The organism is Microbacterium zouquanmingi (genome assembly GCF_052266695.1).
Taxonomy (GTDB): domain Bacteria; phylum Actinomycetota; class Actinomycetes; order Actinomycetales; family Microbacteriaceae; genus Microbacterium.
In genome coordinates, this window is sequence record NZ_JBQPQZ010000004.1 from 225921 (window position 1) to 337206 (window position 111286).

The 111286-nt window shown below is 64.2% G+C and carries 113 protein-coding genes and 3 tRNA genes (2 of these 116 only partly in view); 42 read left to right on the forward strand and 74 right to left on the reverse strand.

The features are described 5' to 3' along the window. The 8 genes from ACTU6U_RS10500 to ACTU6U_RS10535 form a co-directional block, all read right to left on the reverse strand. Positions 1-838, reverse strand: partial view of a YhgE/Pip domain-containing protein gene (locus tag ACTU6U_RS10500; protein ID WP_443469063.1) — the beginning only. It extends 1337 nt beyond the left edge of the window; 838 of the gene's 2175 nt are visible here — the first part of the coding sequence; it begins with the start codon at positions 836-838; its stop codon lies off the left edge, out of view. Further along, on the reverse strand, positions 835-3006 hold the full coding sequence (locus ACTU6U_RS10505; protein WP_443469064.1) for a YhgE/Pip domain-containing protein: 2172 nt from the start codon (positions 3004-3006) through the stop codon (positions 835-837). The genes ACTU6U_RS10500 and ACTU6U_RS10505 overlap by 4 nt, the downstream gene beginning before the upstream one ends. 115 nt (positions 3007-3121) lie before the next feature. Next, entirely contained in the window at positions 3122-4471 is a 1350-nt protein-coding gene (locus tag ACTU6U_RS10510) for a Gfo/Idh/MocA family protein (RefSeq protein WP_443469065.1), read from the reverse strand. Between the two features lie 44 nt (positions 4472-4515). Next, positions 4516-5265 carry an SDR family NAD(P)-dependent oxidoreductase gene (locus tag ACTU6U_RS10515; protein WP_443469066.1) on the reverse strand — a complete coding sequence of 250 codons (750 nt, stop codon included), beginning with the start codon at positions 5263-5265 and terminating at the stop codon, positions 4516-4518. A 65-nt stretch (positions 5266-5330) separates the two neighbouring features. Then, positions 5331-6059, reverse strand: coding sequence for a glucose 1-dehydrogenase (locus ACTU6U_RS10520; protein ID WP_443469067.1), 729 nt, complete (start codon positions 6057-6059; stop codon positions 5331-5333). Positions 6060-6109: 50 nt separating this feature from the next. Further along, entirely contained in the window at positions 6110-6856 is a 747-nt protein-coding gene (locus ACTU6U_RS10525; RefSeq protein WP_443469068.1) for a glucose 1-dehydrogenase, read from the reverse strand. Next, on the reverse strand, positions 6853-8508 hold the full coding sequence (locus tag ACTU6U_RS10530; RefSeq protein WP_443469069.1) for a flavin-containing monooxygenase: 1656 nt from the start codon (positions 8506-8508) through the stop codon (positions 6853-6855). Before ACTU6U_RS10530 ends, ACTU6U_RS10525 begins: the two co-directional genes overlap by 4 nt. A gap of 2 nt (positions 8509-8510) precedes the next feature. Beyond that, positions 8511-9398 (reverse strand): alpha/beta hydrolase, encoded by an 888-nt coding sequence (locus ACTU6U_RS10535; RefSeq protein WP_443469070.1) that lies wholly within the window; start codon positions 9396-9398, stop codon positions 8511-8513. 281 nt (positions 9399-9679) lie between these two features. Between ACTU6U_RS10535 and ACTU6U_RS10540 the strand changes: the two genes are divergently transcribed. From ACTU6U_RS10540 to ACTU6U_RS10550, 3 genes are all read left to right on the forward strand, one after another. Next, positions 9680-10306, forward strand: a complete 627-nt coding sequence (locus ACTU6U_RS10540; RefSeq protein WP_443469071.1) for a TetR/AcrR family transcriptional regulator — start codon at positions 9680-9682, stop codon at positions 10304-10306. Between the two features lie 128 nt (positions 10307-10434). Continuing rightward, positions 10435-11250 carry an SDR family oxidoreductase gene (locus tag ACTU6U_RS10545; protein ID WP_443469072.1) on the forward strand — a complete coding sequence of 272 codons (816 nt, stop codon included), beginning with the start codon at positions 10435-10437 and terminating at the stop codon, positions 11248-11250. A 298-nt stretch (positions 11251-11548) separates the two neighbouring features. Further along, entirely contained in the window at positions 11549-13048 is a 1500-nt protein-coding gene (locus tag ACTU6U_RS10550; RefSeq protein WP_443469073.1) for an MFS transporter, read from the forward strand. A 144-nt stretch (positions 13049-13192) separates the two neighbouring features. Here the strand turns inward: ACTU6U_RS10550 and ACTU6U_RS10555 are convergent. From ACTU6U_RS10555 to galU, 4 genes are all read right to left on the reverse strand, one after another. Next, positions 13193-13268: transfer RNA gene (locus ACTU6U_RS10555), tRNA-Ala, on the reverse strand. Between the two features lie 54 nt (positions 13269-13322). Continuing rightward, on the reverse strand, positions 13323-14201 hold the full coding sequence (locus tag ACTU6U_RS10560; RefSeq protein ID WP_443469074.1) for a hypothetical protein: 879 nt from the start codon (positions 14199-14201) through the stop codon (positions 13323-13325). A 75-nt stretch (positions 14202-14276) separates the two neighbouring features. Then, positions 14277-14906: a GNAT family N-acetyltransferase gene (locus ACTU6U_RS10565; protein WP_443469075.1), complete on the reverse strand. Its 630-nt coding sequence runs from the start codon at positions 14904-14906 to the stop codon at positions 14277-14279. 22 nt (positions 14907-14928) lie between these two features. Beyond that, entirely contained in the window at positions 14929-15816 is an 888-nt protein-coding gene (gene galU, locus ACTU6U_RS10570; RefSeq protein WP_443469076.1) for a UTP--glucose-1-phosphate uridylyltransferase GalU, read from the reverse strand. 51 nt (positions 15817-15867) lie between these two features. On the opposite strand from galU, the gene ACTU6U_RS10575 reads away from it, so the two are divergent. The 3 genes from ACTU6U_RS10575 to mscL are packed head-to-tail and all read left to right on the forward strand — an operon-like array spanning position 15868 to position 17192. Beyond that, entirely contained in the window at positions 15868-16464 is a 597-nt protein-coding gene (locus ACTU6U_RS10575; RefSeq protein WP_443469077.1) for a 5-formyltetrahydrofolate cyclo-ligase, read from the forward strand. Between the two features lie 15 nt (positions 16465-16479). After that, positions 16480-16752 (forward strand): FmdB family zinc ribbon protein, encoded by a 273-nt coding sequence (locus tag ACTU6U_RS10580; RefSeq protein WP_443469078.1) that lies wholly within the window; start codon positions 16480-16482, stop codon positions 16750-16752. Between the two features lie 26 nt (positions 16753-16778). Continuing rightward, on the forward strand, positions 16779-17192 hold the full coding sequence (mscL, locus tag ACTU6U_RS10585) for a large conductance mechanosensitive channel protein MscL (protein ID WP_443469079.1): 414 nt from the start codon (positions 16779-16781) through the stop codon (positions 17190-17192). Positions 17193-17266: 74 nt separating this feature from the next. Here the strand turns inward: mscL and ACTU6U_RS10590 are convergent, their stop codons facing one another. Both ACTU6U_RS10590 and ACTU6U_RS10595 read right to left on the reverse strand, forming a co-directional pair. Then, positions 17267-17464: a hypothetical protein gene (locus ACTU6U_RS10590; RefSeq protein ID WP_443469080.1), complete on the reverse strand. Its 198-nt coding sequence runs from the start codon at positions 17462-17464 to the stop codon at positions 17267-17269. After that, positions 17457-21116: an AAA family ATPase gene (locus ACTU6U_RS10595; protein WP_443469235.1), complete on the reverse strand. Its 3660-nt coding sequence runs from the start codon at positions 21114-21116 to the stop codon at positions 17457-17459. Before ACTU6U_RS10595 ends, ACTU6U_RS10590 begins: the two co-directional genes overlap by 8 nt. 212 nt (positions 21117-21328) lie before the next feature. Here ACTU6U_RS10595 and ACTU6U_RS10600 point away from each other — a divergent pair, with 212 nt between their 5' ends. Then, the gene (locus tag ACTU6U_RS10600) at positions 21329-21841 is read left to right on the forward strand and encodes a methylated-DNA--[protein]-cysteine S-methyltransferase (protein ID WP_443469081.1); all 513 of its coding nucleotides are present in this window, start codon (positions 21329-21331) and stop codon (positions 21839-21841) included. Positions 21842-21907: 66 nt separating this feature from the next. On the opposite strand, the gene ACTU6U_RS10605 is transcribed toward ACTU6U_RS10600, so the two are convergent. Then, positions 21908-23743 carry a monocarboxylic acid transporter gene (locus ACTU6U_RS10605; RefSeq protein WP_443469236.1) on the reverse strand — a complete coding sequence of 612 codons (1836 nt, stop codon included), beginning with the start codon at positions 23741-23743 and terminating at the stop codon, positions 21908-21910. A gap of 133 nt (positions 23744-23876) precedes the next feature. Here ACTU6U_RS10605 and ACTU6U_RS10610 point away from each other — a divergent pair, with 133 nt between their 5' ends. Beyond that, positions 23877-24695, forward strand: a complete 819-nt coding sequence (locus ACTU6U_RS10610) for a LuxR C-terminal-related transcriptional regulator (RefSeq protein ID WP_443469082.1) — start codon at positions 23877-23879, stop codon at positions 24693-24695. Between the two features lie 50 nt (positions 24696-24745). Beyond that, complete coding sequence (locus tag ACTU6U_RS10615; RefSeq protein ID WP_443469083.1) at positions 24746-25087, forward strand: histone-like nucleoid-structuring protein Lsr2; 342 nt, start codon at positions 24746-24748, stop codon at positions 25085-25087. A gap of 6 nt (positions 25088-25093) precedes the next feature. Here the strand turns inward: ACTU6U_RS10615 and ACTU6U_RS10620 are convergent, their stop codons facing one another. Then, entirely contained in the window at positions 25094-25687 is a 594-nt protein-coding gene (locus tag ACTU6U_RS10620; protein ID WP_443469084.1) for a MarR family winged helix-turn-helix transcriptional regulator, read from the reverse strand. Positions 25688-25759: 72 nt separating this feature from the next. On the opposite strand from ACTU6U_RS10620, the gene ACTU6U_RS10625 reads away from it, so the two are divergent. Further along, positions 25760-27934, forward strand: a complete 2175-nt coding sequence (locus tag ACTU6U_RS10625; RefSeq protein WP_443469085.1) for an MMPL family transporter — start codon at positions 25760-25762, stop codon at positions 27932-27934. Positions 27935-27953: 19 nt separating this feature from the next. Here ACTU6U_RS10625 and ACTU6U_RS10630 read toward each other — a convergent pair whose 3' ends face one another. Further along, complete coding sequence (locus ACTU6U_RS10630) at positions 27954-28334, reverse strand: hypothetical protein (protein ID WP_443469086.1); 381 nt, start codon at positions 28332-28334, stop codon at positions 27954-27956. A 51-nt stretch (positions 28335-28385) separates the two neighbouring features. On the opposite strand from ACTU6U_RS10630, the gene ACTU6U_RS10635 reads away from it, so the two are divergent. Continuing rightward, positions 28386-28631 carry a hypothetical protein gene (locus tag ACTU6U_RS10635; RefSeq protein ID WP_443469087.1) on the forward strand — a complete coding sequence of 82 codons (246 nt, stop codon included), beginning with the start codon at positions 28386-28388 and terminating at the stop codon, positions 28629-28631. A gap of 809 nt (positions 28632-29440) precedes the next feature. Here the strand turns inward: ACTU6U_RS10635 and ACTU6U_RS10640 are convergent. The 5 genes from ACTU6U_RS10640 to ACTU6U_RS10660 form a co-directional block, all read right to left on the reverse strand. After that, entirely contained in the window at positions 29441-29662 is a 222-nt protein-coding gene (locus ACTU6U_RS10640) for a hypothetical protein (RefSeq protein WP_443469088.1), read from the reverse strand. A 254-nt stretch (positions 29663-29916) separates the two neighbouring features. Next, entirely contained in the window at positions 29917-30873 is a 957-nt protein-coding gene (locus tag ACTU6U_RS10645; protein ID WP_443469089.1) for an NADP-dependent oxidoreductase, read from the reverse strand. Between the two features lie 46 nt (positions 30874-30919). Then, on the reverse strand, positions 30920-32020 hold the full coding sequence (locus tag ACTU6U_RS10650; protein ID WP_443469090.1) for an FAD-dependent oxidoreductase: 1101 nt from the start codon (positions 32018-32020) through the stop codon (positions 30920-30922). Between the two features lie 91 nt (positions 32021-32111). Next, positions 32112-32399 (reverse strand): hypothetical protein, encoded by a 288-nt coding sequence (locus tag ACTU6U_RS10655; RefSeq protein ID WP_443469091.1) that lies wholly within the window; start codon positions 32397-32399, stop codon positions 32112-32114. Next, positions 32396-33271 carry a DODA-type extradiol aromatic ring-opening family dioxygenase gene (locus ACTU6U_RS10660; RefSeq protein WP_443469092.1) on the reverse strand — a complete coding sequence of 292 codons (876 nt, stop codon included), beginning with the start codon at positions 33269-33271 and terminating at the stop codon, positions 32396-32398. Before ACTU6U_RS10660 ends, ACTU6U_RS10655 begins: the two co-directional genes overlap by 4 nt. Before the next feature lie 140 nt (positions 33272-33411). On the opposite strand from ACTU6U_RS10660, the gene ACTU6U_RS10665 reads away from it, so the two are divergent. Further along, a complete protein-coding gene (locus ACTU6U_RS10665) occupies positions 33412-33900 on the forward strand; it encodes a MarR family winged helix-turn-helix transcriptional regulator (protein ID WP_443469093.1) in 489 nt (162 codons plus the stop codon). Between the two features lie 63 nt (positions 33901-33963). On the opposite strand, the gene ACTU6U_RS10670 is transcribed toward ACTU6U_RS10665, so the two are convergent. From ACTU6U_RS10670 to ACTU6U_RS10695, 6 genes are all read right to left on the reverse strand, one after another. Then, on the reverse strand, positions 33964-35001 hold the full coding sequence (locus tag ACTU6U_RS10670; protein ID WP_443469094.1) for a fumarylacetoacetate hydrolase family protein: 1038 nt from the start codon (positions 34999-35001) through the stop codon (positions 33964-33966). A gap of 28 nt (positions 35002-35029) precedes the next feature. Then, entirely contained in the window at positions 35030-36037 is a 1008-nt protein-coding gene (locus ACTU6U_RS10675; RefSeq protein ID WP_443469095.1) for an oligopeptide/dipeptide ABC transporter ATP-binding protein, read from the reverse strand. After that, on the reverse strand, positions 36034-37998 hold the full coding sequence (locus ACTU6U_RS10680; RefSeq protein ID WP_443469096.1) for a dipeptide/oligopeptide/nickel ABC transporter permease/ATP-binding protein: 1965 nt from the start codon (positions 37996-37998) through the stop codon (positions 36034-36036). Before ACTU6U_RS10680 ends, ACTU6U_RS10675 begins: the two co-directional genes overlap by 4 nt. After that, positions 37995-38936: an ABC transporter permease gene (locus tag ACTU6U_RS10685; RefSeq protein ID WP_443469097.1), complete on the reverse strand. Its 942-nt coding sequence runs from the start codon at positions 38934-38936 to the stop codon at positions 37995-37997. The genes ACTU6U_RS10680 and ACTU6U_RS10685 overlap by 4 nt, the downstream gene beginning before the upstream one ends. A gap of 66 nt (positions 38937-39002) precedes the next feature. Further along, a complete protein-coding gene (locus tag ACTU6U_RS10690) occupies positions 39003-40556 on the reverse strand; it encodes an ABC transporter substrate-binding protein (RefSeq protein ID WP_443469098.1) in 1554 nt (517 codons plus the stop codon). 87 nt (positions 40557-40643) lie between these two features. Beyond that, positions 40644-41627 carry a fumarylacetoacetate hydrolase family protein gene (locus ACTU6U_RS10695; protein WP_443469099.1) on the reverse strand — a complete coding sequence of 328 codons (984 nt, stop codon included), beginning with the start codon at positions 41625-41627 and terminating at the stop codon, positions 40644-40646. A gap of 141 nt (positions 41628-41768) precedes the next feature. Between ACTU6U_RS10695 and ACTU6U_RS10700 the strand changes: the two genes are divergently transcribed. Next, positions 41769-42533 carry an SDR family NAD(P)-dependent oxidoreductase gene (locus ACTU6U_RS10700; protein ID WP_443469100.1) on the forward strand — a complete coding sequence of 255 codons (765 nt, stop codon included), beginning with the start codon at positions 41769-41771 and terminating at the stop codon, positions 42531-42533. A 16-nt stretch (positions 42534-42549) separates the two neighbouring features. Here the strand turns inward: ACTU6U_RS10700 and ACTU6U_RS10705 are convergent, their stop codons facing one another. From ACTU6U_RS10705 to ACTU6U_RS10720, 4 genes are read right to left on the reverse strand one after another with little or no spacing between them, the layout of a single operon-like run. Next, positions 42550-43329, reverse strand: coding sequence for an SDR family NAD(P)-dependent oxidoreductase (locus tag ACTU6U_RS10705; protein ID WP_443469101.1), 780 nt, complete (start codon positions 43327-43329; stop codon positions 42550-42552). After that, positions 43326-44318, reverse strand: a complete 993-nt coding sequence (locus ACTU6U_RS10710; protein WP_443469102.1) for a fumarylacetoacetate hydrolase family protein — start codon at positions 44316-44318, stop codon at positions 43326-43328. The genes ACTU6U_RS10705 and ACTU6U_RS10710 overlap by 4 nt, the downstream gene beginning before the upstream one ends. After that, positions 44315-45349, reverse strand: a complete 1035-nt coding sequence (locus ACTU6U_RS10715; protein WP_443469103.1) for an amidohydrolase family protein — start codon at positions 45347-45349, stop codon at positions 44315-44317. Before ACTU6U_RS10715 ends, ACTU6U_RS10710 begins: the two co-directional genes overlap by 4 nt. A 27-nt stretch (positions 45350-45376) precedes the next feature. Next, entirely contained in the window at positions 45377-46399 is a 1023-nt protein-coding gene (locus tag ACTU6U_RS10720) for a cyclase family protein (protein WP_443469104.1), read from the reverse strand. Positions 46400-46546: 147 nt separating this feature from the next. Between ACTU6U_RS10720 and ACTU6U_RS10725 the strand changes: the two genes are divergently transcribed. Next, the gene (locus ACTU6U_RS10725; protein WP_443469105.1) at positions 46547-46684 is read left to right on the forward strand and encodes a hypothetical protein; all 138 of its coding nucleotides are present in this window, start codon (positions 46547-46549) and stop codon (positions 46682-46684) included. Positions 46685-46831: 147 nt separating this feature from the next. On the opposite strand, the gene ACTU6U_RS10730 is transcribed toward ACTU6U_RS10725, so the two are convergent. The 4 genes from ACTU6U_RS10730 to ACTU6U_RS10745 all read right to left on the reverse strand — a co-directional run bounded on the left by ACTU6U_RS10730 (position 46832) and on the right by ACTU6U_RS10745 (position 51791). Beyond that, positions 46832-49807: an AAA family ATPase gene (locus ACTU6U_RS10730; RefSeq protein ID WP_443469106.1), complete on the reverse strand. Its 2976-nt coding sequence runs from the start codon at positions 49805-49807 to the stop codon at positions 46832-46834. A gap of 173 nt (positions 49808-49980) precedes the next feature. Continuing rightward, complete coding sequence (locus ACTU6U_RS10735; protein WP_443469107.1) at positions 49981-50922, reverse strand: nucleotidyl transferase AbiEii/AbiGii toxin family protein; 942 nt, start codon at positions 50920-50922, stop codon at positions 49981-49983. Beyond that, positions 50909-51478, reverse strand: coding sequence for a type IV toxin-antitoxin system AbiEi family antitoxin domain-containing protein (locus tag ACTU6U_RS10740; RefSeq protein ID WP_443469108.1), 570 nt, complete (start codon positions 51476-51478; stop codon positions 50909-50911). Before ACTU6U_RS10740 ends, ACTU6U_RS10735 begins: the two co-directional genes overlap by 14 nt. Before the next feature lie 82 nt (positions 51479-51560). Further along, the gene (locus tag ACTU6U_RS10745; protein ID WP_439280747.1) at positions 51561-51791 is read right to left on the reverse strand and encodes a helix-turn-helix transcriptional regulator; all 231 of its coding nucleotides are present in this window, start codon (positions 51789-51791) and stop codon (positions 51561-51563) included. Between the two features lie 114 nt (positions 51792-51905). Here ACTU6U_RS10745 and ACTU6U_RS10750 point away from each other — a divergent pair, with 114 nt between their 5' ends. Both ACTU6U_RS10750 and ACTU6U_RS10755 read left to right on the forward strand, forming a co-directional pair. Next, positions 51906-52499, forward strand: coding sequence for a hypothetical protein (locus tag ACTU6U_RS10750; RefSeq protein ID WP_443469109.1), 594 nt, complete (start codon positions 51906-51908; stop codon positions 52497-52499). After that, the gene (locus ACTU6U_RS10755; protein ID WP_443469110.1) at positions 52492-53643 is read left to right on the forward strand and encodes a site-specific integrase; all 1152 of its coding nucleotides are present in this window, start codon (positions 52492-52494) and stop codon (positions 53641-53643) included. The genes ACTU6U_RS10750 and ACTU6U_RS10755 overlap by 8 nt, the downstream gene beginning before the upstream one ends. 110 nt (positions 53644-53753) lie before the next feature. On the opposite strand, the gene ACTU6U_RS10760 is transcribed toward ACTU6U_RS10755, so the two are convergent. The 4 genes from ACTU6U_RS10760 to ACTU6U_RS10775 all read right to left on the reverse strand — a co-directional run bounded on the left by ACTU6U_RS10760 (position 53754) and on the right by ACTU6U_RS10775 (position 56500). Next, a tRNA-Arg gene (locus ACTU6U_RS10760) sits at positions 53754-53828 on the reverse strand. 44 nt (positions 53829-53872) lie between these two features. Next, a complete protein-coding gene (locus ACTU6U_RS10765) occupies positions 53873-54370 on the reverse strand; it encodes an HNH endonuclease (RefSeq protein ID WP_443469237.1) in 498 nt (165 codons plus the stop codon). Positions 54371-54695: 325 nt separating this feature from the next. Continuing rightward, positions 54696-55442: a M23 family metallopeptidase gene (locus ACTU6U_RS10770; protein WP_443469111.1), complete on the reverse strand. Its 747-nt coding sequence runs from the start codon at positions 55440-55442 to the stop codon at positions 54696-54698. 353 nt (positions 55443-55795) lie between these two features. Further along, positions 55796-56500, reverse strand: coding sequence for an iron-dependent transcriptional repressor DtxR (locus ACTU6U_RS10775; protein WP_443469112.1), 705 nt, complete (start codon positions 56498-56500; stop codon positions 55796-55798). Positions 56501-56602: 102 nt separating this feature from the next. Here ACTU6U_RS10775 and serC point away from each other — a divergent pair, with 102 nt between their 5' ends. Further along, positions 56603-57715, forward strand: a complete 1113-nt coding sequence (gene serC, locus ACTU6U_RS10780) for a phosphoserine transaminase (protein WP_443469113.1) — start codon at positions 56603-56605, stop codon at positions 57713-57715. A 15-nt stretch (positions 57716-57730) separates the two neighbouring features. Here serC and ACTU6U_RS10785 read toward each other — a convergent pair whose 3' ends face one another. Together ACTU6U_RS10785 and ACTU6U_RS10790 are read right to left on the reverse strand one after the other, a co-directional pair. Then, entirely contained in the window at positions 57731-58285 is a 555-nt protein-coding gene (locus tag ACTU6U_RS10785) for a DUF3027 domain-containing protein (protein WP_443469114.1), read from the reverse strand. Further along, positions 58269-58649, reverse strand: a complete 381-nt coding sequence (locus tag ACTU6U_RS10790) for a cold-shock protein (protein ID WP_443469115.1) — start codon at positions 58647-58649, stop codon at positions 58269-58271. The genes ACTU6U_RS10785 and ACTU6U_RS10790 overlap by 17 nt, the downstream gene beginning before the upstream one ends. Before the next feature lie 95 nt (positions 58650-58744). Between ACTU6U_RS10790 and ACTU6U_RS10795 the strand changes: the two genes are divergently transcribed. From ACTU6U_RS10795 to ACTU6U_RS10805, 3 genes are read left to right on the forward strand one after another with little or no spacing between them, the layout of a single operon-like run. Continuing rightward, a complete protein-coding gene (locus ACTU6U_RS10795) occupies positions 58745-59020 on the forward strand; it encodes a multidrug ABC transporter ATPase (protein WP_443469116.1) in 276 nt (91 codons plus the stop codon). Position 59021: 1 nt separating this feature from the next. After that, the gene (locus ACTU6U_RS10800) at positions 59022-60734 is read left to right on the forward strand and encodes a helicase-associated domain-containing protein (protein ID WP_443469117.1); all 1713 of its coding nucleotides are present in this window, start codon (positions 59022-59024) and stop codon (positions 60732-60734) included. A 20-nt stretch (positions 60735-60754) separates the two neighbouring features. Beyond that, entirely contained in the window at positions 60755-62398 is a 1644-nt protein-coding gene (locus ACTU6U_RS10805; RefSeq protein ID WP_443469118.1) for a DNA repair helicase XPB, read from the forward strand. A gap of 7 nt (positions 62399-62405) precedes the next feature. Here ACTU6U_RS10805 and ACTU6U_RS10810 read toward each other — a convergent pair whose 3' ends face one another. Further along, the gene (locus ACTU6U_RS10810) at positions 62406-62537 is read right to left on the reverse strand and encodes a hypothetical protein (RefSeq protein ID WP_443469119.1); all 132 of its coding nucleotides are present in this window, start codon (positions 62535-62537) and stop codon (positions 62406-62408) included. A 79-nt stretch (positions 62538-62616) separates the two neighbouring features. Here ACTU6U_RS10810 and ACTU6U_RS10815 point away from each other — a divergent pair, with 79 nt between their 5' ends. The 3 genes from ACTU6U_RS10815 (at position 62617) to ACTU6U_RS10825 (ending at position 65429) form a co-directional block, all read left to right on the forward strand. Continuing rightward, positions 62617-63303 (forward strand): response regulator transcription factor, encoded by a 687-nt coding sequence (locus tag ACTU6U_RS10815; RefSeq protein WP_417510939.1) that lies wholly within the window; start codon positions 62617-62619, stop codon positions 63301-63303. A gap of 18 nt (positions 63304-63321) precedes the next feature. After that, on the forward strand, positions 63322-65028 hold the full coding sequence (locus tag ACTU6U_RS10820; protein WP_443469120.1) for a sensor histidine kinase: 1707 nt from the start codon (positions 63322-63324) through the stop codon (positions 65026-65028). A gap of 113 nt (positions 65029-65141) precedes the next feature. Next, the gene (locus ACTU6U_RS10825; RefSeq protein ID WP_417510943.1) at positions 65142-65429 is read left to right on the forward strand and encodes a WXG100 family type VII secretion target; all 288 of its coding nucleotides are present in this window, start codon (positions 65142-65144) and stop codon (positions 65427-65429) included. Between the two features lie 98 nt (positions 65430-65527). Here the strand turns inward: ACTU6U_RS10825 and groL are convergent, their stop codons facing one another. From groL to ACTU6U_RS10845, 4 genes are all read right to left on the reverse strand, one after another. Next, the gene (gene groL, locus ACTU6U_RS10830) at positions 65528-67147 is read right to left on the reverse strand and encodes a chaperonin GroEL (protein ID WP_443469121.1); all 1620 of its coding nucleotides are present in this window, start codon (positions 67145-67147) and stop codon (positions 65528-65530) included. A gap of 112 nt (positions 67148-67259) precedes the next feature. After that, positions 67260-67751, reverse strand: a complete 492-nt coding sequence (locus ACTU6U_RS10835; RefSeq protein WP_443469122.1) for a LytR C-terminal domain-containing protein — start codon at positions 67749-67751, stop codon at positions 67260-67262. Positions 67752-67844: 93 nt separating this feature from the next. Beyond that, complete coding sequence (locus tag ACTU6U_RS10840) at positions 67845-68102, reverse strand: DUF3263 domain-containing protein (protein ID WP_417510949.1); 258 nt, start codon at positions 68100-68102, stop codon at positions 67845-67847. A gap of 9 nt (positions 68103-68111) precedes the next feature. Beyond that, on the reverse strand, positions 68112-69119 hold the full coding sequence (locus tag ACTU6U_RS10845; RefSeq protein ID WP_443469123.1) for a DUF2332 family protein: 1008 nt from the start codon (positions 69117-69119) through the stop codon (positions 68112-68114). A 109-nt stretch (positions 69120-69228) separates the two neighbouring features. On the opposite strand from ACTU6U_RS10845, the gene msrB reads away from it, so the two are divergent. Next, positions 69229-69639 (forward strand): peptide-methionine (R)-S-oxide reductase MsrB, encoded by a 411-nt coding sequence (gene msrB, locus ACTU6U_RS10850; protein ID WP_443469238.1) that lies wholly within the window; start codon positions 69229-69231, stop codon positions 69637-69639. Continuing rightward, a complete protein-coding gene (locus ACTU6U_RS10855) occupies positions 69636-70181 on the forward strand; it encodes a nitroreductase family protein (protein ID WP_443469124.1) in 546 nt (181 codons plus the stop codon). The genes msrB and ACTU6U_RS10855 overlap by 4 nt, the downstream gene beginning before the upstream one ends. Before the next feature lie 4 nt (positions 70182-70185). Here the strand turns inward: ACTU6U_RS10855 and ACTU6U_RS10860 are convergent, their stop codons facing one another. Next, positions 70186-71100, reverse strand: a complete 915-nt coding sequence (locus ACTU6U_RS10860; RefSeq protein WP_443469239.1) for a DMT family transporter — start codon at positions 71098-71100, stop codon at positions 70186-70188. A gap of 81 nt (positions 71101-71181) precedes the next feature. On the opposite strand from ACTU6U_RS10860, the gene ACTU6U_RS10865 reads away from it, so the two are divergent. Further along, complete coding sequence (locus tag ACTU6U_RS10865) at positions 71182-71817, forward strand: SOS response-associated peptidase family protein (RefSeq protein WP_443469125.1); 636 nt, start codon at positions 71182-71184, stop codon at positions 71815-71817. 9 nt (positions 71818-71826) lie between these two features. Next, positions 71827-73098 (forward strand): cation:proton antiporter, encoded by a 1272-nt coding sequence (locus ACTU6U_RS10870; RefSeq protein ID WP_443469126.1) that lies wholly within the window; start codon positions 71827-71829, stop codon positions 73096-73098. Here the strand turns inward: ACTU6U_RS10870 and ACTU6U_RS10875 are convergent, their stop codons facing one another. Then, a complete protein-coding gene (locus ACTU6U_RS10875) occupies positions 73099-73815 on the reverse strand; it encodes a tyrosine-protein phosphatase (RefSeq protein WP_443469127.1) in 717 nt (238 codons plus the stop codon). A gap of 55 nt (positions 73816-73870) precedes the next feature. On the opposite strand from ACTU6U_RS10875, the gene ACTU6U_RS10880 reads away from it, so the two are divergent. Next, complete coding sequence (locus ACTU6U_RS10880) at positions 73871-74176, forward strand: hypothetical protein (RefSeq protein WP_443469128.1); 306 nt, start codon at positions 73871-73873, stop codon at positions 74174-74176. Positions 74177-74296: 120 nt separating this feature from the next. Here the strand turns inward: ACTU6U_RS10880 and ACTU6U_RS10885 are convergent, their stop codons facing one another. From ACTU6U_RS10885 to ACTU6U_RS10920, 8 genes are all read right to left on the reverse strand, one after another. Continuing rightward, complete coding sequence (locus ACTU6U_RS10885; RefSeq protein WP_443469129.1) at positions 74297-74659, reverse strand: tyrosine-type recombinase/integrase; 363 nt, start codon at positions 74657-74659, stop codon at positions 74297-74299. Positions 74660-74695: 36 nt separating this feature from the next. Beyond that, positions 74696-74944 (reverse strand): site-specific integrase, encoded by a 249-nt coding sequence (locus tag ACTU6U_RS10890; protein ID WP_443469130.1) that lies wholly within the window; start codon positions 74942-74944, stop codon positions 74696-74698. A gap of 1132 nt (positions 74945-76076) precedes the next feature. Continuing rightward, complete coding sequence (locus ACTU6U_RS10895) at positions 76077-77867, reverse strand: S1 family peptidase (RefSeq protein ID WP_443469131.1); 1791 nt, start codon at positions 77865-77867, stop codon at positions 76077-76079. Between the two features lie 190 nt (positions 77868-78057). Then, a complete protein-coding gene (locus tag ACTU6U_RS10900; RefSeq protein ID WP_443469132.1) occupies positions 78058-78399 on the reverse strand; it encodes a hypothetical protein in 342 nt (113 codons plus the stop codon). After that, positions 78369-78611, reverse strand: a complete 243-nt coding sequence (locus ACTU6U_RS10905; RefSeq protein WP_443469133.1) for a hypothetical protein — start codon at positions 78609-78611, stop codon at positions 78369-78371. The genes ACTU6U_RS10900 and ACTU6U_RS10905 overlap by 31 nt, the downstream gene beginning before the upstream one ends. 35 nt (positions 78612-78646) lie before the next feature. Next, on the reverse strand, positions 78647-78976 hold the full coding sequence (locus tag ACTU6U_RS10910) for a hypothetical protein (RefSeq protein WP_443469134.1): 330 nt from the start codon (positions 78974-78976) through the stop codon (positions 78647-78649). A 116-nt stretch (positions 78977-79092) separates the two neighbouring features. Next, a tRNA-Thr gene (locus ACTU6U_RS10915) sits at positions 79093-79168 on the reverse strand. Between the two features lie 54 nt (positions 79169-79222). After that, on the reverse strand, positions 79223-80167 hold the full coding sequence (locus ACTU6U_RS10920; RefSeq protein ID WP_443469135.1) for a DsbA family protein: 945 nt from the start codon (positions 80165-80167) through the stop codon (positions 79223-79225). A gap of 231 nt (positions 80168-80398) precedes the next feature. Here ACTU6U_RS10920 and ACTU6U_RS10925 point away from each other — a divergent pair, with 231 nt between their 5' ends. Beyond that, a complete protein-coding gene (locus tag ACTU6U_RS10925; RefSeq protein WP_443469136.1) occupies positions 80399-81502 on the forward strand; it encodes an ABC transporter ATP-binding protein in 1104 nt (367 codons plus the stop codon). Positions 81503-81598: 96 nt separating this feature from the next. After that, entirely contained in the window at positions 81599-82903 is a 1305-nt protein-coding gene (locus tag ACTU6U_RS10930) for a DUF4032 domain-containing protein (protein ID WP_443469137.1), read from the forward strand. Here ACTU6U_RS10930 and ACTU6U_RS10935 read toward each other — a convergent pair whose 3' ends face one another. The 5 genes from ACTU6U_RS10935 to ACTU6U_RS10955 are packed head-to-tail and all read right to left on the reverse strand — an operon-like array spanning position 82904 to position 87651. Continuing rightward, the gene (locus ACTU6U_RS10935; RefSeq protein WP_443469138.1) at positions 82904-83542 is read right to left on the reverse strand and encodes an NAD(P)-dependent oxidoreductase; all 639 of its coding nucleotides are present in this window, start codon (positions 83540-83542) and stop codon (positions 82904-82906) included. It lies immediately after the preceding gene. Further along, the gene (gene rlmB / locus ACTU6U_RS10940) at positions 83539-84546 is read right to left on the reverse strand and encodes a 23S rRNA (guanosine(2251)-2'-O)-methyltransferase RlmB (RefSeq protein ID WP_443469139.1); all 1008 of its coding nucleotides are present in this window, start codon (positions 84544-84546) and stop codon (positions 83539-83541) included. The genes ACTU6U_RS10935 and rlmB overlap by 4 nt, the downstream gene beginning before the upstream one ends. Next, the gene (gene cysS, locus ACTU6U_RS10945; protein WP_443469140.1) at positions 84539-85945 is read right to left on the reverse strand and encodes a cysteine--tRNA ligase; all 1407 of its coding nucleotides are present in this window, start codon (positions 85943-85945) and stop codon (positions 84539-84541) included. Before cysS ends, rlmB begins: the two co-directional genes overlap by 8 nt. After that, complete coding sequence (ispD, locus tag ACTU6U_RS10950; protein WP_443469141.1) at positions 85942-87138, reverse strand: 2-C-methyl-D-erythritol 4-phosphate cytidylyltransferase; 1197 nt, start codon at positions 87136-87138, stop codon at positions 85942-85944. The genes cysS and ispD overlap by 4 nt, the downstream gene beginning before the upstream one ends. A gap of 30 nt (positions 87139-87168) precedes the next feature. Continuing rightward, positions 87169-87651 (reverse strand): CarD family transcriptional regulator, encoded by a 483-nt coding sequence (locus ACTU6U_RS10955; protein ID WP_417510974.1) that lies wholly within the window; start codon positions 87649-87651, stop codon positions 87169-87171. Positions 87652-87782: 131 nt separating this feature from the next. Between ACTU6U_RS10955 and ACTU6U_RS10960 the strand changes: the two genes are divergently transcribed. Continuing rightward, positions 87783-88259, forward strand: coding sequence for a DNA modification methylase (locus ACTU6U_RS10960; protein ID WP_443469142.1), 477 nt, complete (start codon positions 87783-87785; stop codon positions 88257-88259). A 56-nt stretch (positions 88260-88315) separates the two neighbouring features. Here ACTU6U_RS10960 and ACTU6U_RS10965 read toward each other — a convergent pair whose 3' ends face one another. Then, positions 88316-88999 (reverse strand): response regulator, encoded by a 684-nt coding sequence (locus ACTU6U_RS10965; protein ID WP_443469143.1) that lies wholly within the window; start codon positions 88997-88999, stop codon positions 88316-88318. Then, a complete protein-coding gene (locus ACTU6U_RS10970) occupies positions 88996-90219 on the reverse strand; it encodes a sensor histidine kinase (RefSeq protein ID WP_443469144.1) in 1224 nt (407 codons plus the stop codon). Before ACTU6U_RS10970 ends, ACTU6U_RS10965 begins: the two co-directional genes overlap by 4 nt. Positions 90220-90415: 196 nt before the next feature. Between ACTU6U_RS10970 and phoU the strand changes: the two genes are divergently transcribed. Then, positions 90416-91129, forward strand: a complete 714-nt coding sequence (gene phoU / locus ACTU6U_RS10975) for a phosphate signaling complex protein PhoU (protein WP_443469145.1) — start codon at positions 90416-90418, stop codon at positions 91127-91129. A gap of 74 nt (positions 91130-91203) precedes the next feature. On the opposite strand, the gene ACTU6U_RS10980 is transcribed toward phoU, so the two are convergent. Then, the gene (locus ACTU6U_RS10980) at positions 91204-91947 is read right to left on the reverse strand and encodes a phosphoglyceromutase (protein WP_443469146.1); all 744 of its coding nucleotides are present in this window, start codon (positions 91945-91947) and stop codon (positions 91204-91206) included. Between the two features lie 47 nt (positions 91948-91994). Here ACTU6U_RS10980 and ACTU6U_RS10985 point away from each other — a divergent pair, with 47 nt between their 5' ends. Further along, positions 91995-92816, forward strand: coding sequence for a class I SAM-dependent methyltransferase (locus ACTU6U_RS10985; RefSeq protein ID WP_443469147.1), 822 nt, complete (start codon positions 91995-91997; stop codon positions 92814-92816). A gap of 3 nt (positions 92817-92819) precedes the next feature. On the opposite strand, the gene ygfZ is transcribed toward ACTU6U_RS10985, so the two are convergent. The 3 genes from ygfZ to ACTU6U_RS11000 all read right to left on the reverse strand — a co-directional run bounded on the left by ygfZ (position 92820) and on the right by ACTU6U_RS11000 (position 95013). Further along, complete coding sequence (gene ygfZ / locus ACTU6U_RS10990) at positions 92820-93941, reverse strand: CAF17-like 4Fe-4S cluster assembly/insertion protein YgfZ (RefSeq protein WP_443469148.1); 1122 nt, start codon at positions 93939-93941, stop codon at positions 92820-92822. 2 nt (positions 93942-93943) lie between these two features. Continuing rightward, positions 93944-94546, reverse strand: coding sequence for a heme-binding beta-barrel domain-containing protein (locus tag ACTU6U_RS10995; protein ID WP_443469149.1), 603 nt, complete (start codon positions 94544-94546; stop codon positions 93944-93946). Positions 94547-94722: 176 nt separating this feature from the next. Next, entirely contained in the window at positions 94723-95013 is a 291-nt protein-coding gene (locus tag ACTU6U_RS11000; protein ID WP_443469150.1) for a hypothetical protein, read from the reverse strand. A 139-nt stretch (positions 95014-95152) separates the two neighbouring features. On the opposite strand from ACTU6U_RS11000, the gene ACTU6U_RS11005 reads away from it, so the two are divergent. The 7 genes from ACTU6U_RS11005 to pstB all read left to right on the forward strand — a co-directional run bounded on the left by ACTU6U_RS11005 (position 95153) and on the right by pstB (position 103259). Next, complete coding sequence (locus ACTU6U_RS11005) at positions 95153-95836, forward strand: response regulator transcription factor (RefSeq protein ID WP_443469151.1); 684 nt, start codon at positions 95153-95155, stop codon at positions 95834-95836. Positions 95837-95890: 54 nt separating this feature from the next. Beyond that, complete coding sequence (locus tag ACTU6U_RS11010) at positions 95891-98056, forward strand: RNA degradosome polyphosphate kinase (protein WP_443469152.1); 2166 nt, start codon at positions 95891-95893, stop codon at positions 98054-98056. Further along, complete coding sequence (locus tag ACTU6U_RS11015) at positions 98053-99033, forward strand: NUDIX hydrolase (RefSeq protein ID WP_443469153.1); 981 nt, start codon at positions 98053-98055, stop codon at positions 99031-99033. Before ACTU6U_RS11010 ends, ACTU6U_RS11015 begins: the two co-directional genes overlap by 4 nt. A 131-nt stretch (positions 99034-99164) precedes the next feature. Then, positions 99165-100262, forward strand: coding sequence for a phosphate ABC transporter substrate-binding protein PstS (locus tag ACTU6U_RS11020; RefSeq protein ID WP_443469154.1), 1098 nt, complete (start codon positions 99165-99167; stop codon positions 100260-100262). Positions 100263-100390: 128 nt separating this feature from the next. Further along, positions 100391-101356, forward strand: coding sequence for a phosphate ABC transporter permease subunit PstC (pstC, locus tag ACTU6U_RS11025; protein WP_417511001.1), 966 nt, complete (start codon positions 100391-100393; stop codon positions 101354-101356). A gap of 1 nt (position 101357) precedes the next feature. Continuing rightward, positions 101358-102443: a phosphate ABC transporter permease PstA gene (gene pstA / locus ACTU6U_RS11030; protein WP_443469155.1), complete on the forward strand. Its 1086-nt coding sequence runs from the start codon at positions 101358-101360 to the stop codon at positions 102441-102443. Positions 102444-102479: 36 nt separating this feature from the next. Next, complete coding sequence (pstB, locus tag ACTU6U_RS11035) at positions 102480-103259, forward strand: phosphate ABC transporter ATP-binding protein PstB (RefSeq protein WP_443469156.1); 780 nt, start codon at positions 102480-102482, stop codon at positions 103257-103259. Between the two features lie 23 nt (positions 103260-103282). On the opposite strand, the gene ACTU6U_RS11040 is transcribed toward pstB, so the two are convergent. The 6 genes from ACTU6U_RS11040 to ACTU6U_RS11065 all read right to left on the reverse strand — a co-directional run bounded on the left by ACTU6U_RS11040 (position 103283) and on the right by ACTU6U_RS11065 (position 109825). Further along, a complete protein-coding gene (locus ACTU6U_RS11040) occupies positions 103283-104980 on the reverse strand; it encodes a long-chain-fatty-acid--CoA ligase (protein ID WP_443469157.1) in 1698 nt (565 codons plus the stop codon). Positions 104981-105011: 31 nt separating this feature from the next. Continuing rightward, positions 105012-105896, reverse strand: a complete 885-nt coding sequence (locus tag ACTU6U_RS11045) for an aminodeoxychorismate lyase (RefSeq protein ID WP_443469158.1) — start codon at positions 105894-105896, stop codon at positions 105012-105014. 155 nt (positions 105897-106051) lie between these two features. Continuing rightward, positions 106052-106681, reverse strand: coding sequence for a DNA-directed RNA polymerase subunit beta (locus ACTU6U_RS11050; RefSeq protein ID WP_443469159.1), 630 nt, complete (start codon positions 106679-106681; stop codon positions 106052-106054). A 19-nt stretch (positions 106682-106700) separates the two neighbouring features. Next, positions 106701-107468, reverse strand: a complete 768-nt coding sequence (locus tag ACTU6U_RS11055) for an anti-sigma factor (protein WP_443469160.1) — start codon at positions 107466-107468, stop codon at positions 106701-106703. After that, positions 107465-108064 (reverse strand): ECF RNA polymerase sigma factor SigK, encoded by a 600-nt coding sequence (sigK, locus tag ACTU6U_RS11060; protein ID WP_443469161.1) that lies wholly within the window; start codon positions 108062-108064, stop codon positions 107465-107467. Before sigK ends, ACTU6U_RS11055 begins: the two co-directional genes overlap by 4 nt. 45 nt (positions 108065-108109) lie before the next feature. After that, on the reverse strand, positions 108110-109825 hold the full coding sequence (locus tag ACTU6U_RS11065; RefSeq protein ID WP_443469162.1) for a cytochrome c biogenesis protein DipZ: 1716 nt from the start codon (positions 109823-109825) through the stop codon (positions 108110-108112). 154 nt (positions 109826-109979) lie between these two features. On the opposite strand from ACTU6U_RS11065, the gene ACTU6U_RS11070 reads away from it, so the two are divergent. Further along, positions 109980-110639, forward strand: a complete 660-nt coding sequence (locus tag ACTU6U_RS11070; RefSeq protein ID WP_443469163.1) for a fasciclin domain-containing protein — start codon at positions 109980-109982, stop codon at positions 110637-110639. A gap of 91 nt (positions 110640-110730) precedes the next feature. Next, positions 110731-111286 carry the 5' portion of a trimeric intracellular cation channel family protein gene (locus ACTU6U_RS11075; RefSeq protein ID WP_443469240.1) on the forward strand. Its footprint extends 77 nt past the window's final position, so the window shows 556 of its 633 coding nt (coding positions 1-556); the start codon lies at positions 110731-110733; its stop codon lies off the right edge, out of view.

Below are 111286 nucleotides of genomic sequence, written 5' to 3' on the forward strand. Positions count from 1 at the left end.
CTCGGCTGGCTTGGAAGGCTGCGGAGAGCGCTTCAGTGGCCCGCGCGATGGCATCCTTGGCGTCCTGAGCGGCACCCAGGCCTTCGCGGACCTTTCCTTCCGCCGAGGAGAACTCGGACTCGACCGTGCTCAGAAGACCGGATGCGCCGTTCACCAGTGGTCCGCTGGATTCGAGCAGCGCGGTGAACATCGTCGCGGTGCCGGATGCCGCGCGCAGCTGCGTCCCGACCTGTCCCAGGTGCGCCTCGATACGCGCGTACGCAGCCTGTGACTCCGAATCAGTCAGCGACGACACGAGCGACGACACCAGGGTCAGCGCGACGTTGCTCAGCTCCTCGGTGAACTCGGAGTTGATCTTCGCGGACAGATCGTCTGCGCCTTCGCTGGTGATCAGCGGTGCGAGCGGATTGGACTTGTCGTTGGTGTAGTAATCGATCTGCGTGCGCTGCGAACCGGCGGTGTAGAACGTCAGCATGCGCTGGCTGAAGTCCTTGGGCAGGACCATCGCCGCGTAGTACTCGCCGGACTCGGTCCCGGCGATCGCGTCCTTCTTGGTGGTGATGACCCAGTCGAGCTGGTCGTTCGCGCGGAGCGCGGATTCGACCAGGCTGCCGACGTTGACATGGAGCGGGAAGAGCGGGCTCGTGTAGCCCTCATCGACGCTGGCGACAGCGACCTTGAGGTTCTTCGTGTTGTCGAACGGCTCCCAGCTGCCGATGACGTTGAACCAGGTGAATGCCGAGGGGATCACGATCAGCCCGCACAGCACGATGATCGCCATGACGTTGCTCGTGGCCCGCTTGAGATCGCTGCGGAACAGCTGCCAGATGCCGCTCACCGCGCCTCCTCCAGTTCCTTGAGTTCCTGCCGCAACTCCGCTTCAGGCATCTCACTCACTTCTGTCGAAAGACGCAGGCTGTAACGGATGTACTCGAGGGTGACGAGCGCGGCGAAGACGATGATCAGCCACAGTATCCATAGGCCCACGTACTCGGTCTTGTTGTCGGGGAAGATCATGGCGAGCGCTGCCAGCAGCACGATCCCCGCCAGCCCCACCACGATGACCGCGCCACGCATCTTTCGGTACGAGCGCGCGAAAGGCAGCGCACGCTTTGCGAGGTGCTTCTGATAGGTCGCACGGCTCGCGAGGGCACGCAGGACATGGTTGAGACGGTATCCGCGGCCCGAAGGCGCTCCGGTCTCTGAGGTGAACAGCTCTGTCTCGGCGACCTCGCGCGTGAACAGACGCGTGAGGTTGGCGACGTGGGGACGCAGTACGAGTCCGAGGAAGAACGACAGGGCGACGAACACCAGCAGCATCCCGAGATAGCGCCAGTACGCGAACCCGGCAAAGCCGCTGATCACCTCGCGCATGGCATCGATTCCGTACGTGAACGGGAAGAACGGATACAGCGACTGGAAGAACTCCGGCATGAGCTGGATCGGGTAGATGCCCGAAGCGCCCGGAATCTGCATGATCACGAGGATCACGGCCAGTCCCTTACCGATGTAGCCGAAGGTGACCGACAGAGCGTAGATGATGCTCAGATAGCTCAGTCCGATCAGCACGGGCGTGATGAAGAAAACGAAGGCATTGACGTGCTGCACGCCTATGATCATGTTCCCGATGCTGAGTGTGATCGCCTGCAGCACGGCGATGACCGCGAACAGCAGCCACCGGCCGAGGTAGCCCTGACGCTCCGTCAGATTGGGGATCTCTTCACGGTCGACGTTGAGCTTGAGGATCACCACGAGCACGAATGCTCCGATCCACAGGGACAGGTTGATGAACAGCGCCGCCATCTGCGAGCCGTAGGTATTGGTCGGGAAGATGGTGTGCTGATCGACCACGACCGGTGTCGACATGAACTGTGCGATCTGCTCTGGATCGAGCGAGGTCAGATCTTGCAGGTCCTGCCACATGGCCGCGCCGGTGAGAGCGTTCAGATCCGAGATGGCAAGACCCATGTCTGCCTCGACCGCAGCCAGATCGCCGTCAAGGCTGGTGAGGGCTGACGAGGTCTGCGCAAGCTGCTGGTCAAGGCCTGACAACAGCGTTCCCGCCTGGCCCAGAATGGTGCGCTGCGCGTCGACGGCCGCTGACAGCGAGCTGGTTGCGACGCTGACCCGCCCCAGCGCCGCGAGCACTGCGGACGTGCCTTCCGCCACCTCTGCGGATCCGATCACATGTCCCGTGGCCGCTTCACCGGCGAGACGGAGCAGATCCGCCTGTGCCTTGTCCGTCAAGGTGCGCGCATCGGTCAGAGTACGTTGCGCGTCGCCGAGTGCACCGTCGATGTCGGAGAGCACGACGGTGTTGGACTGCAGGCCTTCCCGCGAGGCGCCGATATCGCTCTGCAGTGTCGCCAGATGAGCTCGCGTATCCGAGACGACCTGATTAGCTGCTTCGAGGTCAGTGATGATCTTGGCCTGAGCATCGAGCAGATCCTGCTCAGCGGTGCCTCCGCCGCTCTTGATCGCTGTTGCGACCGCACTGGCCACCTGCTCGGTGAACGCATCGATCATCTGCGTCTGGATCGTTGTGGCACCGGTGTCGGTGATCTCGGGCGCTACACCGTTGAGCTTCTCGTTGACGTAGTACTGCAGCTTCGGCTGGGTGAAGTCCCCCGTGGTGAGGCTGAGCAGATCTTCAGTGAAGGTCTTCGGTACGACGAAGGCGGCGTAGCTCTCGCCGCTCTTGATCGATTCCATCGCCTCGTCTTCCGAGAGGAAATGCCAGCCGAGATCATCGTTGTCCTTCAGCTGTGCGACCAGCTGGTCGCCGACATTGAGGTCGCCAGTGAGCGAGGTCGAACCGCCCGCGTCGAGGTTGACGACGGCGATGCTGAGGTTCTTCGTGTTGTCGAACGGGTCCCAGAACGCAGAGATGTTGAACCAGGCATACAGCGATGGCGTGATGAGAGCGCCGCCGATGATGACGAGCGCGAGAGGCACGCGGACGAGGCGTTTGAGGTCGCGGAGGAACACTCGCCAAATGTTGCCCATACCGTACGCCCCCTGTGTTCATGAACCGACTGGCATGCCGCATTTCACCGGAGCGAGAACGATAGGCACTGTGGCCACACTATCGGGTTACAGAGGCCCCGTCATGCCTGGCCCGTCACCGCATGCTGAGGTCCACCGGGCGCCCGGTGTGCGCGGATTCCTGAGCAGCCCTCACAACATCGCACGCTGCGGCGCGGCGCGTCGTGCGATGTCCGCGATCATCCGCACTGATGGACGCATTGCCCTCGGTGCCGACGAGTTCGAGCATCATCTCCCCCGCCGCGTCCTGCGTGGAGCACGAGAGCGTTGTGATCATCCCGCCCGAATAGTGGATGCTGACGATGGCAGCATCCACGATCTTGCTCTGCGTCGCGAATACGCGCACCGGATACTCCTGCGTTTGCAGCGCGATCTCGTCCACGAACTCTGCGACCGGGTCGAAGACGTTCTGAGAAGGCCCAGGACCGCACACACCGCTGATGGCGATGATTCTCCCGAGGCTTTCGTGCACCGGAACGGATGCTGTGAGCATGGCATCCGGAATTTCCACCCGCTCGGCGGCGATCGTCTCGATCGCGGCCCGTGCAACCCGTACCGCCTCGACGCCGTCTGCCCCGCTGACTCGGGACGTTCCCTCGCCGGTGATCGCGCGAGCGAGCTCACGCAGCTGGGTCGTATACGGGCTCTCCCCCTCTGCGCTGTCGCGGCTGTCGTGACGGAGCACACCGGCATCCCCCGCGATCGAAAACCTGGTCGAGAATTCCAACCCTGGAGCACCCCAGATCCCGGTAACGTAACTGATCGCCCCGCCCTCGTGCTGCAACTGCAGCTGGGCGGAGACAGCGGGAGATCCGGGCACGGGAGCGGACCGCATGCCGCACACGCTGACGACAGGGCCGCAGACCCAGCCCGCGAAGTCGATGTCGTGGATCATCTGGTCGAGCACGATGCCGCCGGATTGCTGCTCGTCGGCGAACCAGCTCCCCCACGTCGGGAACGCGCCGGACCGTCGGAAGCGGGCGATGGATGCTGCGCCGATCTCCCCGTCATCAACAGCGCGCTTCGCCGCGCTGTAGTCGTCCATAAATCGCACGACGTGCGCGGGGTACAGCGGAACGCCGGCGTTCTCTGCCTCGTCGACCAGTGCCTGGGCCTCAGCCGCGGTCAGCGCGAGGGGTTTCTCGCAGATGATCGGCACCCTGGCATCGATCGCGGCGCGGACCAGGTCTGGGTGCGTCGTCGTGGGCGTGCAGATGTCGACGACATCGCTGACTCGCAGCAGCTCGTCGAGCGAATCGACTTCAGCGAGGCCGTAGTCGTGGACGAGAGCTGCCGCGCCGCTGCGGGAATACGCCGTCACCTGTGCGCCGAGCTCCAGCCAGCCCCGGACGTGATCGTGGCTGATCTCTCCGGCCCCGATCACGCCGACGCGAAGATCGGTGAGATCCGCTGCGACGAGGTCCATGCGCCCCATCCTGGCAGGCATGGCGCCTCGTCGCATAGCGTGCCTCACATGCCTGCGCGTCCGGCGGTGGCTCCTCCGTCGATGATGAGGTCGTGGCCGGTGACGTACTCGGCTTCGTCCGAGGCGAGGAATACCGCACCGTGGGCCATCAGCACGGGATCAGCGGCATACCCCACCGGTTGCAGCTTGTGGAGTCGTGCGTGCAGCTCGGGGTCGTCAGGCACCATGCCGCTGAGCATCGTGCCCGGCGAGAGAGTGTTCACCCGAACCCCGGAAGGCGCCAGCTCGATCGCAGCGGCCTTGCTCATCCCGATGACCGCGAACTTCGTCGCGCAGTAGACCGCCTGCCCAGCCGTGGCCGAGGAGCCACCGTTGGATGCGGTACTGATGATGGAGCCGCTCCCCTGCTTGACCATCGCCCGCCCCGCCGCTCTCACTCCGTTGAACACCCCGCGGAAGTTCACGTCCACGAGGCGTTGGAAGTCGGAGTCCTCGGTTTCCAGGATCGGTTTCAGGAGGCTGATACCAGCATTGTTGAACATCACGTCGAGGCGACCGTACTTGTCGAACACTCCCTGCACCAGCGCGTCCATCGCCGCGGCATCGCTGACGTCCACGGGGATGAACTCCGCTCCGATCCCGACCGCCGCGTCCCTGGCTTTCGGTGAGTCGAGGTCCACGATGATCACAGCGCGGGCCCCCTCTGCTACGAAGAGCTTCGCCGAGGCGAGGCCGAGCCCTGATCCTCCTCCGGTAACGATCGCGACCTTGTTCTCCAGCCGATTTCCCGCCATGTCGTACTCCTTCTTCTTAATGATTGAACTCCGGCTGCGGGCCCGCACCGGCTGAGTCTGGCGATCTACTGGCTCGTGAATCCGCCATCGACGACGAGTTCGGTTCCAGTCATGTATTTCGACTCATCAGCGGCCAGGAACGCGACGGCCGCCGCGATGTCACCGGGTTCGCCGGGATGGGCCAGCGGCTGGTGCGCGGTCTGCTCGAATGAGCCCGTACCCACAGTCATCGGCGTCTCGATGATGCCCGGATGCACCGAATTCACCCGGATGTTGTCCTTGCCGAGCTCTTGAGCGGCTGCCTTCGACATCCCTCGGACCGCCCACTTCGACGCCACGTACCCGAGCACGTTCGGGAATGCGATGATGCCCGCGACCGACGAGATATTGATGATCGATCCGTGACCGGCACGGCGCATGCTCGGCGCCACTGCCCGCATCCCCAAGAAGACGCCGACCTGGTTGATGTCGATCACCTTGCGGTAGTCATCCGCACTCAGTTCTTCCAAGGGCTGGTTGTGCACGATGCCGGCGTTGTTTACCAGGACGTTAACCGGCCCCAGGCTCGCTTCGACGTCGGCGACCATATCGCCCCACTGCGCTTCATCGACAACGTCGAGATGGACGTAGCGTCCGTTACCCAGTCGAGCCGCGAGAGCCTCGCCGTCGGCGTCGAGCACATCGGCGATGACGACACGAAAGCCATCGCTCACGAGTCGCTCAGCGCACGCCGCCCCGATTCCTCGTGCTCCGCCAGTGACGATCGCGACGCCGTCGTGATTGCGAGCATCCATGTAGTTCCTCCTAATTTCCGTGCCCGTAGGGCGATCAGTGTCTGCAGATCTCATACCATCGTTCCTGCTGTGACGCCGCCATCGATGACGTGCTCCGCCCCGGTGACGAACGACGACTCATCGCTGGCGAGAAAAACGAGAAGACCTGTGATCTCCTCCGGTCGCGCGAGTCGCTCGAGCGTGCTCCCCTCGAGGTCGGACTCTTCGATGGTTCGGAGGGCTTGGAGGAGAGGCGTCGCGATGCCTCCCGGATGCACGCTGTTCACCCGGATGCTTCGATCCGCGAGTTCCAGTGCGGCTGAGCGAGTGAGTCCGCGCAATCCCCATTTGGAGGCGCTGTAGCCATGGAAGCCCGGATACCCCTCGATTCCCGCAGTCGAGGAGATGTTCACGACGGACGCCGGGGCGGCCTCTGCGAGCGCAGCGACCGCGCTCTTGAGCCCGAGGAAAGCGCCTGTCAGGTTGATCGCGAGAGTCTTGTCCCATGTCTCGAGGGTGTATTCCTCGAGCGATCCGGTTGTGAAGATGCCGGCGTTGTTGATCAGAACGTTGAGTTTTCCGAAGTGCCCGACCGTCTCGGCGACGGCTGACTCCCATTGCGCCGGGTCAGTGACGTTCAGGTGGACGAAGCGGGCTGCGTCACCGAGTTCGTCGGCCAGCGCAGTCCCCGCGTCATCGGCGAGGTCCGCGATGACGACCTGTGCTCCTTCGGCGACGAATGCACGGGCATGGGCTGCCCCCATGCCCATCGCTCCGCCAGTGATCAGTGCGGTCTTTCCCGCAAGGCGTCCCGTCATGCTGAGATCCTGCTCGCTTCGACTGTTTCCCTGGCGAAGCTCTGCGCGCTTTCGAGCTCGAATCCGCGGTAGCCGTCCGCTGCGATCTCGTCGCAGATATTGCGATAGGTGTTGAGGCCGCCGGTATAGACCAGGAACTGGTCGGGCTTGCCGTCGATGTTCGAGCCTCGGTACCAGGATTTGGCATGCAGGTAGAGCGTCTTCTCCACCGCCGCATTGACTTCGTTGTTCCACCACTCCTCGGATTCGGGGAACGGATCGATCGCAACGAGGTCGTTGCGACGCATGTGGTCCATGCATTCCACGGTCCAGTCGACATGCTGCTCGATCGACGCGAACATGTTCGCGGTCACCGACGGGCTCTGCGGCCCCGTGATCGTGAACAGATTCGGGAACCCGGTGGTCGCGATACCGAGGTACGTGTGGACGCCGTCAGCCCACGCCTCCTTCAGCGATTTCCCGCCGCGGCCACAGATGTCGATGCGGGTCAGCGGTCCGGTCATGCTGTCGTAACCGGTGGCGTAGATAATGACGTCGACCGGGTAGTCCCCCGCGCTGGTCCGGATGCCGTCCGCGAGGATCCGCTCAATCGGCTCCTCGAGGAGGCTGACGAGGTGCACATGCGACAGGTTGAACGTGGGGTAGAAATTCGTGTCGGTGATGATCCGCTTCGCGCCGATCGGATAGTCGGTCGGCGTGAGCTTGCGGGCGACCTCAGGGTCGTCGACGAGCCCCCTGATCTTGTCCCGCACGAACTGGGCCATGAGCTCGTTGGCTTCCAGGTTGGTATTGGCGTCCAAGAAGGCGGTGAGGAAGAGGTTTCCTCCGAGTTTCCAGTTCTTCTCCAGCGTGAGTGTGCGCTGCGGCTCCGGGGTCTCCAGGATGGAATCATTGGTGATCAGCGTGTCGACCCCGGAGGCGGAGTCGCGCGCGTTCTCGGCGATCTGCGCGTGGTGACGACGTGCCCAGTGGATCTCATCGTCGTAGAGCGGACGATTCCGAGCCGGGATGGCATATGCGGGCGTGCGCTGGAACACGGTGAGCTCGGCGGCCTGCTTGGCGACCTCCGGGATGAGCTGCACGCCAGAGGAGCCGACGCCGATCACCGCGACCCGCTTGCCGGTGAAGTCGACACCCTCTGCGGGCCAGGCGCCGGGGTGGTAGATCTCCCCGGAGAACTCGCGGATGCCTTCATAGGGAGGGAGCGCGACCGCAGAGAGCGAACCCGTGGCCGAGATGATGTGGCGAGCCGTCCGCTGGGCGCCGTCGCTGGTGTGTACGTCCCAGTAGGCGCCGTCCTCATTGAAAGTTGCTGCTTCCACACGAACGTTGAAGACGATGTCGCGACGCAGGTCGTAGCGGTCTGCGACGAACTCAGCGTAGGCAAGGATCTCGGGCTGCGTGGCGTACCGTTCGCTCCACCGCCACTCGTCCACCAGCTCCTGGCTGAAGGAGTACTGGTAGGCAAGACTCTCGACGTCGCAACGGGCTCCGGGGTAGCGGTTCCAGAACCATGTCCCGCCGACGCTCGAGCCTGCTTCGAACGCGATCGCAGTGAATCCCTTCTCGCGCAGTGAGTGCAGGGCGTAGAGCCCCCCGAAGCCGGCACCGATGACGACAGCGTCAAGATCGGTGTTCATGTTGGTACTCATAGTCAGTTCCTCTCATCGTTGACAGGTACAGAAGTAACGAAAGCGCGGCCGAGCGCCGCAATCAGGTCGGAGTTCTGACGGAGGGACACCGCTGCGGTCAGAGCGATCCCAGAGGAACCGTGAAAGGTGCCGGCATACATGTGCAGCTCGGTCTGCACGTTGGCGTGAGCGAGGCGACGTGCGTATTCAATGCCCTCGTCGCGGAGCGGGTCGAACTGGTTGACCGTGATGAATGCCGGCGGCAGACCCGTGAGGTCTTCTGCACGTGCCGGTGCGGCGTACGGCGAGACTGGCTCGCCCGTCCCCCCGAGGTAGGCTTCCCAGCTCAGCTGTGCATTCCGGGTATTCCACAGGAGGCCGTCAGCGTAGTCGGTGACCGACGGAGTCGCGATGCGGTCGTCGGTGACGGGAATGTCGAGGAGCTGGAACGCGATCTTCGGCCCGCCTTCGTCGCGCGACCGGAGGGCGAGAGCGGCTGCGAAGGCACCGCCGGCGCTCTGCCCGCCCAGCGCGATTCGCTCGGGATCGATGCCCAGTTCGGTGGCGTGGGCGATGATCCAGTTCAGTGCGGCCAGGCCCTCATCGATGGGGGTAGGGAACGTTGCCTCAGGCGCCAAGCTGTACTGCACGGAGATCCCGATCACGCCCGTTTGCCTGACCGCGGCGTCCAGGAACGGCAGAGACTCCCGCGCGTTGCCGAAGACGAACCCGCCCCCGTGGAACCACAGCAGGACAGGGAGCGCGTTCGCTGCTGACTGCTCCGATGGCTTGACGAGGAACAGGTCGACCGGTGGCGCGTCCTGTTCGGAACCGCCGCTGTGGAGCTCGACCAGCGTGACGCCGCTCTCCGGAGCGAACGGAGGCATTCCTGCCGTTGCCTGCGCAAGCATCGCCCTCGCCGCGTGTATGTCTTCTAAGTCGATCTCCGGGGCGTATGGAACAGTCGCCTGGACTTCTGGATCGTAGGGGTATGACATCTTCGTCCTCTCGCTGGTCTACATTGACGAGCTTTTCGTTGCTCCGCTGAGGCGAAGCAACCAACTTATGGGCAATCTAGCCATTTGATAGACACTATGTCAATACTCGTTCGCCGGGCCATGCGGACCAACGGGTTCCTATCGAGAAAAGGGCACTACGTCGGGCCCCACTGACGCGACGGTAGGGTGGAGGCATGGAGGAGACGCCAGCGAGGACCACGCGACGCAGGCGCGTGCAAGCCTCGCACCGCGAGCTGACTCGCGCACTGTTGACAGACGCCGCCGTCCGTGTGTTCGCGGAGCAGGGATACGTTCAGACCACGGTGGATCAGATCACCGAAGAAGCCGGGACCAGCCGGGGGACGTTCTACCTGCACTTCCACACGAAAGCAGACATCCTGAAGGATCTCCTCCAGCGAGTCGAAGGTGAGTTCGGCGACCCGTACCCCGGACTCGCGCAGGCATTCAAGATCCAGGACCGCGACGCAGTCCGACACTGGATCCTCGATGCGATGCAACGATGGACTGACCTCGAAGGCCTCCTCCGGCCGGTCTACGAAGCTGCGGATTCCGACACCGCAATCCAGCACATGCTTTTCCCCGACAACCTCCCGGACGTCACCGCTCTGTCTCGCGCGCTGCTCGACGCCGACGTCATCAGCGATCCCCAGCGGGCCGATATCTACGCGATCATCTTCTTTCCCCCCCTGCTGCACCTGTTCCGCAAGCATCTCAATGCCGAGTCCTTCGATCACGAACTCGCCGCGCAACTCATGGCCGACGCGTGGATGGACATCGTTGACGGCATTGCCGGGGCCTAATCAACTCGAGCTACTGGTGTTATTGACACCCCGTCTATAGTGATGCTCAAATAGCGGCAGTGCGGCGCCGATTGCGATATCGCAATCGCTGTGGATCGCGCGAACACTGACGCACCAGGGAGAACACCATGACCAGCTTCGACCAACTGCACGGACGAGTCGCCTTCATCACGGGCGCCGGATCGGGCATCGGAGAAGGGCTCGCGCGGTACACCGCACTGCAGGTCGGAATGCATGCGGTGGTCGCGGACGTCGACGAACGCCGCGCTGCTGAGATCGCCTCCGATATCACTGCACAAGGAGGCAAAGCGACCGCGCTGCAAGTCGACGTCTCGAACTGGGATTCTGTCGCTGCCGCAGCCGAACGTGCCCTGGAGTCGCTGGGCGTACCCGCGTTCGTGGCATGCAACGCGGGTATCGAACAGACCGGCCTCGCCTGGGAGACCTCCCCTGCCGACTGGGCGCGAGTCGAGGCCGTGAACGTAAACGGCGCCTTCTACACAATGCGGGCATTCACCCCGGCGATGATCGAGAACGGCGCAAGCGGGCACATCCTGTTCACCTCGTCCATCGGCGGGATCTCGATCGGCGCGTCACAGGCCTCGTACACCGTCAGCAAGCACGCGGTACGCGTGCTTGCACAGTCGTTGCAGGCCGACCTCGATTCAATCTCCTCCCCGCTGCAGGTCTCGATCCTGCTGCCGGGCCCGGTGCGCACCCGGATCTTCGTGGATGCTCTCAGCACCGGCGACGTGGCGGCGGAAGCCTTCCGGGAGCGGCTGGCGACGCTGCTCGCTGAGGAAGGGCTCACCGCGGATGAGGTCGCAGAGCTCACCTTGAAGGCGATCGCTCAGGGCCGCAGATGGATATACCCTCACCCGACTCAGGCGCGCGACGTTCTCACCGCACACACCGCAGAGCTCCTGGCAGGCGTGAATTCGTAGCAGCTTCGAGGGGTGCAATCCAGTAGTCGCGCAGCGGCCAACTGGACTGCACCCCTCGGCCGTTCGGCGAGCGCACCCAATTCACTATTGACACTGCGTTCATATGATCACTACGTTGTCAACACCGGGGTGATCCTGCAGTTGCACAGACAGACGGAAGTCTGACCAGACCTCCATATCTGTGGACCGCGGAGGCCGAAGGGAGGCAACGATGCCGCCCCGGCGAACTCACTCCCCCGTTGAGGAACCGTCAACATCCAACCGAGCGGCATCGCCGCACTGTGACAAAGGAGTCACCTTGAACACTTCTCGCGGAATCACCGCAGTGGAGAAACCCGCTGGACGAGGTCGCTGGTACGCCGGGCTCGTCTTTCTGATCGTGCTCACGGAGCAGACAGGACTGGGCTTCCTGCTCGTCTCCCCCGCGCTGCCGCAGTTTGCGGTCAAGTACGAAACGACACAGATCGGCTGGTCCCTCACCATCTTCAGCCTCGTCGGCGCGATCGCTACGCCGATCGTCGGCAAGCTCGGTGATCGCTTCGGCAAGAAACGGGTGCTGCTGATCACGGCCGCGATCGCTCTTGTGGGAGCAGTCGTCTCTGCCATCGCACCCACCTGGACGATCCTGCTCATCGGACGGGCTCTGTCCGCGGTCAGCATCGCTTTCCTCCCCATCTCCATCGCGCTTATCCGTGACGTGTTTCCGAACCACATGCGGAGCATCGGGATTGCCCTCACCAGCAATGGAATCGGCGCCGTCGCGGTCATCGGTCCGTTCATCGCGGGACTGCTCATCGACAACTTCGGCGTCAGCTCGGTCTTCTGGTTCCTGGCTGCCATCGGGGTCGTCGGATCGGTGGGCGTGATCGCTCTCATCCCCGAGACTTCGGTGCGAAACCCCGCCCGGATCGACCTCCTCGGGGCCGTTTGGCTTGCCGCCGGTCTCCTCCTGCTCATGCTGGGCGTCACGGAGGTGCAAGGCTGGGGCTGGACCGACATCCGGAGCATCGGCACGATCGGTGGAGGACTCGCCCTCCTGATCGCCTGGTCGTTCTACGAAGGACGAGTGCGGGAGCCGTTCATCAATACCAAGCTCCTCGCGACTCGCCCACTCCTCACCGTGATCCTCGTCTACTCGTTCTCCCAGGCATCCGGCACGGTCACGGCTTCCTATCTGCCCACTTTCCTCCAGACCTCGCGCGAGCTCACCGGTGGCTCTTACGGTTTTGGCATCGATGTGACCACTCTCGCGTTCTACATGGCCCCGTACGCGATACTCATCGTCGCGGTCGGCTTCGCGGTGGGTTTCGCGATGAAGCGCACCGGCCCATGGATCTTCCTGACCGTAGGACCGTTGTTCAGCTTGGCTGGCGCTCTCGTTCTCGCTTTCGGGCGATCCGAGGCATGGATGTCCATGCTCGGTTACGGACTCTTCGGCATCCAGGCGATGGCCTGGGGCGCCGCTGGATACCAGCTCATGGCGTCGTCCCCGATGAAGGTTCGTGCGGCAACCGCCGGCATGATGGGGGCCATCTCCGGAGTGGTCGTCGCGCTCTCCACGCAGATCGCTGGAGCAGCCATGAATAGCTTCGGCGTCGAGATCATCGAGGGAGTCCCCGTCTACACCACCGCTGGAGTGGTGTCGGTGTTCCTGATCAGCGCAACCCTGAGCCTCGCCGCCTTCGTATGCGCCCTCTTCGCACCGCGACGACTACCGGTCGACGAGGTCGAAGCGGACGAACTCGCACTGGTCGATGCTCCGGTTGACGCCTTGGAGGCAGAGCTGGAACGCAGCTGACCGATCACAGCCTCACGCACCGTGGTGGGTGGCGATTAGATTCGCTGCCCACCACGGTGCGTGAGCGCTACGGTCAGAAGGAGTCCATCTCGCACCACGACTCCCAACGGGAGAACGAACTGTGTCGGTTCGAGGTAAATCTTTTGGTGGACCTAAGGGGATTCGAACCCCTGACCTCCTCGATGCGAACGAGGCGCGCTACCAACTGCGCCATAGGCCCATGAACCTCAGCTAGATTATCACGCTCGAAAGGCGTGCTGCGCCGAGGAACGGGTCATCCGGCAGCACGACGCTCAAGCAGATGCCGAACGTGATCTTCGATCTCCGCGTCATCGACGAAACCCATCCGGGAGTACGGCGAGTTGCTCTCTGCAACAGCCGGCGCGGGAGATGCCACGGGGATTGCCACCGGTTCCGGTGGAGCCATCTGCGCCGCACGGGCACGGAGCTCGGCGACGCGGGCCGCACGGCGCAGCTCCTGCTGCTCCTCGATCTCCGCGCGAGCGTTCTGCGCCAGCGAACCGCTCACCGTCGCCATGGGTGCGGGCAGCGGACGAGGCGTCCACGACGTCGCACGACCCTGATCGTGCAGCGGAGGAGACACTCGCGACGTCTTCTCTTCGACGCTGTGGACAACAGGTCGGCGTGCGGCACGGTTCGCAACAGAGGCCATCTTCTGCAGCGTTGCGGCGGCGATGAGCGCCAGCGCGCCTCCGATCCAGATCATGAGCTGCGCACCGCTGACGACCAGCTGCCATACGCCGAATGCCGCTACCGCGAGCCCTGCTACCAGCATGACTGTCGCCGTGACGCGAACGCGGCGCCTCACCCTGGCCTGACGGACCACAGGGTCAGCGCGAGTCGCTGCCAATTCGGCGCGAAGAGTCTCGAGTTCTGCGGATTCCCTCTCGGCCTGCAAACGCTTGGCGAGCCTCTGCTGGGCGTGTGCGGTGCGGGCGTTGAGTTCGAGTCGGACCTCATCAGGAGTCTCACTCGTCTCGGCGAGAACACGCAGCGCCTGGTTCAAGCGCACGGCGTTTCGCTCCGCGGCGTTGTACTGATAGCGGCCACGCCAAGACGGCAGCAGGTACAGCATCCACAGCAGTACCGCGACGAGGACGATCACGCCCCCACTCAGCACCGGCCCATTCATAGCCTCAACGGTATGCGACAGCACGGCTCGCGCGCCTCAGTCGTGACGCGTGTCGCTCCCTGACTGTGCAGAAATTCAGATCGAAAGGCGGTCGGATGGGGGGATGGCGGCGGCATCCTGCGGTGCACGTCCGCTCACCCAGCGCGCCAGTACGCCCTCGGGCGCGTCCTCACGCGTCAACGCGAACGCGTAGTGATCGCGCCAATCGCCGTCGATGTGAATGAATCGTCGCCGGTACCCCTCGTAACGGAATCCGAGCTTCTGCACCACGCGGAGACTTGCCGCGTTCTCAGGACGGATGCAGATCTCCATCCTGTGCAGCCCATACTCGGTGAAGCAGGCATCTGTGGCCATCGCTACCGCTGCCGGAGTTATCCCCAACCCCGCGAAGCGCTCGCTGACCCAGTATCCGATGGTCGCTGAGTTGAGCGAGCCTCTGGCGACGCCCCACACGTTGAGCTGCCCGGCGATCTGGCCGTCGTGCAGCATCACGAAGGGGTAGCCGCCCCCATCACGGTACTGCTGCAGCAGGCGACGAATACTCAGTCGCATATCGAAAGAAGCGATCCCGCCAGGGATCGTGGCTTCCCAGCGCTGCAACCACGACCGATTGGCGAGCAGCTCCTGCTGCAGCACCCGTGCGTCTCTGGTCCGGATGAGCCTCAGCTCAACCGGTCCATGACGGTGCCCTTGCAGCAGGTCCATCGATTCCTCACAGCCGGGCGGCCTACAGGCTCGCGGCGAAGTCCTTCAGCCACGGACGCAGATCGCTGCCGAGGTCGTCGCGATCGGTGGCGAGCTGAACGATCGCCTTGATGTAGTCGACCCGGTCCCCGGTGTCATAGCGCCGACCGCGGAAGATTACGCCGGTCACGCCCGGGCCATCGGACTCGGCTGCGAGCTCCTGCAGCGCGTCCGTCAGCTGGATCTCGCCGCCCTTGCCGGGCTCGGTGCGCTCGAGGATCGGGAAGACCGAAGCGGGCAGCACATAGCGTCCGATGATCGCGAGATTGGAGGGAGCGTCTTCCTGCGCAGGCTTCTCGACGAGGCCCGTGACTCGCACGATGTCGTCATCATCGGTCGCCTCGATCGCCGCGGCGCCGTAGAGGTGGATCTGCGAGGGGTCGACTTCCATGAGCGCGACCACTGTCGCGCCGGTGCGCTCGTGCTCGGCCATCATCGTCGTGATCAGCGGGTCGCGCTCATCGATCAGGTCATCACCGAGCATGACGACGAAGGGGCTGTCGCCGACGTGTGCCTTTGCACGCAGCACTGCGTGTCCGAGGCCCTTCGGCTCCCCCTGACGGAGGTAGTGGATGTCTGCGAGGTCGCTCGACTTCATCACTCGCTCAAGGCGCTTCATGTCGCCTTTCTCAGTGAGCTTCACTTCGAGCTCTGGCACCGAGTCGAAGTGGTTGGAGATCATGTTCTTGTTGCGGCCGATGATCACGAGAATGTCGTCGATGCCTGCCGCTGCCGCCTCTTCTACGACGTACTGAATCGCCGGCTTGTCGACAACGGGCAGCATCTCCTTGGGCATGGCCTTCGTCGCGGGAAGGAACCTCGTGCCGAGCCCCGCCGCTGGAATGACTGCTTTCATCGAGTGCTTTCCCATGCGGCCAGCATAGTGCGCCGTCTCGACGGTGCTGCCACGTAGAATCGCCGTATGTCGGATGAGGTCATACGGGCCAAGCGCGCATTGCGTAGCGAGCTCCGTGACCGCCGACTCGCACTCTCGGCGCACGAGCGTGGCGCCGCGGCATCCGGTCTTACTGCACAGCTCGATGCGCTCGTTGCCGCCCGCGGCGCGCGGACCATCTCGTGTTTCGTGTCGACGCCCACCGAACCCGGCACGCGCTCCTTCATCGCGGGCGCGGTGCGCCGCGGCATCCGCGTTCTTCTTCCGATCACGCGCACAGACGGGCTTCTCGACTGGGCGGTCGCTGACGAAGCCGGTGACTTCAGAGAAGGCCGGTTCGGACTGTCAGAGCCGAGCGGTGAACCGCTCGACCCGACCGCTCTCGAGAACGTCGACCTCATGATCATCCCGGCGGCTGCAGTGGATACTCGCGGCACCCGCCTCGGTTGGGGCCGCGGCTACTTCGACAAGACCATCGCATCGATGAGTGCCGCTCCGCCCGTCTACGCCGTGACCTTCGATTCCGAAGTCCTCGAGTCCCTTCCCCGCGAGCTGCACGATCAGCCGATAACCGGCATCGTCACTCCTGTTCGCACCATCCACCTGTCGCCCGCGCGACACTGAACCACTGAGATCACGATGCCTACCTATGCCTATGCCTGCACCTCGTGCGACCACGCCTTCGACGCCGTCCAGTCCTTTTCCGATGACGCGCTGACCACCTGCCCCGAGTGCGGCGGCACGCTACGCAAGCAGTACGGATCGATCGGGGTGACCTTCAACGGCTCGGGATTCTATCGGACCGATTCGCGGAGTGGCGCTGGGAATGCGAACAGTTCCTCGGCATCATCGAAGACGGACAAGTCGACGGGCACTAACCCAGCGCCTGCGGCTGCTCCGGCCTCTACCTGAGGCCTGACACGACCTGGGGGTACCCAATGTTCAAGGGTTTCAAAGAATTCATCGCACAGGGCAACGTCATCGATCTGGCTGTCGCCGTGGTCATCGGCGGAGCCTTCACGGCAATCGTCAACGCAGTCGTCTCCAGCGTCATCAACCCGATTGTGGCGCTTTTCTTCGAAGCGGATGCTGCCGGCAATTTCGGTCCGACGCTGACGAACATCTATGGCAACCCGGTGACTTTCCCGCTGGGTGACCTGATCTCGGCGATCATCAGCTTCATCGCTGTCGCACTCGTGGTGTACTTCGTGTTCGTCCTGCCGATGAACAGGTACAAGGAGCGTCTGGCGGCGAAGAACCCAGCCGTCGAAGAGGAGACCCTGCCGAGCGAGCAGGATCTGCTCATCGAGATCCGCGACCTGCTGCGCAAGAACGCAGGCACAGGCGCCTGAGTTCGCCCAGCTGAAACGCCGAGAGGGCGGTTCGCGCGGAATTCCGCGCCGACCGCCCTCTTTCGCTGTGCGCCTCAGTAGTGCGGTGGAACGTCACGGAACAGCTCATCGTCGTTGGGGCCCTTCGCGCCGTGCGGCGTCCGGCGTTCGCTCTTCGGCGGCACCTCCGGCGAGGGATCGGTCCCCGCAACAGGCGTCAGCCGGGCACGGCGGCTTCCCGCAACCCGGACGATCTTCTGCCGTTCGGGTTGCGTGTCGCCTTGCTCAGACATCTGGCAGGTCGATCGGCTGCGTGTCGGTTTCGGCGCGCACCGCATCGGGCGCGATGCCGAGAACGGCCGCAATGCGGGATGCCGCGGTCACCGGATCGCTGTACAGGTCGAAAGCATGCACTCGCACATAGTGCCAGCCCAGGCGGCGCAGCGCGTGCGGACGCAGTCGCAGCGACTCACGCAGCGACTCCCCCAGCGTTTCGGAATCGGATTCGATGACGACGGCCTTGCCGTCGTACTGAGCTACCAGCGGGAGCAGCCCGCGATAATCGACATCGACGGATGCTCCGAGCCGGCGAAGCTCTCTGGCCAGAGCCAGCGTCAGCGGGTCGGCGAGGTCTTCCAGACGGGACTCACGCCCACGGGAGGCGAGGCCGCCGAGAATCGACATGAGAGTGGATGCGCCGTGCGCGAGCCGTCCGTCATCGAAGGACGAAGGGCGGATGGAGGACACGATCACCATCGATCGGCGCGCACGGGTCATGCCGACTGTGAGCAGCCGTTCACCATCAGGCGTGGAGAGGTCTCCGAAATCACTGAGCACCCTGCCGTGCTTGGTCAGGCCGTATCCGAGCGAGAAGATCACCCGATCGCGGCTCTCAGCGGCTGACTCTTCCAGGGTGAGCACGGCGAACGGCTCTGCAGTGTCGCGGCCGACGAAGTCGGCGACATCCGATCGTCCGGCGAAGGCTGTCGTCACCGCGGCGCGCACGCGCTCCGCGTGACGCGCGCTGGCCGTGATCACCATGAGCGACTCGGAGGGGCGGTGCACGGCGTGCTCGACCACGAGCGTCACTACACGGGCGACTTCGGCATCCGGGCTCTCCACCGCTCCCGAGATCGGGTTCGGTGCGCCCACTCCGCCCTCGACATAGTCGACGGTGAGGCTGCCGCGTCCGAGGTAGGAACCAGCCCACGGCAGAGAGACGATCTCGCCGCCATAGAACGCGTCGTTGATGAGCTCGGCGAGATCCTCGCCACCGGCGCGATAGCTGCGCGTGAGCGTCATGACCGGCAGCAGCTCCGCGAGGCGCTCGAAGACCGAGACATCGTCGAAGGGGACTTCGTTCTCCCAGTCCTCTCCGGCGTCGACTGCCAGATCGAACGGCGTTGGGCGCTGCGTGACGGGATCGCCGAAAGCGATGACCTGACGCGCGCGCCGGATGGCCGGGGCCGCTTCGGCGAGGTTGATCGCGGCGGCATCTGCCAGGAGCACGGTGTCGAACTCGACCGAGTCCGGGATCTCGGGGACCAGATACGGCGAGGCGATCCATGCCGGCGCGAGGACATTCATGAGAGTCGGTGCCGCCGACACGATCTCGGCGGTCGTCGGAGTGCCCTGCGTGAGCGCACGGCGGAGGTTCTGCGACTCGGTCGGTTCGTCGACGATCGCGATACGCCACTGGTTGGCGAGCTGCCACGAGAGCAGAGGTCCGGCCATCGACGCGTGCGCCTCATCGACGAGACGAAAATCACGCTCGAGACGATCGACCACTGCGGTGTTGGCACCGAGCAGCGCGCGGTCATCCTGCAGCACCCGCTCGAGCAGCGACTGCCACCAGGCGAACTCCAGCTCATCGGCGACTTCGTCATCTGAGACGTGCCGCACCGACAGTTCTGCCAGCAGCGGCTCAAGGCCGAGGGTGGCCAGCTTGTCGCGGATCGTGGCGCGCTCGACGAGGTTGTCGAAGACGTCGGACTGCGCAGCGAGCCCTGCAAGAGTGCGCACGAGCCGCTCTACCTGCAGAGTCGCCAGCGGCTCCCGACGGCCAAGCGCGGCGTCCAGCTCGGAAAGCTCCGCGGTCACGCGCTCCCACGACGCGTACACGTCACCGAGCCCGAGCGGAATCTCGGGTGCAACGCCGGCGTCGACGAAGCGCTGCCACTGCGTGCGCTGCTGCTGGATGCGCAGCAGCGCCTCGTGCATCTCTGTGATGTGGACGCCTGGACGCACGTACTCCTTGGCGAGCTTGCGCAGCCTGCGGCGGTTCGCGCCCGACATGGTGGGGGCGTCGCGGCGCGATCCGTGCGCCTGGATCAGCTCGCCCAGCGGACGCTCGAAGACGGTCGGGCTGAAGCGGTCCAGCGAGTCGCGAATTCCCTCGAGCAGACGCAGGTACTCGCCGAGCTCGTCGATCGTGGCGAACGGACGCATCCGCGTCTGCGAGATCAGCGCGTAGCCACGTTCGAGAACGTCAGGAACATCCGTGGCGTGCAGCCTGCCGGCGAGTTCGTGGGCCGCACGAGCATCCTGGGTGCTGCGGAAGTTCACGCCGTACCAGGGCGAATCATCCGGGCCGAAGCGGAACTCGCCCAGTCGCGCCGCCTGCACCAGCGCTGCGGCAGCATCTGCGCGGCCACCGGCGAGCCTGCGTAACGTGTCGGCGTTCAGTCGCGCGGTGGTCGACGGCGGGGTGGGAAGAGATGCGAGACGAGTCAGGTGTCGCGTCGCGTCGAGGATCGTGGCATCCAGCCCATCGATCGGAGTCGAGAGCGCCTTGCGGTAGTCGAGCAGCACGTTGCGCAGGCGCACGAGAGCGTCGTCGACGTCGCCAGCCTTCGGGGCGGTGGCCTTCTCGTTGCGGCCGATGGCGCGCACGAGATCACGACGGATGCTGCCTGGTGAGACCGCGAGGCTGTCGAGCCCGATGCCGCTCAGGCGATGGCGGACGCCATCGAGCGTGGAGCGCCTGGCCGAGACGACGAGCACCCGCTTGCCCGCGCGGACCAACTCGCCCAGAGCGTTGATCACGGTCTGGGTGCCACCGGTGCCCGGGAGCGTCGCGACAACCAGCGAGTGCCCGGCAGAGATGCGGCTGAGCACGGACTCCTGCTCAGCATCGGCATCGAGCAGCAGCGTGTCCGATGCGGGAGCACGCTCATCAGGGCTGGTGACATGCGGCTGCGGTCGCGGCGCGGTGACCTGTTCGCGGTCATCGACGTGACCTGCGAGCGCATTGAGCAGCTGATGATCCAGCGTGCGGCTGTCGCGCGACATGTTTGCGCCCACGTCAGCGAACGTCGAAACCACCAGACGCGGCAGCACGGTGAAGGTATCGATCGACTGGGTCGCCGCTCGCAGTCGGTCGATCACGGGCTGAGGCTTGAAGATTCCCCCGTCATAGGCGAGGGATGCCAGTGCTTCTGCGTCGATCGTGATGCCGAAGTGCTCGCGTGCGATTCGGACGAGCGCGGGGTTGACCACGAAGGCGCCCTGCAGCTTCAGCTCGTAGTCGGTGTGGTGCCGACGGATCGCCAGCGGACGGAGGAGAACCGGAGCTGCGAAGTCAGCGCCGCCGATGCGCCATCCGGCGATGCCGACGGAGAGATGCACGGCGTCGATGCCGCGGACGGTGCGAAGCTCGGTGTTCTTCGCGGTGATGCGTTCGGCCGCCAGGCGCGCAGTGCGCAGTCCGACCTCGTCACGGAACAGGTTCGACAGCAGCGTCGACTTTCCGGTGATGAACTGCGGCAGGCTCCCGGGGTGAGCCTTGGAGATGTCGATGCCGCCTTCGACGGTGTCACGGTACGTGGTCAGGGGGGACTGTCCACCCAGGTCAGCTGCCTCTGCCCGCAGACGCGTGCGCTCGGCGTCGGCGATATGCGCGACCGCGACGGCGGTCGCGTCGTCTGATTGATCGCCGATCGTCATCGCGGCATCCGCTGCCGCGGCGCTCGCGGCCTTGTCTTCACGTCGCCACACATACGACAGACTAAGCTCCACACCGCCGCAGACCCTGTATCCTGGGCGGGTTTCACCGGAATGAACCACTTTTCCTCCACCACTGGAGTGGATCGACCGCTTCTCCCCCACTCGCGCGATATCGAGGTTCTCGTGTCTTCCGCAGGGTTCAAGATGGGGTCATGACCTTCCGCTATGACTTCGCCCCCACCCCTTTCGGGGATGCACTGGTGGTCTTCTCCGACGAGGGGATCGTCAACTTCGACCTGTCGGAGTCATCCGACCCATCGGTTCCGTGGCTGCTCGAGAGCATCTCGACGCGGTTGCACGAGCCCCCCGTACCCGACCCGGGTGCCGCAGACGAGCTGGCTCACCTGCTCGACGGCTATTTTGCCGGCAAGCCCGTGCGCTTCGACGAGCACGTGCGGCTCGACTGGCGACTGACCAAGGGGTTCCATCGAGACGCTCTCGAGCAGATCACGAAGATCGGCTGGGGCGAGACCGCCAGCTACGGAGAGATCGCGGTTCTCGCCGGTCGTGCCGGAGCCGCGCGGGCCGTCGGCACCGCATGTCGACTCACTCCGTTCTCGATCATCGTGCCGGTGCACCGCGTGGTCCGGGCAGACGGCACGGTCGGTCAGTACGGCGCACATCCCGAATACAAGCGGTACCTCCTCGACCTCGAGAAGAACTAGACGGCGCGAACCCCCGACCGAGTGCGGCCGAGGATTCGCGCTAGCAGCGAGCTGCGTCGACGGCCGTCAGTGCTCGGTCGCCTTCTCCGCACCGAATCCGGTCAGCGAACGCACCTCCATCTCTGCTGCCAGCTGACGGGACTCTGCCGTGCGACTGGTGATCGTACCGAGCCATCCGAGCAGGAACCCGAGCGGGATCGACACGATTCCAGGGTTGTTCAACGGCCAGATCGCGATGTCGATCGACGGGATCATCGCCGTCTCCGATCCGGAGAACACCGGCGAGAGCACGATGAGGATGATCGCCGAGCCGAGACCGCCGTACATGCTCCACAGCGCGCCCCGGGTGTTGAACCGACGCCAGAACAGCGAGTACAGGATGGTCGGCAGGTTCGCGGATGCGGCGACGGCGAAGGCGAGCGCAACCAGGAATGCGATGTTCTGCCCCTGTGCGCCGATACCACCGACAATCGCCAGGATGCCGATGACGACGACCGTGCGTCTGGCCACCTTCACCTCGGCCTGCGGGTCGGGATCGACTGGTGAACCGTCTGGCTTCTTGCGGCCCTTCTGGATGACATTCGCATAGATGTCATGAGCAAAGGATGCTGCCGCCGTGATGGTGAGACCCGCGACCACCGCGAGGATCGTCGCGAAGGCGACCGCCGAGATGAGCCCGAGCAGCAGCGGCCCGCCGAGGTACTGCGCCAGCAGCGGTGCCGCGGAGTTCACACCGCCGGGCGCCTCCCTGATGACCTCCGGTCCGACCAGCGCGCCCGCGCCGTAACCGAGAACCAGCGTCAGCAGGTAGAAGCCGCCGATCAGCCAGATGGCCCAGACCACCGACCGTCGTGTCTCTTTGGCCGTGGGGACCGTGTAGAACCGCATCAGCACGTGCGGGAGGCCCGCGGTACCGAGGACGAGCGCGAGTCCCAGCGAGACGAAGTCCAACGGGTTGGCGCCGTACTGCAGGCCGGGAGCGAGAACAGCATCGCCCTCGGGAGACGCTGCGACGGCGGCTTCGAGCAGAGTGTTGAGATTGAAGCCGTTGATCGCCAGTACCCAGATCGTCATCACGACGGCACCGGCGATGAGCAGGAACGCCTTCACGATCTGCACCCAGGTGGTGCCCTTCATGCCGCCGACCAGCACGTAGATGATCATCAGGATGCCGACGACGGCGATCACGATCGATTGTCCGATCCGACCATCGATTCCCATGAGCAGTGAGACCAGTCCCCCGGCTCCCGCCATCTGTGCGAGCAGGTAGAAGAAGCACACAGCCAGCGTGGTGATGGCCGCAGCCAATCGCACCGGGCGCTGCTTGAGCCGGAAGGAGAGCACATCGGCCATGGTGAACTTGCCTGTGTTGCGCATGAGTTCGGCGACCAGCAGGAGCGCCACGAGCCACGCGACCAGGAAGCCGATTGAATACAGGAAGCCGTCGTATCCGTTGACGGCGATAGCACCGCAGATACCGAGGAACGACGCCGCAGAGAGGTAATCTCCCGCGATCGCGAATCCGTTCTGCGGACCGGTGAACGAGCGACCAGCCGCGTAATAATCAGCCGCTGTCTTATTGTTGCGGCTTGCGCGAATGACGATGAAGAGCGTGACAGCAACGAAAGCCGCGAATATCGCGATGTTGAGGATCGGGTTGTTCTCGGCTGCAGGCGCCGCAGCCGTCGAGAATGTGGTCACGAATTGAGCGAGACCGAGAAGGAGTCCGACAGTGATGTCACCCCAGACTCGCTGCCCCATGAATTCCGTCGCATAGGCGCCGAGGAGCACATACACGAAGTACCAGATCAGAAATAGCGCGGCCATGGGAAAGATGAACGATCGCTGGGTACGCTTGAGCTTCTGGAATCTCGGGGACTCTTCTACGGCGACGTAGTCGATTCCCCCGTAGCCGCGCGAGTGGTAGGGTCGACGCTACGAAAAGGGGCGACGCCACCGTCACCCCCGAAAGTCAGTACTCGAGGGAGTCCTTACGTTCGCGTTTGATCCGGACGCCGATCTCGTTGCACAAGCCGTGCTCGAGTTGGCTCGGCGCACCCGATTCCCGGTCGCCTTCGGTGGCCTCATCGAAGACGGCGCGGTATCGGTGACGAGCATCACGGGATCCAGAACCCGCAGTCTCGAAGGACTGCAGGTGCGTCCAGAGCGCGGACTCGGCGGGCGAGCCATGACAGAGCTGCGCCCCAGAATGACGACCAACTACGGAGCATCCCGACAGATCACGCACGATTACGACGGCTTCGTCCTCGGCGAAGGACTCCGCACCCTGCTTGCCATCCCGATCGTCGTGGCGGGGCGATCCCGCGGCGTACTGTACGCCGGCGCCTGGCACGAATCCCCTGTCGGCGGCGTGACAACAGCTCCGGCATTGACGGTCGCCGACGCTGTGGCATCCGAATTGCGCATCCACGACGAGGTCGAACGACGGATGCGATCGATGGCCCCTTTTCCGCGTCCGCTCACCCCATCAGCCCGTGAAGAGCTGCGCGAGAGCTTCGCCGAGCTGCGCAGCATCTCGGCTGCGGTTGCCGATGCATCACTGCGAACGCGGCTGGGGCGATTGGAGCAGAAGCTGATTGCAGTAGCTGGTGAGTCGAAGCTCAGCACCACCGGACCGACCACCCACCCTATTCCCGTCGTGCGCCTCTCCCCGCGTGAGATGGATGTTCTCTCTTGCGTGGGGTTGGGTCACACGAATGCCCAAATCGCTGTGCAACTGGGACTGCGAGAGGGAACAGTAAAGGCCTATCTCGGGACAGCAATGTCGAAACTGGATGCATCCACCAGACATGCCGCGGTCGCCCGCGCGCGTCGTGCAGGCATACTTCCCTGAACAACCGGGGTTTCCAGACATATTCAATCGTTAATGCGTATGATTACGGAATGGCCCGACGCATTGTGCACCAGTTGGTTGACGATATCGATGGAACCGTTCTTGGAATCGGCGAGGGAGAGACAGTTTATTTCTCGCTCAACAACACCGCTTACGAAATTGATCTGACGACAGAGAATGCAGACGCATTCCGCGCGGCACTTGAGCCGTACATCGCCGGCGCACGCCGTGCGAGTGCTGCTCCGTCTCGCGGCAGTTCCCCGCGTAAGCGGTCTGCTGGCTCCGCCGAGACAGCTGTGATCCGTGAATGGGCGCAGCATAACGGACATAAAGTCTCGGAGCGTGGCCGCATTCCCGCTGCGATCATCGACGCTTATCGCGCCGCGCACTGAAGTTCGTCACTCTTCTTTCAAGGTCGCCCACGGCTCATCGCCGAGGGCGATCTTGCTTTTCATGTCTGTCAGGAAGCGGATGACGACATCGCGCTCCGCCGTCGACAGGTTCGCCGCCGCGATGAACCGACGCGCGTGCTGTCGCCCGACCGTCTCGACAGCTGACTTCCGAGTCGACGGCGTAATCGCTATTGCGAGCGCTCTGCGGTCAAAAGGATGCGGCGCGCGCGTGATGTGGCCGCCGTGCTCAAGTCGGTCCAGCAGTTTCGTCGTGGAGGCCGTCGAGATCCCGAGATGAGATGCGATCGCTCCTGGGGTGGCGATCGAACCACTGTTCTCGCACGTGATCAGAAAGTGCAGCGCCCGCATATCGGTCTGGTTGAGCTTCATGTAGCGCAGGGAAGCCTCTGAGAGAGCCTGCTCGGCGTCCCGCAGACCGCCGAGCGCACGCATCAGCGAGTTGATCTGCTCCATCTCCGCTGGGGAGAGTGACCCACGATCGACCAGTTCGCCCGTTGGGTCGTTGATGTCCAGCTCATAGATCGCAGATCCGGGAGCGAACGGTTGCGGCTGAAGATCACCGCGGGGGACGTCGGGCATGAAGCTCATGCTAGTCCCATGAATATTTCATGCTAGGTTTTCATCTAGCCAAGCTAGCGAAATGAGGATGACATGCCCGAGAGCACTGAGACCGCCCCGCGCGTGCGGAAGCGCCGTCGGTCCTGGATCCGTGTGCTCATACCCGCACTGCTGGTCCTCGTATGGGTCGCGGGCGCTGGTTTGGGCGGCCCTCTGTTCGGCAAGGTCAGCGAGGTGTCATCGAACGATCAGACCAGCTACCTCCCGTCGTCCGCCGACGCCACCGAGGTTCAGCAGTTACTCGGAGAGTTCAACGACTCGGAGGCGATCCCGGCGATCGTCGTGTTCGTCGGCGACGAGGACCTCACCGAATCCCAGCTCTCGGCCATCGATGACGCGGTCAGTGGCGCAACCGAGGTGGAAGGTGTCGCTGACGAAGTCTCACCGGCGATCCCCTCGGAGGACGGTCTCGCCGTCCAGGCTTTCATCCCGATCTCCAGTGACGCCGAACTCGGCGACGCGGTGTCAGCGCTCGAAGACGAGCTGCGCGCCGCCGCACCAGACGGAGTGACCGTGTACGTCACAGGTCCCGCCGGTTTCTCGGCCGACCTCGTCGCCGGATTCGCGGGCATCGACGGGCTCCTGCTGGGTGTCGCGCTGCTGGCCGTGCTCATCATCCTCATCCTCGTCTACCGCTCGCTGCTCCTGCCGATTGTCGTGCTCTCCACGAGCCTGTTCGCCCTGTGCGTCGCGCTTCTGGTGGTCTGGTGGCTGGCCAAGTGGGAGATTCTGCTGCTGAGCGGTCAGACCCAAGGCATCCTCTTCATCCTCGTCATCGGTGCCGCTACCGACTACTCCCTCCTCTACGTCGCGCGCTTCCGTGAGGAGCTGCGGAGCACGAAGGACAAGGGTGCTGCTGTCCTCGCAGCGTGGAAGGGCTCGGTCGAGCCGATCCTCGCCTCAGGTGGCACGGTCATCGCCGGCCTGATGTGTCTGCTGCTGAGTGACCTGAAGTCCAACAGCACGCTCGGCCCCGTGGCATCAATCGGCATCGTCTTCGCGATGCTCTCGGCGCTCACTCTGCTGCCTGCACTGCTGTTCGCCTTCGGCCGCGCGGCGTTCTGGCCCCGTCGCCCCAAGTTCGAGCCCGAGGTGGTCAGCGCCGAGGACGGCATGGCAACCACCGGCATCTGGGCGAAGGTGGCCCGACTGGTCAAGCGGCGCCCTCGCGTCGTCTGGATCGCCACCACCCTCGTTCTCGTTCTCGGCGCTGCAGGCGTCACCCAGCTCAACGCCAACGGCGTCCCGCAGTCGGACCTCGTGCTCGGCGCGTCGGAGGCCCGTGACGGTCAGGTCGCGCTCGGCGAGCACTTCCCCGGTGGCTCGGGGAGCCCGGTGTACGTCGTCGTGGACGAAGGCTCGTTGCAGGATGCGGCGGACGTGCTGCTCGCCAACGACGGCATCGACTCGGTGGCCGTCACCGCGGCGGACTCGCCCAGTGGCACGGCGGGTGTCACCGAAGACGGGATCAGCGCCTTCGGCCCTCCGGGAACGCCAGCGCCCGACCCGACGGTCGTGGACGGGGAAGTCCTGCTGCAGGGAACGCTCACGGATGCCGCGGACTCCGATGCCGCCGCGTCCACGGTCCGCGACCTACGCGCCGAGCTCACCGACCTCGATGCACGTGTCGGCGGAGTCACCGCCACCGCGGTGGACACGAACGATGCGTCCGTGCACGACCGTAACCTGATCATCCCGATCGTCCTCGTGGTGATCCTGCTGATCCTGATGCTGCTGCTGCGCTCGATCCTCGCGCCCGTGCTGCTGGTTCTCACCACTGTGCTGTCCTTCGGAACGGCAATGGGAGTCTCGGCACTGGTGTTCAACGGGATCTTCGATTTCCCTGGTGCCGACCCTGCCGTGCCGCTGTACGGCTTCGTGTTCCTCGTCGCCCTGGGCATCGACTACAACATCTTCCTGATGACACGAGTCCGCGAGGAATCACTCAAGCACGGTACGCAAGAGGGCGTGCTCCGGGGTCTGTCGGTCACCGGTGGCGTCATCACCTCGGCCGGACTCGTGCTGGCGGCGACGTTCGCCGCGCTCTCGGTGATTCCGATCCTGTTCCTCGCACAATTGGCGTTCATCGTCGCCTTCGGTGTGCTTCTGGACACCTTCGTGGTGCGCTCGCTGCTCGTCCCGGCCCTGTCCTATGACATCGGTCGCACGATCTGGTGGCCATCGAAGCTGGGGCGCGGCAAGCGCTGACGAGCAGCCTTCGCTGGGGTCAGATGAACGCGGGAATCATCGAGACGATGAACCCGACTACGCCGGCCCCAGCGAAGATCGCACCGATGGTCAGGAACAGGCGACGAAGCATCGGCGGGTGAAGGCGCACGTGCTGGGGGTCCCACACGCGCACATATCCCTGGTGCCATTCGTCGCTCGCCCGCTCACGTGAGGTGAGGGCGCGCTCATGGAAGTCTCCGCCAGCGAACCAGCGCACGACGGTTGCGCCATCGTGCTCGATCACCACCATGTCGACACGCTCCCAGCGCCCCTCCACGAGGGCGACCATCCCCGCGATGATCAAGAACGGAATCCCGACCCCGAGCCCTATCCAGGACAGCACCTCGCCGACGATGGCGAAGACGTCGATCGGTGTCACTCGTTCATCGTAGAGGTAGCATGACCGGACAACCGACGAGAGGAACCGATCATGAGCGGATCAGATCAGCCCACGAGTCCAGAATCGAACGAGCCCCCGCCGGCCGATGAGACGCCCGACACTGAAGACATGCAGGAGCCGAGCACCGAGAAAGAGCCGGCCGAAGAGCCCAAGGCCCCGCCGAGGGAAGAACCCGAGCCCAGTCACGAAGCCGTGGGCATCGGCATCATCGGTCGGCCGCAGGTCGAGCCGGAAGTGGTCGAGGATGCCGAGGAAGCTGCCGACGACGCCTCGTAAGCGCTCACGCGCTCAGTGGTGCCCCTGGAGGGACTCGAATTTGAAGATCGGGTCTCGACTGGTCGTGATCAGCCCTTCCAAGCCCGGAATTACGCGGATTCCGCCTGATCAGCACTGATTGGAAATCACGCCTTCCGGACCGATTCCGTGAAGAGTGTGGGCAAAATGTGGGCACGGATCCGCGGATTCGGGTTCGATCCAGACGGGTTCGATCCAGACGGGTTCGATCCAGAAGGGNATCAGCACTGATTGGAAATCACGCCTTCCGGACCGATTCCGTGAAGAGTGTGGGCAAAATGTGGGCACGGATCCGCGGATTCGGGTTCGATCCAGACGGGTTCGATCCAGACGGGTTCGATCCAGACGGGTTCGATCCAGAAGCGCACATCGACAGCGTGTCAGCCTTCAAACAGCGATCTGTCACGGACGACGTCGGCACGGCGCTTCGCGATGTCCGCCGCGGTCCGGCTTCGCGTACACTTCACCGTTGCAGAGCGCGCGCCGCATCGACCTGGAACAGGAGACGTCGCCTCGCTCACCGAGGTTCTAACTTCGAAAGCGCAGATACCCCCACGCGGTCCGAGCAGCGCTACCACTGACACAGGGACGATGTTCACTATCCACCCTCGTTCCGACATCTAGCGGCATTGATGTCCGACGTTGGCGCAGTGCCCGGCGCGAAGCGGTTGCTAAGCGAGCCCGGAGCGAAGCGGAGGGCGAGTCTGCAAATAGCGAGCGCCGAGAATGGAGCCGGCGACGGACAGCTACGATCTCGAAGTCGGAGCGTGGCACCCTGCCGGCGCCATCGTTCACCGCACTCCAACCTGCTGCGACGAAACTGCGCCGGCGAGACTGTCAGTGCCCAACGTCGACTCCTGCTGCGGAATATTCCCGGGCGTAAGGTAACCGGCGAGGTACCGCGCTTCGAGCGCCACGGCTTCGTCTACTCGATCTTCGAGCCGTCGTCGCGTGGCACGGTCGAGCGTGGCGTGATGGCCGCGTTCGGTCGCCGCCGACACATTCCGTCCCACACCGCAACGGGAGATATATGTCTACATACGACTGTCCCGACCCTCAGCGAGAACGTACTCGGCTACTGATGTCGGTTCTCGTTGCGCTAACAGCTTCGCGAGTCGTCAGGGGTGTCGGTGGTTGAACGCGCGCTTCCGCCAGCAAGCGGGGAGCACCTGTAGGGCCAGCACCGACGGCACACACTGGGTGCCGCCAGGATAGTTCGGCATCGTCGTTCTACCTCCAGGCTGCATCAGCATCATCCGTACCGGTGCTACTCGAGTTGTAGACCAACCTTGCCGAGAGGGCCGGTAGCGAGCAACGCGAAGGCATCTTCTATGCGCTCGAACGGGAAGGTGTCAACCAAAGGTACGCGCACACTCCCGTCCACTACTATCTCCGCTATGCGGGTTAGGAGCACGGGATCGCTATCCGAGTGGATATTCTTCGTCACTGGGCCGTCCTCGGGCTGGTCACGAGCAGCACCAAGCGTTGTCACGGCGGTGCCACCGGGCCCCGCAGCTGCAGCGATCCGACGGAACGAATCCGGATCACGCGAGATGAGGTCGATAACCCCGTCCGCACCGCCTGGTCGCAACTGGAGGATGGCTTCCGTCACGTCTTCGGTAGTCCAATCGACCGTGTGTGTGGCACCGAGCTCACGAACGTGCCGTTCTTCCTCGCCGGTTCGCGCAGTTGCGATGACCTCTAGCCCGCCTAACACGGCGATCTGAATCGCGAATGCGCCGACCCCGCCGGTAGCGCCATTGATGAAGACCGTGGCGCCGGGTTGCAGCTCCAGCGCTTCGACGCATTGCAATGCCGTTACACCGGCAAGACCAAGCGCCCCCGCATCCGCAAGACTCAGCGCCTCGGGTCGAACCGTGATGAATCGCTGCGCGTCCACGACAACGTATTCGGCAAAGGTCCCATCACCGACATAGTCACGTTTGACCATGCCAAACACGTCGTCACCTGGCTGAAACCTTGTCACAGCGGCTCCGACTGCATCGATCGTGCCCGCGAAGTCCCGGCCCTGCACCGATGGAAATCGATACTCATACATCGTGCGGAACGCCCCCACCGACGTTGCCGCGTCGACCGGATTTACGGAGGATGCACGCACGCGCACTCGGACTTCATTGGGTCCGGGTTCGGGAATCGGCATGTCCGCGAAGGCGGGAGTCTCCTCGAAGCTGTTCAGTGTGTAGGCACGCATCGTGTGCGTCATGAATTTTTCCTATCCGACGGGTTATGGGGGCGGCGTATCAGATGACTCAATATGGGACCTTCAGCGCAGCGAGCGCGCGGCCACGCAACGCGTTCTGGTCAGCGACTGACTCACCGCGCGTCTGCATCTCGCCGATCTCGACGCTGGTGTTGACCACTAGTTGTGCACGTTCGAAGCGGCGAGTCATGAACCGCTGCAGAATCTCGTCGAGCTCACCGCCCGCGCTGACTTCCTCGCCGAGTACTGCCGCATCCTCGATCGCCATCCCACCGCCGGACGCCAAGTGTGCTGTCGTCGCATGTGCGGCGTCCCCGATCGCCAGCACTCGGCCCCGATGCCAGGGATCGGGCAACATCAGCCAGTTGTAGTCGTTCACGACGATCCGCGCACTGTCATCCAGGCGTTCTAGCAGCGCTGCGGTCAGCGGTGCGTTGAACTCGACAAGGTTCTCGCGCACGACCTGTCGTGCTTCCTCGGGTGTGAATCGACGCGGCTCGTCATAGTTCCGGCCGGTCGCCAGGTAGAGGCTGCCGTCTCGCAAACGGAGCATGACGATGAGGTTACTTGCCTGGTAGAAGCCCGTCGGGCCAACATCAGTGATCCCCGGCACAATCCAACGGAACATGGTTGTGCCGGTGTATTGCGGAGTGGCCACATCACCGAACACCATGCTGCGAACCGAGGAGCGCACACCGTCAGCCGCGACCAGCAGATCAAATTCGCCGCTGCGACCATCGCTGAAGGTGGCCGTCAATGAACTGTCACCGTCGTTCACTCCGGTAACGGTCGTCCCGTAGTGGATAACCGCACCGCTTTCCTCCGCTGCGTTTTGCAGCAGGCGGGCGAGTGCGGCTCTGTGGACAACGACTGCGGAAGGCAGCCCATCCTGAGGCTCCTGGGGCATCGGGGGCGTCGGGATGATTTCGCCCATGACGTCGATGTAGCGGAACACATCTTTCTGCGCTTGCGGTAACCCGACTTCGAGCAGGGTATCGAGCAAGCCCAGATCCTGCAGCGCGTGTATGGCACGATTTTGAATCGTGATCGCGGCTCCAGCCGACTCCTGCTGGAGCTCCACCACTTCACACTGCACTCCCGCGCGTCCGAGCGAAACCGCGGCGGTCAGGCCCGCGATGCCACCACCCACGATGAGCACCTTCTTTACAGACATTTTGTTCCTTTACGACAACGTTATCGACGAGGTTCAGCCGCTCAAGAATGCGGCGTGGATGACGTGCTCAGGTGACGACGTCACGCAGTGGGTGCCCGTGCACCTTTCCGAGGTATCGCTGGACCGCTTCCATCGAGAAGCCACCCGACGTGCGAAGGAACATCTTGTACATCAGGAATGGATGTGCGCCCAGATCTAGCAAGACGCCCCACTCCGAGGATCGGATGGCTTCGCGTTCCGCTGGTTCCAACTCGAATCGACCCAGATAAGTATCTGGGTCAGACAGGAACAGCGCGGTGTTTTCTGCCGAGGTGTAGATATTCCACAGGGCCGAGTTCATACCGAATTGACTCATCGTGCGCCTCCTTGCGCGATCGTGTCTTCGTCCCACTCGACGAAAATATTGACGAAGCTTGCGTGTGATGATGTGAGATCGGACCATGACGGCACCGCGCCACCAGTGACACCCCAGCCGACCAGATGGACGAGGAATCCTGGGGTGCCGTTGCCTTGTTCGTACAACTTGTCCCACGTGCAGTCGGGAAGCAGTTCGTCCACCCGGCCGTTCGTGAACAGCTCCCATGTGCGCAGATCCCACGCAGTGACGGGCTCCGTGACGAATTGGGCCATCGCTGGACCACCCACAGAGTTGGTCATGTGTCCCGTAGCGAGCACGGCGACTCGGAGGTCACTCGGATGTGCCGCAATCGCCTCACGCAGCGCGCCGCCAAGCTCGAAGTATCGCTCTCCAGGCGGGACAGGAGGTACGAGAACATTCGTCCAGAGCGGGATGACCGGAATGTCCTGTTCCGGACGCAGCGCGTTGAGTGGAATCGTGAAGCCGTGGTCGATCCCGTACTCATCCGAAGCGGCTAGATCGAACTTGCGTTCAAGCAGACTCTCCAGAAGGTAGCGACCGAAGTCATGCTGGCCAGGAGCGTCGTAGTCCTGCGCCCCGTAGACTTCGCGTTCCCACTGGAACGGCCCCTTCGTCCGGTCGGCTTTGCCGATCGCGAACGCAGGCACGTTGTTATAGAACCATTGATTGAAGTGGTCACCAGACGCCATCACGATGATGTCTGGCCGCGCCTGAGCTAGCGCCGCGCGCGTGCGCTCATATCCGTCACGAATGCGACGGAAGACGGAATGACCGTTCTCGGCATCGGCGACTGCTCTGGGGAGCGTGGGATCATGTGGCACAATCCCCACGTAGACGACTTTGGCCATTTGCTACTCCTTATACCCGGGTGCTCCAGCGCACCCTGCGAAAAGTATGACACCTATTTGTCATATAGGCAACTGGATGCCGTATTGGAGGTGGGTTGTCAATGTTCTAGTAAGGTTGTGAATCTGAGGGCGGGAGAAAAATGTCCACTACATCATCGGCTGCACCCGATCACACTGATCTGGTGCGGCTCATGCTGCGCGATCTGACCGTCACGACATCGATTCTTCATGCGCGTGCGGATGCGAAGCTCAGTCCGATAGGGCAGAACCTATCGCGCTGGCAGGCAATGAGTTGGTACGGGTCTGTCCCGTCGACCGTCCCGACTGTCGCACGTTCGATGGATCAGTCCCGGCAGTACATCCAGCGGATCACTGACGAACTCGCCAACGACGGGTACGTTGTCGCGAACCCGAATCCTGCGCACCGACGGTCTCCGCTCTTCTCGGCGACGCCGGAGGGGTTGGTCCTGATTGACGAGATGGAGGCTGCGGTCGGAAATTGGACGAAGCACCTCAGCGATGCACTGTCTGAGCATGAACTTCACTCCTTCCGCGCGACCCTCGCGCACCTGCGCGACCTTGCAGCCGCATTCGATATGCACGAGTTTCAGTCCAGCGTCGCGCGCTGAGCACTGCGCACGCGGCGGATCAAGAATGGGCCATCCCAAAAGATTCGGGGTGGCCCATTCTGGTCATGCGTCGACGTTCTCCCAATTGCCGAACACGGGTGTCTTCGCACCGATATCTTCCTGCACGCACAGGTTGCGCTGACGGCCCAGGTACGTGATCTCGCTCTCGACCACATCGCCGTCGGTGAGGAACTGGCCGTGATGCATGCCGTTCCCTGGAGGGGATCCCATCAGCAGCATGTCGCCGGGTGTGAGGTGTACGCGCTCTGAGGCATAGGTGAGCACCTGAGCTGGGTTGAAGATCATGTCGTTCGCAGGCCAGTCCTGCATGACTTCACCGTTCACGCGCAGTGTGATCGTCAGCTCGTCCGGGTTGATGAACTGTGCGGGCACGATGAATGGCCCGGCCGGCTTGAACGTCGGTTGGTGCTTGCCCACCCAGTCATACCCCCAGGGGATGTCGGTTCGGCGAAAGAGGTCTACCGTCCCGAGGTCATTGACCATGACGTATCCAGCGATCAGCTGCTCGGCCTCTTCCACCGAGACGAATCGACCAGACTTCCCGACCACGACACCGAGTTCAAGCTCCCAGTCGGGCTGCTCCCCCAACACCGGAAGCACGATGTCATCGTGCGCGCCGACGAGCGAAGAATGCAGACCAGTCCAGAAGAAGGGCGTACCTTCGCGGGATCGGACCTCCATCATCGCGTAGTTGCGCGCGAAGAAGTCCTCGTTGCTTTCGCCGTCGTGACGGTTGTGCTGGTTGAATTTATTCTTTGTCAGCATCTCCGCGACGTGCTGCTTATAGTTCGCACCCGAACAGAGGAGATTCGGATGCGAAAGCGGCTGCGCTGGACGATAATCCTGAAACAGTCCAGTCGTTGCGTCGTTGGCGGCAGCGTCTGCGAGCACATCGAAGCCGCGCTCCCAGTCGTCGAAGATCGCATGCGTATCCCGGTAGCGATCCGAGACGTCGACGACGCTCCCGTCCGGACGCACGATGGCAGGGAAGGAACGGTCACGTTCGGCCAGCGTGCTGATGCCGAAGGTCCCCTCGCGCAGGCCTGTCGCCGGATCCGCTTCTTTCACTGTTTCTTGCATGATTTCTGTCCTCTCGGTTGGCTGATACTCATGCGTGGTGGCACGCGACTTGAGCGCCGTCGATCACGCGAAGAACAGGTCGTTCGTCACGGCAGATCTGCGTCGCCAGTGGGCAGCGCTGGCTGAACGGGCATCCATGCCCTGTCGCGTCGGCCGATCCAGCAGAGCGCACACCCAACGATTCCCGTGCGGCTCTTCGCCGCGCTTGTTCACTCGGGCTGGGCACGGGAGATGCTGCAAGCAGTGTCTTGGTGAACGGATGCTGCGGCGACTTCGTCACCGAATCGGTCGGGCCGGACTCCATCACCTGCCCGCGGTAGAGCACGACGATCGACTGGGCGATGAACTGTACGACCGAAATGTCGTGGGCGATGAAGAGGTAGCTCAGCCCGCGTTCCTCGCGGAGATCGGCCAAGAGGTTGAGTACCTGCGCCTGCGTAGAAAGATCCAGCGCGCTGACGGCTTCATCACACACAACGACGGATGGATCGCAGATGAGTGCCCTGGCAATGGCGATGCGCTGGCGCTGGCCCCCTGAGAATTGCGCCGGAAAGCGATCGACCGCACTGCGCGGCAGTCCCACTCTCTCCAGCATGTCTTGCGCTCGCACCCGCGCTTCCGTGCGATCGACACCCCGCAGCCGCAGTGGTTCGATGAGCGTCGAGCCAATGTCCCGCCGAGGGTTCAACGAAGAGGTTGGATCCTGAAACACGGCCCGGAGTTCTGATCCGAGGGCCCGCCGTTCGGCTGCTGACGCGTTCGTGATCTCGCGACCTTGATACTTCACCGACCCTTGGCTTGCTGGCTGGAGGCCGAGAATCACCTTCCCGATCGTTGACTTCCCCGATCCGGACTCGCCGACCAGTCCCACCGTCTCGCCCGGAGCAACCGTGAATGAGACGCGGTCGACCGCGGGCGGTTTCTTCGTCGCGCGCCGACCACCCGGGCCGTATCGCACAACGAGATCGGTCACTTCAAGCGCCGGCGCCATCGCCTGCGTCGTTCCCGCATCCGTGGATCGCAGTTGCATACTCATGCTCTCGTCCTGTCTGCGCTCGGCGCGTCCCCGGGGGACGCTACTTCCCATTCCAGTCCCGTCGCCGCGATTTCCTCAGCACGGATGCACCGCACGGAAGCGCTTCCATCAAACGGCACGGTTAAAGTCACCGGTTCCCCGCACGCGTCGACAGCAAACTGGCACCGTGACGCAAAGCGGCATCCGGTCGGCCAATCTCGAGGCTGTGGTACCTGGCCAGGTATCGTCGCCAAACGCGTCCGCGACGCGACATCCGTGTCTGCATGTGGATCCGCCGCAAGCAACGCCTTGGTATATGGATGCGACGGAGTGTCAAGCACCTGGACGACGGAGCCGCTCTCCACGACCTGGCCGGCGTACATCACCGCGACGTCGTCACAGATGTCTGCGACGACACCGAGGTCGTGCGTGACAATGACCATCGCCATGTTCGTGTCCTCGATCAGAGCGCGCAGGAGGGAAAGGGTCTCGGCCTGCACTGTGACATCGAGCGCGGTGGTTGGCTCGTCGGCGATGAGAAGTTTCGGCCTTCCCGCCAGCGCCAACGCGATGGCGACGCGCTGCGCCATGCCTCCAGATATGTGGTGTGGGAAGGACTTCAGCACCGCGTCTGTGTCGACGATGCCGACATTCTGGAGAAGGGTTCGCGCCGTTTCCCGCGCTTCATTGCGACTTCCTCCTCGCAAGCGATGAACGGCGCCGACCAACTGGCTGCCCACCGTGAACATGGGGTCCAGTGCCCGCATCGGCTCCTGTGAGATCAGTGAGATCTCGTGCCCGCGCACTTTTTCAAGTTCGGCTTCAGGCGCGGCGGCAAGATCGCGTCCGTTCCACTCAATGGATCCGCTGGACACCGAGACACTGCCTGGCAGGAGTCCCAGTAGCGACAGGGCCGTCATGGTCTTGCCGCTGCCTGATTCTCCGACCAGGCCGAGAACGCGACCTGGATCGACGGCGAAGCTGACATCGGTCACCAGGTCCGGTCCGTCGTCGACGCTGACGCTCAGCTTCCGCACCTCGAGCCGCGGTGCGCTCTCGGAGGATGCCACCGGGGCACGGTTCACGGAATGGCTCTGCCGGTGACGGCGTGCCCCGAGGCTGATTAGCGGTACGGGGTCGTATGTGGGTCTTGCCATGGCGACTCCGACAGCGTTCGCGGCGAGCACGGTCGCGGCGAGAACAACGCCGGTCGGCACCATCATCCACGGATGGTCGTAGACATGCCCGGAGGCAGATTGGATCATGCCACCCCAGCTGGGGGCCGGCAAGGCTGGCCCGAACCCGATGAATGCGAGTCCGGCTTGGAAGAGCAATGCGATGGCGAAGAGGAGGGCAACCTGCACGGCGATCGTGGTGGACAGGCCCGGAAGGATGTGACGCATACTGATCCGCAGTTTGCTGAGGCCGTCAACGCGAGCAGCGTCAACGTAAAGCTGAGATTGGAGCGACTTTGCCTGCCCCTGCATAATCCTGAACACTCCTGCGGAGATCAAGGACCCGAAGATTGCCATGACAAGCGGAATGTTCGTCCCAATAACGCCGATGACGGTGAGTATGACGATCATCGTGGGCGTCGACATGATGACATCCACACACCGGTCGATCACCGGTGCCACACGCGGATTCGATGCCGCCCAGAGTGCCAGCCCCGTACCGACCAGCAATGCCATGAGCACCGCGATCGACGACCCCAGAAGCGTACCCGCAGCGGCAGTGAAGATCCGGCTCAGAAGATCTCGACCGAGTTCATCCGTGCCGAGCCAATGCGCGGTGCTGGGTCCGGCGAGGATTGCTGTGAAGTCTTGAGCATCCGGCGGGTACGGAACCCAGAGCGGAGCGGTGATCGAGGCGAGCACGAGGAAGACGAGCCAGATTGCCCCTGCGACGCCCGCCGGTCGGCGGATGAAACGCCCCCAAGTCGTGCGGCGTGCCGGAACGTTCGTGATCAGTGTGGTTTTCATGCTGCACGCAACTTGGGGTCGAGTACTTTGTTCGCAAGTTCCAGGAGGAGGTTGACGATGACCACGACCAGCGTGGCGACAGTGACGATACCCAGGATCATCGGTGCATCGTTCGCGTTCACCGCCCGCTGTACCGCTTGGCCGAGGCCTGGTAGCACGAAGAGCGACTCGATCACTACCGAACCTCCGAAAAGCACGATGAACTGGATGGCGACTTGCGCCACGATGGGGAGGCTGGCGAATCGAAGCGCGTGGACGAAAAGTATTCGCCAGGTCGGCGTTGCCGTCGCGCGGAGTGTCCGAATGTGCTCCTGGGTCAGGGCATCCAGCATCGATGCACGGGTCTGCCGCGCGATGAACGCACTGCTGCCGACTGCCAGCGTGAGCACCGGCAGCGTGAGCGATCGGAACCATTCACTCGGCGACGTCGCAAAGTCGACATACCCAGTTGCCGGAAACACGCGAATCTGCACGGCCAGCGCGAAGACGAGAAGGATACCGACCCAGAACGGCGGAAGCGCCGCCGCGACGCCGGTGACTCCACCGACGGCTTTATCTACGATGCCACCGCGCACCGCGGCGATCACGCCGATGACCACACCAATGATCGCGCTGAGCAGTGTCGCACCGGCCGCGAGTGCGGTGGTTACGGGCAATCTGGTCAAGAGATCTGCCGCGACTGATCGGCTATCGCTGTGAGACGTGCCGAAGTCTCCTCGGAGAGCGTCTGCGGCCCAGGTCAGGTACTGGAGCGGTAACGGGTCGTACCAACCGATCCGTTCGTTGAACGCGTGGATAGCATCCTCGGTTGCGGAAGTACCCAGCGCGACGGCGCCCGGGCTTCCGGGCATGGCGTGGACGAGCAGGAAGGCGATCATCGTCACGACGACGACCGTGGTCAGCGCCATGAGCGCCCTCACGATGATGAATCGTCCCATCAGAACTCCAGTGGTTTCGGATGCCGGATGGCCCACCCTCATGGGCCACCCGGCTCATACTGCTGATTAGTCGACTGGCTTGATCGATGCCAGGCGCGGCTGCACGTTCGCTCCAGCGAACTCGATCGGCTGCACCTTCGCGGCGTCGTAACCGTAGTTCGTCAGCGTTTCGTAGAGCGGAATGAGCCAGCCGCTCTCGAGCAGCCGTGCGTTGAGCGCGGTCAACGCCTCGGCCTCTTCCTCCGGTGTCGTCGCTGCCGCCAGTTGCGCGGTGATGTCTGACAACTCAGCATCACTCGCACCCTGGATATTGGCGTATCCGGTCAGGACGATGCCGTACATGGTGCCGACGGGGTTTGCCCAGCTGACGGGGTTGTAGCCCAGCGGCGTGGTTCGCACCGCCGCAAAAAGCTGGTCGGTCGAGCTTGCCACTGTCACAGCCATGTCAATTCCGGCTTCAGCAAAGTCCTTCTGGATTGCTTGCAGATCGGTCTGGGTTTGTGCGGACGCGATCATCTCGAAGCTGATGCCGTCGGGGTAGCCGGCCTGAGCAAGCATCTCTTTGGCCTTCACCGGGTCGTAGGCATATTTGTCATTGAACGCTTCGTCAAAACCTGCTGATGACGCCGGCAGCGCATTCCACGCGGGCAGATCACCGGGGTGAAGCGCGTCAACGAGCGCCTCTCGGTTCACCGCGTACTGAAGCGCTTCGCGCACTTCCTGCTTCGCGAACGCCTCCGCATGCTGACCAGTCTTGTCGAATGCCAGCAGGTTGATGATCGTGCCACCGATCTGTGCGACCTCACGCTCACGTTCAGACACGAAGTCGACATTTGCCGATGCGATCGGTGCAACGTCGATCTGCCCCGAGATCAAAGCGTTCGCGCGCGCCTGTGCGTCAACGATGACGTTATACGTCACCGTGTCGTACGCGAACTCAGCTGCGTCCGGGTAATCCGCCTTTTTCGACAGGACATACTTGTTGCCCTTGACAGTGCCCTGGGCATCGAGAGCATATGGCCCTGAGCCGTCCGGGGCAGCGTCAAGCGCGTCTCCGTCGGCGATACCCGCTGGCCCCACGATCATGCCCATAAGCCCGGTGAGGTTGGTCTCAAATCCGGGCTGCGGCTCAACAAACGTGAGTGCCACCTCGTCCTCACCGATCACGTCAACCGAGACCAGTTCTTGTGCACCCTCCTCTGCGATCGGCCGGTAGGAGTCGAGCTCGGGATCAGGGCGGCGGTCGAGATTTGCCTTTACGAGTTCAGCGTCGAGGGTAGAGCCGTCGGCGAAGGTAGCACTCGTGTCGAGCGTAAGGGTGAGGACAGTGTTGTCCTCGTTGTAGGTGGCGGCCGTAGCCAGACCTGGCTGCGTCGATCCATCGTCGCCCAGTTCGAACAGCGTGTCGTATAGGCTCTCGAAGAAGAGCCGCTGCTGTCCTGAGGTGCGGAGCGGGTCGTACCCCTTCACTGCCATGTCTTCGTCGATGCCCAGCGACAGCGTCGATGACGCCTGGAATGACTGGTCTTCCGGGCTAGAAGCCGCGCATCCTGCAATCGGGATGAGCAGCAGCGCCGCCGTAGCGATCGCTGTCGACCTCAGTCGGGTGGTCACTTTCATGATTTACCTCCGTGCACTTCATTGGACAAGGTGACATAATGGTTCCACTTTACAATCTAGGTGTCAAACTAGACAGTTTGGTGCTAACTAGCGCCACTCCAGCGGTGCGGTCGCTTCGCGAACGCACCGGTTGCGCTGATACCCGAGGCCCGTGATCGACGACTCGATGACATCGTCGTCTTGGAGGTACGCGTTCCAGAATCCGCCGTTTCCTGCCGGCGATCCGGTCAGCAGCAAGTCCCCGGGCATGAGGTTGACTCGAGCAGATGCCCACGAAAGCAGCTCCGGGATGGAGAAGATCATTTCTTCGGTCGACTCGTCCTGACGCACTTCACCGTTCACGGTGAGCCGTATGCGGAGTTTCGAGGTATCCGGCACGAAACGAGCGGGGATGACGAGTGGGCCGACCGGCAGGAACGTCGGCTGATTCTTCGTCAGCAGATCGATTGTGTACGGACCCGCATCTCGACGTGCGCCCAGATCGAGCGTACCCATGTCGTTTGCGATGGTGTAGCCGGCGACGAGCGACATCGACTGGTCGGTGGGCACGTGCCGGCCGGTCTTGCCGATCACGACGGCGAGTTCAAGCTCCCAGTCGTGCTTCAGTCCTTCGCTGGGGAGGATGACGTCATCAAACGCTCCAGCCTGCGCCGAGTGAAGACCGGCGAAGATAAAGGGATTCCCCGTCGCTGCTCGATTGTCGACCCAGTCCTGCGTTCGTGCGGTCCGAGCTTCGACACCTTCATCGTCCTGCTCATCGATTTCAGTATGGGTCATCATCTGCACGACGTGCGTTTTGTAGTTCGCGCCCGCCTGCAGCACGTTCGGGTGGCGAAGCGGGGGAAGCGGCCGGATGTCGGCGAACTGGCCGTCAACCCGGTCGCTCGCGGCGACGCGCACCAGCGCCTCCTCAGCGCGAACCCAATCATCAAAGATCTCATGAGTGTCCGCGTAGAGGTCAGAGACATCTACGATAGTTCCGTTCGCGCGCGCAATGCCGGGGAACACGCGGTCACCCTGCGCGAATGTCCCGATGCCGAACGTACCGGCTGCCAGCCCAATATCCCTCATGTGTGCTTCCTTGCCTCTGTGAGTCGATTGCGCCGCACTGCGGATCGCATGTTGACACCATGGTGTCAGAATACGACTCACGTGTCAAGAATGACAGTTAGTTGCTAGTGTGATCTCATTCGTCGAGTTTGGAGAATTCAGATGATGCGATCGAACCTGTTCTCGTGCGCTGGTCAGGTGGCACTTGTCACCGGTGCGGCCAGCGGCATCGGCCGAGCGTGCGCGGAGGCGCTTGGGCATGCCGGTGCGCAGGTAGTTCTGGCTGGCCTGGGGCCCATTGACGAGACCGTCCGTCAGCTCCGGCGCGACGGAATCACCGCGGTGGGCGTGAACTGCGATGTGACGGACTCCGAGCAGCTCACCGCGCTGGTCGCGATGATCGACCAGGAGTTCGGCCGCTTGGACACTGTGTTGGCCAACGCCGGAGCTGCGCTCGACGAACCCGCAGCGCCGGATGAACTGGGACGACTCGACACGATGTATGCGCTCCACGTTCGGTCAGTGACGATGCTCGCCGGCCTCGTGCTTCCGAGAGTCGCCAGCTCAGGTGGGGGGTCGTTCTTGGTCATGTCAAGCATTGCTGGGCTTCGCGGCAATCGCGTGCTCAGCGGATATGGCGTGACGAAGGCTGCGAATGCACAGATTGCCCGGAACATCGCGGTCCAATGGGGACCCCGCGGCATCCGAGCGAACGCGATCTCACCCGGTGTCATCGACACGGAGTTTGCTCGGCCAATCACCGCAGACCCAGTGGCCACAGAGATACGACTCGCGAAGACACCCCTGCGTCGCTTCGGCACTCCGCAGGAGGTCGCCGGCACCGTCGTGTGGCTAGCGTCGCCAGCAGGGGGCTTCGTCAGCGGGCAGAATATCGTCGTCGATGGGGGAACACTCGTAGCCGACTGATTCTCATGCTCGGGCGTCAGTCGATTCGCTCAGCGATCGCGTCTGCAAGATACTTCACACCACCCGCCGAGGTATAACCACCATCCACAGGAATCTCCGCCCCCGATATGTAGGCAGCAGCATCCGACATCAAAAATGCGACAAGGTGTGCAACTTCATCGGGGCGGCCCGTGCGCTCAAGCGGCGTTAACGTCAGCTGAGCGGTGCGCATACCGGCGGGGGCGTTTGCAGTCATCGGTGTTTCGATGAAACCAGGATGAACAATGTTCACCCGAATCCCGAGGGGGCCGAGTTCCATCGCGGCAACATGCGTAAGGCCGCGCAGCGCCCACTTCGACGCGGTGTAGGCGGCCGTGTAGTGCGCGGTCAGTCCGGCAGACGAACCGATGTTGACGATCGATGATCCTTCCGCCATGAGCGGTGCCAAGGTCCGTATCCCCAACATGGCCCCAGTCAAATTGATACCCAAGACTCGATTCCAGTCGTCGAGCGTTGTTCCGGAGATGGCGTGCCGCAGGGTCACGCCCGCATTATTGACGAGCCCGGACACCGCAGCGCCCTCGAGCGACGCACTCAGGTGTGCAGCAACACGCAGCCAGTTGTCTTCGGAAGCGACGTCCAGCTGGACGTACTCGATCGTCAAAGTTCCTTGGAACTCTGCCGGCGCCTCCGCCGCAATGTCACACGCAAAAACGCGGGCACCTGCCGATGCGAGAAGAAGAGATTCGTGTAGCCCTTGCCCCGATGCCGCACCCGTGACCACAATAACTTTGCCGCGCAAATCCATGGTGATCATGCATCCTCCCGTACCCGGCGCCGTAGCCTGGGGCGAGCCGGTTCGGTTGGTGGTGCAGGTACCCGCTCGCCCACGCGGTTCACGATTTCACCAACTCCCTCAATGACCATTCGTACTTCATCCCCCGGCTGCAGCGGGGGTGGCGAGAACTCCCCACGACGTCCCCAAAGCTCAGCGAGACATCCTCCGTTTCCTACTGTGCCGGAACCGAGCACGTCGCCCGCACGAACGACCGAGTTGCGGGACGCGTATGCGACGAGCTCCGGGAACGTCCACCCCATGTTGGACATCAGGTCGGCACCGATGAGCGCACCATTGACGTAGGCTTCCGCACGAATGGCGAGGAACCCCTCATCGTCAGTGAAGGGTTCGAACTCGTCTGCCGTGACGATCCAGGGTCCGAGCGTTGTGGCAAAGTCTTTCCCCTTTGCAGGCCCGAGTCGCACTTTCATTTCTCGTGCTTGCAGGTCACGCGCGGACCAATCATTCATGATTGTGTACCCAAAAATATGGTCTGCGGCACTGACCGCATCTAGATTCTCACCATCAGATCCGTCAACGCCGCCGATGACCGCAGCCAGCTCAAGTTCGAAGTCCAGACGTTCTGTCTCCGGAATGCGGACCTCCTCTCCCGTCGCTCGGATCGTATGCGGGTTGGTGAAGTAAAAGGTCGGTGCCTGGTACCACTCTGGGACAACTTCACTCTTCCCGTCGACGACCGTACTGACGCCCTCAACATGCTCCTCGAATGCGACAAAATCACGAACTGATGACGGGATCAGGGGTGGTAGCAGGCGTGCGCAAGACAGGGGCACACCGATGGCCGAATTCGTCCGTTCATGCAGCCGATGCGCCTCAACAAGTCCGCCCGCCAGCACGTCGGCGATGGTTTGGCCGTCAGGAAACGAAACAAGCAAGTCTTCGATTACGAATCCCTCGGAGACGGAGCCGTCATTTCCTGAATCGGTGATCCAGCGCGCAAGTTTCATGCGGCGGCCCCAAGTTTCAACACGTTCTCGGCGTTGTCCCCGAGGATCTTACGCTCCACTCCTGCGGGCAGCTCAAGCTCTCGTACAAATTTGACCGGGTCGTCCAAGCCCATGTCGAATGGGAAGTCACTGCCGAGCACGATACGGTCTTCACCGACCACTTCGAGGAGCTGGCGAAGCGCACGAGGGTCATGAACCACTGTGTCGAACCAGATCCGGCGAAGATATGTCGAAGGCGGATGCACGCAAGTGCGCGCTTCCGGTCGCACGGACCACGCCCGATCCGCACGGCCGATCGCCGTGGGCAGGTAGCCGCCGCCGTGCGCGACGATTAGACGCAGCTCAGGGTGGCGATCGAGGACGCCAGCGAAAATGAAATGCGATAGGGCGACAGCGTTCTCGGTCGGCTGCCCGACGCTGTTCGAGAGGTAATAGCGGTCCAGTCGCTCATCAAGGCTGCAGCCGAATGGGTGAAGGAATACGGCCGCGCCCAGGTGTGCCGCGCGCGCCCAAAACGGTTCAAGGCGCGGATCAGACAGCTCCACCTCACCCGCGAACGATGAGATCTCGACGCCCGCGAGCGAGTTCCCAACGACGGCATCGTCGAGGCACTCGACCATACGTGCCGGATGTTGGAGCGGAACGACGCCGAGGCCGGTGAGCCGCTCCGGCGCGTGGCCGACGTGCTCCGCGACGAGACGGTTGGTCTCCTTGGCGACCCACAACGCGAGTTCTTCGTCTGCCCACGGATAGAAGTGATTAGGCGACACACTTACCCATTGCCGATCCACGCCTAACTCATCCATCGCGGCCAGCCGCGTCTCCACTTGCGTAAGCCTCGGAAACCGATCCCTCACCATCGCGCCCGAGACGGCGAGGCTCTCCTCACCATTTCGCACACGCTCCAGGTCGGTCGCGGCCGCGACCTCCGCGGGCGCGCGGCGCTCGACCTCGGCATGCATGCCAGGAAGAAGAAGATGGGCGTGCACATCCACGATGGCACCAGCTGCAGTCACTTCGGAACGGGTCATGTCGGGTTTCCTTCGTGGTCAAAGTCGTCAGAGCAACGCGATCGGATTTATCGGCGAGCCGACCGCGCCTGTGATCGGTAACGGGGCGGCAGTCAACATGAAGTCCCATCGCCCGCGCACCGCGCACTCACGGGCGAGTTCATCGAGGTTCCACATCTCACCGATCGTCAAGCCCATGTTGGGGATCGCTACCTGGTGGAGAGGCTGGAATGCGGGCACGTCAAACTCGTTCGGACGAACCTCGAACCCCCAGGTATCCGTCGCGATCGCAGCAATCTCCGTGCGATGCATCCAACCGGCAGAAGTGAGGGAAAGCCCGGGTGCGGAGCCGCCAGCGTACTCGCCCCAGCCCTGCCGGCGCGTGCGTGCAAACTGCCCGGTGCGCACGAGGACGATGTCGCCACGACCCACTCGCGCGCTCTCTCCTTGCGCCGCGATCGTGCTCTCAATGTCCTCGACCGTGATGGCGTATCCGTCGGCAAGCTCACCCGTCCTCTGTTCGATGTGTCGCCCAACGTCCAGTAGTACGCCGCGCGACACGATCGCAGCAGCGGCAGCGTGCTCAATTCCCGTCACCAGGTCGCCCTCGCTAGTCACTACATCACCCGCGCGACGACCGTTCCAGGCAATGCCATGGTCGAAAATGTGTCCGAGGCCATCCCACTGAGTCGAACACTGGAGCGGCATGGCGATGACATCGTCGGCACCGCCGAGCCCGTGGGGGAACCCTTGACCACGCTCGGCATCGAGCCCGGTGTCAAGCATTGTGTGAACGGGATTCGTTCGCCGACGCCATCCGCGCTGTGGACCGTTCATGTCAAACGCCTGCGCCAGTGCGATCGATTTCCCCTCCAGGACGAGCGTTGCCGCTTCACGTCGCTTGGCATCGTCGATGAAGTTCAACGTGCCCAGAACGTCATCCGGACCCCATCGTCCCCAGTTTCTGTGCGCCTCGGCGCGCGCGCGGATCTCTTTCTCGGGGTCAGTTCGATCGAGATCGTCTGGTCGTTCACTGGGGTTCAAGGCATCGATTTCTTCTCGGCGACACATTCATGCCCCATTTGACCGCATTGTCATTTAGTTGTCAACCTTTGGCAGGCGAACACACGATCTCTTTGAATATCTAGCTCGAAATCGACCTGCCGCGCGTTTTGTGATTGACATCCGGTTGCCAACATGAAGCGTTGGCGGAGATCGATGATCGAGATCGAGTCCATTGCGACGGAGGTCGCGCTGCTCGTAGACCACGCAGTGACGGTTCAGGTCGCCGACGGCGAGCATCGACGACCTGTGCTCTGCGGTGCCGCGCACGGCGCATCGCACAGGTGGCACTGAATGGTGGCGAGTCGACGTAGAGCTCGCAACTCGATAGCGGTTTGCCAGCGAGCGGCGGGCAGCTCAACACTCGGTGGCAACCTAACGCAAACTCGGCACTGCGTGACTAACTAGGCCCGGAGCGTAGCAGGCGACTCACGCCATCGCTCATTGGATTCCTACCTGACGGGTCGCTACCGTTTCAGTGAGAATGTTCCTGTCCTGTGCTGGCTCGCGGTGCGGAGAGCGGCCAGCGTTAAGGTAACCGGCTAGGTACTGCGCTTCGAGTGCCACGACCTTGTCTATCTGCTCCTCGAGCCGTCGTCGCGTGGCACTTTCGAGCGTGGCACGTCTGCCGCGAGCGGCAACGAAGTCTCGGCCATGGCTTCGCGCGGCGTTGTCGGCAGCATCAGCATCGGCCGCCAAAAGCGCAGCTCGAGCCGCGCGAAGCCATTCTGTGAGGACCGGCAGATCCAACTCTTTCAATACATGCGGCACAGACGGCGACTGCGTCGGTATCTCGTCACGCGCGGACCGATGCAGATCCTCTTGTGCTGCCTTGACGGCATCTGCCAGATCCGGCTCCGGCAGGCCGCGCATCATCCCGTCTGCGATTTCATTGCGTGCAGCTTCGTCCGAGTGTGCAATAACTATCGCTTCGTTGTGATATCTCCCCCGGGTCAGACCGACGTATAGTCCCGATGCGTCGACACCCGGGCCGACGATGGATGTGTCGGTCGTTTCCCCCTGGATGCCATGGACCGTCGTGGCATAGGCCAGTTGTAGGTGGTCGGCAGCGTATTCGCGAGTTACCGTCCGAGTATCTGCCGCGTCGTCGATACGCTGCAGTTCCACGGCGGCCGGGCCAATCCGCGCGACAACCCAAATCGCACGATTCTCAACCCCCGTATTGCGGTCATTTCGGCGGGTCTGTACGACGTCGCCCTCCAGAACTCGTTGCTCGTCGCGGCCGATCGCGATTCGCCGTGTGTTGAGCTGTTGGCGCGAGACTCGCTCTTGTTGAATAGCGTCGTTGATCAACGAGGCTTCTTCGTTTGTTGCGGTGACGATGGCGACCGATTGGCCGCGGTCGCGATGATCAAAGTATCCCTGGACAAGCGCGGCACGCGCCGCGTCAAGATCGTCAGCACGGAGCACATGCTCACGTTCTTGAAGTTCTGTTGCGGCATCCAACGCTTCATTTCGGGTGCGTGGCGAGCGAAGGCGGAGTGTGAGTGCAGCGTAATCAGGATCCTCGAAGCGATGCACGCCCGCTAATTCAACGGCTTGACCTGCACGACGCGCGGCCAACGCCATCGCACCAGCGTGTCCGACGGGGCTCGCCTGGTTGGGGTCGCCGACCATGACGATGCCGGCGCCTGTTTCGATCGCGAGTTGTGTCAATGCGTCGGCGGTGTTGAGGTCCAGCATCCCGGCCTCGTCTACGGCGATGCGGGCCGTCGCATCGACCGGATAGCGTCTTGGGCCACGGTATACACGGTCGTTCGATGGGTCGCGTTGCCCTGGGCGCAGCCTCCACCAGAGGTCTGCGCCGGCATCGTCCTTGCCCCACCGCCAGCCATGATCGGCAAGAAGAGCATGGATGCTGGTCCCTGCCGCGCCGACTTCACGACTCGCAACCGCAGCGGCTTTCCGCGTTGGCGCGACGATGAGCAATCGCCGTCTGTTCGCCTCAAGTACCGTCTTCGCGACACGCAGCATTGTCGTCTTTCCGGTGCCGGCCGGGCCCGTTACGGTGACAAGCCGGTCGGATCCGGCAATGGCATTGGCAGCGATGCGCTGGGAAGGATCGAGCTCGCCGTTGTCCGGGACCGCGTGACGTACTGCGTCGATTGGGACCTTGGATGGTCGTGTCCCGGATGCGTTGCTCAACCGCATGAGCCGCATGCCGAGTTCAGACTTCAGCTGTGCGAACGTGCGCGTGACCAGCGACTTCACGTGTTGGGGCTTGCCGGCCGCTTCGGGGATCAGGTCTCGTGTGTGCGCAAGGGCCCGGGCCGTCACGTCATCGACGAGGTATTGCAGGTCCTGACGGGCTCCGATGGTCCCGCACATTGCGACGGCGCGCACCGCTCCGGCTCTGATGTCGAGCACGCTGAAGCGTCCGTTGCTCGCCCGCGATCGATTATCCGCATCGGCCACCGCGCGACGTGCGAGCAGGTCGTAGTCCAGCACGTCGCGGTCGCGTGCCCGGGCGTTTGTCGGCGCCCGGATGGCCATCACGTTGGCGTCGAGTCGCAGTAGTTCCTCCTTCGTGAGTGTGCTCCATTCGTCTTCGTTCACGTCCGTCGGCTTTCCGGGACGGTTGATGGCCCACCCCTGCCGGTCAATGGCCTGCACAACGTCAGGACTTGGTGAGTCCCCATGGTGGGCAGACCTCCACGTCTCAAGAAGCATTGCCCGGTTCGCTTCAATCTGGTTCGAGCGACGAGACACGGCTCGAACCAGATGTGCGAGCTGTTCAATCTCGCCGTTTGCGTTGAGGGAGAATCCGTGCGCCGCAAGGGTAGCGATCCACTCCGGGTCCGCGCGCGCGGCCAACTCCCCCTCGGCATTGATCAAGTTCTGGACGCGCATCGCGACGCGTGAGTCAACGTTGGACCACTTTCCGTCGGCTCCGCGAACACGCACGTTCAACCACAGGTGTCGGTGAATGTGCGGATCCAAAGCCCGCGATCGACGGTGCTGAAGCTCGACGACCTCCAGCCGCTGGAGGCGCTCACGGTTACGGCCGCCGGCCCCGCGCCGGGCGTTCAACTCGTGTTCCCACGTCATGATGATGTGATTGCGCAGGCGATCCTGCAGCGCCTCGTATGCATGCTCGATTTCGGAGTGCAGAAGCGCGGCGATGCTGAACGTTTTCGGGGCGTTGATGGTGCAATCGAGAATCAGATCGGATACTGGTGATGCGAGTTCACGCCCGCGCAGTGCCCCGGTCTCTGGATCACGTCCGTCGACCCATTTATTGAGCTGCTGCGCATCCAATTCGTCGCGCATGATCGTTCCGCGCTCGGCAACGAACCGCGCGACTGTAGAGGTATCGACCCTGCTGTACGCGCCGAGCGCGTCAATGCCGCTGGCACGCAGGTGGGAATCACAGCTTCCGCGGAACGCGTAGGCCATCGCCTGTCGAACTCCTTGTGAGCCCGCACCCCGTTTCCAGCGTTCGAGTCCTCCTCGCACGGCATCAGCGTACGCGCAATTTGCCTATCATGCTAGAGCATTCACAGAAAGTGCCTGCGTGCATTCCCATTCTGTTCATCACTCTGCCATCGCCTCTTCCAGGAGAACTCGCGTCAGGCCTGCTCGATGAGGGCGAGCCAGGCGTTGAGCTGGTTGACGACGTCGGTGAGGTCGATGGTCAGGCCTGCGGACTCGGCTGCGCTGGTGAAACTCGATTCCCAGTGCGGGTGTGCGGTGCTTCTGGCCGGCCAATCGCGCTGCCTTCCGCCCGCCACAGCGGCTTCGGCGGCGCGGGTCGTGAATACGTCCTCTATGGCGGCACGCACCTCACCTCGTGTCGGGTGCTGCGTTGCTTCGATGAGGTCGCGCAGTAGCAGGAGATCGATGACATCGCGGGCACGGTCGTTGACGAAAGCGGGCGGTTCGTGCGGGTCGGTGCAGGCATGGACCTTCTGCGCGATCTGGTATGCCATCGAAAGGCTCGTGAGGTGATCCGGGCTGGGCAGCCCGAACCCTGCCAGTGATGGTGCCGGGATGTTCTCCGGGAAACTTCCCGCGAGCCCCTCGTTTGGTGAGATCTCAATCTGCACTTTTCGCCACGTGACACCGTTCAGCGCGACGGCGATGTCGAAGCGGCGGGGCTTGACGATCCGATTCGGTACCTCGATGGTCTCAACCTCGCCGCGCACGAGCGTGAGGGGCCCCCATTGCTCCGCGAGTACCTTGTCGACCCCCGTGAGGAACTGGTCGAGGTCTCCACGCACGAGCCCGTCGATGTCCTTCGTGGTGCGAGACATGCCCGGCAGCCGGTACTGGAGCATCGTCCCACCCTTCAGCAGGAACAACGGGGAGCCATGCTCATCCACCGCTCGTTGCAGGGCTGCAGTTACGACGGTTGCCGCGACGAGCCACCCGAGCCGCGGGCCGGCGGTTCCGAGATGGTCTTGGGCTTGCGTGATCCAGGCATTGAGAATCCGCGCGGACGCAGGCGTCTTACCCTTCGGCGCGAGGGTGTTTAGCGAATCTGCGAGGTTCGCGGGGTCACGCTCGGCCATCACGAGACTCCAGTTCGACAGTCAGCTTCTCTCGGTCGGACGCCGGGAGGATGCTGGTGCGTCCTGCCCGGTCGAGCGCCTGCCGGATCAGATAGGTAGGCACGCCCGAGGCAATGCCTTGTGAGATCGCCGTCTGCACGGTGACGATGCGGATGCCCTGCCACCATGTCACCTGCTGCGGCGACAAATCTTCGTAATGAACCACGAAACGCTCTCCGCCCGCACGACGCAGACGCCGATGACGCGCAACAGAAACATGGATGCGGTCGGGATTAATGTCGGTGATGTCCCACGCATCCAGAGCTGTGTCGTGGCTCAGGCACGCTTCCGGCACGCCCGTCCACAGGACGGCGAGCTGGTACTGATCCTGCTCGGTCTCTGGCACCTGTGGGACCCGGTAGACGCCGTGCGCGGACCGCTCGATCCTGCCACGGGTGACCATCGTGGACAGCTCCGCGTACGAGACACCCTCCTCAATAGCCTGCGCGGTCGTGATGAAGCCATGCTGATCCAGCGCAACCTCGCGCAATCGCTCCAACTTCGTCACAACAGCCATGTCAATACCTTAGCAAAAAGTAAAGGTATTGACACCACTCGGAACACTCTAGGGTGCCGAGCTGAGACGTTGCAACATCCCGTCAGCGTTCATCCCCATCGCCCAACCGCGCCGACGCCTCAATCCAATCCTCCAGCTCGTCGAGCGCGTAGAGGATGAGTCGACCGATCTTCCGATACCGCGGTCCGCGCCGCTCGTATCTCCATTCGGCGAGCTTCTTCACGGTCAGCCCGGGGATGAGATCGGCGACTTCCTGCGGGCTGATGTATGTGTGATCCAGGCTCGGCGAGCTCGGACTGGTCAGTGTGGACATGACTTTCCCTCTCTTGCGTATCTGAAATCAGGATTGACACAAGTACACCCCTTAGACGTACACTCAGTCAAGGGGTTTCTGTGAATCTCTGGCGCGGTAAGGCAAACTAAGGGGGTGAAGGTTGACGTGAAGACTCTCGATGGCAAATCGATGACGTGGCGCTCTGCCACCCAGCCCGTGGGAACCGCGCTGCGCATTGCCCCTGCCCTGATCGCATCCACCACCGACGACGACACCGGCGTGGAAACCACAATCGAGGCGCAGTACCGGGAAGCCGAAGGGCGCTACGTCGTCACCGCGATCACCAATCGCGCGACTCGTAAGGACTTCGACCAGCAGGCTCTCCGCCGTACGGCATCCGTTGCGATCCTGCAAGCGGCAGTCCCACAGTGCATCGCCGTGCATTTCAATGACGAGGACATCGATGCGAACTGGGCCAGAATCTCCGACCTCACCTCCGGCGAGGGCCGCATCATCCCGCCCTGGATGGCGAAAGCCGCGATCAAGCGCGGCGCCAAAGATGACCGCATGCACGTTGTCGAGATCATCTACGGTGCATCCGCCCTGGCCGGCATCCCTCCCGTCCGCGCGGTGCAGACAGAACTCGGAGTCCCGCACCGCACCGCTTCCGATTGGATCAAGAGCGCGCGCGCTGCCGGTCGACTCGAGGGCATGACGTACAACGTCGGCCGCCAGGCAGATGGGTAGCATCACCCCATACGACACGGCCAATGGCCGGCGCTACCGCGTGCGCTACAGGAAACCGGATCACACGCAGACAGACAAGCGCGGTTTCACAACGAAACGTGAGGCCGAGCGCTTCCTCGCTTCAGTGACGATCGCGAAGGCCACCGGTGATTACATTGATCCCTCGCTATCGCGGGTCACCGTCGGCGCACTGGCAGCAACGTGGCTGGCGTCAAAGCGCCCTCCGGTCCTGAAGCCTTCTTCGTACCTCCCGCTGAAGACGGCATGGCACGTGCATGTCGAACCTCGTTGGGGGCAGCGAGAGTTGCGTTCGATCTTGCCCTCGGAAGTGCAAGCGTGGGTGACCGAGATGGCGACGACACGTTCGCCATCGGTCGTTATCCGCGCACTCGGCGTTCTAGCCGGGGTCTTGGACATGGCGATCGATGACCGGCGGATCTCCCGAAACCCGGCACGCGGACTCCGCAACCTTCCCCGGCGCTCCGGCCGCAAGCGTCGGGTCTATCTGACCCACAAACAATTGCTGATTCTCGCGCGGGTCTCCGCCCACCCCACGCTCGTGATGGTCCTCGGGTATTGCGGGCTGAGATGGGGCGAGGCCACCGCGCTGCGCGTGCGACACGTCAACCGCGTGAGACGACGTTTCAACGTCGAAGAGAACGCGGTGCTGGTCCGCTGGCAGATTCATGTCGGCACTCCGAAGACGCACGAACGCCGATCGGTGCCGTACATGGCCGCGCTTACGCCGCTCGTCGATGCCGTGTGTGAAGACAAAGAACCCGACGATCTACTCTTCGGCAATGGCAAGACGCACATGAAGCGCGAGAATGATGACAAGTCGTGGTTCGCGGTTGCCGTCAGACGAGCCCAGAAAATCGATCCGACAATCCCACGGCTCACACCTCATGATCTTCGTCACACCGCAGCATCTCTTGCAATCAGCGCGGGCGCGAATGTGAAGGCCGTCCAGAAAATGCTCGGTCACGCATCAGCAGCGATGACCTTGGACACCTATTCAGATCTCTTCGAGGACGATCTTGACGCGGTCGCGGCACAGATGGAAACAGCTGCTGCTACCGGCCCACACAGCGTCATCGACGTCAGCGCTCTGCTCGACGCCGAGCATCGTTTCGGCCGATTCTGACGCGGTTTTTCCGGACCCAATCCCACCGAAGTGTGGGCAAAGTGTGGGCAAACGGCCCATTTTCGGCGTTTTCCGCGTCTGCGATCCCAGTGTTTTCTAGGCAGAATCGATGGTGCCCCTGGAGGGACTCGAACCCCCAACCGTTTGCTTAGGACGCAACTGCTCTTCCATTGAGCTACAGAGGCTGGCTCGACAAGTCTATCCAGTCGCACGCACCGCACCGACCGCGTCATGCCGCGAGCGCGAGATACGGCTCCCATGCGGGATCGCTGCGTTCGGTGCCCCGCACGGACCAGCGTCCGCCGCGCGGCGGACGCGGAATGAAGCGCAGCTCCCAGCGCATCTCCTGCGGTGTGCGGTCGCTCTTGACGTTGTTGCAGCGAAGACAACAGGCAACAAGGTTCTCCCACGAGTCCGCTCCTCCGCGCGAGCGTGGCAGGACGTGATCGATCGTGGATGCGGTCTTACCGCAGTACCCGCATCGGTGGTCGTCGCGGCGCAGCACACCCCGCCGGGTGACCGGCACCCGCTTGCTCATCGGCAGGCGAACGTATCTCGACAGGATGATGACGGCCGGACGATCGAAGGCACCGGCGGCAGACCAGACGGGATCATCATCTACCCGCTCGATCACGGTCGCCTTGTGATTCATCACGAGCACCAGGGCTCGTCTGAACGAGACCACGGCGAGTGGCTCGTACCCGGCATTCAGAACAAGTGTGCGCATCATCGTCCTCTCGATACGCCGGGACGGCTTCCCGGCTCTCTCGACTCACATGACGCCACGCGAACGGCAGTTCAGGTGCAGAGACGTAGAAAGGCGCCGCCCTATGGGCGACGCCTACTGCGCACGATAAGTTCCGTGCGTCCCTGCGGGCGATGCCGAAGGACGTAGCGACCGAGTGCATCCATGGTGCGGATGCCCGGTATCTGTTCCATCAGCTTCTCCCGTTCGTGCGACGACGGGTTCAGGGTAGCTCATGGAACCGACGTATGACGAAACAGCAGCTGAACGCGCGGACGCGTGTCGCCTCCGGAAATGAGTGTGAGGATCAGCCGGCGTTCGCGGCGAGCCATGCGTACGGCTCGAGGATGGAGCCGTTCACGTGCACCTCGAAGTGGAGGTGATTCGCCGTCGAGCTTCCCGTGCTGCCGACTGCACCGATCAGCTGACCGGCCTGCACAGTCTGCCCTGCCTGCACCTGACGGGTTCCGTAGGTCATGTGGGCATAGGTCGTCGAGACGCTCTGGCCTCCGATGACATGGTCGATCACTACAGCGACGCCGTAGCCGTAATAGCTCTCAGAGGAGACCCGGACGACACCTGCCGCAGCCGAGTAGATCGGGGTGCCTGCCGGCGCCAGCATGTCTGCACCGTCGTGGCCACCACTGTCGGCGCCGACTGTCGTGCGTCCCTCGCGGTACGAGCCGCGGGGAAGCGGGTATCGGACCTCGCCAGAACCGGGCGAGACCAGCGCATAGTTGCCGATGTCGATGCCTCCGCCGGAGGAGGACGAGGTAGAGGCGGCCCGTGCAGCAATGGCTGCGGCAGCGGCAGCAGCAGCGGCTTCTTCAGCCTTCTTCTGATCGATCTCTGCCGGCGTGGTCGCCGAGTACGTTGAACGCTGAAGCGGAGCTGCGGTGGCTTCGGAAGCGACGACGAGCGACTGCGCATCGTCCTGTGCGACCTGCTGGAGTGTGGCTGTCGCGTCTACCGGCGTCGACGATGCCGCGTAAGCGGGAAGAGCGACTGCCGCGACCAATGCGCCGACAGCGCCGAAGATGGCGATGGACCGCATGGGCTTCACGACTCTACGGGCGGCACTGCGCGTCGCCGCGGGCCGCTCGGTTTTCAGGGTCTTCTCAGATGTCGTGGTCGGTTCGATGTCTGCGGCCAAAAGGTAATCCTCCTGTGCCTCGGCGCTCGGGTGCGCTGGCTCGTCTGCACTCTGCTTCTCGTGGCACAAGCTCGGGGTACTTCGTGCGATGTATCCGCAGAGACGACGAGCCGATGAGGCAGTCTTCGCGGGGTTGTCACCAGCGGTCTAGTTCTCCGGCGACCCGTCCGAGGCTACCCGAAGATAACGATCTTGTCACCCTGGGACGCTGGCAATCCCCCGGGAGCGGGTGCCGCGGCATCGGAACCTGCGTCTCAGGACGCGTCGCCGACGAGGAAGATGTGCGAAGCGAGCTCGACCGGCAGCTCAAGCCCCTCGTCGATTCCGTCCATCTCGATCAGCACGTATCCCTCGTTGAAGCGATAGCTTCCGCGAGCTCCCGGCATGACTCCCGCGTCACGCAGCTGCACCAGCAACTCGGGATCGACCTGCGCCGGCTCAGCGAGTCGGCGCACGGTTCCCTCGACAGGCCCGCCGGCATCATTGAGCTTCTGCACGAGACCGATGACGCCTTCATCGAAAGTACGGGCGGGCATCAGGCCGCCGAGCTGGTCCAGTCCAGGAATCGGATTGCCGTACGGCGACTCCGTCGGCTGCCCCAGGAGCTCGACAAGACGACGCTCGACCTGCTCGCTCATCACGTGCTCCCAGCGACATGCCTCTTCGTGCACGTACGCCCAGTCCAGACCGATGACGTCCGAGAGTAGACGTTCTGCCAGGCGGTGCTTGCGCATGACGTCGACGGCCTTGCGTCGGCCGGCATCCGTCAGCTGGAGCGTTCGATCTTCGGAGACGACGACGAGACCGTCGCGCTCCATGCGCCCAACGGTCTGCGAAACGGTCGGCCCCGAGTGGCCGAGTCGTTCGGAGATGCGCGCGCGCAGCGGAACGATGTTCTCCTCTTCGAGCTCGAGGATGGTGCGGAGATACATCTCCGTGGTGTCGATCAGGTCCGCCATCTTTATCCTCCGGGTCTTCTTAGGCAAGCCTACATTCCCGCGGCGAGGCCGGTCGTGGTCACGGTGGAACTCGCTCGCGCTGCGCGCCCCTAGAATCGAGCCATGTCGATCGAGATTCCGCGTGACCTGCTGCCCGTCGACGGCCGTTTCGGCTGTGGCCCTTCAAAGGTGCGTCCCGCACAGCTGGAGGCACTCGTCACCGCGGGGGCGAGCATCCTCGGCACTTCGCACCGGCAGGCACCGGTGAAGAACCTCGTCGGCAGTGTTCGTGAGCAGCTCTCGAGCCTGTTCCGTCTTCCCCAGGGGTACGAGATCCTCGTCGGCAACGGCGGGTCGACCGCCTTCTGGGATGCCGCAGCATTCGGTCTGATCGAGCGACGCAGCCAGAACCTCACGTTCGGCGAGTTCGGCGGCAAGTTCGCCAAGGCCGCTGGCGCACCGTGGCTAGAGGCCCCCGATGTGCGCAAGGCAGAGCCGGGCTCGCTCGCCTCTGCAGAGTTCGTTGACGGTGTCGACGTGTACGCGTGGCCGCACAACGAGACCTCGACCGGTGTCGCCGCCCCCGTCACGCGCGTCGCCGCAGACGGAGCACTCACCGTGATCGATGCCACCAGCGCCGCTGGCGGCATCGACTTCGACGTCACACAGGCGGATGTCTACTATTTCGCCCCGCAGAAGAACCTCGGCTCCGATGGCGGACTGTGGTTCGCCGCCGTATCGCCCGCCGCGATCGAGCGGATCGAGCGGATCGCAGCATCGGGCCGCTACATCCCCGAGTTCCTCAGCCTGAAAAACGCACTCGACAACTCACGCCTGAACCAGACGCTCAACACGCCGGCGCTTGCAACCCTTCACCTGCTGGACAGCCAGCTGACGTGGATAGCCGACAACGGCGGACTCGCCTGGGCTGGCGCACGCACCGCGGAGTCCTCGAAGGCGCTGTACGACTGGGCCGAGGCATCCGCTGTCGCGACACCGTTCGTCACCAATCCTGCGCACCGCTCCCCTGTCGTCGCCACCATCGACTTCGATGAGAGCATCGATGCCGCAGCGATCGCGAAGACACTGCGCGCCAACGGCATCGTCGACACCGAGCCCTACCGCAAGCTCGGTCGCAACCAGTTGCGCATCGCGACGTTCGTCTCGATCGAGCCCGACGACGTGCGCCAGCTCATCCGCTCTATCGACTACGTGCTGGAGAACACCAGCTCCTGAGCCCGGCGGGGCCGGCTACTCTTCGTCGTCGTCCGAGTCGTCGTCGGTGTCCACGGAGTCGTCGAGTTCATCGATGTCGACGCCGTCCAGGTCGCCGGCGTGCAGCACCCGCGACTCGGAGAGGTCATCGTCGTCGAGGTCGTCATCATCCTCATCGGAGTCGACGTCCTCCTCATCGGATTCGTCGTCCTCAGCCGAGTCCGCTTCGCCTGCCTCAGCGGCGGCAGCAACGGCCTGCTCGGCCAGTTCTGCCTGGTGAGCGCGGTACTCCGCGAGACGCTCAGCCCACGGCACCCACTCCGGAGCCAGCAGTGCGCCCTCGTTCGGCAGCAGTTCCACCTCGAGAACCGTCGGCTCAGCATCCTCGATGCGCGCCAGCGTAACCGTCCAGTACCAACCGGGGTACCCGGGAAGTCGGTTCTCGAACCGCAGCGATACCGCGCCGTCGTCCTCGACGAGGTAACCGGCAGCAGGGCCGATCGTCGAGGCGGGAGTGATCTCCTTCAGCGCGGCGACCGCGAGGTCGTGCGCGCCGATCAGGCGATCATCAGGCTCAGGCGTCGAGGTCATCAGCGACCTTGCGAAGTACCGCAGCGACCTTGTGGCCGTAGCTGCCGGACGGGTAGCGACCGCGACGCAGATCGCCGCCGACATCATCGAGGAGCTTCACGAGATCTTCGATGATGATCGCCATGTCATCGGCCGGCTTGCGCTTCGCCTTGGCGAGGCTCACCGGAGCATCCAGAACACGCACTGAAAGGGCCTGCAGCCCGCGCTTGCCATCGGCGACGCCGAATTCGACTCGCGCCCCGGACTTGACCGAAGCGCCCGCAGGGAGGGCAGAGGCGTGCAGGAAGACGTCCTGGCCATCATCGCTGGCGATGAAGCCGAACCCCTTCTCGTCGTCGTAGAACCTGACCTTGCCGGTGGGCATCGGAGAACCTCGCTGAGTGATGTTGCCTGGATAACGGCGCGCGTATCTGCGGCCTCCCTCAGCCTACCGGTGTTCCAGGGTCTAGGCTGAGACGGATGAGCAAGCAGAATCCTGAACCAGAGGTTCCCGTCCGCCGGTTGGATCGCATCCTCGCGTTCACCGCGCTGACGCTGGCAGCACTCTCTGTCATCTGCTTCTTCGCGATCATCATCGGAAGCGCAACAGGCATGTCGCAGGAGTCCTTCACCGAAGGCCTTTGGCCGGTCGTCGTGGCCATCCCTCCGTACGGACTGCCGCTCGCGTTCGTCATGATTCTCGCGCTGCTGATCATGAGCTTCGTGCGAAAGGGCCGCGCCGCCAAGCGCTCATGACATGAGCACGCACGCCCGCCCGCTCGCCGTGTGGCTGGCCGCTGCCACAGATGCGCAGCTGGCGGCGCTCTTCGAAGCGCGCGGGGTGCGCGAAGACGTCTCCTGGTCGGACTTCTTCGATGCAGCCGAAGCGCTGCTCGAGTCCGCGTCCATCGACCGGATGCTGCCGCGCCTGCCCCTGGCGCAGGCCATCGCGCTGCATCGCTCGGCACTGGGTGAAGATGCGGGAGAGCAGACCGGCGCGCTGGTCGCGCTGGCGATCCTGCGGCCAGATGGCACCCCCGCACCGGCCGTCGCCGACGCGGTCGCTGCCCGAGAAGCCCCCGTCTGCACCGAGCCCGCCGACGCCGAGCCTGCCACCGAAAGCTCCGCAGCCCGCGCTGCCGAGCGAGCCTTCACGAGCGTTGCCGCGATCGCGGATCTGCTGCTGCTCACCGCAGAGACTCCCCTCGCCCTTCTCACGGACGGACGCCTCAACGCCGGGGAGAAGCGCCGCATCGCCGAGATGGGGATGCCCGCGGAGCATCTCGATGATCTCGTCACGATCGCCGTCGACGCTGGCCTCGCAACAGTGGACGACCGCCGGTTGCGGATGACGCCGGCAGGTGACGCATGGCTGCGACGATCAGCATCCGACCGGTGGACCGCGCTCACCGAATCCTTTCGCGACGTTCTTCCCGCTGGGCTGCGCACACCGGCCGGCGGCTGGCTGCCAGTTCCGCACTGGGAACCGCAATATCCATGGGACAACTCCTGGAACGACCGCTGCACGGCAATACGCACGCGAGCGCGACTTCTCGGCCTGATCACCGACGACGGTGCCGAACCGGAGTGGGCAGTGCCGCTGCGAAGCGGACATCCGGCAGATGCCAGCGGCGTGGCACGGATGTTGCCCACCGAGGTCGACCGGATCTTCCTGCAGAACGATCTCTCGGCCATCGCCCCTGGTCCGCTCCAGCCCCCGCTCGATGTGCGCTTGCGCGGCATCGCCGTCCGCGAATCCGCAGCCCAGGCATCCTCTTACCGCTTCAGCGCCGAATCAGTCGCGCACGCTCTCACAGGCGGTGAGACCGCGCAGTCCATCCTCGATTTCCTCGGTGAGATATCGCTGACCGGCATCCCCCAGCCGCTCGAGTACCTCGTCATGCAGTCCGCACAGCGTCATGGGCTGGTCAGAGTGTTCGCGGACCCCGGCACAGGACGGACGAAGGTCACCAGCGCGGATGCCACGCTGTTGGACGCGATGGCCGTCGACCAGTCGCTCCGCCCCCTCGCACTGTCCAGAGACGCCGACGGGCTGAGCTCGCGCGTCGGACGCGACAGCGTGTACTGGACGCTTACGGACGCGCGCTATCCGGCGATGATCGTGGGCCCGGAAGGCGAACCGCAGGTCATCGATCGCCACCCCGTCCCGCCGGCTCAGGCACCGCGGCCCGCCGACTACACACTGCTCATCCAGCGACTCCGAGACCGTCAGGGCCCGGATGACGATGCGGCCTGGCTCGATCGCGAGCTCGACGCAGCCGTGCGCGCGAAATCCGTGCTGCTCGTAGAGATCAGCATGCCGGACGGCACGGTCCGCGAACTGCAGCTCGAAGCCAGCGGCCTCGGCGGCGGCAGACTCCGCGGCCGCGATCGCGCAGCCGACGTCGAGCGGACCCTTCCTGTGAAAAGCATCCGCTCTGCCCGCGTCATCGACCCGTCCGCAACGTAGCGACGATAGACTGGATCGCTATGTCTGATGGCCCACTGATCGTCCAGAGCGACCGCACGGTGCTCCTCGAAGTCGCACACGCCGACGCCGAAACCGCTCGCCACGAGTTGGCGATCTTCGCCGAACTCGAACGTGCACCGGAGCACATCCACACCTACCGGATCACGCGGCTCGGCCTGTGGAACGCCCGGGCCGCCGGCCACACGGCTGAGGACATGCTCGAGGTGCTCGACAGATGGTCGCGCTTCCCCGTGCCGCCATCGGTCTCTGTCGACCTGAGCGAGACGGTGAACCGATACGGCCGACTGGTCATCGAGCGCGACGATGAGGGTCTGCTGATCCTGCGTTCGACGGATCCGGCTGTTCTCACACAGGTTGCGGGCAACAAGCGCATCCAGCCACTCCTGATCGGACATCCGAGCCCCCACACGTACGTGATCGATGCGTGGGCGCGCGGTCAGATGAAGCAGGAGCTGCTGAAGATCGGATGGCCGGCAGAGGATCTCGCCGGCTACACCCCTGGCACCCCGCACGAGATCGAACTCGCAGAAGACGGCTGGCACATCCGGCCCTACCAGCAGGATGCCGTCGATGCCTTCTCGAAGGACGGCTCGGGTGTGGTGGTGCTCCCCTGTGGGGCGGGAAAGACGATCGTCGGCGCCGCCGCGATGGCCGCGACGAAGACGACCACCCTCATTCTCGTGACGAACACCGTTTCGGCCCGCCAGTGGCGAGACGAGCTGCTCAAGCGCACCAGCCTCACTCCAGAAGAGATCGGTGAGTACTCGGGCCAGGTGAAAGAGGTCAAACCCGTCACGATCGCGACGTACCAGATCCTCACAGCGAAGCGGAAAGGCGAGTACGCCCACCTCGCGCTGCTGGATGCTCTCGACTGGGGTCTCATCGTTTACGACGAGGTGCATCTGCTGCCAGCTCCCGTGTTCAAACTCACCGCCGACCTGCAGGCCCGCCGCCGCATCGGACTGACTGCGACTCTCGTGCGCGAGGACGGCCGTGAGGGCGATGTGTTCAGCCTCATCGGACCTAAGCGCTTCGATGCACCGTGGAAGCAGATCGAGGCGCAGGGGTTCATCTCCCCCGCCGCCTGCTACGAAGTGCGCGTGGATCTGCCTCCGGATGACCGGCTCGAGTACGCCGCTGCCACTGACGATGACCGCTATCGACTCGCAGCATCCGCGCCGGCGAAGATCGATGCCGTGCGTGAGCTCATCGCCAAGCACCCCGGCGAGCGCGTGCTCGTGATCGGCCAGTACCTCGACCAGCTCGAGACGCTGTCCGTAGCGTTGAATGCCCCGCAGATCACCGGCGCGACGCCGATCGACGAGCGCGAGGAGCTCTACCGCCAGTTCCGTGAGGGCGAGATCGAGCTGCTGGTCGTCTCGAAGGTCGCGAACTTCTCGATCGATCTGCCCGAGGCATCGGTCGCGATCCAGGTCTCCGGCTCGTTCGGCTCGCGTCAGGAAGAGGCACAGCGCCTCGGCCGGCTGCTTCGCCCGAAGGAGTCCGGTCACACGGCGAGCTTCTACACGCTCATCGCCCGCGATACGGTCGACCAGGATTATGCGCAGAACCGCCAGCGCTTCCTCGCCGAGCAGGGGTACAGCTACACGATCTTGGACGCCGACGCACTGGCAACGGCGTAACAGCGCCCTACTCCTCACCGCCTGGAGCTGTGCCGCACCGCCAGCAGGGGCCTGCGCGATCGTCCAGCATCGCGCCGCACTCCGGGCACACCAACGACAGCCAGCAGGCGCTGTCGCCGCTTTCTTCCTCCTCGCTCATGCGCTCAGGTTACGCCGACAATTCGGGCGCTCCGGAAGATCATCAGCCGCAGCAAGGGGGAAGTCACCATAATGGGGTCATGACTGATGCGCGCATCCTGGTCGTCGATGACGAACCGAACATCCGTGACCTGCTGTCCACCGGCCTGAGCTTCGCCGGATATCAGGTCAAGACCGTGGCCAACGGTGCCGCGACCATCTCCGCCGTCCTCGAAGAGGAGCCGGACCTCATCATTCTCGATGTGATGCTCCCCGACATGAACGGGTTCAGCGTCACCAAGCGGCTTCGCGGCGCGGGATTCACCGCGCCCATCCTGTTCCTCACCGCAAAGGACGACACTCAGGACAAGATCGAGGGCCTCAATGCCGGCGGCGACGACTACGTCACCAAGCCGTTCGCGCTGGACGAGGTCGTCGCCCGCGTGCAGGCGGTGCTGCGTCGCACGATGCAGGCCGACGAAGAGTCGATCATCCGCGCCGGCGAGCTGTCGATGGATCAGGACACCCATGACGTGTTCGTCGGCAAAGAGCCGATCGAGCTCAGCCCCACCGAGTTCAAGCTGCTGCGCTACCTCATGCTGAACCCGAACCGGGTGCTGTCGAAGGCGCAGATCCTCGACCACGTGTGGGAATACGACTTCAACGGCGATGCCGGAATCGTGGAGAGCTACATCTCGTACCTGCGACGCAAGATCGATCCGCACACCGAAGAATCCATCATCCAGACCAAGCGCGGATTCGGGTACATGCTCAAGGTGGGCAAGTAGTCCGCGAAAGGGGCGCGCATGGCGCACAAGCCTGACGCGGTCACCCGATGGTGGCGGCGCATCAGCCTGCGCGCCAAAGTCACCGGCGTCACCGTCGCGGTCCTCGCGCTCGGCCTTGTCGTGGCCGGTATCGGCACGGTGCCGCTGCTGCGCAGCTCGTTGATCGGGAACATCGACGCGCAACTCCCCTCACTTGCCGCAAGCGACCTGGTCAGCCGCTGGTTCGATACCGAGGATGCTGGTGGCGTTCCCGTGCTCAAGCCCGTGGAGAACACACCTCGCTCGACCGATTACGTGTTCGCCGTATACGCCGCTGATGGGCTCTTCCTCGCGAGCGCGGGTGGCACATCCGACGATGCGGCTCCGATCTTCCCCGAATCTGTCGCGCTCGAGGAGGCCCACGCCCGCGAAGGCGCCATCGCAGATCTGCAGAGCCCCGACGGCCACGAGTTCCGCGGCGCTGTCGCTGTGGTGCCAGGCGACGACGGCATGCTGTACGTGCAGTACGTTGTTCTCCCACTGGAGGAAGTCGACAGCATCATCGCCCAGTTCTTCGGCGTGTACACGACGGTCTCGCTCGTCACGATCCTCCTCGCGGCTCTGCTGATCCGCGGCCTCGTGACGCTCACCTTCCGCCGCCTCACCCAGGTGGAATCCACGGCGATGCTCATCGCCTCCGGTGACTTCAGCCAACGCCTCACCGATCTCGAACCCAGTACTGAAGTCGGGCGCCTGAACTTCGCGATCAACACCATGATCGAGCGCATCGACCAGTCCATCGCCCAGCGCGATCGCACCGTGCAGCACATGCGCCGCTTCATCGGCGATGCAAGTCACGAACTGCGCACTCCCCTGGTGAGCGTTCGCGGATATGCGGAGCTGTACCGGATGGGCGCGATCCGTGGCGAGGAAGACACCGCGCGCGCGATGGAGCGCATCGAGAAGGAAGCGATCCGGATGGGTGTCCTCGTCGAGGATCTGCTCGCTCTCGCACGACTCGACGAAGAGCCAGAGCTCCAGATCCAAGCACTCGATCTGCGCCCGCTCGCGCGGGACGCCGCGCTCGATGTCCGTGCGGCAGCCCCAGGTCGCATGATCTCGGTCATAGACAGAACAGCGGATGCCGCCCCGACTGCGCCTGTGACGACGCTGCCCTCGCTGCCCCCGACCAGGAGCGCACCGACCAAGCCGCGCGGCGGAGCGCTCTCCCGCCTGCGCAGACGCCCCCGAACGGCCGATGAGATGATGCCGCAGATCGACTTCTCCGAAGCTGAGGACACGCCTGTGCGGACGCCTCCGATCGTGCTCGGAGAAGAGAACAAGGTGCGCCAGGTGATTGCGAACCTGCTCGGCAACGCACGCCGGTTCTCCTCGGAAGACACACCTATCGAGCTCGTCGTCGACTCAGATCGAGCAGCGGGAACCGGCAGCATCTCCATCGTCGATCACGGCGAAGGTATCCCTCCGCAGATCCGCGAGCAGATCTTCGAGCGCTTCTGGCGCGCAGACACGTCCCGCGCCCGCGAGACCGGCGGCTCAGGACTGGGCCTGGCCATCGTGGCCTCGATCGTGTCTGCGCTGGGCGGCAGGGTGCACGTGGATGAGACACCCGGAGGCGGTGCCACTTTCACCGTCACTCTGCCGCTCGCGCCAGCACAGGCGACGCCGGAGCACCTACTGGAAGACACTCAGCCGATCTCCCCTTTGGACCTCGACAAGCTCTGACTCGCACTGCACAGCGCAGCCTCACGATCACGTATCCACCGATCGCGGGTTTCGCCCGTTCGATGAGGTGACGGCCCGCATAGCGTATGAACTCCGACGAGAGGAGTTCATGTATGTCCGTCTACACAGTCGATACCGAAGCGGTCTTCGCGGCCAATGGAGCCACGAGGGCAACGATGGAGCGGTTGCGCGGTGAATCGCAGGCGCTGAAGGCGCAGCTGACCCAGCTGCAGTCGTCCTGGACTGGCGCCGCATCCGCTGCGTTCCAGGGCTGCAGCGACCAGTGGGCCGCGGCTCAGCTGCACGTCGAGCAGGTGCTCGATTCGATCGGCACCGCGCTGGGAGCTGCAGCTACGCAGTATTCCGATGCCGACCAGTACTCCGCGAATCTGTTCCGCTGACCCTTCGACAGGCTCAGGGAGCGCGACAGGCTCAGGGAGCGACAGCACGCAGAAACGCCCCGGCAAGATGCCGGGGCGTTTCTGTCAGTGCCTGAGACTCAGAAGTCCATGCCACCCGTGGGGTCACCAGCGGGAGCGCCAGCCTTCTCAGGCTTGTCGGCGACGACGACCTCGGTGGTGAGGAAGAGGCCGGCGATCGAGGCTGCGTTCTGCAGCGCCGAGCGCGTGACCTTGGCGGGGTCGATGATGCCTGCGGAGAACATCTCCACGTACTCACCGGTAGCGGCGTTGAGGCCGTGACCGCCGGGCAGCTCGGAGACCTTGTGCGCGACGACGCCGGGCTCGAGACCGGCGTTCAGCGCGATCTGCTTGAGCGGAGCCGAGATGGCCACGCGCACGATGTTCGCGCCCGTTGCCTCGTCACCAGTGAGCTCGAGAGTGTCGAGCGCCTTCGTGCCTGCCTGGATGAGCGCGACGCCACCGCCGGGGACGATGCCCTCTTCGACGGCTGCCTTCGCGTTGCGAACGGCGTCCTCGATGCGGTGCTTGCGTTCCTTGAGCTCGACCTCGGTTGCAGCTCCGGCCTTGATGACCGCGACGCCACCGGCGAGCTTGGCGAGACGCTCCTGGAGCTTCTCACGGTCGTAGTCGCTGTCGGTGTTCTCGATCTCGCGGCGGATCTGGGTCACGCGACCCTCGATCTGCTCGGTCTCGCCAGCACCTTCGACGATGGTCGTCTCGTCCTTGGTGATGATGACCTTGCGAGCACGGCCCAGCAGGTCGAGCGTGGTGTTCTCGAGCTTGAGACCGACCTCTTCGGTGATGACCTGACCACCGGTGAGGATCGCGATGTCCTGCAGCTGCGCCTTGCGACGGTCGCCGAAGCCCGGAGCCTTGACGGCAGCCGACTTGAAGATGCCGCGGATCTTGTTCAGCACGAGGGTTGCAAGGGCTTCGCCCTCGACGTCCTCGGCAATGATGACGAGTTCCTTGCCATCCTGGATGACCTTGTCGACGACAGGAAGAAGATCCTTGATGTTCGAGATCTTCGAGTTCGCGATGAGGATGTAGGGCTCCTCGAACACGGCCTCCTGGCGGTCTGCATCCGTCACGAAGTACGGGTTCAGGTAGCCCTTGTCGAAGCGCATGCCTTCGGTGAGCTCGAGCTCGGTGCCGAAGGTCTGTGACTCCTCGACGGTGACGACGCCTTCCTTGCCGACCTTGTCGATCGCCTCGGCGATGAGCTCGCCGATCTCGGTGTCGGCGGCGGAAATGGATGCCGTGGCGGCGATCTGCTCCTTGGAGTCGATCTCCTTCGCGCTGGCGAGCAGCTCCGCGGTGATCGCCGCGACAGCCTTCTCGATGCCGCGCTTGAGCGAGATCGGGTCTGCGCCGGCTGCGACGTTGCGCAGGCCTTCGCGGACGAGTGCCTGAGCGAGGACGGTCGCGGTGGTGGTTCCGTCACCTGCGACGTCGTCGGTCTTCTTGGCGACCTCCTTGACGAGCTCCGCGCCGATCTTCTCGTACGGGTCGTCCAGCTCGATCTCCTTGGCGATCGACACACCGTCGTTCGTGATCGTGGGAGCGCCCCACTTCTTCTCGAGCACGACGTTGCGACCGCGCGGGCCGAGGGTCACCTTGACAGCGTCGGCGAGGATGTTCAGGCCGCGCTCGAGACCGCGACGGGCCTCCTCATCGAAAGCGATGATCTTTGCCATGAGTTTTGTCGTCCCTCCTGGACGTAGACGTTCTGGTTAGCACTCACGGTACGAGAGTGCTAACGCCCATTCTGGCACTCGACCCCTCCGAGTGCAAGCCGCGGTGCGGCGTCTATTCAGCAGGCGTCTCTGCGGGCTCGGGCTGAATGCTCGAGCGGTCCAGACCGATCACGATGACGAGCTGCTTCTGCTCCGGGTCGCTCGGATCCGCATAGACGTCGCTCTGCTCGACATGCGCTCCGCCGATGAGATCGGCGAGCCCGATTGCGGCGAGCTCGGCATCAGCGGCGTTGTAGTAGACGGTTGTCTCCGCGAAATCCTGCTGACCGGCGGGAACGTAGCTGATGAGGTTGTCCGACCACTGCGCGTTGATGAGGGTCTCGCGCATCTGGGCATCGAGGCCTTCTTCAGGCGTCGCGTTGAGGATCAGCACGGAATATGTCATATCGACGACGCCTGTCGCTTCAGGTGTCGGTGCGATGGCCTCTTCCGGAGCGGGGAACAGCGTGATGCGCCCCATCATGAGAAGTGCGACGAAGATGCCGATGACGATGAGCACGAGCGCTGAGACGAACGACCACAGCAGAACGAGCCATCCGTTCATCCCTGGTGCTTCAGCACGGTGGGCACCCACTCGCCCAGTGGCGCGCGGGACTTCATCAAAACGGTCTTTGACGGGATGGGGCACTCGTCGATGCTACCCGGCGAACCCGCGTATCCGCGCAACGCGCTGGTCGACGCGACGCTCACGCAGGCGCCTGAGCCGGCGGATGAGCATCGGATCGTGGTCGAGAGCCTGCTCTGTATCGATGAGCCGCTCGAGCAGCTGGTAGTAACGGGCCGGGCTCATCCCGAGATTTCTGCGGATGGCCTCTTCCTTCGCGCCGCCGTGACGCGGCCAGGCCGCTTCCAGGGCGAGGATCGCGCGGTCGCGATCGGTGAGGTCTCCGAGCATGGCACCAGGCTATTGGCCAACAGCGCGAGTGCCCTCACGCCACTCCCACCAACGCCCCAATGCGTCGGCGGCAGCGCGAACTTCTCCGTCGAGCGCCACGACGAAACAGTTCTTGTCACCTTGCTGCCACGTCGCGGCATCCACGGGCGCTACCCAGGCATCGTGCAGTTCCGGCGCGTCGATGGTGATCCACCTCGCGGGAAGCTCGCGCACGCGCGCGATGAGCGCATTGCGCGCGATCCGAGGGACGTGCGCAAGCACGCCTGGCGTCGTGATGACGAGCGTCGCGTCGCGTGGTGCGGATGCCGCGACCTCTGCGACCTGATCGAGAGCGTCTCCGCGCACCATCAGGGGCGGGTCTGCCGCGACGAGGTCGAGGGCTGCGGCGATGCGCTCCTCGCGTCCGGTCTCCCCTGGCCACACCAGCCCGCGCAGCCAGGCGCGGTCTCGTGGATCGCGTGCGTCGAGCGGTGCCAGATCGATCCCGGCTCGCCACACGATCTCCGGCATCCGCACCTGCGGCATCGGGCCGCGCACTTCGCTGGTGAGAACGACCGTCGAGACCCCGCCTGCGGGATCCAGCGAGGTCTGGAGCATCCCTTTTGCGTCCACGAAACGGTAGGAGTAGCGATCCGGGTAGAGGCACAGGCCTCCCGAGGCTCCGATCTCCAGCAGCGCGATGGGGCCATCGATCTCAGAGAGCACCGGCAGAAGCGGCGCGAGCCGGAGCGGCTCGTTGGTCTGGATGGAGCGCGCAGTGCACTCGATGACGACTTCGTCCGCGTGCGTGAGGACGAACTCCCGCCACGTCGCGAAGCCCGCCAGCGGCGCGCCCAGCATCCGGGTGACAGCGAAGACGAGTGGGGGCTGTCGATGCGTTTCGGGGATGCGAGCAAGCACCTCTTGGACACGCGCGTCTGAGCCCACCCCGTGTGCCCATTGCTCGTAGAGTGCGGAGCGTCCTGGCGCCTCGTGTGAGGCGAAACGGGCATAGCGCTCGCGCACGGCGTCTGTCATGCCTCTATTCTCGCCATGCCGCTCTGACTCACACCGTCATCACGGCCCTCGCGTGCCGGGTACGGGTGGACAATGGGGAGTGAACTCGCCCACGAACCCGGGAGACCCGATGGACTACAACGTCAAGAAGACCGACGACCAGTGGCGCGCTGAACTCGGCGAAGAACAGTTCGCAGTGCTTCGGACCGCCGCGACCGAACGCGCGTGGACCGGTGAGCTCCTCGATGAGAAGCGGTCAGGTCTTTACACCTGTGGCGCGTGCGGCACCGAACTGTTCAAGAGCGGCACGAAGTTCGACTCCGGATGCGGATGGCCGAGCTTCTACGAGTCGATCCGCCCTGACGCGGTGCAGCTGATCGAGGACAATACGCTCGGCATGCAGCGCACCGAGGTCCGCTGCGCGAACTGCGGCTCGCACCTGGGGCACGTGTTCCCTGATGGCTTCGGCACGCCCACAGGCGACCGCTACTGCATGAACTCACTGGCGCTGAACTTCTCCCCCGAGGCTCCCGAGGCGTGAGCGCACTCGATGCCGCGCTCGCGCGACAGTCGTGGTCGAAAGTCACCGAGGTTGCGCCGACCCGCGAAGAGCTGCTGCCGTTGATCGCGGCGGCAGGGCGCGTCGCCGACCACTCCTCGCTGCGCCCCTGGCGACTGATCGAGCTGCGCGGCGATGACCGCGCCCGACTCGGTGAAGCGATCGCGGCGGCACAGGGTGACACGCGTCCGTCATCCAAGCCGCTGCGGGCGCCTCTGCTGATCGCCGTGGTCGCGAGTTTTCGCAAGAGCGACAAAGTGCCGCGCTGGGAGCAGGAGGCCGTGGCATCCGGCGTCGCTCACACTCTGAGCCTGTTGCTCGACGAAGCGGGCTGGGGCGTGATCTGGCGCACGGGCGGCTACACCCGGTCCGAATCCGTCGCCCGCGCGCACGGATTGCAGAAGAACGAGGAGCTGCTGGGGTGGCTCTACGTCGGCGGCAAGCCCGAGAGCAAGAAGCCCGGCCGGCGTGAGCTCGTCGACGCGAACGCACTCTTGAGCCGCTTGCCCCAGACCGCAGAGTGACGGCTCACCGGCGCCGGCGCCGCCATGGCACCGCCACGGCGACGGATGCGGCCGCCACCGCGACCATCGCGATCAGCTGCCAGAATGCGGGGCCGGATGCCGCAGGCCACAGCAGGTCGATCACGACCGAAGTCACGAGCTGACCGAGCACGGATCCGAGACCGAGCAGCAGCACACCGGTATGGGCGACGATCGTCGCACCGAGCAGGATGTAGACGAAGCCGAGCAGGCCGCCCAAGTACAGCCAGGGTTCGGTCGGCAGCGCTCGCGGCATCCCCGCGACAGCAATGCTGATCCCTGCCGCCACGAGCAGTACCAGCGTGCCCGCGATGAAGCTCATCAGCGTCGCCGTCATCGGTGATTGCACGCGCTGAGCGAGCCGGCCATTCGCCGCGGACTGCCATGCGATGCCGAGGCCAGCGAGAAACGGCAGTACGAGAAGAATGAGCGGTGCCGTCGCCAGCACATCACCGCTCAGCGAGATCGCCACCGCGGCGAGCGCGAAAGCTCCGCCGAGCACCCGGCCGGGCGTGACGGCGACGACTCCCGCCGGGCCGATGCCGATCCGATCGAGCAGGAGGCCATGCACGGTCTGTCCCGCCACTACGCCGACAGTGAACAGTGAGACGCCGAGGAGTCCCGCAGTCACGCCCTGCGTCGAGACGGTGAGCGCTCCGCAGGCGCCGCCCAGCAGCATCCAGATCGGGATCCGACGCGTGCGCACGCCGTGCACGAGCCGCGCCGCTCCCGCGCGGGTCTGTGGCAGCGCAACGGTCACCACCAGCAGGAAGACGAGTCCGACGGTGAACGAGATGAGCCCCGCAACGATGCCATCATCGATGCGCATACCGAGCACCCCGTTGATGCGCGCTTGAATCGCCGTCATCGCACCGATCGACACGGCGCCGCCCAACGCCACGGGGGCAGGCAGGTGGCGGGTCGGAGTCACTCGAGCACCCTACCCGAGGCGACTGTCCGTGCTCAGCGCTAGTCTTTCGACATGTGCGCGAGCTACGGACTCGATCCTCGTTTCACCGATGCTGACCTGCTGGCCGAGGCAGATGCCGACATCCTCGAAGGGCTGCGCGCATGGGCTGCGCAGAACGACGGCGAGACGCTGCGTCCCACCGGCAAGAATCTGCGCAACCTCAACCCGCTTATCACTCCCGGAGAAGAACGAGCTGTCCTGGAGCGCGCGTGGTGGGGGTATCTGGTTGATGGCCAGCCGGCGAAGTTCCCCTCCATCAACACGCGCTCAGAGCGCTTGCAGGATCACGCAGGTGCACTTCGGACGCGCGCGATCGTCCCCGCGACCGGCTGGTTCGAGATGCGCAAACCCGAGCGCGTGTGGCATGAGTTCGCGCTCGAAGACGGCGCGCTGTTCGGCATGGCTGCGGTGACGCAGCGCGGCCGCACACCAGACGGGGAATGGGTGACCTGCTACTCGATCGTGATGGCCCCCGCCCCTCCCCACCTCGCAGACGTCCACGACCGGATGCCTGTGCTGATCCCCGCACGAATGAGCGACGAGTGGCTGACAGGGGCTCCCGATCGTGGCCTCATCGATCACGCCCTCGCCGAGTCGGCCGAGATGTCCGAGCGGATAGCTGTCAAACCGGCGTTGTCGCGGCCGTAGTCTTCTCTCATGTCTCCCCTCCTGCTGATCAGTCTTGCTGCGATCCTGCTGTGGTCACTGATCTCGCACCGTTTCGAGCGTTGGGGAGTCGCTGGACCAGCCGGCCTTCTCCTGCTGGGTGCTGCCACCGTCGCATGGGACGTACCCGCGTTCAGCAATGTGCTCGATTCGCACATTGCCGAGAAGTCGGTCGAAGTCATCCTCGCGATCTTGCTGTTCGTCGATGCGACAGAGGTGAAGGGCGGCGTCTTCGGCAAGGAGGGGCGCGTGATCGCGCGCTTGGTGCTCATCGCGCTTCCGCTGTCTCTTGTTCTGGCGTTCCTCGCAGGCGTGTGGATCCTCCCAGAGGCCAGCATCCCGGTGATGGTGGTCATCGCGTGCGTGATCATGCCCACCGATTTCTCCCCCGCGGCCCAGCTCTTGCGCCGCAAGGGCGTCCCGCAACGCGCGCGGCAGATCCTGAACGTCGAGAGCGGTTACAACGACGGGCTCGTCTCTCCCCTCTTCGGCATGTCTCTCGCGCTCGCAGTGCTCTGGACGACGATCTCGCGCACTCCGGAGTCCGAGCTCACCGACGAGGCGATCGAGAAGCCTGTGCTGGAGTTCCTGATCTCGTTCGCCAATGCGGCGCCCTCGACACTCCTCGCGATCGTGATCGGCATGGCTCTCGGATGCGCGGTCGGTTTTGCTGTGCGGTTCGCACGACAGCGAGAGATCGCCAGTGACGTCGGCGCACGCTACGTGATGGTGCTGCTGCCGCTGATCGTGTACGGCGTGGCGAGTCTGCCCCTCTTCAGCGCGAACGGGTTCGTCGCTGCCTTCGTCGCCGGCATCGGCTACCGCCTCACCCGGGTGCGTTCAACCGAGGAGTCCGGCATCGATCACAGCGAGCTTCTCCTGGTCGATGAGGTGGGTGTCCTGGCCGCGAACTTCGTCTGGTTCATGCTCGGGGGCGCCGCAGTCGTGGTCTTCGCCTCGGGATTCGACTGGCGCTTCGTCGTTCTCGCCGTACTCGCTCTCACCCTGATCCGGATGCTGCCGGTCTACCTGTCGCTGATGGGCAGCAAAGTGGTCCCCGCAGACCGCGTCTTCATCGGCGCGCTGGGACCGCGCGGCACCGCCACGATCGTGTTCGGCCTGCTCGCCTACAACGCCCTGCCAGAAGATGAGGGAATGCTGGTCCTGGCGGTCATGGTCGCCACAGTGGTGGGAAGCATCGTGCTGCACGGCGTCGCGGCACCATTGGCGCTGCGACGTCGAGAGTCCGCGTTGCAGCCCTGATCAGGGCAGCAGCTTCGCGTGAAGTGCTGCACGCACGTCAGCGTCCACGCCTGCCCCGTCCAGGTACTCGGTCAGTCCGCCAAACTCGGCGTCTACCCAATCGAGGGTCTCGCTCAGAACTTCACGCGGTGACGACGCCAAGATCGCGATCAGGTCGTCTGTCAGACGGATCCGGAATCGGCGCGCCTTGCGCACCATGCGCTCGGTCCAGGGGCCGGCAAGATTCGCTGCCGTGAGCGCGTAATCGTCGAGGATCGCATCACGATCGACGCCGATGGCTGCAAGAGTGAGCGCGACGACCAGCCCCGTGCGGTCTTTACCCGCCGTGCAGTGCACGAGAACCGGCCCATCGGATGCTGCGATAGCTCGAATCACGGTGCCGAGAAGCTGCTGGTGGCGAGAAAGGATGACGCGGTACGCCTCGGGGAGGGTGATCGTCGTCAGATCGACGCGGCGCGGTACGCCGTCGATGGGCAGACTGATGCGCACGGCGCCGGTACCGCGCAGGCGGTCGCGGCCGCCGATGCGCCGGTCAATGCGCGAGCGCAGATCGATCACTGCGGTGATGCCCAGTTCGGCGATGCGCTGCCGTCCAACGCTGTTGAGCCTGTCCAGCGCGTCAGAACGATACAGACGCCCAGATGCCACCGTTCCGGGCGCGACCGCCCGGAAGTTGGAGGTCCCTGGTACATCGAGACGCGTGACGGCATCGTCCATGGCGCCATGCTAGTGCTCGACTATCGTGGGGCTCACTCACAGATCAGGAGGGCCCATGCCGAGCGACGATGAGATCTCGTGCCCCCGAGCGCTGCGCGACGCCACAAAAGAGTCGCGGTTCGCTGCGCGCTACGCGACGATCGATGAGGTTGCCGAGCTGCTCGGCGTCACTCCGGTCTCGCTGCGTCAGACCATGCGACGCCGAGACGCCGGCGAAGCCTCCAGCGCCAGCGACACCTTCATCGATCCGATCGGCAACGTCTCGGGATACCTCTGGGATCGCGACGATCTGACCCCGGATGCGATCGCCGCATGGCATGATCGGCCCAGGCGCGGGCGGAGGCCGAAGAGCGCACAATAACGCTGCGGTGAATTGGAGCCGACTACGGGATTCGAACCCGTGACATCCTGTTTACAAGACAGTCTCACTCGACTGTGCGGGGATGAGCGCCGGCCGATCCAGCCGCAGAATTCCGGGCATCTACCTATGTGCTCTGATGTTCCCGGCGTGCATTGAATCCGCCTCATAAGGTGCAGGATAAGGTGCAGCGCCGCGCGACCAAGCCGCCTCAAGCAGGCTGGCCGCCGCCTTCTTCCGCTCCTCCAAAGCGTGCGCGTAGACACGGATCAGAACGTTCACGTTCGCATGTCCCAGGATCTCCGCAATGACCGTTAGATCGATGCCCGCGGCGATCATCCGCGACGCCGCCGTGTGGCGCGCCGTGTAGCGCTTCGCATGTGGGAGCCCCGCACTGGTCAGCAGCCGCTTCCACTGCTGAGAGTCGCCCGACGGAGTGATCGGCCACCCAGAGCGCCGCGACGATGTGAACACGAACGAATGCACTACCCCGTCGCCCTCATCCTCATCACGCCATCCTCCCTATGTCGGAATCTTGCTCATCTGCTCGAGCTGCACCTTCCGGTGCTTCTTGAGTGCGTCGGCGAGGTGTCCTGGCATGGGGAGTTTTCGCATGCCCGCATCGGTCTTCGTGTACGGCACGAGGCGCAGCTTGCCCTCGACCGTCTGCAGCTGCTGTCGGACAGCGATGGATCCTTCGTCGAAGTCGACGTGTGGCCATTCGAACGCGATCGACTCCCCCGGCCGCGGCCCGAGCTCCAGGGCCAGCATCCAACGCGACTCGATGTCCGTCCCGGCGAGAGCGGTGTAGATCCGTTCCAGGTCGGCGTCGGAGAAAGGCGGACAGGCTGCGGGTCAGCCTTCGGCGAGGACACGACGAGCTTCGCGACGTTCGTCGGCACCTTCCCGCGCTTCGCCGCGAGCGTCAGGGATGCCCTGATGACGGTGTGCAGTTGGTAGACGGTCGACCCCGCGTACTTCTCCCCGAGGGTCGCGTAGGCGTCCTCGAGGTGTTCGGCGGTGAGCTTCGCGATCGTGACGTCGCCGAGCCATGTCGGCAGGTAGTTGTCGACGGCCTCCTGGTAGCCGGCGTGCGTCTTGATCGTGTGCTCTGGCTGTGTGGCCTTCAACCAGTGCGCGATCCAGTCGGCGAGGCGCGGTGAGCGGCCAACGGCGAGGACGCCCGTGTCGCGTTGATTCTTCAACTCGCGGAGCTTCTGCGCGACTTCGGTCTTCTTCGACCCTGAGGTGTATTTCCGGCGCCCGTTGACGGTGATGTATCCGCGGTATCCGGTGTCGGTCTTGAATATCGACCCGTCGCCCTTCGCTGCTCTGCCCATGATCTCCTGCTTTCAGATGATTACGGCCGCACGGTGCGTCCACTGGCCAATGCCCATGCGTGCGCGGCTGTATGTGATGCCTCGGAGCCGTGTGAGGCAGTGTTCCTCGTATGCGTAGATCGCGTCGACTGAGACGTTGAATTCGTCGGCCAACCAATGCTGGTCTGGATTGAGGCGCTCAAATCTGGTTCCTCGCAATCATGGGCATGGAAGGCGGCGAGTAGCTATAGCGGGTTGTGGTCAGCGACCGCGTGGCCTTCGTTGCAATAGACCTGCATCGGGAGCGCGCATCCGCAACCTGATACGCCCCTAATCACCTCACATAGCCCAGCGATGAGCCTGCACACCATCCCAGCGCAGCGCGTCTCCGTGCGCACGTCCTCGTCGGGAACGGTAGAGGGGGATATCAGCGATGATGCCAACGACTAAGAGTGCGACTCCGACCCCGAGGATTGCTATCGCTGCGGGCATGGCGCGTGGGATCGCGTGCTCCCCATCGGGGAGCCCCGCACGCGCCAAAGGCGGGCTCCCCGATGGGGAGCCCCGCCTTTTGTCTTCGGTCGCTAGCTGCGAGCGCGGCGACGGGCCGCGATCAGCGCGACGCCACCGGTGAGCAGCGCGAGCGCTGCAATCGACCCAAGCACCGGAGCAAACGCGTCAGCGCCCGTGTTGGCCAGAACGGGCTTGGTGTTCGCGCTGGGCGTCACCCCGGGGGTGGTCGGCGTCGTACCGCCACCGGGCGTGGGGCCCGGTCCCGGCTCGGGCGCCGGAGCTGCCGCCACGGTAAATGCTACGACCGTCGCCGCCGAGGTGCGGTCGTTCAGCGTCTGCGTTGCCGAGAGCTGGTACGAGCCGGGAACGAGTCGCTTGCCGAAGTCGACCGTCCATGCGCCGTCGACGACCGTCGCAGTGTATGAACCAGTGACGGCGCCCGTGAGCTCGACTGCCATTGTTGCACCGTTGACGCCGGTGCCTGCTGCGCCCGTCGGGCCTGCATCGTGTGCAAACTCGCTGCCGCCCGCGATCGAGGTGACTGCGGGCGCCACGGGGTGTGCTTCAAGGACCGTGAGCGCGTAGCTGGTGGGGTCCGACTTGCTGAGGCCGTTGACTGCCTTCAGCGTGTGGGTGTAGGTGCCTGGGGTTCCCGGAGCCGTGAAGGTGAATGCACCGCTCGTGACGGGCACGGTGAACGTCGCGCCGGCACCCGAGATCTCAACGCTTTCGGAGCCTGCAGCCGTGCCTGAAATGACGGCGCCTGCTTCAACGCTCGAGCCCGCAGCGGGGGTGGTGACGATGGGAGCCGCAATGTCGAGGGCGACCTCGTAGCCGCCGGTCGTCGGCAGTGCGTGCACGAGCGAGGTCGACCAGGTGAACTGTTCAATATCTCTGTCGGGATCAGCCGGAGAACCACCGCTGATCACGCCGACTGCCGTGTTGCCCTGTATTACCGAGCCGCCAGAGTCGCCCGGGGCGGCGAGCACGTTGCTCTGGAAGCCGCGAACCCACTTGCCAGCAATGAGTGACCAGCCATCGACGAGGTGAGATGCCTTGACTTCGCCGGAGGTGAAGCCTGTCGTGCGACCACTCTTCGAAACCGTGCCCACGACGGGAGCCCCTGAAGCGCTGACACTGATCGTGCTGGCCGCGAGTGAATCGCTCGAGTCGCCCGCGGTCGTCCAGTCGGTCACCGCGGGAAGCGGCACGTAACCAGATGCTGGATCGATCGTGATCACAGAAATGTCGGTGGCCTCCGGATCGCCGTTTGTTCCTGGCGTTCCGCCAGCGCCGCCGTACTGGTAGAACCCGAAGTCACCGAGCTCGGGGGTTCCCTCGATGACAATGTACCCTGGGCCGCCTGCTGCGGGGTCCTCAGACGGACTGGACAGCACCAGGGCGGTCGTCGGCGCGCAGTGGCCCGCGCTAAGTAAAGCCGGGTCACCCGAGGGGCTCCAGGCTGCGAATCCGATCGAGCAGGGGAATGCTTCGTCGTCTGGCTCCAGGCCGAGGTAGCCCTGGCCACCCACGACATCGCTAGCCGCAAACGCGACCGGAGTCTCGGAGACCTTGACAATCTCGGCGCTCGGCATCCCTGCGTCCGCGGCGAACTTTTCAACCGTCGCTTCGCCCTCCGGCGTAGCGACGCTTTCTTCGGTCGCCACGACTACGTCATCGCCCGAGGCGTTTACGCCGAAGGCGACAATCTCTGCGTCCCCCTTGTCGGCCTGCTTAAACGCAGCGAGAACGTCCGCGGGCGGTGCGTCGGTAGTGGCGTGCTCGGGAGCAGCTGATTCCTCCGCGAATGCCGGCTGCGTGAGAAATAGGCTTCCCATCCAGAGGGCAGTCACTGCGGTCAACGCGAGGTATCGTCGAGCTCCTGATGGGCTTTTGGGGGCCATTACGTGTGGTCTCCTTTGATCATGCTGGTCACGCCAGGAGGCGCCCCACAGGAGAGTACAACACTCCCGGAAACTTAGTTCAGCATCACGACAAGACCCCCGCACCTGGCTTCGGCTGGGTGCGGGGGTCTCTCGTCGTGCATGGGCGCTATCGGCAAGCGATCTCGACATCGACCCCGGTTTTCGCGAGCTCGCTGGATGCGGCAGAAAGCCGCTCGCTGTCACCAGCGCGCAGGGCAATCAGCATCTCATCCATTCCTTCGAGAATGAGGCGATGGGGTTCGACCATTTTTCCTTGGGGCTCAAGCTCCCGGAGGGGTTCGAGATAGCCTTCGATCTCGTCAGCTGCCGCTTCGAGCGCTGGTGCGCTCAGCGGCTGCGCAATAGTGTCGGAAGCCGGGATGACCGGCGCTAAGAGAGTGATGCGGCGCACGATTTCACCATACCGACCAGTCGCGCTCAGATCTTCCTGACGGATAGCATCTGCCACCCATCAGGCACCTTGCTCTGCAGGGTGTCCATGTCGTCGGCTTCGATCTCCCGCACATCGTCACGGCGGACGATCATGGCATCCGCGGTGAACGTACCGTCTCGGTTCAGGACTGGCGGCACCTTTGCGATATCCCACCCGCCTGGGACGTCGCGCATCACGACGTCATCGTCCGGGCAGTGCGGCTGCGCACCGAAGTCGAGATCCTCCATCCCGACAGCGTATGGCTGGGCGGAACGGGACGCTACTAGTTCGCGATGAACACGAACGGTGATCCGCCGAGAGAACCGGTCTTCACTTCGCGGCCATCGATCTCCGACGTCTGGCCGAGGCCGTCGTCAAGCAGCAGTGCCACGGCGTACTGATCGGACTTGTCCGAGAAGACCTTCGGCACGACGCACAGTAGGCCGTCTGCGCCCGCTCCGACGTCGATCATGATGCCTGAGTCGTCCGCGTTCACACCCGCGGCGCTGCCACCGCATTCCTCGGCGACAGAATCGAGCGACGCCGCACAGCCGGTGAGCACGAGCGTGCCGGTAAGCGCGAACGCGGCGACGAATCGCGAGGTCGTCTTCATGATCGTGAGCACAGCGGGAGCGCAGCGTTTCGCGCATAGGGTGCAGAATACGGTGCAGCCACTCCCCCACGACTGCTGGAGGCGACCGCAAAACTGCGACTGATCAGGTCATAATTTGGAGCCGACTACGGGATTCGAACCCGTGACATCCTGTTTACAAGACAGGTGCTCTACCAGCTGAGCTAAGTCGGCGAACGTCCTACAGCTTAGCGAGCCGTAGGAGCGGTTCGGAAACCGAGACAGTGTCTACTGCGCAGGAGTCTCCGTGGCGGCAGGCGTCGGTGTGGGGCTGGGCGTCGCGTCCGTATCGCTGGCGACCGTGAGCACGAACTGCGAGAACTCAGCGGGGTCAGTCAGCGAACCGACATACGGCTGTCCGTTGACAACGATCATCGGGGCGCTGGTGAGAGTGAGGTCATCAGACCCCTCAAGCGGACCTTCGAGCGCGCGCGAAGTCGCCTCCTTCGCCCAGGTGATGAAGTCGCCTTCTTCGATGCACTCGCGGACGGCCTTCGGAGTGTTCGCGCCGACCGCCACCGCGAGGTCAGCGAGCTCAACGTCTGTGCGTCCGCTGCTGTCGACCTTCGGCTGGTCGACGAGGAGCTCGTGGTTATAGGCGTAGAACTGCTCCGGCGAGTACGTGGCGACGCATGCAGCCGCGGCAGCAGCTCGGAGCGAGTACTTGGTGCCGTTGGAGCTCGCCGTGAGCATCGAGACCGGGTGGTACGTGACCTCAACCGCGCCCTCGTTGATCCATCCGGCGAGCTGACGGGTGTTGGCTCGCTCGAACTCGCCCGCACCGGGCGAGAGGTAGTCCACGTAGACGTGGACATCGACAGCGGGAGCAGTCGCCTCTGGGTCGGGGGTTGCGGTCTCGCTGCCCGCACCGCTCTCCGTCGGAACCGGCGTAGAGGGGACGGTCTCAGCATCCGTCTTCGTGATGCTGCTCACCACGATTCCGTCGCCGTCCATCCCGCGCGGATTCAGAACGGGCTTGGACACCGTCGAGGTCACAGCGAGCGTCACGGCGGTACCGATCGCCCCCACAGCGACGATGGCGACAGCGCCGATGATGATCCTTCGCATGAGGCGCGCCCTGGACTGCTGGGCGTGCACCTGCTGGGCCTTCTCCCGAACCGCCTCACGGGAATCGCGAGAGTCCGGGACGTTCGGCGTTTCCTCGCTCGACATCGTTCCTCTTGAAAGTCAGTGGTCGGGGACGGGCTCCCCTTCGCCCGCAGAACACGCTCTTGCGGAGTGTGCAGGGACGTTTCGATGGTAATCAGACATGCTGGGAAATACCCAGGTGCGCGCATCCATGCCATACTTATCACGGCCCGAAGGCGGGCCACGGCGGGTAGACCCCACCGCATCCATCACAACGGATCGTCCGGCACGTACCTGCCGGTGAAGGAGAAAACAATGGCATCTGTCACGTTCGATGACGCCACACGGCTCTACCCCGGCGGAACCCGCCCGGCAGTCGACAAGCTGAACCTCGAGGTCGCTGATGGCGAATTCCTCGTCCTGGTCGGTCCATCCGGCTGTGGAAAGTCCACCTCGCTGCGCATGCTCGCCGGCCTCGAAGAGGTCAACGAAGGCCGCATCATGATCGGTGACCGCGACGTCACCGACGTGCCGCCGAAGGACCGCGACATCGCAATGGTCTTCCAGAACTACGCGCTGTACCCGCACATGACCGTTGCCGAGAACATGGGCTTCGCCCTGAAGATCGCCGGCATCGGCAAGGAAGAGCGTGCCACTCGCGTGCTCGAGGCCGCCAAGCTCCTCGATCTCGAGGAGTACCTCACCCGCAAGCCGAAGGCGCTCTCCGGCGGTCAGCGTCAGCGTGTCGCGATGGGCCGCGCTATCGTCCGTCAGCCGCAGGTGTTCCTCATGGACGAGCCGCTGTCGAACCTTGACGCCAAGCTCCGCGTCCAGACCCGTACGCAGATCGCATCCCTGCAGCGCCGCTTGGGCGTCACCACGGTTTACGTGACGCACGACCAGACTGAGGCCCTCACCATGGGTGACCGCATCGCGGTCCTCAAGGATGGTCTGCTCCAGCAGGTCGGCTCGCCTCGTGACCTGTACGAGAAGCCCGAGAACGTCTTCGTCGCTGGGTTCATCGGCTCCCCCGCCATGAACCTCTTCTCGGCTGACCTCGCCGAGGGCGGCGTGCGCTTCGGCACAGAGGTCGTCGGTCTTGACCGCGACACTGTCGGCCGTGCGAACGGCAGCCAGGTCACGGTCGGCGTACGCCCCGAGGACATCGTCGTCGGACCCGCTGACGGCAAGGGCCTCTCGGTCACCGTCGACCTGGTCGAGGAGCTCGGCGCGGACGGCTACCTGTACGGTCACACCGAGATCAACGGCAAGCGCACGGACCTCGTCGCACGCGTCGACGGCCGCAACCACCCGAACGCGGGCGAGACCGTCACGCTGGCCGCCAGCGTTGGACACGTGCACGCTTTCGACATCGAGTCCGGCGTCCGCCTGAACGACAAGCCGGTCATCGCATCCTGACCTCGTCATGAATGCGGCGCGGGCTGACCTCTTGGTCGCCCGCGCCGCGTCGTTTCCGAGAGACGTCGCAACGGACGTCGTTTCAGAGGGGCAATAATGCAGGACGCACTTCGCATCACCGCGAGCAAAGTCAATCCCGAGCTGCTGGCGCTGCCGTGGTCGATCTCTCTCGCCAAGTGGCCGTCGGAGCGCATCGTCTCCCTCCCCAAAGGCCTGTCTCGCCATCTGGTCCGTTTCGCGGATCTCTCCGGTCGCGTCGTCGCGGTGAAAGAGACCACCGCAGAGATGGCGCAGCGCGAGTACGAGATGCTCGGCAACCTCCGCCGACTCGACGTGCCCTGCGTCGATCGCGTCGCGGTGATCGCCGGGCGAACGGATGCTGACGGGACAGCCCTTCCCGCAGCCCTTGTGACCGCGCACCTGCGCTTCTCAATGCCTTACCGCGCGCTGTTCACGCGCGTACTACGCCCCGACACCGCAACCCGTCTGGTCGACGCGCTGGCAGTGCTTCTGGTGCGTCTGCACAACGTCGGCTTCTACTGGGGTGACGTATCGCTGTCGAACACGCTGTTCCGGCGCGACGCCGGCGCATTCGCCGCTTACCTGGTGGATGCCGAGACCGGTGAGCTCCACGAAGAGGGCCTGACCGAGGGCCAGCGTCTGTATGACCTGGATCTCGCCCGCACCAATGTCGCCGGCGAGATCATGGACCTCGCCGCCGGTGGGCGCCTCGAGCACGGCGTGGATGCCGTCGCCATCGCCGACGGCATCGTCTCGTCGTATCACTCGCTGTGGGCAGCCCTCACCGCTCAGGAGTCGTTCTCAGCGAACGAGACGTGGCGGATCACCGAGCGCGTCGAACAGCTCAATGCCCTCGGCTTCGACATCGACGAGATGTCGATGTCGACCACGGCCGATGGCACCGTCGTGCAGATCCAGCCGAAGGTCGTGGATGCTGGACACCACCAGCGTCGGCTCATCCGACTCACCGGGCTCGATGTCGAAGAGAACCAGGCCCGCAGGCTGCTGAATGATCTCGACGAGTTCCGCGCTCGCTCCAAGAAGGAGTGGGCCGATGAAGAAATGTACGCGCACGAGTGGCTCACGCGCGTGTTCGAACCCGTGGTTCGCGCGATTCCGTACGACCTGCGAGCGAAGCTCGAGCCCGCCGAGGTCTTCCACCAGGTGCTCGAACACCGGTGGTACCTGTCGCAGGCGAGTGGCCGCTCGGTACCACTCGCCGAGGTGCTGACGTCTTACATCAACGACGTCCTGAGGCACCGCCGCGACGAGGCCACGATCATGGGCCCGCCGACCGAGACGATGTCACTCCCCGTGGTCACCGGCACGATGCCGGTGACCGACGAGGAGAACGAGGTCGACTGGCGCGATCTGGTCTGACTAGTACCCGACGGCGAAGTTCTCGCGCTGGTGCTTCGGGTTCTCGATCTCGTCGACGAATGCGACTCCGAAGTCGGGACCCGAGATGAACGAGTCACCCTTCTCATCCGTGACCAGAACCGGGCCGCCGTCACGATAGATGCCGGTGCGCTCACCGGGGTTCCATGCACCGAACCCACCGGCCGGGTGGACGAAGAACCAGTCGCGTCCGGTCGTGTCTGCCTGGAGATCCTCGAGGACACCGATCGCCTCGAACGCCTCGGGCTTGATCTCGTCGGGGAAGTCCGTGTCGATCAGTCGCGCACCGCCCGGTGCGACCTGGCTTCCTCCTGCGCCGCCGACGACTCCGACCCGCACGTTCTCGGGAAGGGCCGCGACGAGCTCTGCCGTCGCTGCACGAACCTTGCCGACCATGTCGCCACGCGGCGAAAGCGCCTGAATGACGACATCCGCCTCACCGATCTGACTGACGATCGTGGGAACATCGAGGATATTGCCTTCGAGATAGATGGCACCCTCGACACGCTCAGCGGGAAGCGACCGCGCGATCGAGACCGCCGAGTGACCACGCGAGACAGCCTCGGCGACGATGTGCGATCCGGCGTAACCGGTTCCTCCGATGACGACGATACGTGTCATCCCTGATTCCTCACCGTGGCGATCTGATACAGCGCGACGGACGCTGCGATACCGGCGTTCAGCGACTCTGTGGCTGCAGATATCGGGATCGAGACGATCTGATCGCAGTTCTCGGTCACCAGACGCGAGAGCCCTTTGCCCTCGGAACCCACCACGACCACGACGGGCCGGTCAGCGAGTTCGAGGTCCGGAAGCGATACGTCTCCCCCGCCGTCGAGTCCGATGACGAAGACACCCTGCTTCTTGAATTCCTTGAGCTGGGTGGTGAGGTTGGTCGCCATCGCCACGGGAAGACGTGCGGCAGCACCGGCACTGGTCTTCCACGCAGCCGAGTTCACTCCAGCCGAGCGGCGCTGCGGAAGGATGATGCCGTGGCCGCCGAAAGCGGCCGTCGAGCGGATGATCGCTCCGAGGTTGCGCGGGTCAGTGATTCCATCGAGCGCGACGAACAGCGGAACCTCACCGCGATCGATCACCTTCTCAAGCAGGTCCTGGGGGTGCGCGTACTCATAGGGCGGAACCTTCAGCGCGACGCCCTGGTGGACGCCGTCGAAGCCGGCCATGCGGTCAAGCTCCTGACGAGTGACCTCGAGCACCGGGATGCCGCGGTGCGTGGCGATCGACAGCATCTCCTTGACGCGGTCGTCCATCTCCACACGCTGCGCGATGTAGAACGCCGTCGCGGGGATCTTCGTGCGAAGGGCCTCGAGCACCGAGTTGCGACCGGTCACGTTCTCGGTGTCGTCGCCGGCCTTCGCCTTGGGCGAGCGGTTCGGGTTGCCCCCTCCGCTGCGGCCGCCCGCACCGGGCGCGCGCCCCTTGCCGCCTGATGCCGCATACCTCTCGGCGGCAGCCTTGCGCTTGCCTGCCGGGTGCCAGGCGCGGTCCTCCGCCTTCGGGGTGGGCCCACGGCCTTCGAGCGACTTGCGCCCGAGTCCGCCGGTGCCCTTGAGCGGGCCCTTCTTCTTGCCGTTGCTTGCGCCGGGGCGCGGTGGCTTAGCCATCAATACTCCAATGAGTTCCGGCCGGAGTATCCTCCAGCGTGATTCCTGCGGCAGCGATCGCATCGCGAATGCGATCTGCGGCCGCCCAGTCCTTGTCGGCGCGCGCTGCGGTGCGCTGCGTGATCATCGTCTGCACGAGTGCATCGAGAGCGGATGCCTCGGCGCCTCCTGCCGTCTTCCACTGCACAGACAGTGGGTTGATGCCGAGCATGTTCGTCATATCGATCACATCGGAGACATCCAGTCGCGCTTCTTCGAGGCGTCCAGCATCCATATGCGCATTGCCGGAGCGAACGCTCTCATGGATCACCGCAATCGCGCGCGGGACGGCGAGGTCGTCGTCCATCGCCTCGAAGAATGCGGTCGGCACCCCCTCTTCGCGCGGCGCCCCCGAGGCCGGCGCAACACGCTCGGCTCGCTCGAGGAACGTGCGGATGCGGTCGACCGCTGCCTCTGCCTCTGCCCACGAGGACTCCGTCAGATCGAGGCTCGAGCGGTAGTGCGCCGCTGCCAGAGCGTAGCGAACGACCAGCGGATCGCGCTCAGCAAGCACGTCGGCTGCGAGGGTGAAGTTACCGAGCGACTTCGACATCTTCTGGCCGCCGACGGTCACCAGCCCGTTGTGCATCCAGTAGCGCGCGAACCCATCGCCCGCTGCTGTCGATTGCGCGAGCTCGTTCTCGTGGTGCGGGAAGCGCAGGTCTAGCCCGCCGCCATGAATGTCGAACTCCGCGCCGAGGTAGCGCTTCGACATCGCCGAGCACTCAATGTGCCAACCGGGACGGCCAGCGCCCCAGGGCGAGTCCCACACGGCATCTTCCGGCTCTCCCGGTTTCACACCCTTCCAGAGGGCGAAGTCCTGCGGATTGCGCTTGCTGCGAGGATCCGCATCCTGTGCAGCCTCCATCGCATCGAGCGACTGGTGGGTGAGTACACCGTACTCGGGCCAGGAGCGCACATCGAAATAGACATCTCCCGAGCCATCGGGAGCCGGGTACGCATTCCCGTGCTCGATCAGGGTCTGGATGAGTTCCTGCATCTGCGGGATGGATGCCGTCGCCCGTGGCTCGTATGTGGGCGGCAGAATGCCGATGCCTTCGTAGGCAGCGGTGAATTCCTGCTCCATGCGATAGGCCAGTGCCCACCATGGTTCGGTTGCCGTCGCGTTCGCAAGCACCTTGTCGTCGATATCAGTGACATTGCGCACGAAGCTCACCCGCCCGTAGCGGCGCGTGAGCCAGCGACGCAGAAGGTCAAAGCTCAGAGCAGCACGGACATGCCCGATATGGGGTCCCGACTGCACAGTGGGCCCGCACACGTACATCGTGATGTTCTCGGGGTCGAGAGGCACGAAATCGCGCAGTTCATGCGCGCGGGTGTCGTAGAGGCGGAGTGTCACTGCTCTAGCGTACCGGGGACGACCAGCGCAACAGCTGTGACTGCGACGCCTTCGCCTCGCCCTGTGAAGCCCAGGCCGTCGGTCGTCGTCGCTGAGATCGAAACGGCCACTCCCCCGAGAGCGGCTGAGAGCGCGGTCTCTGCCTCGGCTCGGCGCCGAGTGAAGCGGGGCCGGTTGGCTTGCAGCTGCACCGATACGTTGCCGATCGAGAAGCCTGCGTCGGCGAGGATCTGCCGGGTGCGTGCGAGAAAGACGTCGCCGTGCGCGCCGGCGTATTCCGGATGCGATGTGCCGAAGTGCTCACCGATATCGCCGAGACCGGCCGCCCCCAGCAGCGCATCGACGATCGCGTGCGCCACGACATCTCCGTCGGAATGTCCCGACAGTGCCGGCTCCCCCGGCCACTGCAGGCCAGCGAGCCACAGGTCGCCGTCGCCGCCGAAGGCGTGCACGTCCGTGCCGACGCCGACGCGCGGGAGCGGTGCGGGTGCGCGGCCGCGCTTCAGAAGCTGGCGCGCGCGATCGAGATCTGCGGGAGTCGTGATCTTGAACGCGAGCTCGGAGCCCCGAATGTGCGCAACGGGGTGACCGGCTGCGGCGAACAGCGCGGCATCATCGGTGTATTCGGCTCCGGATTCACGCGCTGCAGCGTAGGCCGCTTCGAGAAGCGATCGCGGGAATCCCTGCGGGGTCTGCGCGGCGACGAGTGCGGAGCGATCCACCGCCTCGATGATGTCTACGCCAGCAACGCGCTTGAGCGTGTTGACGACAGGGAGCGCGGGAATGACTCCCGACTCGGCGGTGACAGCATCCGCGACTGCGTCGATCTGCGCAGGAGTTGTGAGCGCACGCGCAGCGTCGTGCACGAGCACCGTGGCGATGTGGCCCCAGAGAGCGTGGAGCCCCGCTGCCACGGACTGCTGCCGGGTCTCGCCTCCGGTGACGACTATCCCGAGGTTCGCACGGTCGCCAGCGGCGGCTCGCATCTCAGTCTCGGCATCGCCCTCGTGCCCTGCGGGCGCGACGATGATCACTTGGGCTGGCGACGCCGCGAAGACGCCGTCGAGCGCATGACGAAGCACGGAGCGCCCATCAATGCCGATGAAAGCCTTCGGCGCAGCAGCGCCGAGGCGCGTGCCGGAACCGGCCGCGACGACGATGATCGCCGTCGTCGGCACAGGGATAAGAGTCACGCTCTCACTTTAGCGAGAGACGTCCGCGCCTCAGGAGGCGAGGACCTCATCGAGCAGAACGCCAGCCTTGTCCTCGTCGCACTTCTCTGCGAGTGCGAGTTCGGAGATAAGAATCTGACGCGCCTTGGCGAGCATGCGCTTCTCACCCGCTGAAAGCCCGCGATCCTGATCGCGACGCCACAGGTCGCGAACGACCTCGCTGACCTTGATCACATCGCCAGAGGCGAGCTTCTCAAGGTTTGCCTTGTAACGACGTGACCAGTTGGTGGGCTCTTCCGTGAACGGCGCACGCAGCACCTCGAACACGTTGTCAAGGCCCTCCTGGCCGATGACATCGCGGACGCCGACCAGGTCGACGTTCTCTGCAGGCACCTCGATGATCAGGTCGCCCTGGGTGACATTGAGCTTCAGATACTTCTTCGTCTCGCCCTTGATGACGCGATCCTTGACCTCGATAATCGTCGCGGCCCCATGGTGCGGATAGACGACAGTCTCGCCAACCTCAAAAAGCATAAAATCGTGTCCTTTCGGCAACCTCCAGAATACCACAGGCAACATGCGCTAAGGTTTGCTCCCGCATGTTCCAGCGGAGCTGAACCATACCCATAGAATGGACTCGACATCCCATAGCTCCAGGAGGACTCGTGAAATCGCGCCTTGTAGCGTCTGCCGCCCTCAGCGCCCTCGTCCTGCTCGGGACGACCGGGTGCACGTTCCTCACACCGCAGGCGACCTCGATCGATCCGTACAACGTCTCAGATGGCGTGAACGTGCCCGATTCTGAGGGTCCGCTCGACATCCGAAACGCGATGGTCATCGCGACAGAAGACGGATCGACTGGCAACCTCATCGCCGCGATCGTCAACACCACCGACAAGGCTGAGGTTCTCACGGTCGAGATCGAGGGCCTCGAGCCCCTCACCGTCCGCGTCGGCGCCGGCGACACTGTCAGCCTCGGCGCGACCACTGACCCGCTGCGCATCGATGACCTCGACACGATGCCCGGCGCAACGATCCCGATGTACTTCCAGTCCGGTGATGCCACCGGCAGCGTCACTGAGGTTCCCGTTCTCGACGGGACTCTTCCGGAGTACGCGGACCTGGTGCCCGAAGCGGACTGACCGCACGAACGCGAAAGAGGCCGGCACCCATCGGGTGGCCGGCCTCTTTCGCGTTCTCAACCGGCGAAGCGGTATCCGAGTCCGCGCACGGTTACCAGCATCACGGGCTCGCTGGGGTTCTCCTCGATCCGAGACCGGATTCGTTTGATGTGCACATCGAGGGTCTTGGTGTCGCCGAAGTAGTCACTCCCCCACACGCGATCAATGAGCTGTCCGCGGGTGAGCACGCGCCCAGCATTTCGCATGAGCACCTCCAGCAGCTCGAACTCCTTGAGTGGCATGTTGATCTCGTCACCGGCGACGGCCACAGTGTGCCGGTCGATGTCGAGAGAGACGCGCCCTCCCTCGAGCACGCGCTCTTCGAGTTCTTCATCGGGTTGAGTCACCCGCCGTAGCACCGCGCGCATCCGGGCGAGCAGCTCGCGCGACGAATACGGCTTGGTGACATAGTCATCGGCGCCCAATTCGAGCCCTACGACGATGTCCACTTCGGAGTCCTTTGCGGTGACCATGATGATCGGCACGCTCGAGCTGGTGCGGATCTGCCGGCAGACCTCGGTCCCCGGCATCCCCGGCAGCATGAGATCGAGCAGGACGACATCTGCTCCACGCTCACGGAACGCCGTCAGCGCCCCCGGGCCGTCCTCGGCGATCTCCACTTCGAATCCTTCACGCCTAAGCAGGTACGCGAGGGGATCGGCGAGGTCTGGCTCGTCCTCGACGATAAGGATGCGGGTCATGCGTGCTCTCCTTTTCGAGCGGTCACGGACGATGCTCCTCTGGAACTCGTCCGAGTGCGCTTCTGCTTGGTCTTCTTGGCAGTATCCTCTGGCACCGGCGCATCGATGCGCGGCAGCACCATGGTGAACGTCGATCCGCGCCCTGGGCGCGACCACACCCGCACGTCTCCTCCGTGCCGGTGTGTGGCGTGCTTGACGATCGACAACCCCAGCCCTGTTCCGCCTGTGCGGCGAGATCGCGCTTCATCGGCGCGATAGAAGCGTTCGAAGATGCGCTCGCGATCGGTCTCACTGATGCCGATGCCCTGGTCGGAGACGGCGATCTGAACCGTGTCAAGGTCGACCTTCACGCCGACGCCCACGCGCGATGACTTCGGCGAGTAGACGATCGCGTTGGCGATGAGGTTGCCGACCGCCTCGATGAGGATCTGCACGTCGCCGCGGATGTAGGCACCGCGATCACCGCCCCGCACGAGTTCAACGCTCGCGGAGTCGGCCTGCACCGCGTGCGCCTCAATGGATGCGGCAATGACCTCGTCAACCGAGACAGGGTCGAACTCTGTCACGCCATCCGCGGCCTGCAGGCGCGAGAGACTCATGATGCGCCCGGTGAGCTGGCCGAGCCTGGTCGCCTCCGCAGAGATCCGCGACGCGAAGACCCGCACCTGCTGTGGGTCATCTGCCGCGGACTCGATCGCCTCCGCGAGCAGAGTGACCGCCCCCACCGGCGTCTTCAGCTCATGGCTCGTGTTCGCGACGAAGTCACGGCGCACCTGATCAAGCCGTTCCTGTTCTGTGACATCTCTGATGATCAGCAGAATCAGCCGGGCACCCAGCGCGCTCGCACGCGCTGAGACCAATCGCGGATCCAGGCCTCCCGGCGAACGCGAGAGACGGATGGCCTCTGTCGTGGACACTCCGCTCGATCGCACCGTTCGCACAAGCTGACGGAGCTCGGCGTTATCCAGCGTCGCACCGACATCGATCCCGAACCGCGTCGCGGAATGAGAGTTCGCGAGCACCAGCCCCGAAGCATCCAGGACGCACGCGGCGTCGTCCATGCTCGCGAGCACCTCTGCGATTCCCTGCGGCACGTCGGAGGATGTCGCATGCGCCGTTCGCGCTTTTGCACGATACGCCCACGCGAAGATCGCACAGAGCACGACGCCGATCACCAGACCGACAGCGAGGGCGATGAGCGCGATAGTCCCCTGGGTCATGTCTTCAGCGTAGAGCGCGTTCACCTCTGCTTCAGCGCGCTTTCACATCGGGCCCCAGGATCGAGAACTACTATTCACGTACTGGGCACCATTCGTTAACCTTCAGCGAGCACAATCGCAGAGAGCGCGCGAGCACCGTCGTGCCCTCAACGGCCGTCGCATTCTGCCGAGCCCCGAACGAAAGGTTGCGCCGCTCATGCGCGAAGTCTTCCACCAGTCCCTCGAGGACATCCAGTCTCGGCTCGTCGAGATCGCCGACCTCGTCACCGTCGCGATCGACAAGGCCACTCGAGCCTTCCGCAACAGCGATGTCGCTCTGGCGGAGGAGGTCATCGCCGATGACGCGAAGATCGATGAGCTGGCAGTCGTGCTCGACGAGCTGGCCATCGAGATTCTCGCTCGCCAGCAGCCGGTGGCCCGCGACCTGCGCATCGTCGTCTTCGCATTGCGCGTGAGCGCATCGCTGGAGCGCATGGGTGACATGGCTGAGCACATCGCTCAGCTCGCACGGCTGCGCTTCCCCGAGCGTGCGATTCCCAAGGGCCTCAAGGGCACGTTCTCGAAGATGGGCGAGCTCGACGTCGATATCGCGCGCACACTGTCCGAATTGCTGCACAGCCAGGACCTGCGCCTGGCAGACCAGATCCGCAACGCCGATGACGACGTGGATGAGTTGCACGCGCGCGTGTTCGAGAAGGTACTCAGTGACAACTGGAAGGGCGAGGCGACCGCGACCGTCGATGCGACGCTCGCCAGCCGCTACCACGAGCGTTTCGCAGACCACGCTGTCGCGATCGCGAAGAAGGTCGTCTACCTCGCCACCGGCGACTGGGCGGTCGAAGAGCACGACATTCCGCTGGCTGCCGAAGCCCACGCGCTCATGGAAGAGAAGTCGGCTGGTAAGGGCTGATCCCTCGTCTTACCGCTGAACCCCCGTCGCGCTGTCTCACCAGCACGGCGGGGGTTCGGTGTTGAAGCGTGAGGTTACTTCTTGCCCTGCGAAGCAACGGCTGCAGCACCCGCAGCGGCAGCGGCAGGATCGAGGTAGCGTCCGGGTCCGGTGGGGACGTTGTTGTCGTCCAGCTCATACACCAGCGGGATGCCCGTAGGGATGTTGAGCTCGGCGATGTCTGCATCGCTGATGCCATCGAGGTGCTTGACCAGCCCGCGCAGCGAGTTTCCGTGCGCGGTGACGAGGACGGTCTTGCCTGCTTCGAGGTCGGGAACGATCGCGTCGTTCCAGTAGGGCAGCAGCCGGTCGATGACGAGCTTCAGGGACTCAGTACGGGGAACTTCTCCGTCGATGCCGGCGTAGCGCGGGTCGTTCACCTGGCTGAACTCGCTGTCGTCGTCGAGCACGGGCGGCGGAACGTCGAAGGAGCGGCGCCACAGCTGGAACTGCTCAGGGCCGAACTCTTCGAGAGTCTGTGCCTTGTCCTTGCCCTGCAGTGCACCGTAGTGGCGCTCGTTCAGGCGCCAGGAACGCGTGACGGGGATCCAGAGGCGGTCAGCGGAATCCAGCGCGATGTCAGCGGTCTGGATGGCACGGCTGAGGAGCGAGGTGTGCAGAACGTCGGGCAGGATGCCGGCCTCTGCCAGCAGCTCGCCGCCGCGACGGGCCTCGTTCTTGCCCTTCTCTGTGAGGCGGACATCCACCCAGCCGGTGAAGAGGTTCAGTTCGTTCCACTCGCTCTGGCCGTGGCGGAGCAGGATGAGAGTGCGCGTCATGGGCCCAGTCTATCGAGAGCACACCAGGGCGATGGCAGGATGGACCCATGGCGTCATCTCCCCTCGGACACCCCACTCGGGGTACGACGGGCACCAACAGACTCCGCCGGAATGACCGCTGGATCGCAGCATCGGCAGCCTTTCGCACCGCGGCCGATCCTCTCGTCATAGATCTGGGTTTCGGCGCGAGCGGTGTCACCGCCTTCGAACTCGCGACAAGGTTAACGAAGGTGCGCACTGACGCCGAGGTGATCGGCTTCGAACTCGATCCCGCACGAGTGGCGACCGCGCAGACCCAGCTCGACGACGTTCGCGCGGGACTCACGAACTTCTCCCCCGATCTTCACGTTTCGTTCGCACGCGGCGGATTCGAAGTTCCACTCCCCGCCGGACGCCGCCCCGCAGCGATCCGCGCCATGAACGTGCTTCGCCAGTATGACGAGGCAGACGTGCCCGACGCCTGGGCGTCGATGGCTGCCCGCCTCTCTCCCGGCGGCATGCTGTTCGAGGGAACCTGTGACGAGATCGGACGCATCGCCACCTGGGTGGATGTCTCCTCCGCAGGCAGACCTGAGCGCTTCACACTCTCGTTGCGATTGGCAGAACTCGAGCGCCCTGGGATCGTCGCCGAGCGGCTGCCGAAAGCACTGATCCACCGGAACGTTCCCGGTGAGCGCATCCACGATCTGCTCACTGCGCTCGATCGAGAATGGGAGCGCGCGGCACCGCTGTCGACGTTCGGGGCGACGCAGCGCTTCCTTGCCACCGTCACAGCTCTGAAGAGCCAGGGATGGCCCGTGATCGGCGGTCGCAGCAGATGGCGGCTCGGTGAACTCACCGTGTCCTGGGACTCGGTTGCGCCGAGATAGCCTTCAGGCCTTGCGCGGATCCTGTCCTTCTGCACGACGCGAGAGCCGCGTGAGTCGCGGAACATCTGCCGTCGCGCCAGCGTCAGCAGGAACGATCACCTGTTGCGCGGCCGCGATCTCGACCCCGTCGGCATGCACCACAAGGTCACCCATCGGCGCACGACGGGACAGAATGGCCAGCGCGATCGGACCGTCCTCGAAGTGACGAGCAGCAGAGGTGATGTGGCCGACTTCTGACTCTCCAGCGAACACGGCTGAGCCGATGGCAGGCAGCACATCGTCACTGCCATCGAGATGAAGGGCCGCCAGCCGACGCGGCGGATGACCCAGATTATGGACCTTGGAGACCGTCTCCTGACCTCGGTAGCATCCCTTGTTCAGATGCACGGCCGTGCGGATCCAGTCCGACTCATGCGGCAGCGAGCGCTCATCGACCTCGTTCGTCCAGCGTGGCCGCCATGCAGCCACACGCAGCGCGTCTGCCGCGATGAGCCCAGCGACCTCGAGATCGGAAACAGCGGATGCCGCGGCATCCGCCTCGATGATCGCGAGGCGCCACTGGTACTCAGCCGCGGGATGCGGCGATACCTGCGAGTACTGATGTCCACCGGCCTGCACTGCGGGCCACGGGTCAGCCCACACCAGCGGCACACCGTTCGGCGCGGCAGCCGCCGAAGTGACGACAGGTTCTGCCGCTGCACCGCTGAAGAAGCCGAGCAGGTCGAGATCCTCACGGATCGAGACAGTCGCTCGCGAACGGAAGACCATGCGCTGCAACCAGCTCACGAGCCCCTCGGCATCGGGAGCGTCGGCGATCAGCCACGTCGAGGAGCCGTCCTCCAGGACGCCAGCGGCGTGCTCGACCCGCCCCTGCGGGTCCAGGATCAGAAGTTCAGTGCTCTCTCCCGGGCGAAGCTGCGTGAGCGCCTGCGAGGTGATCGAGTCCAGCCAGGTGAGCCGGTCTTCGCCAGCAACCTCGATCACCCGACGATCGCTGAGGAGCGTGACCGCCGACCCCGCGACGAGATGCCGCTGCTCGCGCATCGGGTCACCGAAGTGCACGACCGCGGCGCCTTCCACGACCGCCCCTTGGTGCGCAGATAGGGCCTCGAAGAGTGCAGACATGCTCACACCTTCGCCAGACGGGCAGACGCATGCGAGGCCATTTCGGCGCCGAGCGCTGCGATATCCCACGCCCAGAGCAGGTGTCCGTCGACGAGCCCGTACATGCGGGTCGCCGCGCCATATGTCTTGCCGCCAGCGCTGCGCACGACTGCATCTGTCGCGATATCGATGCGAGGTCCATTGATCTCGCCGAGGTAGAGCTCAAGCGCGCCATCGGAGTGCGCGAGCGAGACCTCGAGCGGGAAACCACCGGATGGCGCGCGCAGTTGTTCGACATCGTCGACAGTGCGCACGGCGCGCTGTTCAGTCGGCGGGAGCAGCGCCGGTCCGGCATCCGCAGCCGTCGCAGTACGGGAGAGACGCCAGAAGCCGGTCTCGGAGACGAGAGGGACGGATTCTTCGCCCTCTTCTGCCGCGAGAAAAGCGGTCGCCGAGTAATTCAGGTGGCCGGTGCCGTCATGGCTGAAGCTCACCCGGTGGGTGAACTCGCCCTGGAACCGATGGTCCTGCGCGGTGTACTCGATCACACCGGTGCCCTCCCAGACTCCGATGAGCCAGCTCAGCGGCGCGAGATCGGCAGGGAGGTCGGTAGGCAACTCAAGCATGACTGTGAAGACAGCTCAGCTCAGCGCTGGCCGCGGAAGAGGTTGCGCAGCACGACACCCGCGACGAAGACGATCGCGAGACTCGCAAGGCCGAGCAGTCCGATGAAGAAGAGTTCGAGTGCGACGAGGTCCATGGCCTCACTCTACCCCTGCCCGGTGACCGAGGGGGGCAGTGATCAGGCGGGCACGAGAGCTGCCAGGCCGAAACCTGCCGACACCACCCCGAGCAGCAGCAGCGCTCCGGTCGTGCTCGCCGCAATGCGGAAGATGAACCCCTTGGTCTGGCCGTACCAGAGCTGCAGTGCGAACGACAGCAGCACCGAACCGCCGAACGCCAGAAGCAGCCATGCCACACGCCATTCTTCCGGAACGAAGATGCCGATCAGGATGGCCGTGATGAGCGCGGCACCCCAGACGATCATGACGCCTACGAGTGCGTTTCTCGGCGCGAGGGCAGGTTCGGACATGACTCCATTGTTACGCATGCGATGTCATATCTTCGTGCGAACTCGTCGACGCGCACGACCAGATCGGTATCATTACCCCCACGGCGTCGTAAAGATCGCCACTGGGCGAGCTGAATCCGCCGCCCGAAAGGAACTGCGCGTGGCATCGATCCTGGTCCTGACTTCGACTCCTTCGGAGCAGGTCCTCGCCGCGCTGGACCTGCTCAGCCACCGGGTGCGCCAGATCCCCGCTGAGCCCGCTCAGCTCGTCAACGCCCCGGAGAGCGACATCGTCATCGTTGATGGCAGAAAAGATCTCGCCGGGGCGAAGTCACTATGCCGGCTCCTGCGCACGACCGGTCAGACATCCCCTCTGATCCTGGTCGTCACCGAGGGCGGCATGACAGCGGTGTCCGGCGCTTGGGGAATCGACGATGTTCTCCTCGCGGACGCCGGACCGGCAGAGACGGATGCCCGCATCCGTCTTGCTCTCGCCCGCGCCGAGGCCACCGCTGAACCGACCAGAGTGCAGGCATCCGGTGTGACGATCGACGAGCAGTCGTACGCGGCCAAGCTGCACGGCCGACCCCTGGATCTCACCTTCAAGGAGTTCCAGCTGCTGCACTTCCTCGCGACCCATCCCGCCAGGGTGTTCACCCGCGAGCAGTTGCTCAGCGAAGTCTGGGGATACGACTACTTCGGGGGTACGCGCACCGTCGACGTTCATGTCCGGCGTCTTCGCGCGAAGCTCGGCGATCAGGAGCAGATCATCGGCACCGTTCGCAACGTCGGTTACCGCTTCAACGTCAACGACAATGACCAGCTGGCCGCTGCTGAACACTGATCCGCACGGAAACCGTTCACGCACTCTTCTCTCGGCGATGCGAAGATGTAGTCCATGATCGATGCCGCAATCACCGACGCCGGGCTCGGCGATGCAGAGGACGACGATTTCGACGCCGTCGAGACTCCTGATTCGCAGTTGCCCGACCATCGGTACCACGACCGTGAGATCAGCTGGCTCGCGTTCAACCAGCGAGTGCTGGAACTGGCAGAGGACCCTTCGCTCCCCGAGCTCGAGCGGGCCAACTTCCTCGCGATCTTCGCCAGCAACCTCGACGAGTTCTTCATGGTGCGCGTCGCTGGCCTCAAGCGGCGCATCGTCACGGGCCTCGCGGTGCCGACGAATGTCGGACGAGCACCGTCCGATGTACTTGCCGACATCTCCAGAGAGGCCCACGCACTGCAGCTGCGTCACGCCGAGGCCTGGACTGAACTGGTGCGTCCAGCCCTCGCCGATGCGGGAATCGAGACCACCGAGTGGGCACAGCTCACCGAGGATGAGCAGGCGGCACTCACCGAGTATTTCCAAGTGCACGTCTTCCCCGTTCTCATGCCTCTGGCAGTAGACCCGGCGCATCCCTTCCCCTATATCTCCGGCCTATCGCTGAACTTGGCGATCCGCATCCGCAATGCCCGCACCGGACGGCAGGATTTCGCGCGTCTCAAGGTGCCCCCGATGCTCCCCCGGCTTGTCGAGGTGCCGCGCAGCGGTGAGATCACTCGTTACCTGCCACTCGAAGACCTCATCTCCAACCACCTCGGCGACCTGTTCCCGGGAATGGAGGTGCTCGACCATCACGCATTCCGACTCACCCGCAATGAGGACGTGGAGATCGAGGAGGACGAGAGCGAGAACCTCATCCAGGCGCTCGAGGCCGAGCTGCTGCGTCGACGTTTCGGTCCGCCGATCAGACTCGAGATCGCCGATGACATGGATGATGTGACCCTCGATCTGCTGCTCAAGGAGCTCGACATCACCGACCAGGAGGTCTACCGGCTTCCGAGCCCGCTCGATCTTCGCGGCCTCTTCTCGCTGTCGCGAGTGGACCGTCCCGACCTGCGCTATCCGCCGCATGTGCCGACGACTCCGGTGGCGTTCCAGCCGACCGGATCGAGCAGCCGTGCCGACATCTTCGCAGCGATCCGCAAGAATGATGTGCTCGTGCACCACCCGTACGAATCGTTCAACACGAGCGTGCAGTCCTTCCTCGAGCAGGCGGCACGGGATCCGCACGTGCTCGCAATCAAGCAGACTCTCTACCGCACCTCGGGAGACAGCCCCGTCGTTCAGGCGCTGATCGATGCCGCGGAAGCGGGCAAACAGGTACTCGCACTGGTCGAGGTCAAAGCACGATTCGACGAGGCCAACAACATCGTGTGGGCGCGCAAGCTGGAAAAGGCAGGCGTCCACGTCGTCTACGGCCTGGTCGGGCTGAAGACGCACTGCAAGCTCGCCCTCGTCATCCGCGAAGAAGAGGGCCAGCTGCGTCACTACTCGCACGTCGGCACCGGCAACTACAACCCGAAGACCAGTCGCATCTACGAGGACTTCGGGCTGTTCACCGCCGACGCCCAGGTCGGCAAGGACCTCACCAGACTCTTCAACGAGCTCTCCGGCTACGCCATCGAGAAGAAGTTCAAGCGACTTCTGGTCGCTCCGCTGCATCTGCGCAAGGGACTGCTCCGACTGATCAACACCGAGCGCAAGAACGCAGCAGCGGGAAAGCCCGCCCGCATCCGAATCAAGGTGAACTCCATGGTCGATGAGGAGATCATCGATGCGCTCTACCGCGCCAGCCAGGCGGGCGTGAAGGTGGACATCTGGGTGCGCGGCATCTGCAGCATCAAGGTCGACCTGCCCGGCACAAGCGACAACATCACCGTGCGGAGCATCCTCGGCCGCTATCTCGAGCACTCGAGGATCTTCGCGTTCGAGAACGACGGCGACCCCCAGGTCTACATCGGCAGCGCCGACATGATGCACCGCAACCTCGACCGCCGCGTCGAGGCGCTCGTGCGTGTGAGCGATCCGAACCACGTCAAGGAATTGCTGTCGTTCTTCGACCTCGCGATGGACGACCGCACCAACTCCTGGCATCTCGCGGCCGACGGCGTGTGGGAGCGACACTCCGTCGACGAGAACGGCACCCCGCTGATCGATCTGCAGGATAAGACCATGAGCCAGATCCATCGCCGACGCAGGTCACGGTCGGTGCGATGACCACGAAACTGGATCAAGCGGTGGTCGAGGTCGTGCGTGATGACAAGGCCGTCTACGCGGCTGGCGCAGTCGTCTGGCGGCTGACAGCCGAGGGAAAGCTGCGCATCCTGCTGATCCACCGCACGAAGTATCGCGATGTGACCCTCCCCAAGGGCAAAGTCGACCCCGGCGAGATGCTCGCTCAGACAGCCGTCCGCGAGGTGCGCGAAGAGACCGGCATCCGCGTGCATCTGGGCGTGCCCGTCGGCGTCAGTCGCTATTTCATGCGACCTAAGCGTCAGAAGGTCGTCCACTACTGGGCTGCAGAGGCCACCGACGAAGCCATCCGGAAGTCGGCGTTCGTCCCCAATCATGAGATCGCAGCTCTGGAATGGGTGAGCCTGAAGCGGGCACGGAAGACGCTCAGCTATCCCGTCGACCTTGAGATCCTCGACGAGTTCGAGCGCCTCGTCGACGACGGCGTGCTGCACACTTATCCCGTCGTAGTGCTCCGGCACGCGAAGGCGCTCTCGCGATCGGAATGGGACGGGTCGGATGCCGCGCGCCCACTGACTGCACGCGGACATCGGCAGGCTGAGGCGATCGTCGCACCGCTTCGCGCGTTCGGGGTGCGCAGGATCGTCACCAGCGACGCGGTCCGCTGCGTGCAGACCGTGACCCCGCTGGCGAATGCGATCAACCGCACTCCGGTGATGACCGAACTCATCAGCCAGGATGCCTGGGAAGACGGGGTCTCCGATGTGCGCTCCGTCGTCGGCAAGCGCGTGCGCGCGGGCAAGCCCGCGGTCATCTGCAGCCATGGGCCCGTGCTCCCCGGCATCCTCTCCGAACTCGCACTCGCCACCGGCACGATGCACGGCTCCTATCTCGGCAGCGCATCCGCGCTCGAAGTGGGCGCGTTCTCCGTCGCACACCTCTCGGCGACCAATCCCGGCTCTGGAATCATCTCGATCGAGACGCACGTTCCGAAGATCTGACGGATCCAAGCGGACGGTTCCCGTTCACCTTCCGTTTACCCGGGCGGGAGATTCTCGTTAACCGCCGCACTTAGCGTCACTGTGTGCCCTGCACCGGGCCTCATCCATCCACGATCGAACGGATCCCCACAGTGAAGATCTCCCGTATCGCACGAATCAGCGCCATCGGCGCTGTCGCCGCTCTCGCTCTCGCAGGCTGTGCCGCGAACGAAAGCACCGCCACAGACACCTCGGGCGAAGCCAGCGGCATCGCCGGAATGGTCGAGGCGACCGGCGCATCGTCGCAGGAGGCCGCGCAGCAGGCATGGGTCGCTGCTTTCCAGACCGCCAACCCCGACGCCACGGTCAACTACACCTCCACGGGCTCCGGCACCGGCCGCGAGAACTTCCTCGCCGGCTCCTCGAACTTCATCGGCTCGGACCGCGCCTTCAACGCCGAAGAGATCGCCGCTGGCGGCTTCGGCTCCTGTGCGTCCGACGAGATCGTCGAAGTTCCCGTCTATATCTCCCCCGTCGCCGTTGCGTTCAACCTCGACGGCGTCGATGAGCTGAACCTCGATGGCGCGACCATCGCGGGCATCTTCGCCGGCGACATCGCCAACTGGAACGACCCGGCCATCGCCGACCAGAACGACGGCGTCGAGCTCCCCGACCAGCCGATCGTCCCGGTTCACCGCGCCGATGCATCCGGCACGCAGGAGACCTTCACCAGCTACCTCGAGGCCGTGGCTCCCGAGGTCTGGACCAACGAGGCCAGCGACGAGTGGCCGCTGTCGACCGGTGAGGCTGCCGACGGCACCTCCGGTGTCGTGAACGCGATCACCAACGGCGTGGGCTACATCGGCTTCGCTGACGCTTCGCAGGCATCCGGCCTCGGCCAGGTCGCCATCGAGGTCGAGGGCGAGTACGTCCCGTACTCGGCAGAGGCTGCGTCGGCTCTCGTTGCCGCTTCGCCGCTCGAGGACGGGCGCTCCGCTCACGACCTCGCGTTCGCCGTCGACCCGGCAGCAGCACCCGCCGGTTCCTACCCGATCGCTCTGGTCTCGTACCTCATCGGCTGCGTCGAGTACGAAGACGCTGAGACCGCTTCCCTCGTCAAGGCGTACTTCGAGTTCGTCGCTTCGGCCGAGGGCCAGGAAGTCGCAGCCAGTGCTGCGGGCAGCGCCCCGATCTCGGACGAGCTGCGCGAGAAGGTCACCGGAGCGATCGACGCGATCGTCACGAACTAACCTGGTCCTCAGCTCAGGCTGAGGATGAAACATCGCCCCCGTGGTGCTGACCGAGAAGATCGAACCAGCACCGCGGGGGCACCCGCATGAAACCCGAACATCCCTAGAGCACCCGTGGAGCCGCTCAGATGACCACCACCACGACGGGCCCCGATACCCGTTCGCCCGCCTCACGCAAGGCGGTGCTTCGTCCCGGAGATCGCATCTTCTCCGGGACCGCACTCGGCGCCGGAATCATCATCCTCGTGACGCTCGCCGCTGTCGCGGTGTTCCTGATCATCCAGTCGATCCCGGCCTTCGCGCCGGACACCAGCGACAATCACATCCTCGAGGGTCAGTCGTTCATCTCCTGGGTCTGGCCGTTCGTGTTCGGGACGCTGTACGCCAGCGCCATCGCGCTGATCGTCGCCGCACCTCTTGCGATCGGCATCGCACTGTTCATCTCGCACTACGCACCCCGCAAGCTCGCCGGACTCCTCGGCTACGTCATCGACCTGCTTGCCGCCGTGCCCTCGGTCGTCTTCGGCCTCTGGGGCGCTCTGACTTTCGCGCCCATGCTGGTGCCGTTCTACAAGTGGCTGAACACCAACCTCGGCTGGATCCCCATCTTCGGCGGCACGCCCTCTGGAACCGGTAAGACGATCCTCACGGCATCCCTCGTTCTGGCCGTGATGATTCTGCCGATCATGACCGCCATCTGCCGTGAGGTCTTCCTGCAGACACCCAAGCTCCATGAAGAAGCAGCTCTTGCACTCGGCGCAACGCGCTGGGAGATGATTCGGATGGCTGTTCTGCCGTTCGCCCGCAGCGGCATCGTCTCCGGCGCCATGCTCGGTCTCGGCCGCGCACTCGGCGAGACGATGGCGGTGACGCTGGTGCTCTCGCCTCTCGGCATCGTCACATTCAACCTGCTCAACCCGGAGAACCCGACGACGATCCCCGCGATCATCGCGCTGCGGTTCCCCGAAGCTCACGACTCGGGCGTCAACACCCTGATCGCAGCGGGTCTCATCCTGTTCATCGTGACCTTTGCGGTCAACTTCATCGCTCGCTGGATCGTCTCGCGCCGTGCCGAGTTCTCGGGAGCCAACTGACATGACCGCTACTGCCGTCGCCCCCGCCACCACCCGGACGAACACCACGGGCCACCTGCCCAAGGGCACCGCCTGGATCCTGCTGCTCGTGTCACTCTGCATCTCTGCCGCGATCTTCGCTGTCGCAAACAGCGGTGGCGACCCGGCCGATTTCAACATCGCGCTCACCGTGGTCGTGGGCATGCTCCTCTACATGGTGCTCATCTTCACGATCTCAACAGTGGCCGAGAGCCGCCGTCATGCGACAGATCGGCTGATGACCGCGCTGGTCTCGACCGCATTCGTGATTGCGCTGCTCCCCCTGATCTCGCTGCTGTACACCGTCGTCATCAACGGACTCGTCCGGTTCGACGCGGAGTTCTTCGGCTCATCGATGCGCAATGTCGTCGGCGAAGGCGGCGGCGCGGTGCACGCGCTCTGGGGCACGCTACTCATCACCCTCGGCGCCACCATCATCTCCGTCCCGATCGGACTGATGACCTCGATCTACCTCGTCGAGTACGGCCAGGGCAAGAAACTCGCACGGGGCATCACGTTCCTCGTGGACGTCATGACCGGCATCCCCTCGATCGTCGCGGGTCTGTTCATCTACTCCGTCTTCGCGCTCCTCATGGGGCCGGGCACGCGCCTGGGCATCATGGGCTCGCTGTCGCTGGCCGTGCTCATGATCCCGGTCGTCGTGCGCGGCTCGGAGGAGCTGCTGCGCATCGTCCCCAATGAGCTTCGCGAGGCGGCGTACGCACTCGGCGTTCCCAAGTGGTTGACGATCCTCAAGGTCGTCATGCCCACCGCGATCGCCGGAATCACCACCAGCATCATGCTCGCCATCGCCCGAGTCATCGGTGAGACCGCCCCCCTGCTGCTCACGGTGGGAATGGTGCAGAGCATGAACCTCAACATGTTCAGCGGCCAGATGGCGACTCTGCCGGTGTTCACCTACATGCAGGCAAAGTATCCCGGCATCCCGGCGGAGGCATTCATCGATCGTGCGTGGGCGTCAGCTCTGGCCCTCATCCTGATCGTCATGGTCCTCAACCTCGTCGCCCGAATCATCGCGAAGGTTTTCGCGCCGAAGACCGGCCGCTGAGCGGCCCCATCACCCGATTGAACAAGAAGGATTCCAGTGTCCAAGAGCATTGAAGTCAACGACCTCAACGTCTACTACAGCGATTTCCTGGCCGTCGAGGGCGTCAGCATCGACATCAAGCCGAACACGGTCACCGCATTCATCGGCCCGTCGGGCTGCGGCAAGTCGACATTCCTGCGCACGCTCAACCGCATGCACGAGGTCATTCCCGGCGCGCGCGTCGAAGGCGAAGTACTGATCGACGGCCAGAACCTGTACGCACCCGGAGTTGACCCTGTGCTCGTGCGCCGCCAGGTCGGCATGGTGTTCCAGCGGCCGAACCCGTTCCCCACGATGTCCATCAAGGAGAACGTGCTCGCCGGCGTCAAGCTGAATAACTCGCGCATGGCGAAGTCCGACCAGGAAGCACTGGTCGAGAAGTCGCTGCGCGGCGCGAACCTCTGGAACGAGGTCAAGGATCGCCTTGACAAGCCTGGCTCCGGCCTCTCGGGTGGACAGCAGCAGCGCCTATGCATCGCTCGCGCCATCGCGGTCTCCCCCGATGTCATCCTCATGGATGAGCCCTGCTCGGCCCTTGACCCGATCTCGACCTTCGCGATCGAAGAGCTGATCGCCGAGATCAAGACCCAGTACACGGTCGTGATCGTCACGCACAACATGCAGCAGGCTTCGCGCGTCTCGGACCGCACAGCATTCTTCAACATCGCAGGCACCGGCAAGCCCGGCAAGCTGATCGAGTACGACGACACCGCCACGATCTTCACGACCCCGTCGGTGCAGGCGACCGAGGACTACGTCTCCGGCCGCTTCGGCTAGATCCGCCCTCCGAAAGAACTCGGCTACGCCGAGAGCATCCCCTCGCGCACATCGCGTCGCATCACCTTGCCGATCAGCGACCGCGGCAGATCGTCGACGACGGTGATGCGCTTGGGCACCTTGTAGGCAGTGAGCTGCGTTCGACAGAAGTCCCGCAGCGCACTCGCGTCGAACACGGCGCCTTCGCGAAGCACGACAGCTGCCGCGACTTCCTCACCACCGCTCGAACGCGGCAAGCCGACGACCGCCGCCGCAGTGATGTCAGGGTGGGCTTCGAGGGCCTCCTCGACCTCGCTGGGCGACACGTTGAAGCCGCCAGTGATGATGAGCTCCTTCAGTCGATCGACGATCGTCACGAATCCATCGGCTGAGACCTCAGCGATGTCTCCGGTCCGCAGCCAGCCACCCTCGAGCAGCGACGCCGCGGTCTCACCAGGACGGCCCCAGTACCCCTGGAAGACCTGCGGTCCGCGAATGAGGAGTTCACCCCGTTGCCCCAGCGGCAGATCGACAGAAGGATCCGTCGGGTCCACGACGCGGATCTCCGTGCTCGGGAATGGGATTCCGACGGTCCCTGGTCGGCGGGTCCTTCCCATCGGGTTGCCCAGCGCCACCGGCGACGTCTCCGTCATCCCGTATCCCTCGACCAGGATGCCTCCCGTCGCGTCCTCCCACCGCCGCACCGTCGCCAGGGGCAGGCTCATCGCCCCCGAGATCGCGAACCGGATGCTCGACAGATCGATCGTCCCCCGCGATGCCGCGCGTGCGAGCTGGTCGTAGATCGGAGGCACTGCAGGCAGGAACGTGGGCGGGCTGGTGCGAGCGGCATCCTGCACCAGGTCGAGATCGAAAGCAGGAAACAGGACGAGCTTCGCGCCGATGCTCATGGCGAACGTCAGGCAGAGCGTCATGCCGTAGGCATGGAACAGCGGCAGCACCGCGTAGAACGTCTCTTTGCCGTCGACGAGGCCCGGTACCCAGGCGCGGCCCTGTATGGCGTTCGCGCGCAGATTCGCATGGGTGAGGATCGCGCCCTTCGGACTGCCCGTCGTCCCACTCGTGTACTGCAGCAGCGCGGTGTCATCGAGCGCCGGGCCGGCGACGCGGCGCGAGAGACGACGGTGGTCGATCAGCTTCCGCCAGGTCAGCGGATTCTTCGTCTTGGGCGCCGCCGTGAGCTTCGCACGCGATGCACGCGCCTTCTTCAGGGGCAGACGCAGCGCCAGGCGTTTGGCGAAGGGCAGGGCCTCGGTGATGTCGACGCTGATGACGTGCTCGATTTCAAGGTCGGCGGGAAAGCCCGCGACCGTGTCGAAGCTCTTGTCCCAGACGATGGCGAATCGAGCTCCGTGATCTTCGAACTGATGCCGCAGCTCGCGAGCCGTGTAGAGCGGGTTGTGCTCGACGACGATCGCGCCGAGGCGCAGCGCCGCATAGAACGCGATCACGTGCTGGGGGCAGTTGGGCAGCACCACGGCGACGCGGTCGCCCTTCTTCACACCGAGGCGCCGCAACCCTTCTGCTGCGCGCTCGATCTGCTCGCCCAGCTGGCGATAGGACGTGATCGCGCCGAAGAACTCGAGTGCAGGACGGCGCCCGAAGCTCTTGATGCTCGCAGCGACCATCTCGGGCAGCGTCTGTGTCGGCGCGTCTATCTCGGGCGGAACTCCTTCGGCGTACGAGGTGAGCCATGGCCGTGATTCGTATGCGGTACCGGACATCTTCCCATCTTGCCGCGATCGGCGGCATCTGTCAGTCGCGCGGCGACAGGAGATATTCGTTCAGCTCGGCGGTGAGACCCTGATCGACGTGCAGGGCCATCCCATCGACGGCGGTGACCGCGACCGCGAGCCGCACGCTCGAGACGAGCCATGCGCCGTCCGCGCTGGGTAGATCTGATGCCAGGATCTGCTCATATCCGGTATCGAATCCGCGCGCCGCCAAGAACTCGTACACGCTCAACTGCGTCGTTCCGTGCAGGATGCCGCCGGTCGGAGCTGGCGTGACGAACCGATCGTCGAACCGGAGGATGAGGGATGCGGTCGGCGCTTCGAGCACGTACCCGTCGCTGGAGAGGAAGATCGCGTCATCCGCGCCGCGACGATGGGCCTCGCGCAGCGATGCCATGTTCACTGCGTACGACAGTGTCTTGGCTCCCAGCAACAGCCAGGGCGCGCGTTCGGCGACATCGAGGGGATAGCCGCGATCGAGGGTGATGACCTTGACGCCGTTGGCGCGAACGGTCGAGAAGTCGGATGCTGGCGCCGCTGTCACCCACGCGGTCGGGGTGGGCCCGTGCTCCAGTCCCCTGCTGAGAATGAGCTTGATCACCCACTCGCCTGCCGGGCACGCTGCGGCAGCCACCACGATGGCCTGCCGCCACTGCTCGAGGTTCGGCTCGGGAAGATCACAGATCCGGGCCGAATTGGCCAGACGCTCGAGATGCGCAATGACCTCCTGCGCGTGCGAGTCGATCACCCCGATCGATTCGAAGACGCCGTCCCCGCGCTGCGTGCTCAGTTCACCGACGCTCAGCGCGGGCGCTGCGGCGTCCACGACCGTGAAGGTACCGGAGAAGTCGTCGCTCTCCTCATCGAGTCCGGCCGGGTCGATGATCAGGGCGAAGCGCTGGGACATGAGACGACTCTACGGTGCCGCACAGGAATACGCGGGGCATCGAGACGTTACACTTGAGTGGCCGGGCCGCATAACCCCGGGCTCCAAATTTTGCCGCTGCGAGCGGCCTTCCGCCGAGAGGCGTTCTTGCGGCCCGGTCTTTCTCTGTCTGAGGGTCAGTTCAGGCCATCGACCCGCCACAGCCCCGCTGCGGCGCTCAGATCGTTCGCGTACGTGTGCAGCCGCCGCGCGCGGGTGGTGAGCTCGGTCGCTCTGCGGGGCTCTGTCGTCTCATAGTCGTCCGCGAGGTACGTCGCACCCGACACCTGCACGCGGCAGAAGGCGGCAGCGCGGTCCAATGCGACCGCGAAGTCGCCTCGGAACACACCGCGCAGGATCGTGTCGATCAACGCGACGATCTCGTCCGGGCTGGCGGGTACGGGAGCGCCGGCGACGACGGCATCCGCTGAGGCCAGTTGGACTCGCCCGCGCTCGTACAGCAGCGCAGATGTCTGCGGGTCGCTGTGGATGGCGAGCTGCAGCAGGTACAGGCGCCACAGCGCCCCTGGCAGCGAGACCGCAGATGCGGTCGCCCACAGCTCAGCGATGTCATCGATGCCGTGCACCGAGGTGAAGGCGATGAGTCGCTCCGCGCTCTCTCCGGTGGAATCGTCACGCGCACGAGTCAGCAGTGCGGATGCTGTGGCGTGCGCGACCCGCGCCGCCTCGACCGAATCGGCGGATCCGACGAGATTGTCGAACGCTGAGGATGGCCTGCGTACGGGACGGTGGAACTGCTCAGGCATTCGTCCAGAGTACTCGCGGTCAGGCCGTGGGGATGGCAATGATCGGATCGGTCGTGGGAAGTCCGGTCGGTGATCCACCCGCCTGCTCGACCGTCACCGCGATCACATCGCCCTCATGCATGTCGCCGTCCAGCAGAGCCGTAGCCGCTCCGGCGTCCGTCTCGAAGATTCCCGCGGGCAGGGGCAGTTCTCCTCGAACGAACCACAGCTGATAGGTCTGGTCTGCTCCTAGGGCATCCAGTCCGTCCGTGACGAGAACCGCGCTGCCTACAGATGCCGACCAGTGCGCCGTCGCCTGTGCTCCCGAATCCAGTTCGATCGTCTGCTGCTGGGCGTCGGGTGCCGCCTCGATCTTCTCGAGAGCGACGACGGATGCCGGCTGCGTGAGCTGCGGGATCAGGACGGCGGCCCCGATGCCGAGGCCCGCGATCAACACCACGGATGCGGCGAGCGCGAAGAGTCTACGGCTCCACCGACGCTGCGACGCGGCGGGTACAGGAGCGGCAGTGGGCCCAGGTGCGGCAGTGGGCTCGACATCACCCTCAGACGAAGCATCCGCCTGCGGCGTGACAGCGATCTGCGCGAGGAGCGCATCGCGAACGCCAGGTGACGGCAAGGCCGGCACCGCTCCGTCGGCGAGAAGAGCGGCCGTCTCGGTGTCGTACGCGGCGAACGCCTCCCACTCCGGATGCGCGACGAGGGCGTCCGCATAGCGTCGCTCATCAGCATCCGACAGTGCGTGCAGGGCGTGCCCTGCCGCGAGCTCCGCGAATTCCTTCTCGTTCATGCGTTCACCCCCATTTCATTCCTCAGACGTGACAGTCCGTCTCTCATCCGTGTCTTGATCGTTCCCAGCGGCGTTCCCAGAAGAACGGCGATCTCGCTCTGACTGTAACCGCCGTAGTAGGACAGGACGATCGCCTCACGCTGCGATTCCGGCAGCATGCCCAGCGCGGAGACGACTCGGTCGCCTTCGATGCTCAGTTCCACCTGTTCCGCGACGCTGTCGTGGGCGACGCCGATATCGCGGATGCCCGCACGGATGTCCCGATCCGAGCTGGACTGCGACGCCCTCACACGATCGACTGCGCGGCGGTGAGCCATCGTGAGAATCCAGGTGCGTCCCTGCCCCTTGTTCGGAGCGAACCGTGCAGAGGATTGCCAGATCTCCAGGAAGACCTCCTGGAGCACCTCTTCGCTCTGCGCGCGGTTCACGACCACCCGCAGGATGAGGCCGAACACTCGGGAGGAGAGCAGATCGTAGAGCTCAGCGAACGCGCGCTGGTCACCGGACGCGACGCGCACCAGAAGGGCGGCGGCGAGGTCTCCCGCCGAGCCGTCCTCCGGCACTTCCACGCCGTCGATGACCATCTCCATAAGCATGCCGCACCCGCTCCCCTCATTCTGACAACGCACCGTATTCAGAACTCATCCGAACGTGAAGGAATAGGCCTGGATGCCCTCGGGGACCTCCACGCTCAGAACGCCGGATCCGGCGTCGCCATCGAGCAGCCGGTACGAGCGCGGAGTGCCCTCGACGGCGATCTTCCGACTCGTGCCATCCGCTGTGCGGACGGTCACGTCGCCTTCTCCGGCGAGCACCATCCGCACCTCCGATGCCCGGTAGCTCAAGCGCACCGCGGCGTCAGGGCCGACAGGTGCAGCGAATTGCGAGGCCACCTCCCAGGTTCCGTCAAGGGCGAAGGTGTCGTCGGTCTGGTCCTCGGGGAACACGAACTCCGCGGTTCCCGCGCTGTATTCGCCATCTCCGCCGTAGTTGACGTCCTTGGATGATCCGAGGAACGTCTCGCGTGTTGTCGAGCCGAGCTCAGGGGTTTCATCCGCCACACCGGACTCCACGGGGAGCGCGACATCGGGATCAGCGTCGATGAGAAGCTCGCGGATCAGCTTCTCGGTGGCCTCGTAGTTGCCCTCTCCGAACGAGATGTGCCGCACTGTGCCTTCGGCATCGATCAGGTAGTGCGCCGGCCAGTAGCGATTGCGATAGTTGGTCCAGGTGGAGAGGCTGTTGTCGAGTGCGACGGGGTACTCGATCCCGAAATCACGGATGCCGGCGGCGACGTTTCCGGCATCCTTCTCAAAGGCATACTCAGGCGAGTGGATACCGATGACCTGCAGCCCGGCGTCACGATAGGTCTCATCCCAGCCCACTACGTGCGGAATCGACCGTTGGCAGTTTATGCACGAATATGCCCAGAAATCGATGAGCACGACCTGACCTCGCAGGTCTACGAGGTCGACTGCCTGACCGTCGGGTGTGTTCAGCCACTGCTGGATCCCGCGGATCGACGGTGCTGTGCCGCACGATTCGAGCTCCTCCGCACCGTGGGTGCAGTTGTCAAGTTCGCGATTCTCCTCGGTCACGAGGCCGCCGAGACCGAGGGCCTCTTCTGCCGCGTCGTTCTCGGTGAGCTCCTGCTGCAGCGGCGCGGTGTAGTCCGGCAGCAACCGCTGCAGTGCCTGGGGCACATTGAAGACCAGCCCGACCGCGAGCGCGATCATCGCGATGCCTGCGGCAATGCGCAGACCGCGCTCACGAGTGCGGAACGCTCGGATCCGCTTCACCACACTGCGCCCCGCAAGGGCGAACGCCAACAGTGGGATAGCGACGCCGATGGAGAACGACACCGTCAGCAGCACTGTTCCCGGGCCGATCTGCCCAGTGGAGCCTGCGACGATGATCGCGGCGAGCACCGGGCCTGCGCACGGCACGAACACCGCGCCGAGTGCGAGTCCGACGCCGAAACCGCTCCCCCGGTTCTTGACCTCGTTCTGCGGCAGCCACTGGAACGGCTTCTCGAGAAGCCGCTCGAGGCGCGGGATGAGCAGTCCCACTCCGATGACGATGAGCACGACGATTCCCGCCCACCGAAGGACATCCTGCGGGAGGCCGAGCAGTCCGAGGATGAGCGAGCCGACGAGTGTGACCAGGGTGAAGCTGAGCACAAGGCCTGCGATCACGAGATACGGACGGCCGCGGCGCGCGGGAATCACATCCCCGCCGCCCTCGAAGCGCGCGGACTGCACGCCTCCCGTCAGGAAGATGACTGGCAGGACGGGGAGGATGCACGGCGAGATGCCGGTGATGAGCCCTCCGAGCAGGCCGATGAGTATCAGGTCCATGAGGTCCTCGCTTCTGTTGCGAGTTCTTCGGCACGCGAGTGGTTTCGGATTGTTCTGAAAAATTCTGAGGTTCTTCCCATCCGATGCAGGAAGGGCTCCGAACAGCATTCAACGCCGCGGAGATATCGCGGCTCCGAACCCCGGAGGTAGAGAGATGTTCAGCACTAAGAAGAAGATGACCGCAGCACTGTCGCTCGGATTCGCCAGCGTGCTCGTGCTGGCCGGGTGCTCCATGGGCAGCAGTGACACGGCAGAGGACACTATGGAGCCGTCGGCGCCGGAGACCTCGGAGGCGACGCCCGACACCATGGACCCGGCCGCGAACCTCGTCGGCCCCGGCTGCGAGGCGTACGCCGAGGCTGTGCCGGACGGAGCAGGTTCCATTCAGGGCATGTCGCAGGACCCTGTGGCGGTCGCCGCATCCAACAACCCGATGCTCACGACACTCGTCGCAGCCGTCAGCGGTCAGCTCAACCCCGATGTGAATCTGGTCGACACTCTCAACAGTGACGAGTTCACCGTGTTCGCGCCGGTGGACGACGCCTTCGCGAAGATCGACGCTGCCACGATCGAGTCGTTGAAGACCGACTCCGCAACGCTGTCGTCGATCCTCACTTACCACGTGGTCCCCGGCCAGATCGAGCCGTCCGACATCGCCGGAATGCACACCACGGTTCAGGGTGCCGACCTGGAGGTCACCGGCGAGGGTGACATGTGGATGGTCAACGACGCGAACATCGTCTGCGGCGGAGTGCAGACGGCAAACGCCACGGTGTACCTGATCGATTCGGTGCTGATGCCCCCGGCTCAGTGACCCGCTGATGCGGCGCGCCCCTCGTTCACACGATGGGGCGCGCCGCATATCCTTGCCTCATGCAGTTCTCGGCGGAATGTGGCGGATGCTCATGAACTGGGCGCTGACACTCGATCTGTTCGGGACGTTCTTCTTCGCGATCTCCGGGTCGCTGCTGGCCGCGCAGCGCGGCTACGACATCGTCGGTTCGCTCCTGCTGGGCAGCCTCACCGGCCTCGGCGGTGGTGTCATCCGAGATCTCATCATCGGAGTGCCGCCCACCGCATTCGCCGAACCCGTCCATCTCGTAGCGCCCGTCGCCGCGGCCGTGCTCGTGTTCTTCCTCTCCCACGGTCTGGAACGGTACTCCCGGCCGCTGCTGATCTTCGACGCCGCCGGTCTCGCGCTGTTCTGCACGACCGGGACGGTGAAGGCACTGGAGGCCGGAATGAACCCGGTGGCGGCGATGCTGCTGGGCGTGACCACCGGCGTCGGCGGCGGCCTGCTGCGCGACGTCGTCGCAAATCGCGACCCGCAGCTGTTCAACTCGTCCGATCTGTATGCGGTCCCCGCCTTCCTGGGCGCCGCACTCGTCGCCGGTCTGTGGTTCACGGTCATCCCGAACGTGATCACGGTCTTCCTTGCGGCAGTCGTCGTCTTCGTGTTCC

Coding starts and splice junctions, on each gene's coding strand:
- ACTU6U_RS10505 (WP_443469064.1), bottom strand. CDS start 3,006: ATGGGCAACATTTGGCGAGTGTTCCTCCGCGACCTCAAACGCCTCGTC.
- ACTU6U_RS10510 (WP_443469065.1), bottom strand. CDS start 4,471: ATGGACCTCGTCGCAGCGGATCTCACCGATCTTCGCGTCGGCGTGATC.
- ACTU6U_RS10515 (WP_443469066.1), bottom strand. CDS start 5,265: ATGGCGGGAAATCGGCTGGAGAACAAGGTCGCGATCGTTACCGGAGGA.
- ACTU6U_RS10520 (WP_443469067.1), bottom strand. CDS start 6,059: ATGGATGCTCGCAATCACGACGGCGTCGCGATCGTCACTGGCGGAGCA.
- ACTU6U_RS10525 (WP_443469068.1), bottom strand. CDS start 6,856: ATGACGGGACGCCTTGCGGGAAAGACCGCACTGATCACTGGCGGAGCG.
- ACTU6U_RS10530 (WP_443469069.1), bottom strand. CDS start 8,508: ATGAGTACCAACATGAACACCGATCTTGACGCTGTCGTCATCGGTGCC.
- ACTU6U_RS10535 (WP_443469070.1), bottom strand. CDS start 9,398: ATGCTTGCGCAGGCAACGGCAGGAATGCCTCCGTTCGCTCCGGAGAGC.
- ACTU6U_RS10540 (WP_443469071.1), top strand. CDS start 9,680: ATGGAGGAGACGCCAGCGAGGACCACGCGACGCAGGCGCGTGCAAGCC.
- ACTU6U_RS10545 (WP_443469072.1), top strand. CDS start 10,435: ATGACCAGCTTCGACCAACTGCACGGACGAGTCGCCTTCATCACGGGC.
- ACTU6U_RS10560 (WP_443469074.1), bottom strand. CDS start 14,201: ATGAATGGGCCGGTGCTGAGTGGGGGCGTGATCGTCCTCGTCGCGGTA.
- ACTU6U_RS10565 (WP_443469075.1), bottom strand. CDS start 14,906: ATGGACCTGCTGCAAGGGCACCGTCATGGACCGGTTGAGCTGAGGCTC.
- galU (WP_443469076.1), bottom strand. CDS start 15,816: ATGGGAAAGCACTCGATGAAAGCAGTCATTCCAGCGGCGGGGCTCGGC.
- ACTU6U_RS10575 (WP_443469077.1), top strand. CDS start 15,868: ATGTCGGATGAGGTCATACGGGCCAAGCGCGCATTGCGTAGCGAGCTC.
- ACTU6U_RS10580 (WP_443469078.1), top strand. CDS start 16,480: ATGCCTACCTATGCCTATGCCTGCACCTCGTGCGACCACGCCTTCGAC.
- mscL (WP_443469079.1), top strand. CDS start 16,779: ATGTTCAAGGGTTTCAAAGAATTCATCGCACAGGGCAACGTCATCGAT.
- ACTU6U_RS10590 (WP_443469080.1), bottom strand. CDS start 17,464: ATGTCTGAGCAAGGCGACACGCAACCCGAACGGCAGAAGATCGTCCGG.
- ACTU6U_RS10595 (WP_443469235.1), bottom strand. CDS start 21,116: ATGACGATCGGCGATCAATCAGACGACGCGACCGCCGTCGCGGTCGCG.
- ACTU6U_RS10600 (WP_443469081.1), top strand. CDS start 21,329: ATGACCTTCCGCTATGACTTCGCCCCCACCCCTTTCGGGGATGCACTG.
- ACTU6U_RS10615 (WP_443469083.1), top strand. CDS start 24,746: ATGGCCCGACGCATTGTGCACCAGTTGGTTGACGATATCGATGGAACC.
- ACTU6U_RS10620 (WP_443469084.1), bottom strand. CDS start 25,687: ATGCCCGACGTCCCCCGCGGTGATCTTCAGCCGCAACCGTTCGCTCCC.
- ACTU6U_RS10625 (WP_443469085.1), top strand. CDS start 25,760: ATGCCCGAGAGCACTGAGACCGCCCCGCGCGTGCGGAAGCGCCGTCGG.
- ACTU6U_RS10635 (WP_443469087.1), top strand. CDS start 28,386: ATGAGCGGATCAGATCAGCCCACGAGTCCAGAATCGAACGAGCCCCCG.
- ACTU6U_RS10645 (WP_443469089.1), bottom strand. CDS start 30,873: ATGACGCACACGATGCGTGCCTACACACTGAACAGCTTCGAGGAGACT.
- ACTU6U_RS10655 (WP_443469091.1), bottom strand. CDS start 32,399: ATGAGTCAATTCGGTATGAACTCGGCCCTGTGGAATATCTACACCTCG.
- ACTU6U_RS10660 (WP_443469092.1), bottom strand. CDS start 33,271: ATGGCCAAAGTCGTCTACGTGGGGATTGTGCCACATGATCCCACGCTC.
- ACTU6U_RS10665 (WP_443469093.1), top strand. CDS start 33,412: ATGTCCACTACATCATCGGCTGCACCCGATCACACTGATCTGGTGCGG.
- ACTU6U_RS10670 (WP_443469094.1), bottom strand. CDS start 35,001: ATGCAAGAAACAGTGAAAGAAGCGGATCCGGCGACAGGCCTGCGCGAG.
- ACTU6U_RS10675 (WP_443469095.1), bottom strand. CDS start 36,037: ATGAGTATGCAACTGCGATCCACGGATGCGGGAACGACGCAGGCGATG.
- ACTU6U_RS10680 (WP_443469096.1), bottom strand. CDS start 37,998: ATGAAAACCACACTGATCACGAACGTTCCGGCACGCCGCACGACTTGG.
- ACTU6U_RS10685 (WP_443469097.1), bottom strand. CDS start 38,936: ATGGGACGATTCATCATCGTGAGGGCGCTCATGGCGCTGACCACGGTC.
- ACTU6U_RS10690 (WP_443469098.1), bottom strand. CDS start 40,556: ATGAAAGTGACCACCCGACTGAGGTCGACAGCGATCGCTACGGCGGCG.
- ACTU6U_RS10695 (WP_443469099.1), bottom strand. CDS start 41,627: ATGAGGGATATTGGGCTGGCAGCCGGTACGTTCGGCATCGGGACATTC.
- ACTU6U_RS10700 (WP_443469100.1), top strand. CDS start 41,769: ATGATGCGATCGAACCTGTTCTCGTGCGCTGGTCAGGTGGCACTTGTC.
- ACTU6U_RS10705 (WP_443469101.1), bottom strand. CDS start 43,329: ATGATCACCATGGATTTGCGCGGCAAAGTTATTGTGGTCACGGGTGCG.
- ACTU6U_RS10710 (WP_443469102.1), bottom strand. CDS start 44,318: ATGAAACTTGCGCGCTGGATCACCGATTCAGGAAATGACGGCTCCGTC.
- ACTU6U_RS10715 (WP_443469103.1), bottom strand. CDS start 45,349: ATGACCCGTTCCGAAGTGACTGCAGCTGGTGCCATCGTGGATGTGCAC.
- ACTU6U_RS10720 (WP_443469104.1), bottom strand. CDS start 46,399: ATGTGTCGCCGAGAAGAAATCGATGCCTTGAACCCCAGTGAACGACCA.
- ACTU6U_RS10725 (WP_443469105.1), top strand. CDS start 46,547: ATGATCGAGATCGAGTCCATTGCGACGGAGGTCGCGCTGCTCGTAGAC.
- ACTU6U_RS10730 (WP_443469106.1), bottom strand. CDS start 49,807: ATGGCCTACGCGTTCCGCGGAAGCTGTGATTCCCACCTGCGTGCCAGC.
- ACTU6U_RS10735 (WP_443469107.1), bottom strand. CDS start 50,922: ATGGCCGAGCGTGACCCCGCGAACCTCGCAGATTCGCTAAACACCCTC.
- ACTU6U_RS10740 (WP_443469108.1), bottom strand. CDS start 51,478: ATGGCTGTTGTGACGAAGTTGGAGCGATTGCGCGAGGTTGCGCTGGAT.
- ACTU6U_RS10745 (WP_439280747.1), bottom strand. CDS start 51,791: ATGTCCACACTGACCAGTCCGAGCTCGCCGAGCCTGGATCACACATAC.
- ACTU6U_RS10755 (WP_443469110.1), top strand. CDS start 52,492: ATGGGTAGCATCACCCCATACGACACGGCCAATGGCCGGCGCTACCGC.
- ACTU6U_RS10765 (WP_443469237.1), bottom strand. CDS start 54,370: ATGCGCACACTTGTTCTGAATGCCGGGTACGAGCCACTCGCCGTGGTC.
- ACTU6U_RS10770 (WP_443469111.1), bottom strand. CDS start 55,442: ATGCGGTCCATCGCCATCTTCGGCGCTGTCGGCGCATTGGTCGCGGCA.
- ACTU6U_RS10775 (WP_443469112.1), bottom strand. CDS start 56,500: ATGGCGGACCTGATCGACACCACGGAGATGTATCTCCGCACCATCCTC.
- serC (WP_443469113.1), top strand. CDS start 56,603: ATGTCGATCGAGATTCCGCGTGACCTGCTGCCCGTCGACGGCCGTTTC.
- ACTU6U_RS10785 (WP_443469114.1), bottom strand. CDS start 58,285: ATGACCTCGACGCCTGAGCCTGATGATCGCCTGATCGGCGCGCACGAC.
- ACTU6U_RS10790 (WP_443469115.1), bottom strand. CDS start 58,649: ATGCCCACCGGCAAGGTCAGGTTCTACGACGACGAGAAGGGGTTCGGC.
- ACTU6U_RS10795 (WP_443469116.1), top strand. CDS start 58,745: ATGAGCAAGCAGAATCCTGAACCAGAGGTTCCCGTCCGCCGGTTGGAT.
- ACTU6U_RS10800 (WP_443469117.1), top strand. CDS start 59,022: ATGAGCACGCACGCCCGCCCGCTCGCCGTGTGGCTGGCCGCTGCCACA.
- ACTU6U_RS10805 (WP_443469118.1), top strand. CDS start 60,755: ATGTCTGATGGCCCACTGATCGTCCAGAGCGACCGCACGGTGCTCCTC.
- ACTU6U_RS10810 (WP_443469119.1), bottom strand. CDS start 62,537: ATGAGCGAGGAGGAAGAAAGCGGCGACAGCGCCTGCTGGCTGTCGTTG.
- ACTU6U_RS10815 (WP_417510939.1), top strand. CDS start 62,617: ATGACTGATGCGCGCATCCTGGTCGTCGATGACGAACCGAACATCCGT.
- ACTU6U_RS10820 (WP_443469120.1), top strand. CDS start 63,322: ATGGCGCACAAGCCTGACGCGGTCACCCGATGGTGGCGGCGCATCAGC.
- ACTU6U_RS10825 (WP_417510943.1), top strand. CDS start 65,142: ATGTCCGTCTACACAGTCGATACCGAAGCGGTCTTCGCGGCCAATGGA.
- groL (WP_443469121.1), bottom strand. CDS start 67,147: ATGGCAAAGATCATCGCTTTCGATGAGGAGGCCCGTCGCGGTCTCGAG.
- ACTU6U_RS10835 (WP_443469122.1), bottom strand. CDS start 67,751: ATGAACGGATGGCTCGTTCTGCTGTGGTCGTTCGTCTCAGCGCTCGTG.
- ACTU6U_RS10840 (WP_417510949.1), bottom strand. CDS start 68,102: ATGCTCGGAGACCTCACCGATCGCGACCGCGCGATCCTCGCCCTGGAA.
- ACTU6U_RS10845 (WP_443469123.1), bottom strand. CDS start 69,119: ATGACAGACGCCGTGCGCGAGCGCTATGCCCGTTTCGCCTCACACGAG.
- msrB (WP_443469238.1), top strand. CDS start 69,229: ATGGACTACAACGTCAAGAAGACCGACGACCAGTGGCGCGCTGAACTC.
- ACTU6U_RS10865 (WP_443469125.1), top strand. CDS start 71,182: ATGTGCGCGAGCTACGGACTCGATCCTCGTTTCACCGATGCTGACCTG.
- ACTU6U_RS10870 (WP_443469126.1), top strand. CDS start 71,827: ATGTCTCCCCTCCTGCTGATCAGTCTTGCTGCGATCCTGCTGTGGTCA.
- ACTU6U_RS10875 (WP_443469127.1), bottom strand. CDS start 73,815: ATGGACGATGCCGTCACGCGTCTCGATGTACCAGGGACCTCCAACTTC.
- ACTU6U_RS10880 (WP_443469128.1), top strand. CDS start 73,871: ATGCCGAGCGACGATGAGATCTCGTGCCCCCGAGCGCTGCGCGACGCC.
- ACTU6U_RS10890 (WP_443469130.1), bottom strand. CDS start 74,944: ATGCTGGCCCTGGAGCTCGGGCCGCGGCCGGGGGAGTCGATCGCGTTC.
- ACTU6U_RS10905 (WP_443469133.1), bottom strand. CDS start 78,611: ATGGAGGATCTCGACTTCGGTGCGCAGCCGCACTGCCCGGACGATGAC.
- ACTU6U_RS10910 (WP_443469134.1), bottom strand. CDS start 78,976: ATGAAGACGACCTCGCGATTCGTCGCCGCGTTCGCGCTTACCGGCACG.
- ACTU6U_RS10920 (WP_443469135.1), bottom strand. CDS start 80,167: ATGTCGAGCGAGGAAACGCCGAACGTCCCGGACTCTCGCGATTCCCGT.
- ACTU6U_RS10925 (WP_443469136.1), top strand. CDS start 80,399: ATGGCATCTGTCACGTTCGATGACGCCACACGGCTCTACCCCGGCGGA.
- ACTU6U_RS10930 (WP_443469137.1), top strand. CDS start 81,599: ATGCAGGACGCACTTCGCATCACCGCGAGCAAAGTCAATCCCGAGCTG.
- ACTU6U_RS10935 (WP_443469138.1), bottom strand. CDS start 83,542: ATGACACGTATCGTCGTCATCGGAGGAACCGGTTACGCCGGATCGCAC.
- rlmB (WP_443469139.1), bottom strand. CDS start 84,546: ATGGCTAAGCCACCGCGCCCCGGCGCAAGCAACGGCAAGAAGAAGGGC.
- ACTU6U_RS10955 (WP_417510974.1), bottom strand. CDS start 87,651: ATGCTTTTTGAGGTTGGCGAGACTGTCGTCTATCCGCACCATGGGGCC.
- ACTU6U_RS10965 (WP_443469143.1), bottom strand. CDS start 88,999: ATGACCCGCATCCTTATCGTCGAGGACGAGCCAGACCTCGCCGATCCC.
- ACTU6U_RS10970 (WP_443469144.1), bottom strand. CDS start 90,219: ATGACCCAGGGGACTATCGCGCTCATCGCCCTCGCTGTCGGTCTGGTG.
- phoU (WP_443469145.1), top strand. CDS start 90,416: ATGCGCGAAGTCTTCCACCAGTCCCTCGAGGACATCCAGTCTCGGCTC.
- ACTU6U_RS10980 (WP_443469146.1), bottom strand. CDS start 91,947: ATGACGCGCACTCTCATCCTGCTCCGCCACGGCCAGAGCGAGTGGAAC.
- ACTU6U_RS10985 (WP_443469147.1), top strand. CDS start 91,995: ATGGCGTCATCTCCCCTCGGACACCCCACTCGGGGTACGACGGGCACC.
- ygfZ (WP_443469148.1), bottom strand. CDS start 93,941: ATGTCTGCACTCTTCGAGGCCCTATCTGCGCACCAAGGGGCGGTCGTG.
- ACTU6U_RS10995 (WP_443469149.1), bottom strand. CDS start 94,546: ATGCTTGAGTTGCCTACCGACCTCCCTGCCGATCTCGCGCCGCTGAGC.
- ACTU6U_RS11000 (WP_443469150.1), bottom strand. CDS start 95,013: ATGTCCGAACCTGCCCTCGCGCCGAGAAACGCACTCGTAGGCGTCATG.
- ACTU6U_RS11010 (WP_443469152.1), top strand. CDS start 95,891: ATGATCGATGCCGCAATCACCGACGCCGGGCTCGGCGATGCAGAGGAC.
- ACTU6U_RS11015 (WP_443469153.1), top strand. CDS start 98,053: ATGACCACGAAACTGGATCAAGCGGTGGTCGAGGTCGTGCGTGATGAC.
- pstC (WP_417511001.1), top strand. CDS start 100,391: ATGACCACCACCACGACGGGCCCCGATACCCGTTCGCCCGCCTCACGC.
- pstA (WP_443469155.1), top strand. CDS start 101,358: ATGACCGCTACTGCCGTCGCCCCCGCCACCACCCGGACGAACACCACG.
- ACTU6U_RS11040 (WP_443469157.1), bottom strand. CDS start 104,980: ATGTCCGGTACCGCATACGAATCACGGCCATGGCTCACCTCGTACGCC.
- ACTU6U_RS11045 (WP_443469158.1), bottom strand. CDS start 105,896: ATGTCCCAGCGCTTCGCCCTGATCATCGACCCGGCCGGACTCGATGAG.
- ACTU6U_RS11050 (WP_443469159.1), bottom strand. CDS start 106,681: ATGCCTGAGCAGTTCCACCGTCCCGTACGCAGGCCATCCTCAGCGTTC.
- ACTU6U_RS11055 (WP_443469160.1), bottom strand. CDS start 107,468: ATGAACGAGAAGGAATTCGCGGAGCTCGCGGCAGGGCACGCCCTGCAC.
- sigK (WP_443469161.1), bottom strand. CDS start 108,064: ATGCTTATGGAGATGGTCATCGACGGCGTGGAAGTGCCGGAGGACGGC.
- ACTU6U_RS11065 (WP_443469162.1), bottom strand. CDS start 109,825: ATGGACCTGATACTCATCGGCCTGCTCGGAGGGCTCATCACCGGCATC.
- ACTU6U_RS11070 (WP_443469163.1), top strand. CDS start 109,980: ATGTTCAGCACTAAGAAGAAGATGACCGCAGCACTGTCGCTCGGATTC.